The 115,343-nt window shown below is 42.4% G+C and carries 61 protein-coding genes (2 of these 61 cut by a window edge); 10 read left to right on the forward strand and 51 right to left on the reverse strand.

The genetic code is table 11. The features are described 5' to 3' along the window. The 3 genes in view from G4420_RS00605 to G4420_RS00615 are tightly spaced (at most 9 nt apart) and all read right to left on the reverse strand, a layout consistent with a single transcriptional unit that may run on beyond the window. A protein-coding gene (locus G4420_RS00605) for an LPD5 domain-containing protein (protein ID WP_163321694.1) crosses the window boundary here: on the reverse strand, positions 1–5,945 show its beginning. It extends 6,226 nt beyond the left edge of the window; only the first 5,945 of its 12,171 coding nucleotides appear in the window; its start codon is at positions 5,943–5,945; its stop codon lies beyond the left edge, outside the window. 9 nt (positions 5,946–5,954) lie between these two features. Next, positions 5,955–7,139 (reverse strand): hypothetical protein, encoded by a 1,185-nt coding sequence (locus tag G4420_RS00610; RefSeq protein ID WP_163321695.1) that lies wholly within the window; start codon positions 7,137–7,139, stop codon positions 5,955–5,957. A gap of 2 nt (positions 7,140–7,141) precedes the next feature. After that, positions 7,142–7,678 carry a hypothetical protein gene (locus G4420_RS00615; protein WP_163321696.1) on the reverse strand — a complete coding sequence of 179 codons (537 nt, stop codon included), beginning with the start codon at positions 7,676–7,678 and terminating at the stop codon, positions 7,142–7,144. A gap of 129 nt (positions 7,679–7,807) precedes the next feature. Here G4420_RS00615 and G4420_RS00620 point away from each other — a divergent pair, with 129 nt between their 5' ends. Both G4420_RS00620 and G4420_RS00625 read left to right on the forward strand, forming a co-directional pair. Next, complete coding sequence (locus tag G4420_RS00620; RefSeq protein WP_262888292.1) at positions 7,808–8,281, forward strand: transposase; 474 nt, start codon at positions 7,808–7,810, stop codon at positions 8,279–8,281. A 2-nt stretch (positions 8,282–8,283) separates the two neighbouring features. Next, positions 8,284–10,956: a hypothetical protein gene (locus G4420_RS00625; RefSeq protein ID WP_163321698.1), complete on the forward strand. Its 2,673-nt coding sequence runs from the start codon at positions 8,284–8,286 to the stop codon at positions 10,954–10,956. Positions 10,957–11,681: 725 nt separating this feature from the next. On the opposite strand, the gene uxuA is transcribed toward G4420_RS00625, so the two are convergent. The 42 genes from uxuA to G4420_RS00835 form a co-directional block, all read right to left on the reverse strand. Further along, on the reverse strand, positions 11,682–12,896 hold the full coding sequence (gene uxuA / locus G4420_RS00630; protein WP_163321699.1) for a mannonate dehydratase: 1,215 nt from the start codon (positions 12,894–12,896) through the stop codon (positions 11,682–11,684). A 204-nt stretch (positions 12,897–13,100) separates the two neighbouring features. Next, positions 13,101–13,907: an SDR family oxidoreductase gene (locus tag G4420_RS00635; RefSeq protein ID WP_163321700.1), complete on the reverse strand. Its 807-nt coding sequence runs from the start codon at positions 13,905–13,907 to the stop codon at positions 13,101–13,103. 191 nt (positions 13,908–14,098) lie between these two features. Beyond that, positions 14,099–15,070 carry a glycoside hydrolase family 43 protein gene (locus G4420_RS00640; RefSeq protein WP_163321701.1) on the reverse strand — a complete coding sequence of 324 codons (972 nt, stop codon included), beginning with the start codon at positions 15,068–15,070 and terminating at the stop codon, positions 14,099–14,101. Positions 15,071–15,207: 137 nt separating this feature from the next. Beyond that, on the reverse strand, positions 15,208–16,359 hold the full coding sequence (locus G4420_RS00645) for an endo-1,4-beta-xylanase (RefSeq protein WP_163321702.1): 1,152 nt from the start codon (positions 16,357–16,359) through the stop codon (positions 15,208–15,210). A gap of 59 nt (positions 16,360–16,418) precedes the next feature. Further along, positions 16,419–17,873: an MFS transporter gene (locus tag G4420_RS00650; protein WP_163321703.1), complete on the reverse strand. Its 1,455-nt coding sequence runs from the start codon at positions 17,871–17,873 to the stop codon at positions 16,419–16,421. A gap of 30 nt (positions 17,874–17,903) precedes the next feature. Beyond that, positions 17,904–19,829, reverse strand: a complete 1,926-nt coding sequence (locus tag G4420_RS00655; RefSeq protein WP_163321704.1) for a sialate O-acetylesterase — start codon at positions 19,827–19,829, stop codon at positions 17,904–17,906. 3 nt (positions 19,830–19,832) lie between these two features. After that, on the reverse strand, positions 19,833–22,382 hold the full coding sequence (locus G4420_RS00660) for a glycosyl hydrolase 115 family protein (RefSeq protein ID WP_246241503.1): 2,550 nt from the start codon (positions 22,380–22,382) through the stop codon (positions 19,833–19,835). Between the two features lie 849 nt (positions 22,383–23,231). Next, positions 23,232–25,385, reverse strand: coding sequence for an endo-1,4-beta-xylanase (locus G4420_RS00665; protein WP_163321705.1), 2,154 nt, complete (start codon positions 25,383–25,385; stop codon positions 23,232–23,234). Between the two features lie 20 nt (positions 25,386–25,405). Beyond that, positions 25,406–26,440, reverse strand: a complete 1,035-nt coding sequence (locus tag G4420_RS00670; protein ID WP_163321706.1) for a DUF5627 domain-containing protein — start codon at positions 26,438–26,440, stop codon at positions 25,406–25,408. Between the two features lie 33 nt (positions 26,441–26,473). Beyond that, positions 26,474–28,252, reverse strand: a complete 1,779-nt coding sequence (locus G4420_RS00675) for a RagB/SusD family nutrient uptake outer membrane protein (protein WP_204273554.1) — start codon at positions 28,250–28,252, stop codon at positions 26,474–26,476. A gap of 25 nt (positions 28,253–28,277) precedes the next feature. Continuing rightward, positions 28,278–31,142, reverse strand: coding sequence for a SusC/RagA family TonB-linked outer membrane protein (locus G4420_RS00680; protein ID WP_163321707.1), 2,865 nt, complete (start codon positions 31,140–31,142; stop codon positions 28,278–28,280). Positions 31,143–31,185: 43 nt separating this feature from the next. Further along, on the reverse strand, positions 31,186–33,120 hold the full coding sequence (locus G4420_RS00685; protein ID WP_163321708.1) for a RagB/SusD family nutrient uptake outer membrane protein: 1,935 nt from the start codon (positions 33,118–33,120) through the stop codon (positions 31,186–31,188). Between the two features lie 11 nt (positions 33,121–33,131). Then, positions 33,132–36,284 carry a SusC/RagA family TonB-linked outer membrane protein gene (locus G4420_RS00690; RefSeq protein WP_204273555.1) on the reverse strand — a complete coding sequence of 1,051 codons (3,153 nt, stop codon included), beginning with the start codon at positions 36,282–36,284 and terminating at the stop codon, positions 33,132–33,134. A gap of 204 nt (positions 36,285–36,488) precedes the next feature. Beyond that, on the reverse strand, positions 36,489–38,111 hold the full coding sequence (locus G4420_RS00695; RefSeq protein ID WP_246241504.1) for a glycoside hydrolase family 43 protein: 1,623 nt from the start codon (positions 38,109–38,111) through the stop codon (positions 36,489–36,491). A 420-nt stretch (positions 38,112–38,531) separates the two neighbouring features. Continuing rightward, complete coding sequence (locus G4420_RS00700) at positions 38,532–42,449, reverse strand: hybrid sensor histidine kinase/response regulator transcription factor (RefSeq protein WP_163321710.1); 3,918 nt, start codon at positions 42,447–42,449, stop codon at positions 38,532–38,534. Positions 42,450–42,759: 310 nt separating this feature from the next. Continuing rightward, positions 42,760–44,295 (reverse strand): alpha-N-arabinofuranosidase, encoded by a 1,536-nt coding sequence (locus G4420_RS00705; protein WP_163321711.1) that lies wholly within the window; start codon positions 44,293–44,295, stop codon positions 42,760–42,762. Positions 44,296–44,339: 44 nt separating this feature from the next. Then, complete coding sequence (locus tag G4420_RS00710; RefSeq protein WP_204273556.1) at positions 44,340–45,608, reverse strand: glycosyl hydrolase family 8; 1,269 nt, start codon at positions 45,606–45,608, stop codon at positions 44,340–44,342. A 46-nt stretch (positions 45,609–45,654) separates the two neighbouring features. Further along, positions 45,655–48,102 (reverse strand): glycoside hydrolase family 95 protein, encoded by a 2,448-nt coding sequence (locus tag G4420_RS00715; protein ID WP_163321713.1) that lies wholly within the window; start codon positions 48,100–48,102, stop codon positions 45,655–45,657. Positions 48,103–48,151: 49 nt separating this feature from the next. Further along, positions 48,152–49,504, reverse strand: a complete 1,353-nt coding sequence (locus G4420_RS00720; protein WP_163321714.1) for a family 43 glycosylhydrolase — start codon at positions 49,502–49,504, stop codon at positions 48,152–48,154. Between the two features lie 45 nt (positions 49,505–49,549). Then, the gene (locus G4420_RS00725) at positions 49,550–51,622 is read right to left on the reverse strand and encodes an alpha-glucuronidase (protein WP_163321715.1); all 2,073 of its coding nucleotides are present in this window, start codon (positions 51,620–51,622) and stop codon (positions 49,550–49,552) included. A gap of 26 nt (positions 51,623–51,648) precedes the next feature. Next, entirely contained in the window at positions 51,649–53,604 is a 1,956-nt protein-coding gene (locus tag G4420_RS00730; RefSeq protein ID WP_163321716.1) for a glycoside hydrolase family 97 protein, read from the reverse strand. A 311-nt stretch (positions 53,605–53,915) separates the two neighbouring features. Continuing rightward, positions 53,916–54,806: a poly(ethylene terephthalate) hydrolase family protein gene (locus tag G4420_RS00735; protein WP_163321717.1), complete on the reverse strand. Its 891-nt coding sequence runs from the start codon at positions 54,804–54,806 to the stop codon at positions 53,916–53,918. Between the two features lie 33 nt (positions 54,807–54,839). Further along, a complete protein-coding gene (locus G4420_RS00740) occupies positions 54,840–56,405 on the reverse strand; it encodes a carboxylesterase/lipase family protein (protein WP_163321718.1) in 1,566 nt (521 codons plus the stop codon). A 110-nt stretch (positions 56,406–56,515) separates the two neighbouring features. Beyond that, the gene (locus G4420_RS00745; protein ID WP_163321719.1) at positions 56,516–57,706 is read right to left on the reverse strand and encodes an esterase; all 1,191 of its coding nucleotides are present in this window, start codon (positions 57,704–57,706) and stop codon (positions 56,516–56,518) included. An 18-nt stretch (positions 57,707–57,724) separates the two neighbouring features. Further along, positions 57,725–58,897 (reverse strand): alpha/beta hydrolase-fold protein, encoded by a 1,173-nt coding sequence (locus G4420_RS00750; protein ID WP_204273557.1) that lies wholly within the window; start codon positions 58,895–58,897, stop codon positions 57,725–57,727. Positions 58,898–58,907: 10 nt separating this feature from the next. Beyond that, complete coding sequence (locus G4420_RS00755) at positions 58,908–60,050, reverse strand: alpha/beta hydrolase-fold protein (RefSeq protein ID WP_163321720.1); 1,143 nt, start codon at positions 60,048–60,050, stop codon at positions 58,908–58,910. A gap of 3 nt (positions 60,051–60,053) precedes the next feature. Continuing rightward, positions 60,054–61,178 (reverse strand): alpha/beta hydrolase-fold protein, encoded by a 1,125-nt coding sequence (locus G4420_RS00760; protein WP_163321721.1) that lies wholly within the window; start codon positions 61,176–61,178, stop codon positions 60,054–60,056. A gap of 162 nt (positions 61,179–61,340) precedes the next feature. Next, positions 61,341–62,537: an alpha/beta hydrolase-fold protein gene (locus tag G4420_RS00765; RefSeq protein WP_163321722.1), complete on the reverse strand. Its 1,197-nt coding sequence runs from the start codon at positions 62,535–62,537 to the stop codon at positions 61,341–61,343. Between the two features lie 28 nt (positions 62,538–62,565). Beyond that, positions 62,566–66,378, reverse strand: a complete 3,813-nt coding sequence (locus G4420_RS00770; protein WP_246241505.1) for a glycoside hydrolase family 3 C-terminal domain-containing protein — start codon at positions 66,376–66,378, stop codon at positions 62,566–62,568. A gap of 123 nt (positions 66,379–66,501) precedes the next feature. Further along, a complete protein-coding gene (locus G4420_RS00775; RefSeq protein WP_163321723.1) occupies positions 66,502–67,473 on the reverse strand; it encodes a hypothetical protein in 972 nt (323 codons plus the stop codon). Positions 67,474–67,493: 20 nt separating this feature from the next. Continuing rightward, positions 67,494–71,363: a glycoside hydrolase family 3 C-terminal domain-containing protein gene (locus G4420_RS00780; RefSeq protein WP_163321724.1), complete on the reverse strand. Its 3,870-nt coding sequence runs from the start codon at positions 71,361–71,363 to the stop codon at positions 67,494–67,496. 24 nt (positions 71,364–71,387) lie between these two features. Next, complete coding sequence (locus G4420_RS00785) at positions 71,388–72,539, reverse strand: alpha/beta hydrolase-fold protein (RefSeq protein ID WP_163321725.1); 1,152 nt, start codon at positions 72,537–72,539, stop codon at positions 71,388–71,390. Positions 72,540–72,567: 28 nt separating this feature from the next. Then, a complete protein-coding gene (locus G4420_RS00790; protein WP_163321726.1) occupies positions 72,568–74,457 on the reverse strand; it encodes a sialate O-acetylesterase in 1,890 nt (629 codons plus the stop codon). 38 nt (positions 74,458–74,495) lie between these two features. Next, positions 74,496–76,079: a glycoside hydrolase family 43 protein gene (locus G4420_RS00795; RefSeq protein ID WP_163321727.1), complete on the reverse strand. Its 1,584-nt coding sequence runs from the start codon at positions 76,077–76,079 to the stop codon at positions 74,496–74,498. A gap of 134 nt (positions 76,080–76,213) precedes the next feature. Then, entirely contained in the window at positions 76,214–76,777 is a 564-nt protein-coding gene (locus tag G4420_RS00800) for a DUF3237 family protein (protein WP_204273559.1), read from the reverse strand. Positions 76,778–76,790: 13 nt separating this feature from the next. Next, positions 76,791–78,836 carry a glycoside hydrolase family 5 protein gene (locus tag G4420_RS00805; protein ID WP_163321728.1) on the reverse strand — a complete coding sequence of 682 codons (2,046 nt, stop codon included), beginning with the start codon at positions 78,834–78,836 and terminating at the stop codon, positions 76,791–76,793. A 49-nt stretch (positions 78,837–78,885) separates the two neighbouring features. Then, complete coding sequence (locus tag G4420_RS00810; protein WP_163321729.1) at positions 78,886–80,256, reverse strand: glycoside hydrolase family 43 protein; 1,371 nt, start codon at positions 80,254–80,256, stop codon at positions 78,886–78,888. 30 nt (positions 80,257–80,286) lie between these two features. Then, complete coding sequence (locus tag G4420_RS00815) at positions 80,287–82,644, reverse strand: endo-1,4-beta-xylanase (protein WP_163321730.1); 2,358 nt, start codon at positions 82,642–82,644, stop codon at positions 80,287–80,289. A 103-nt stretch (positions 82,645–82,747) separates the two neighbouring features. Beyond that, the gene (gene xyl3A, locus G4420_RS00820; protein WP_163321731.1) at positions 82,748–85,357 is read right to left on the reverse strand and encodes a xylan 1,4-beta-xylosidase; all 2,610 of its coding nucleotides are present in this window, start codon (positions 85,355–85,357) and stop codon (positions 82,748–82,750) included. Between the two features lie 13 nt (positions 85,358–85,370). After that, a complete protein-coding gene (locus tag G4420_RS00825) occupies positions 85,371–87,299 on the reverse strand; it encodes a glycoside hydrolase family 97 protein (RefSeq protein WP_246241506.1) in 1,929 nt (642 codons plus the stop codon). A 107-nt stretch (positions 87,300–87,406) separates the two neighbouring features. Continuing rightward, positions 87,407–89,167: a glycoside hydrolase family 43 protein gene (locus G4420_RS00830; RefSeq protein ID WP_163321732.1), complete on the reverse strand. Its 1,761-nt coding sequence runs from the start codon at positions 89,165–89,167 to the stop codon at positions 87,407–87,409. A 60-nt stretch (positions 89,168–89,227) separates the two neighbouring features. Next, positions 89,228–90,064, reverse strand: a complete 837-nt coding sequence (locus G4420_RS00835; protein ID WP_163321733.1) for an alpha/beta hydrolase — start codon at positions 90,062–90,064, stop codon at positions 89,228–89,230. A 356-nt stretch (positions 90,065–90,420) separates the two neighbouring features. Here G4420_RS00835 and G4420_RS00840 point away from each other — a divergent pair, with 356 nt between their 5' ends. Together G4420_RS00840 and G4420_RS00845 are read left to right on the forward strand one after the other, a co-directional pair. Then, entirely contained in the window at positions 90,421–92,139 is a 1,719-nt protein-coding gene (locus G4420_RS00840) for a DUF6057 family protein (RefSeq protein ID WP_163321734.1), read from the forward strand. Between the two features lie 25 nt (positions 92,140–92,164). Then, positions 92,165–93,643, forward strand: coding sequence for a TolB family protein (locus G4420_RS00845; RefSeq protein ID WP_163321735.1), 1,479 nt, complete (start codon positions 92,165–92,167; stop codon positions 93,641–93,643). Positions 93,644–94,078: 435 nt separating this feature from the next. Here G4420_RS00845 and G4420_RS00850 read toward each other — a convergent pair whose 3' ends face one another. Both G4420_RS00850 and G4420_RS00855 read right to left on the reverse strand, forming a co-directional pair. Then, positions 94,079–95,944: a RagB/SusD family nutrient uptake outer membrane protein gene (locus tag G4420_RS00850; RefSeq protein WP_163321736.1), complete on the reverse strand. Its 1,866-nt coding sequence runs from the start codon at positions 95,942–95,944 to the stop codon at positions 94,079–94,081. Between the two features lie 30 nt (positions 95,945–95,974). Further along, entirely contained in the window at positions 95,975–99,208 is a 3,234-nt protein-coding gene (locus tag G4420_RS00855; protein ID WP_163321737.1) for a SusC/RagA family TonB-linked outer membrane protein, read from the reverse strand. A gap of 944 nt (positions 99,209–100,152) precedes the next feature. Between G4420_RS00855 and G4420_RS00860 the strand changes: the two genes are divergently transcribed. Both G4420_RS00860 and G4420_RS00865 read left to right on the forward strand, forming a co-directional pair. Further along, a complete protein-coding gene (locus G4420_RS00860; protein WP_163321738.1) occupies positions 100,153–102,669 on the forward strand; it encodes a glycoside hydrolase family 9 protein in 2,517 nt (838 codons plus the stop codon). Positions 102,670–102,782: 113 nt separating this feature from the next. Then, positions 102,783–104,663 (forward strand): hypothetical protein, encoded by a 1,881-nt coding sequence (locus G4420_RS00865; protein ID WP_204273560.1) that lies wholly within the window; start codon positions 102,783–102,785, stop codon positions 104,661–104,663. A 474-nt stretch (positions 104,664–105,137) separates the two neighbouring features. Here the strand turns inward: G4420_RS00865 and G4420_RS00870 are convergent, their stop codons facing one another. From G4420_RS00870 to G4420_RS00885, 4 genes are all read right to left on the reverse strand, one after another. Next, positions 105,138–106,349: an MFS transporter gene (locus tag G4420_RS00870; protein ID WP_163321739.1), complete on the reverse strand. Its 1,212-nt coding sequence runs from the start codon at positions 106,347–106,349 to the stop codon at positions 105,138–105,140. A gap of 21 nt (positions 106,350–106,370) precedes the next feature. Further along, a complete protein-coding gene (locus G4420_RS00875; protein WP_163321740.1) occupies positions 106,371–107,723 on the reverse strand; it encodes a Gfo/Idh/MocA family protein in 1,353 nt (450 codons plus the stop codon). 31 nt (positions 107,724–107,754) lie between these two features. Further along, positions 107,755–108,486 carry a ThuA domain-containing protein gene (locus G4420_RS00880; protein ID WP_163321741.1) on the reverse strand — a complete coding sequence of 244 codons (732 nt, stop codon included), beginning with the start codon at positions 108,484–108,486 and terminating at the stop codon, positions 107,755–107,757. 95 nt (positions 108,487–108,581) lie between these two features. Next, the gene (locus G4420_RS00885) at positions 108,582–109,871 is read right to left on the reverse strand and encodes a Gfo/Idh/MocA family protein (RefSeq protein ID WP_163321742.1); all 1,290 of its coding nucleotides are present in this window, start codon (positions 109,869–109,871) and stop codon (positions 108,582–108,584) included. A gap of 1,141 nt (positions 109,872–111,012) precedes the next feature. On the opposite strand from G4420_RS00885, the gene G4420_RS00890 reads away from it, so the two are divergent. The 4 genes from G4420_RS00890 to G4420_RS00905 form a co-directional block, all read left to right on the forward strand. Beyond that, positions 111,013–111,759, forward strand: a complete 747-nt coding sequence (locus tag G4420_RS00890) for a hypothetical protein (RefSeq protein WP_163321743.1) — start codon at positions 111,013–111,015, stop codon at positions 111,757–111,759. Positions 111,760–111,789: 30 nt separating this feature from the next. Continuing rightward, positions 111,790–112,659 carry a universal stress protein gene (locus G4420_RS00895; protein WP_163321744.1) on the forward strand — a complete coding sequence of 290 codons (870 nt, stop codon included), beginning with the start codon at positions 111,790–111,792 and terminating at the stop codon, positions 112,657–112,659. 283 nt (positions 112,660–112,942) lie between these two features. After that, positions 112,943–114,715: a V-type ATP synthase subunit A gene (locus G4420_RS00900; RefSeq protein WP_163321745.1), complete on the forward strand. Its 1,773-nt coding sequence runs from the start codon at positions 112,943–112,945 to the stop codon at positions 114,713–114,715. After that, positions 114,712–115,343, forward strand: the 5' portion of a protein-coding gene (locus G4420_RS00905; RefSeq protein ID WP_052670641.1) for a V-type ATP synthase subunit B. It continues 673 nt past the right edge of the window; the window shows 632 of its 1,305 coding nt (coding positions 1–632); its start codon is at positions 114,712–114,714; its stop codon lies beyond the right edge, outside the window. Before G4420_RS00900 ends, G4420_RS00905 begins: the two co-directional genes overlap by 4 nt.

The following is a 115,343-nucleotide window of genomic DNA, read 5'->3' on the forward strand; positions in this document are numbered from 1 at the left end:
CGTTCGTCAGGTACTACATTGCGGCCATCAACAACAACTCCCTGTCGTGGTTTTTCGGTAAGGAAATCGTTTTTACCTCGTTTACGCGAGAAGTAGTTATCGAGCGCATGCCACCATTCGTGCGCCAAACTTCCGGCACCTGATCTTTTGGTTAAGTTAATAACCACTTGCCCCGATTCGTAGTGTGCCGAAGGCGCTTGTTTTCCACCGCTACCACGAGCTCCAAAGGCAAGGCCCAATTCTCCGCCAAGGCTTATTGCTCTGGACGAAATATTAAGTGCTGTGGCTAAATCGCGTAAAGCATCGTAAGCATCATTCAGCGCATCTTGTCGCTCCTGGTTATTAACCCAATTACCAAACTGTACTCCCCTAAAACCAAATTCATTTGTAAATTCTTCAGGTGTTATATCCTTACCATTGCGGTAATCTGTTCCAACTCTGGCTCTGTTTGTTGAGCGACGTTCGTTAGGGTTTTTCTTCTTATTATCCCAGAGCTCCTGTAATTGAGCATGCTGGTTTTTAAGCATGGTAAATGCTTCCGATCTTTCCAGTCCATCTACTAAGCGTAACACTCCTGTAGCTGTTTTTTTACCAATAAAGAAGTTTTTCGTTTTGGTATCCTGGTAAACTGAAAACTTTGTTCCTTTCGATTTCTCTTTATTGTTCTCGATAAGCGATTTCAGCGCCTTGGCTGCATCTTCTATCGTTTTGTGGTCGGACAATATATATGGCGACTTAACGATTGAAATACGCTCTCCTTCACTATTAATAAATCGTTTAATTTCGTAAGCTCCGGTGTTTAAATCTACTTCTGGAAAACCAAACACTTCTTGGGTAATGCTAAATGTTTCCCACTTGCTGCTTATGGCTCCACGATCTGATTTTTTAAAAGCTTCAATAAGCTTTTTATCCATACCTTTTTCCGACAACAAATCAGAATAAACATTAATGGCTTCCTGCACCTGTTTGGCCCAACTCTCAATTTTGAATTTTTTGCGCGGTTTAGCAGGAATATTATCATACAGGAATTTAGTAACCAATGCTCCTTCTTTGGTTAATAAACCTTCAGCTACCAACTTGGCAAAGTCGGGCCGTGGAAACGACTTCGATAAAGGTTTTGATACAATATCGTCTCGGGTAGTCCCTTGTAGGGTGCTGTAAATATCCTTTTTGGCTCCGGCAATCTTTTCACCAAAATCATCAATACGTTTTTCAGTAGTGGGAGAAGGCGACACACTGCCGGTAGGTTTAATTACATCGGATAAAAACCTGGGTTCTTGATTCTTATTTGATTCTAAAACCGATTTATTTTGCTTTCTGTTGCTAACTACCTCATTATCTGTTAAATCTTTATTTGATTCTGATTTGACTGTTGGTTCAGTAATTGAGGTTTGCCCCGAATTCTCAATAGCTGCAGTTTCACCGGCTTTGGTAAGCTGTTCAATTTCCTGTTCCTTCTTGGTAATTTCAGCTTTAATGCCTTCAACTACTTGTTGGGCATTAGCCATATCAAACTGTTCGTCAATAAACAACCCACCGGGTTTACTGGCAGTATCACCAAATATCCCGTTGCGGCTGTTAATCTCAGCCTCCTTCTTCTTTAATCTGCTTTGTAGAGTAGTAAGCTCGGTTTGAGCTTTATCGATCTTTTCCTGATTAGGATTTAAGCTTTCTTCTGTTGGTAATTGTGAAGGATTCTCCGGGCTATCACTGTCCGGCTTTCCCCGGTCCGTTCTGCCTCCTGTTCCGTCAGTTTCGCCATTTTCTGCTGAAACTGCTCCTTCGTTAATGTTTTCTTCTGTGTCATTGTCTAACAAAAATAGGTTATTTAATTCATTTTCAGAAGGTAATTCACCATTATTTTCTAACTGATCATACATTTCGGCGTATGCTTCATTCATATTGGCAATATCCAGTCGTTCAGCTTCCATCATGGCTTCTGCCATTCGATTTTCCTGTTGCTCAATGTCGTTTACCTGGGCTTCTCCTATGGCAAGAATACGGTCTACCATTTCGGTCATAGTGGAATTACTCAATATAACATCGAGTACAGCATTGCGCCAAACGTTGGGCTCCCGGGCTTCCTGTTCAAAATCGGTTCCCGATACGGCTCCATCTTTAACCAATAACTCATCGATGGTTTGTGCATCGGCTTTTAGCATCCAGAAACGTTTATTCAATTCGCTTCTCGACCTCGGAAATAATTCACGTTTTATTTCGCCCCAATTCAATCGGTTTCCGCTAACAATGTATTGAAGAATATGCTGCTCTAAACTTAACGGTTCAATAGCCAGTGCCTTTGCCTTATTTTCTTTTCGTTGCTGTTTTTCTTCCGGCGAAAGTGTTGGCTGCTTTTTAATACGGGTTTGAACTAATTTACTAACCGGCTTACGTTTCGGGCCTTTTTTGCGGTCGTTCTGTCCGAGCCACTTTTTAAAGTCAGGCTTCTTCATTTCGGTAATAGCACCCAATCCCGGCCAGCTTTCTGAATAATTACTCAAATAAGCTTCCCGGGCTTCCTGTTCACTGTTAAAACCAAGCATAACCTTGTGTTCATCAAACAGCATGGTTTTCGGATCTATCTGGTCAACTACATAAACTTTTTGACTGCGGTTGTTTGGTCCAAGGAAAACATCTACCTGGTCACCATCTTTTCCTTTGGTACGTTTAAAATAACCGTAGTTGTTATTCATCGTAACGCTCCACTTATTACCGCTCTGGTCTTTTCCGCTTCGGGTGCTTCCTGTTGGGTTTTCAATGGTAATATCAAAACCACTAAACCGGGCATGGCCTTTTTTATAATTACCGGCCTCTTTTTGTCCTTCGGTAGGATTAGTGTTTACTTCGGCTTCTGCACGTTGAACACTTTCTTTTTCATCGGCAATTTCACCGGCTTGCTGCAATTCATCACTAAGTAAACTTATTTGAGTTTCTTCGCCCAATCCTTCTGCCCGATCTTGTTCCTTTTTTTCCGGTACAGTTTCTCCCTGCTGTTCAACTTGCTCAGTTGTTCCCTGTTGCTGTTCTTCAGGTTTTTCATTGGCATTAGTTTCATCAGAAGTTAATTCAGCCAGGTTACTATCGGAGGCTGTTTGTTCTGTTTGTGGTGATATAGCACTACTATTATCTGATATTGTTTCGTTAACGATTCCATTTCCACCTTCAATAAATCTTCTCGGCTGATTGGCTTGTTCATTTGTTGTTACAATTGTATTTTCCTGTAAACTTTCTTCTATTTGCAAATCTCTATCATCCTGACTATTAACTTTTTCAGAATTTGTTTCTGTCAACTTTTCAGATTTATTTTCTAAATTGTTTACCGATTCATCTTGCTTAGAAGATAACTGGGGCGGTGATGTATTTTCGGGTAAAACAGTTATTCCTGTAGTTACAACCTGTTTAGTAGGTGCCACCCATGGAACAGAAGAAGGAATTTCTACTTCTTGTTGAGTTAATTGAATACGATGCTGCTGATCGTCGGGTAATGTGGCCCGAATTTCTTTCTCCGCTTTTACCGGATCCTGTCCCTGTTCTAATTGAATATTGAAGCTTCCGGCCTCGTCGATGGTGTATTTATAATTGTTCTTGCCTATTTTAACCGTATTAACAATCTGCGGTGCTACTGCTGGTTCAGTCGCAACATTTTCATTGGATTGCAAAGGCTGTTCGCTCCCCACCTGGGGGAAGCTGTCCGAAGGACTGAGGGGGTCAGCTTCGTTTACAACTTCTTCATTCTGCTGCGTGGCTGCCTCAAATTCTTTCTGAGACATTGTAATAGGATTAGCATCCAATGGCTGTCCATTTTCATCTATTGGTTGTAATCCAATATCACCTTCAATATCTCCAAGCACAAGATAAGGCTGTCCGTTAATGGTTACGCTTTGGTCCTTAATTTCTTGTTTAACCTGCTCCTGTTGCGCAAAACGCTGCATTTCGGCCTCCATAAATTCGTCAGGGGTAACCATCTCAGGCTCTCCCTGCACATCCGAAACTGCAATACCTTTTTTACCATTTGGAGAATTGGCATCGTAAACAATTAAAATCCCGTCCGCATCATCCATTTTACCGGAAGAAACAAACCATTCATTATCTTCATCGTCTTTAATTCGCATTAACGAACCATCGCTGTGAAGATTCTGATTAATAAAATCGCTCACCTGTGCCCGGTAAGTATCAGCCGGGTCTACGGTTGGAGTTTGCTGTTCCTGATTAACTGGCGATCCTACTACCTGTTCTGCATCCTGCTGCTTGTTCCAACGGTTAAGCGTTGAAATGTAGTTAATAACAGCTCCCTGAGCTTCTTTATTACCTAATCCATTAATAATACCAAACAGTTGTTGCCCCTGTTGCTCAATACTTATCTCAGGATTGTTCAAAATTTCATTTATCTGGTTCCTTGCCGGTTCCGGTACATTGTCGTTAAAAAGTTTTGCAGCTGCTGCATCTTCTCTGTCCTGTTGCATTCCTTCACCATAAGCACTGATAGCCGACACAGCCGTATTGGTTATGCCCATGGCCTTACCCATGGCTAAAACAGTTAAGAACGTAGTTAACTGCTGAGGACCATCGAACATTTCTTTAAATTCCGAATCACCAACAAGAATTGCATTGGCCGGAATATTCACCCATTCTTCCAGGTATTCCAATGGGGCACCATTCCAACCTACTGCCTTTGTAAATTTACCAAAGTTTTCTGCGGCTCTTTTCCCTGCTGGTCCAAACATGCGCTCGGCAATTCGGGCCTTTGGTAATTTCTGATAGTATTTAGTGGCCTCAATTCCTTCTCCAAGTCGCTCTGTTAATACTTCAAGTGCTCCACTTGTCCAGCCTTTATAAATGGCCTCAAGTGGCTTTTCTGCTGTGCTTTTATCAAAACCGATATTACCGTTAGCATCTTTTGTGGTTTGTCCAAGCGATCTGTCAACTATACCAGTGTATGTTTGCGGCATTAGTGCCGAAGCTGCATAAGCACCCGCAACTTCTCCTGCCCCCTTAGCTGCAATCGATCCTATTTTTTTGCCTAAATATTTCTCAGCGCCTTTTAAAAGTGATTGTGTAACAGCTTTTCGTCCTGCAGTTCCGGATCCTCTTGTTGCTGCAAACTGAGCAAGCCATGGAATCATATCGGTAACACTTTTACCAACCTGGTAACCCTGTTTGGCATCTTGCACCGGGAATGCCATATTTACTTCCTCATTAGTTCGCCAGGCATCAAGCAATAATAATTCTGGCTTTGTTAAGGGCTCATTGTTATCAATCTTGTTGGCTACTTTCTTAAGCTTTACGGCTGTGGTTAAATCAGTGGCTCCAAGCGTCCAGAAATTACGGTCTTTTAAGGCGTCTCCTACTCCCGTCCCTCCATTGCCGGAAACAGCCTGTGCCTGTCGTAAACTTCTGTTATAAAGATTTCGGGCTAAATATTCAGTGTCATCAACATCTCCCGAAAAGGCTTTATCTAAAAGCCCATCATTACGAGTGCGATCAGTAATGCCCTGGTCGAGCTGTGTTATTTTGGCTGATATGCCGGTTAATAACTCATCCCTATTCCCAGAGAAGTTTGTTTCGGCTTGTCTCGAACCAATATTATCCGCAGCAACGCTTTGCGCAACTTGTTTTGCCGTACCAACATCCATTCCCATTGCCGAACGAGGATTACTTTTAAAAGTATCCTTCATTTCCTCCATATTCTCCGGCGATGATAAAGGCTGTGTGGTATTACTACTCATATCCGGGTAATCGTAAAGTGCTTTTGCGTTTGGAACATCCTTTAAAAAGTCATTCACTTTCTCCTTTGGAATTCCAAGCTTTTTACCATTTACCTCGTAAGCATAAACAGGTGCTGCATTGGGCATCGATTTCAGAAAAGAATCGTTTTTTTCTTGTGGAATAGCATAAAGTTTACCATCAACTGAATAAGTATTTATGTTGTTCTTCTGTGGTTCCATTCGTTCTGTTTATTGTAGTTCGTACTGGCTCCAATCTTCTGCGGATGGTTGGGTTTGGGATTCTGGCATATTTACAATAGGATATTCAAATGGTCTTGCCGAATACCCCTGAATATTATCAATATCACCCTGTGTAACAGGCTGTCGTTTCTGTCCTCTGTTAAGATATTGTGCTGCGTTTGGCACCTTGTCCCAGAACTCCGAAACAATAACCTTCATGTGGTTCATGTTTACACCTTCACCAAACTGAGATTTTAGCTGCTTCATTCTTCCCGAAATTGTTTGGGCCATTTTCGGATCGTCAACAATTAAACTATAAAGCTTTTGTATATCTCCATCACCTGCTAATTGGTGACGGGCAACACCATTTTCATCAAGCAACGTGTAAATTTTCTTGTCGTTGTCGTATTGAACTTTCCACCACATCTTATCTTTGGCTAATGCTGCATTAATGTATGGAAGTTTCATTTTCCAGTCCATTTCTACTTCCCATCGGCGGCGGCTTTCTTCGCTATCTTGTGTGTGCTTATCTTTTAACCACTGGTTATAACCTTCTTTTTGCAGGTATTGAAGTTGTTTCCATTTGTCGTCATTAGCGGCCCTTCCTGCTGCTAATCCATAATTACGATCAGTATTGTACTGGTTAAGCGCTACACGTGCCGCCAAACTTTTATTGGCTGCATCACGGTTATTCCAGTCGTCCATTCGTCGCAAATAATCATTGCGCTGATTCCAATAACTGTTAATATAAGCTGGTACTTTGTTGTTTTGTACCGGAGCATTAACCTGCCCACCTCTGGCCAGCGATATAATATCAGCAACACCACTCAATCCTTGTCCAAGGGCATTAAGTTTGGCTGCACGTTTTTTATAATCGGCAGCTTCAGTGTCAAAATAAGGCTTTGGAGCAGGTGTGTAAATTTGGTTAATCAATTCCTCCGGATCGCCTAAATAACTTTTATTCTGTGTCGGTTGCTCAGCTCCCTGTTGCACTTGTGCACTCTGCTGTTGAAGCTCATTAAAATCAGCAACACCATTCCCTTGCCGGTCTTTTAATTCACTTATGCCATCCGCATCTGCATTATTGCCCCAATAAGCACCTTTCTGGTTTCCCCAATAAGCTGCTTTCTGCTTCTCATCGGGTTCTATGGGTGTAAAACCATTGTTTTCTTTATCATCGTTAACTATTGTCATAGCTATTCGCTTGTTAAGGTTTCTGTAATTGATTTACCCCCTTTACCCATGGCTGCAACATCGGCACCGGTACTGATTAATTGTGCACCAACTCCGGCTAAGTTTGATGCATTCTGGGCTTTATTGCGGTTAAGTGCCATACGCTTAGAGTACATATCTGCAAGTGAATTCTGGTAGTTCTGCTCATTGTTAAGCTGATAGTAGGTGCTTTTCTGCGCCAGGTTATTCATTGAGTCGTTATACTGCTCATTGGCCTTACTTTTTGCAGCAATAGTGGCTTCTGCCGTTGCACCGGTAGCCTCACCTTTGCTTTCAATCGTTTTTGCCTGATCCTGGTAGCGCTTACGCATTTGCTCCACCAAACCTTTTGCGGCATTCGATTCCATAAAATCCTGATTCAGACGCTTATCATAGAAAGCATTCTGTTTAGCCTCGTAAGCGTCAAGCTGTCTTTCAGCTTCTTTATTGGCTTTTGCCGATTTAATTCCTCCGTATATGGAGGATGCTAAGCCAACTCCTGCTGTTATTGCACCAATCATAACTACTTAAATTTGAACGTTCCCGGTAAAAATAAAGTAGTTCAATCTCTATTTTGTGTACATTGTTCACTATTTTAGGAATTTTATACATGAAGTGGTGTATTTATTCCGGTAATTTTGATTCTTATTATGGGTCGGAAAAAGCAAAATAAGACAAAGCCTAACGAGTGGAGCAAGGAACAAAAGATTGCATCCATGAAAACACTGGAGCAATTAGACTTTAACTTTTCACACGCGGCAAAAGAATTAGGTGTATCACGTCAAACCCTTTATAAGTGGAAAGAATTGTACTGGGAACTATACCTTGAAAACAGGGAGCACTTCCAGGGATTCGTTGAAACTGCTCAAGCCAAACAGTTGCTTGAACACGAAAAAACAGATGCAATACTGGCTGATATGTCTGAAGTTATGCAAAATGCAGTACGCCGACTTATTGAAGATCCTAATATAATACAAAAAATGAGCGTCAGTCAGTTGCTCGAAGTAGTAAATAAATTCGGACCATACACAATACCCAAAAAGGGAGCCATGCCGCCACCGGGAGAACAGGAAGATGAAAGTAGCTTTTTTACCGATCTATTGGATAAACTCAAAAAGAAATAACAATGAATAATTTACAGGTTGCATTCGATATTAAAGGAATTGACAGAAGGACACCATATTCAGACCATAATCGGGAAGATGGGTGGTGTGACGAATTAATAAACTGGCGGCACCGCAACGGTAGGATGGAACCAGTAGGAACAAAACCAAAGTTATTTAATTTGCCTGCACGAAGTTTTCAAAAGATATGGTTGCACGATCAGGACAATGTACACAATTACATTGGACTGTCTGATCAGGCACTATACTTAATTACAATGGAAACCGGTGTAAGCACATTAATCGCCAATGGTTTTATTGGTGAAGTTAAAATTGAATTTATCAAGCGCTTCATGGTCGTTATTCACGAAGAAGGAATGGACCGTTTTATCTGGAACGGAGATGAAAACAAATACGACAATATCCTTATACCAAGTCGCCCGATGTTGCTTTTTTCACGATCTGACATACGTGGAAAAATTGTTTATACCGAAAAAGCAGTTGGCGCTGAAGCTATATTGGCCAAGTATTATAAAGCACTGAACAACGAAAATAGAGATGAAGGATTGTTAACCGGAGGCATTATGCTTCGTGCAGCCTTTCGCATGTATGATGGATCATACGTGCTACATTCAATCCCCGAATATATACAGCTTGGGTTAAACATGACAATGTATGAACAGGCAGTAGAAGGAGGTGGCGATGATAACGACCTGAATTGGATTAAGTTTTACATGAGCAAAATAAATGTGTCATTCAATAGTGCACTTTTTATTTCTATCGACAAAAACATCTTCACCGATGTTGTAATTTTTGCATGCAAGAACGAAGAATTATTTGATTTCAACGAAGACACATTTGATGATGATGTTTTAACGGATAAAGTACACAATGCTAGTACCGATCACGATTTTGATGTTGATTTTCATGATATATTTGAAGGACGAATATCAGAGGACTTTAAAAACATGGTGGATTCGCCGTCCTGGTATAAGGTTCACGAAATAAGCATTGAAGCCATACAGAATGGAGAAGCTGAAACTACTCAGGAAATCGACACAAAAGGTTTTTACCAGGATTATGCTACCCGCGAAACTCTAACTGTCGATCAATTTTCACACCACTCACTTATTGGTTCCGTTGCATATAACTACAACTCGCGCCTCATTATTGGAGATATAAAAACACTATTCGCTACCTATCGTTACTTTCCACTAAATCCATACACATTGGTAGGCGATTACATATTATTTCCCGATGAAGCTCGATATAGCGACGACTGGAATTATATCGCAGACCGCAATTGTAAATTTATTGTCACATTAAACACGTCATCCGGCGACGTTACAAAGATCATAGACGCAGGTGTGCGGCCTTTTGCAGAACACGACAATAAAGAATGGGTGGTCTTATCATTAAGTGTACTCGGTTATCCAGATGCCAGAGCAAAAAGCATAAGCATACTTGTACAGAACGGAAATCAGTGGTATAAAATTCATGAGTTTAAATTAAAAGCATCTTCTGTTAGCAATTATGCCTACTACCATTCTCCCGATTTTTCATCTGCTCCGGTTGAAATAACTGACAGATACGAATACAACTTTAATGCAATAATGGTAGGTACCGATTTTCCCGTAACACAACAGGTAAATATTAATAACTACACCAATAAAGAGTTTCGTGATGAAAACCGCTTGCAAATATCAGAAGTAAACAATCCATTCCTTTTCCCGGCAGAAAACAGCTACCAGGTAGGCACAGGCAAAATACTTGATGTGGCAACTAATACTGAACCTTTATCTTCTGGTCAGTTTGGAGAACACCCAATAATTGTATTTACATCAAAAGGGCGTTATGTAATGTTCCAGGGACTTGGCGATGTAACATTCTCAAACATTAAACCACTTGATGGTGACGTGCCGGATATGGCTGTTGATGTAACATCGGTTTCAGGCGGTGTGGTTTATTCTACACGATTAGGATTATTCATAGCTGTTGGCACACAAGTTACACAACTTTCTGAAGTGTTAACCGGAGAGGTTAATGAAGAACTGAAAAACAACCCACACTACCAGTTTTTCCTAAGCGATACACGATTAATTAACATTGTAAACAAACTGTCAACTGTTGACTTCTTAACATACCTTTCGGGGGCCACAATCGGTTACGATCACGACAACAAAGAACTACTGTGTACTAATAATGCCTTCAGCTACTCGTACACCTTCAATTTTAAATCTGGTTATTGGTCAAAGCTGGACACATCATTCAAGCTACTAATCAACGATTACCCTAAATTATATGGGCTAAGAGAAGTCGATGTGACTGGTATAATAAATATTAGTGATGAAGTTTATTCAGAGCCTATACCTACTCTCATCACTACGCAACCTCTCCACCTTTCTGCTCCAGAGGTGTTCAAGGTTGTACAGCGCCTTCGTATAAACACTATGCTCGAAACAAAAGACAATACACATGCCGGTTTTTATTTGTTTGGTAGCTCCAATCTTATCGACTGGCAGTTTATTACCGGCAGAAACCATTTAACCGGAAAAATTAAAAATATACTTTTAACCAGATCCGGAAATAAGTGGAAATATTACACCGTTGTAATTGCAGCTGATTTAAAACCAAATTCAAACGTAAATACAATTACATCCATCATTCAAACTAAGATGGATCAAAAACCGAGATAAACACTACTGTTTATAAACAATGCTTTCTAGCTGACTTAAATTGGAGATAGACATATTGATTGCAACAACTACATTGATGTGGTTTTCAGAAATAACTACGCATTGATTCGATGCTTCTGTTAATGATTGAATTCGACCAAGTAGATCAGTAGATTTAATTTCTGAGGCCAATCGCAAAATATCAATAATTTGCGTTCTGGAAAATCCGTGTCTCTCTTCCTCTGATAGCGACATAAGAATAAATTTGAGTTAATATTAGATAAAATACGAGGGGAGATCACTGCTTTCAATGAGTACTGTGCGTAGCACCTCACGTATGGACTTTCACCACATGTCTCCCCTAATATTTTAGAGAAGCACTACGCACTATGATTATTCTGAAAGCGCAACAATTATAATTATTTTTTACGGAAATATTGTGCAGTTATTTAGAATTATGGTTAATTTGTTCCAATTATATATAACTGCATTATTGTTGCAAAAAACAATAAAAACCGCACAAAAACATCACAACAAACGCTAATATTAACTTTCAATCAATTAACTACCTACACTTTAAATAAATATTACACACCTATCTGGGGGACCAGGGGTCGCAGGTTCAAATCCTGTCATCCCGACTCATATAAAGCTTGATAATCAATAGATTGTTGAGCTTTTTCTTTTTGTAAGCTTTTCTGAATTTGGTTGAATCACCTTATTCTGTTCGTTCAGAAATTGTACCGTTACACTTCATCCGCCAGCATAAACTCAATTCCGTGCATTAGTCCATCCAGCTCGGCAAGGCCTTTTAAACGTCCTATTAGCGGATATCCGGGGTTGTAATTGTATTTGTAATCGTCCATAATGCGGATGCCATGATCGGGGCGTACAGGCATTTTAACATCGCTTCGCCCCTCTTGTATTCTGCGCTTCTGTTCTTTTATCAGGGCGTACATTATTTTCATCATATTCTGCGAACCGGTTAAATGCCCCGATTCGTAAAAACTTCCATCTTCAAGCAGCAGGGTATTTCGTAAGTGCACAAAATGAATGCGGTCGCGTGTTTTTTCAATCACTTCCAGCAAATCGTTTTCTTTTCGTGCCGAGAGTGATCCGGCGCAAAAAGTTACTCCATTGTTTGGCGAAGTATTAGCTTTAAAAAGCCACTCATAATCCTCTAACTGGCCAATAATTCGCGGTAATCCCAATACCGAAAACGGCGGATCGTCAGGGTGGATGGCCAGTTTTACTCCGGCTTCTTCTGCAACCGGAATTACATCGTCGAGAAAGGCTTTTAAATTATTGCGCAGCTGCTGTTTCCCAATGCTTTTGTAACGGTCGATAAACACCAGGAAAAGACCTTTCGGATCGGCCACAGAACCATCAATCACACCATCGATAAATCCCTGTGTAACTACAATAATATTGTAGGCCAGTTCTTCTGCTTCCTGTTCCGTCATTTTTTCGAAAACCGCTTTGGCTTTTTCAACAATTTCGGCAGGATAATCGGTTTCGGCACCCGGACGTTTTAGTATAAAAACATCGAAGGCCACAAAAGTGGGAAAATCAAAATACATCGATTCACCGCCATTTTTCAGTTTGAAATGCAGATCGGTTCGGGCCCAGTCTAAAACCGGCATAAAATTGTAGCAAATGGTGTCGATACCACACTGCCCAAGGTTTCGCACCGATTGTTGGTAATTGGCAATTAAACGTTCGCGGTCGTTCGAGCAGATTTTAATACCCTCCGAAACCGGAAGACTCTCCACAACACTCCAGCGCATGCCTCGTTTTTCGATGGCTGTTTTTACCTTCAAAATCTCGTAAACCGGCCAAACTTCACCATTGGGAATGTGATGCAGGGCGGTAACCACTCCTTCCACTCCCATTTGTTGCAAATCATCGAGCGTTACCAGATCTTTCTCTCCAAACCAACGCCACGTTTTTTCTAAAGCCATTTTCCTTCTATTTACTTTATTTGAACAAACATCGAAACTTAACAATTACTTCTTGCAAATCACGCTGAATGCTAAAATGCATCCGCAAAATGTGCAAGCAGCTTTCCGCACATTAAAAATAACGAAAGTGGCAATACCAAAACAGGTATACCACTTTCGTTTTATTAATTACTTAAACAAATTAAATAGGATCGGGTTTAATTTTTAAACACCGCTAAACGAGCTAAAACCACCATCAACAGGAAGAATTACACCCGTGATGAAAGATGCCGCATCGGAGCATAAAAACTGCACTGCGCCGTTTAGTTCTTTTATATCGCCAAATCGACCCATTGGTGTGCGGGCCAGTACTTTTTTGCTTCGCTCGGTGTAAGATCCGTCAGGGTTGATCAGCACATTCCGGTTCTGGTCGCCAATAAAAAATCCCGGAGCAATGGAATTTACCCGTATTTTTTCGTTGAACTTAGTGGCCATCTCCATAGCCATCCATTGCGTAAAAATATTAATACCGGTTTTTGATACCGAATAACCAAGAACACGTGAAATGGCCGAGTAAGTGGCCATCGACGATATGGTGATGATACTGCCTTCTCCTCTTTTTGCCATTGCTTCGCCAAAAACAAGACTAGGAAAAACAGTACCGTTTAAGTTCAGATCCGTTACTTTCTGAAAGTCGTCAATCTTCATATCGAACACTGTTTGTTGTTCGGTTAAGGTGGCTCCGGGCATATTTCCCCCAGCCGCGTTAATCAATATATCAATCTTGCCCCATTTTTCAAGTAATAACTCCCTGGTTTTCTTCAGGTCTTCAACATCAAGAACACTTGAAACAAATCCAAGAACTTCTCCACCTTTTTTTTGTAACTCATCGACACGATTATCAACCTGTTCTTTTCGAATATCAAGAATGGCTACTCTTACTCCGGCATCCACCAAACTTTGTGCAATGCTCCCTCCAAGAACACCGCCTCCTCCTGTAACCACTGCTACTTTTCCTTCTAAATCAAACATTTTTTATCTCTCCTTTTACCATTGTTTATTCTACCAAAATGGAAACCAGATAAGGGTTGGAAATTGGTATAATTAATTTTAAGGACACAAAAATAGAATGCAATACAAAACAAACGTGACTCGAAATTTGCATACATTGATACTTTCTTAACCTCAACTAGAATATCACGAATCTGAAAAAATGATCTTTTTTATTCAGCCATTCCTTCAATGGTAATTATATTTCCCTCGGCATCATATTCCATTTCCACAACTTTCAAGCTGCGTAACCAGGTTTTGCCATTTGAAGGCACACAATCGTGATGGAACAGGTACCATTTGCCCTTAAATTCAACAATTGAGTGGTGTGTTGTCCAGCCTACAATCGGTGTTAAAATTACACCCTGGTAGGTAAACGGACCATAAGGATTGTCGCCAACTGCATAGCACAATTTGTGCGTGTTACCGGTTGAATACGAAAAGTAATATTTACCGTTGTATTTGTGCATCCATGAGGCTTCGAAAAAACGTCGGTCGTGATCGCCTGCTTTTAGCGGCTCACCGTTTTCGTCCAGAATAACCAATGCTTTTGGTTCTTCGCCAAATTCCAGCATATCGTCGCTTAGTTTAGCAATACGTGCCGGAAGAGCCTGCTCATCATCTCCAGGTTCATGGCCACACTCAATGGCTTTGTTATTGCGGTAACGCTGTAACTGGCCGCCCCAAAGGCCACCAAAGTACATATAATGAGTACCATCTTCATCCTCAAAAACACAAGGATCGATAGAATAACTTCCTTTCATTGGTGCCTCCTGCGGCACAAATGGCCCTTCAGGTTTATCGCTGATAGCCACACCTATGCGGAAAATATCGGTTTGGTCTTTCAACGGAAAATAGAGGTAATACTTTCCGTTTTTACAGGCACAGTCGCTATCCCACAACTGGCGCCCGGCCCAGGGGATGTCTTTCACGTCCAACACATTTCCGTGATCGGTTACCTCTCCGTCGATATCATCCATCGAAAAAACGTGGTAATCGCGCATATCAAAATGATCGCCGTTGTCGTTCTCAGGAATGCCCGATTCCACATCGTGCGACGGGTAAATGTAGATTTTTCCGTTAAAAACATGTGCTGCCGGATCGGCGGTATAAAGGTTGTCAACAAGATATCGTGTTTTTTTCATTTTTCTATAAATTTTTCTTACTAATTATTCCGTCTTCTTAGTCCTAATTTAACTAAAATTTCCGGGAGCCACACAAGTGCGCAACCCCCGGAGAAACTAACTAACTAACTAACTAACTAACTAACTAACTAACTAACTTATTTTATATTTTCGGCTTTGTTTGCTTCATCAATTAACTTTGCCACAATACTTTTTGGTTCATAGTTTCTGTCGAACAACAAAGGATAATCAGTACGTCCGCGAATTGGAAAATTGTTTTTCCACGAGGTAGCATCAGAAACACCCCACAGGGTTACGCGAGTTACCGTATCAGAATGTTTCAAAAACAGGCGGAAAAAGTCGAGCATACGTTCGTCCCACTCGTTCATTTTTTCTACCGGAACACTTTCGGTGTAAGGATTCAGGCTTTGCTGATATTCAAAGCTGGTAGCTATATCGGCACCAACATCCCTGCTACGGTTTGGTAAAATCGACATGTCAAGTTCAGTAACCATAACTTTCATTCCTTCGTTGGCATAAGCTACAATTGCGGCTTCATAATCCTCCAGTGAAGGGCTATCCATCCCAATGTGTCCCTGCATACCGATGCCGTCAATTCTAATCCCGTCAGCTTTTAAATCACGTATCATCTGAACAATTGCATCGCGTTTACCAGGAAACCATTCGTTATAATCATTGTAATACAATTCGGCATCGGGATCGGCTTCATGTGCAAACTGGAAAGCCAGTTTAATAAAGTCGTCACCAACGATTTGCAGGAATTTGCTGTTTCGCATACTTCCATCTTCCATAATAGCTTCGTTTACTACATCCCAGCCTTTAATTTTTCCTTTGTAACGACCAACTACCGTGTAAATGTGTTCTTTCATGCGCTCAATCATCACTTCGCGCGAAACATCATTTCCTTCATTATCGGTAAAAAACCAGCGCGGAGCCTGCGAGTGCCAGATTAAACAATGCCCGGTTATAAATTTATCGTTTGCTACACCAAATTCTACAAACTGGTCAGGTAAATCAAAATTGTATTCGTCTTTTCTTGGATGAATGGGACCACTTTTCATGCAGTTTTCAGCAACAATAGCCTGAAACTGATTTTTAATCACCTCAACTCCGGCTGAATCTCTTCCGGTAATTTGCCATTCGTTTAAAGCTGTGCCAATATGAAATTTACCGGCAAAGGCATCTTTTAAAGTTGGTGTTTTTTGCGACCGTGTTGTTGTACCGCTGTTACACGACACAAAAATGCCTGCTAATAGCACAATTAAAGCAAATCCATTAATATTTTTCATTCTTTTATGGTTATATGGTTTGAAATATTCTTTCCTTCAAAAGTCTTCGTTAGAAATTATTATTGTCTTCTTTCAATTAAATCTTTCTGTATCTGTACTTCTTTACTTTTATTGATTTCGTAGAAGAACAGTAAAGCAACTCCGATTAAAAACGGGATCGACGGGTAAATACTCACCAACATTTTTGCTCCCTGAGCCACACTTTCGGGCTGCGCCAGTTCATGACCGGCCGCCATTGCATCTTTCGACAGGTAACCGTACAAACCAAGAATCCAGGTAACAATTGCACCACCAATGGCCAAACCGGCTTTTAAGCCCACCATCATTGCCGAAAAGATTATAGCTGTTGCCCGGCGGTTGTTAACCCACTCCGAGTAGTCGGCAACATCAGCAATCATTGCCCAAAGAATTGGTGTTGTTACACCATAGAAAAACATGTGTAGAGCCTGCGCTAAAAACATCAGGCGAACATCTTCGGGATTGTAAAAAATGAAGGATACAATAAACAGAGTGGCAATAAATAAAGTTGTTCCGAACACATCGCGTTTTCCGAATTTATCGGCAAGTTTTCTTGAAACCGCGATACCGATCATCGAGCAAATAATTCCTCCGGCGTTGAATAATCCAAAGCCCGCCGACGCTACATCCGACTCAAAAAAGTTCATTCCTAATGCCGAAAGTGAATCCAAAATCGGCTGAATGAAACTTTGCAGAGCTGCTTCATCAACGTAATTATTAAAATAATAAACGTACGATCCGCCTTTCATGGCAAGAGTAACAAATACCAGAATGGTTAGCGTTAACATGATGATCCATGGTCGGTTTTTAAATAAATCGCTCAGGTCTTCCTTAAGGCTCGATTGCTGCTCGGGACGTGGCACAACACGCTCTTTTGTGGTAAGGAAGGTAATGAGTAAAAGTATGGTACCGATAATCGCCATCCATGTCATAACCGATTCAATTCCGGCAGCTTTATCGCCTTTTCCCACATGCAAAATGATGGGCAGCATAAATACCTGCACAAAAAACTGTGCAAACATTACGGCACCAAAACGATAAGAAGACAGACTGTTTCGCTCCGACATATCAGCGGTTAACACGCCACTTAATGCCGAATATGGCAGGTTACTTGCGGCATAAGCCATAAGTAAAAAAGTATACGTTCCGGCGGCATAAATCAGTTTTCCTTTGTACGAAAAATCGGGTGTTGTAAATGCCAGTAAAGCGATTACGCCCAGCGGAATAGCGGTAAACAAAATCCAGGGGCGAAATTTTCCCCAGCGCGAGTGAGTTCGGTCGGCCAAAGCACCAATAATCGGGTTAAAAGCAAAGGCTGCTACCAGTCCCACCACCAGCATAATTACCGAGGCATGATCATTCTGTAGTCCATAAATGTCAGTATAGAAAAAGGCAAGGAAAGTAACCAGGGTTTGAAACACGAGATTGGCAGCCAGGTCACCAAGGCTGTATCCTATTTTTTCCAGTACAGAAACTTTCTGTGAAGTAGTTTTCATTTGATTTTTTTATTATTTGATTTTTTCAATTTAGTCTTCGGTTGTAAATGGCGATGCGGGCAGATTTTCTTTGTTTTTTAAGTTCGAGCCGGCCGGATTTCCATCCCAGGCATAACGAACTGCTACCGGTTCTTTTATTTTTCTACTCCAAACCTTAACTGTATTTTTGCTCATCACCACGGCATTTGCCCAAACAAACCTGCCATCCTCTCCTGCTATCTGAAATCCTTCGAGTTTGTTGTTTGCAAATAATCCCGATCCTACAGACGAGAAGGTGAGCAAAATACTTCCATCTTCCGCTTTCATCGATTCGTAAAGCGGACCGGAACTAACTATCTCATCATTTCCGTATGCCACTCTTTCGGCCTCCAGAGCCAGACGACGTGCTACTTCTTTTTTGTTGAGCGGATGAATATCGTTCCATTCGCCAATATCAAAAGCTACTGCCATTCCGGTGTTTGGTAATTCCAGTGCACGGCGTTGTGCATCGCGGGTTTCGGCCCATCCGTTTTCAACAGGTTGTTTATTCGGAAGCCCAAGATTTGCCAACTGCACGAACAGAAACGGCAATGCTGGTTTTTCCAACTGGTCTCGCCAGTCCACGATCAGGTCTTTAAATAACTGACGATATTGAAAGCCGCTCCCGGCATTGGTTTCTCCCTGGTACCAAATCACTCCTTTAACGGGGTATTCTTTCATCGGATTAATCAGCGAATTGTACAAACCTCCCGGACGAAATGCAAGGCCGCCAAAATTTGTTCCAGGTGGATTTAGCTCAGCTCCAATATGGTATTGCCAGTCGCCGGTAATATCGATCACTTCGTTACCAACACGCACTTCATATGGTTTTTCTTCTACAAAACCACCTCGTCCGCCCTGGTTAAATACGCGTACCATTACTTTGTTTGTGCCGGCTTTCAGAACGCCTTCAGGAATGGTATAAATTCGCGGAGGATATTGGTAAGTAATGTTGCCTACAAATGTTCCGTTTACAAAAGCCGAATCGCTGTCGATAATACGGCCCAGGCGTAAAATTGCTTGTTCTCCGGCCAACGACTCATCCAATTCAAATTCCTTGTAAAACCATATGGAACCATTCCAAAAGTTAACACCTTTATCTGTCCAGTATCCCGGCAAAGAAATCTGTGGCCAGTCGGAAACATCCACATCATCTTTCGACCATTTTCCTGCCCCGTGATCATTTTTGTTTACTTCGGCGCCCCAATTGTATCTTTTTATTTCTCCATGCTCTTTAATGTAGGCTGCACGCATCGAGTCAATCTTTTTACCTTGCGCTAACCATTCGTCAAGGAATGGTGTTACTTTGTCTTTACTTAACCAGGCCTCGGCCGGCGAACCACCAATTGCGGTGCTGATTATGCCCACCGGAACATCCTGACTTTGATGAATCTTCTCGGCAAAAAACCAGGCTCCAGCCGAAAATTCCATGATATTTTCAGGTGTTGATGAAAGCCATTTTCCATCGGGATAATCGGCTTGTTCGTTCTCTGCATTTTCGCGTGTTGAAGAACGGAAAAGGCGAATCTGGTCGGTATTTATTTTCAAAATCTCATCGGCATACAAATCCATTACACGGCGTAGTTGCAGCTCCATATTCGACTGCCCCGAAGCCAACCAAACATCGCCAACTAATATATCGTTTAGCACCAAATCGTTTATCGTCATGGAATACGGACCACCGGCAGCCATTGCGTTTAGCTCAAGCTGCCAGCTTCCGTTCCTATCTGCCTTGGTTTCAAAAACTTTTCCTAAAAACTCTATTTCAATATTTTCGCCGGCATCAGCCCAGCCCCAAATCGTAACCGGTTCGTTACGCTGAAGCACCATTCCATTACTTACCAAACGTGGTAATTTTACAGCAGCGTTTAGTTCTCCATAAAACAAGAAAAGGAGTAATAAACCTAAAAAACTGTACTGCAATTTATCTTTTTTCATTCCTTAAAATTTTACTTGTTTACTTTCAGGTGCTCCCAAAAAGCTTGGCTTCAAGCCTCCAGTGTCTATCAGAATTTTCTGCAAAACAATTCCTGGCTCCAGCACACGAAAACGCAAACGGTGCAGGCCTGTTTTTTCTATTTTATGACTTGTAGTAGTTTTAATGATACGATTGGCTTGCCATGGGCCCAATTCGCCCCGGTACGATCCATTAATATTCACCACTTGTTCCGGTCCTTCATCGAACGAAACAGCGTAACGCAATCCTTTATTGGCATTAAAATTTAGTGTTGGAGATACAAGTACTTGAACAGCAAAATCTCCGGTTGATGTAAAATCAACAGCATATTCCAGATACACCTCTTCATTTTGCCCCAGATAAGCATTTTGCGGGAAGGTAGTTACTGCTGAAACTGTTTTCCCGAGATCGGGAATAACTTCCCATTTAATTGTTTCGGTTCCCTTTGCTTTCTGATAGTTTTCGGCTTCAATAGAGACATAACCATCCGCCTCTTTAAATGCCAGTTCTTCATTCAACACTTCGGGTAATACCAGGCGTTCAACAGCTGGCATTTTTGCTTGTCGGGGTTCCTGCCAGTAAGTGTATCCGATACGAACCTGATCCATCATATGGTTCCATTTTCCTCCGGCAATTTGCTGATTGTAATGAACAGTTAGCGCTGAATCTCTTTTAAAACAGTCTTCGACAACATCGGCCCAATAATTGGCTTCAATTTCATTGTTAGCGATCAGCTGTTTGTTTTTAGCCACAGCATAATACATTTCGTACAAATTTGCTGTGGCATTCGTTGGAAACAAAACCAGTTGATCGAAAGCATCTTTGTAAGCATTCGGAATCAGGTTGTAAAGGCGAAGTGCATCATATGTCAGATCGCGATAGTCGTTTCGAACCCGTTCAAATTCATTGTAATTTTCAAGACTGTAGGTTTTTGCATTCAGCAATTCGGGCGTTACTCTATGATTATATTTTGTATACAGATTCAAAATACGCGCTGCCTCGGCGGCATAATTCTCGCCAAACTGCTCGGCACACCAATCAACAATGTATTGATACAGGTTACTTGCATTAAACGCTGTAGGATCCCAGGCCATATCAAGGAAAAAGCTGATGGGATATTCCATCGGTTTCAGGTCGCCTACGTTAACCACCCAAATGCGATCCACTCCGTGGCTGTACGTCAGGTTCATTTGCTCCCAAACCCGCTGTATTTGCGTAACATTTATCCACTTATAATTTCGGGGGCCACCTACATAATCGAAATGATAATACATTCCGAAACCACCTTTGTGTTTTGGTGCATTTACGTCGGGTAATTTGCGCACATCGCCCCAGTTGTCGTCACACAACAAAAGCGTAACATCGTCGGGCACACGCATGCCTTTGTCGTAATAATCCTGCACCTCTTTGTACAAGGCCCAAACCTGTGGTGTTTCTTCCGGCTTTTTACCCGTAATATCGCTGATGATTTTGCGTTGATCTTTTACGATACGTTCCAATAAAGCGATGTTTGTTCCTTCACTCATAGCTTCGTCGCCATCGCCACGCATGCCAACGGTTACAAGCGTTTCATAGTCTTTATTTCGCTCCATTCCTTTGGTCCAGAAATCCGTCAACACTTTCTCATTCTTTGTGTAGTCCCACGCTCCGGTTCCGTATTTATGCCATTCGGCCTGTGCCCGGCCTAAGGGTTCGTGATGCGATGTTCCCATAACAATACCCAACTTGTCGGCCAAAACACCATTCTCGGGGTCGTCGTCGTAAAATGCTTTTCCCCACATTGCAGGCCACATAAAATTTCCACGCAAACGCAGAACAAGCTCAAAAACATGAGCATAAAATTTGTGGTTGATACCTCCGAATTTTTCACGTGCCCAGTTCCCAAGTGCCGGCTCTTCATCGTTTAAGAAAATACCACGGTATTTTACTTTTGGTGATTCCGTTACCCGGCGACCGGTTTTTACGTACAGGGCTTCCTGCTTTTCAACCGGAACATCAGCCCACCAATACCAGGGAGAAACACCCATGTCGCGCGACAGGTTGAGCATGGCATAAATAGTTCCGCGTTTATCGGTTCCTGCTAAAACCAAAGCTTTTTTCACCCCCGGAAAAGGATTTTCAACCACTTGGGTTAAACTACACTCCCACTGACCTTCAATATCAGACGCGTCAATTTTCCCGGAGCGAATTAATTGGTCGATTAATTCGTTTTTTCCCAATGTTCCAACCAAAATTATTTCTTCAGGCAAGGAAGCATTTGCAGCTATAATTGCAGGAGTATGACCGGTTACCAAATTTATGTCGTTTACAAACCATTCTGCTACCGTTTTTACGCCCGAAAAGTCATTCTGTCCAAGTACAACTGAAGCCGGTTGACCATTTTCAAATAGCCCAAAAGATCCTTCTTCTTCTGTAGACGTGATATAATCCATTCTGTTCTGAGCTATTGTATACAACGGTGTAAAAAGTGCAAACTGCACAAAGACCAAACAAACAGTTGCACCACTAAATAGCTCAAATAATTTTTTATTCATTTTATTGGTTTATTTCAGTATTCGTATTGATTCGTCATCTATCTGTTTTGATTAATCAATATTGTGAATGGTCATAATTTTATTACTTCTCTTTTTCAGGTATGTAAATAGTGTACTTTTTCTTCAAAAATAAGACGATGTTCTTTTTTGGATTTTAGTTTTTGAATATTTGATTTCTACTTTTACACATATTTCATCGTTTATGAGCATAAAAAAGCTTCTTAGACGCTTCAATCTAAATATTTGATTATTTCCAATCAATCCAGCATTTCGATAGACGCCCTTTTCCTGGTTCAAAACATTACAGTAATAAATCTTAATCAAACCAGGAGTACTTAACAGTTTCGCCCATCATGATTTATCCGGTTTTGTTCGGATGAAGGTAACGCCTGCTTGAGCTTCAGGAAAAATGAATAAAGTATCAACAGACCTTTCATCAGGGAAAATAATACCTGATTTTATTGTTAATGTGTCTCCGTTTGCAGTGTGATATTTACCGCAAGTGTTTCGTTTCTAAAATTGGCCGTGATAGAATCGGGGCGAGAGGTTTTTTCAAAATCTTTCCTCTGTTTTATACACTGCATAGTTTGAGGATTGGTTGTTGTCGGCTGCACGAAAGAAATGTAAAACAGCAACACAATACAAATATTAGTCGGGTTATGGGTTCTATTTCTTTTCCGGTTTCTTGAACTCGTTTTTACTTTAATTAAGGTTCAGTAGCAAGTGGTTTTAGTCGTATTGTTCAATATCAAAACTCTTCCATTTGCATCAGGTCTGTAGAGTGTAAAAAAGGAAAAAGAGACTGTCTTCAGCAGACAGTCCCTTCACCTAAACTAAACCTATGTGATACTATTCACCAGATAAGCCATCTGCAAATCCGGCATAAGCCGGTTTTCTGTAATAACTCAGATTCCAAAGACCAATTGGTTGGTCGGCTCTCCAAGATGACTCTTTCGGACTATCAAGCGGGCTCCAGGCAGTAATACCATATTGTTGACTTGCCGGGATCAATTCCAGGTACTTCTCAACAACAAACTGATACATTTCAGCCTGAGCTTGCAGGTCTTCCTCCGTTGCATTTGCCGTTGTTACTCCATCGGCAATACCCATATCAAGTTCTGATATTTTTATCAGTTTTCCGGTGGCAGCCAACAGGTTAAACATTTCCACAATCTTATCTTTATCAGAGTTAGTGTTAATGTGCATCTGTGTTCCAATTCCGTCAACACGAGCACCTTTGCTTTCGATATATTCAACGTAAGCAATCAAACCTTTACATTTATCAATATTGTATTCCAGGTTATAATCGTTAATGAATAATTTATCTTCAGAGCTACCGTATTGTACTGCCATATTGAAAGCTTCAACTGCGTAGTCTTTTCCAAGGTAATCTTGCCAGTAGAAATGATCGGCTGGCAAGTTATCATTGCCTATACCGGTTTTTAACTCTGCTGGATTACCATCATCCATTGGTTCATTCACCACATCCCACGCTTTTACGTATCCTTTGGTCACTTCCAGCATTCCGGCAATCCAGCGATCGAGTTCAGCAGTAATGGTGTCTTTCTTTTCTTCAGGTGTCATTTCGATTATCGTAGCACCACCACCATCTTCATTGAACCATTTCACTACAATGTTATCAAAGTAATACGTAGTTGCTGTGGCTCCTAAATTGAAAGCAATTGTTGTACACCCTGACGTATTATCGGCAATCACAGTTTCCTTAACAAAATGAGTCCATTCGTTGGTAAAAGCAACCTGCCCGAAGAAATCCCAGTGCTTATAAGCATAAGGCACTGTATGCGCCTGAGTAGGAACCGAAGCGTTAGCATCAGCTTTTACATCCATTTCAAGGATGTATTTTTGACCTACTTCAGTAGCTTCAGGGAAAGTGAAAAAGAACTGACAGTCCCAATCGTTCGTACGAACCGATTCGTTCACAATCTTTAGTGCTCTGCCATTACCGTCAACGCCTGCTCCATCAGCAGTAAAACTCATTATAGCATTTGAATTCCCCTGGTAATTAGAGGCATTGTCAGATTCGAAGTTGTTTTCAGATACTACATCCCATGTTGGGCCGCCACCTTCAGGGTTAAGCCATTCCACCTTAATATTATCAAATTCGTACGTAGTAACATTATGACCAAGGTTAAATGCAATAGTTGTACACTCTGAAGTACTGGCATCGATCATCGTTTCTACTGAGATCTGGCTCCACTCAGAAGTAGGACTGATAGTTCCGAAGAAATTCCAGTGTTTGTAAGCGCCAGGTGACCGATGTGCCTGAGTCGGATAACTTACACCATCGTTGGCTGCTTTCACATCCATAGTAAGCCTATATTGCTGACCTTCGACAGTTTCCTGAGGAAAAGTTACAAACAATTGCACATTCCAGTCGTTCTCTGTCTTTGACGGGTTTACAATTGAAAGTGCTCGTCCCCCATCATGATCAGAGAAAGTTGAGCTAGCTCCGGCCAACGAGTAGCTGGACGCGTCATCATCCTCGAAATCAATTTCGGTTAAAACTTCCCAGGAAGGACCACCTGTTCCGGGTATTATTATTGGTGCAATAATTCCGTTCAGGTATTCCGCATTTTGGTTGGCATGCCATGCAAGTGTATGTCCATATATGGTAAGGCCTGCTTCTTCAGCAGCAGCAACAAATTTTTCTACTCCTGAAAAGTTCATTGTTCCATTGTTCTGCACAATTGCACCGTGTTTCATTGCATATCCCGCTGTAACTTCATCGAAATTTGAACTGATATGACTATAAACCAACCCTCTTTCGTTATAAGCGTTTAGCGAAACTCCTGCCCCCAATTTAAAATCAGGGCTGGCGCTTCTGTCAACATATGATTTCAACACGTCGTATTCATTCAAATACTCCTGTTGGGTAAGACTTTCCGGTTTATCGACTCTATAATCGAGTAAACTATCATCAACGCAGGATGCCATAAAAAGCACAGAAACGGCACCCAGCAAAAGTTTATTTATGTATTTCATCTTCATCTTGATTTAAGCGATTAGTTTACATTATATGATGGCGAAAATGTTTCCAGTGCAACACCCCGGTCGCGAACAACCAGAATATCACTTGTTGCATAACTTTTGCTTCCCATATCAATGGTATAGTCCAGGTAAAGCGCATTACGATCTTTGTTTCCCCAGCTGTTTTTCTCACCATCGATAACAAAAGAACCACTTCCCGATGCCGTAAATCCTTCAGTTACTGAAGAAATAGTGCATGCATTCTGGTCGTCGAACGTAAGTAGCAAAGTACATGTTACGTTTTCACCGTTTTCATTAACAAGCGGAACCGGGAATTCAACGGTGTTTAACGAGGCAGTAGTTAATGCAACCAACTCGTCATCCTCAACATATTCGGCCTCGCGCGTAACGGTACTGGTTGCTCCGGCATCGGTAATTACATCTTCACCACGACGCAAGTAGTTACCATGCCATGGATTGATGAATTTTACACAGTAAAGTACATAATCTTTGGGTAAAACATCCCAGCTGGTACCATTTCCTCTCACAGCTCCGTCAAACTTTGGAACTCCTGAAAGGATGGAGTCAGCATTTACTACATTAGTCATCCGTAAAGGAATTACGTAGGTGTTGCTCAGTGCATTCGGATCGGCAAAAAATGCATCCGAAAGTTGTACCTCAACACCATCCAGCATTGTTTTATCCAAATAGATCTTATCGGCCGCCAACGAATAGTAGTTGGTTGGCATAGCCTGAACCGGCATCGTAAACTCAGTATCGAAATACAGATTGCTGACCAAGCTATTGTCGACAGTTACATCGATACCAATGGTTTGATCGTTAGCATATACACCACCCATGGTAGCGTATATTTCGCATTTATGTTCGTTATCCAGCGTATTATCGATAATATCTTCGCCAAGCACAATTGTCCTTACCGGATATTGATAGGCAAAATATACGGTGCTGTAGTCAAAATCCGGAAACTCTACATCCTGATTCTCGCAAGACGTGAAAAGCATTGCAAATATTCCGGCTGACACTATCATTAAAAATTTAATCTGTTTCATCTCTTTCAATATTTTCAATTAATATTCAGAAAATTACCAACCTGCATTTTGTTCCAGGTTACTCCATTTCTGTAATTCACCGTAAGGAACTGGTCCGTAATACATGTAATCGGCATAATTTCTCGACTCCACATCAATTGGAGAGTACGTATATGTACCGTTTGGTTCATCGATTTGTATACCACGAGCAGTCTCGTTTAAGTTTGCCACGTTCCAGCGACGTAAATCCCAGAAGCGGTGATTCTCAAAACAAAGCTCTATACGACGTTCGTTTCTGATCAACTGGCGCATTGCATCCTGATCGCCTTTAACAGATTCGAGGTAAGCATCACCATTTTCAAGTCCAATACCTGCTCTTTCGCGGATGGCTTTAATAACATCGTAAGCAGAATACGAGTTTCCGCCATTTCCTGTTGGTCCCCAGGCTTCGTTTGCCGCCTCGGCGTAAGCCAGGAATATTTCGGTATAACGAATACGCGCAGCATAATGCTTTTGATTGGTATCGAACTCAGGATTTGGGTTACAGTCGTAACGCAACAGTTTGCGCAAGTAGTATCCGGTACGGGTCGATAATCCGTTTTCCTTGTTAATTCCATCGTTGTTATCGCCGTAAGTACCGGTAACAATTACATCGCTGTTTGGTCCTTGTGTGCTCTCGTTTACCACAATATAATCGTTTAATCGTGGGTCGCGATTTGCATAAGGATTTTGAGGATCGTAGTTACTTGATGGATCAGTAATCGGATAACCATCAACAGTTGGAAATGCATCAACCAGATTCTGTGTGGGATTCACACGTCCGCTGCCATATAACGACGGAGGAAAGTTATCGGTTTCCAGGTCGTTATTCTGACCGATATCGCCTCTCCAAATAATTTCCTCAGGCGTTGCTCCTGAAGCTAAACCTTCAATTTCGTCAATATTGGCATACCAGGTGTGTCCGTCAGCAGATAAACCGTTAGCTCCGCCAATACGATCCAATACATCGGCAGCAAAGTTTGCGGCATCTTCCCACGATACCGTTGTTCCGGTATTGTAAGCCGGACTTGCGGCCAGTAAAGCAGCCTGTGCACGAACGGCTTCAACAATACGTCCGGTAATACGGCCACGCATATGGTTACCGTTTACACGGTTGTAATCGCCGGCGTTTGTAACTCCTATCGATTGGTATTTTGATGGAATTTCGCCATCAGAAATATCGCCAAAATCCAATGGTAAAAGATCCATTGCAGTATTCGCATCAGCAATAATCTGATCGATACATTCCTGGAATGTATTACGTGGCAGATTAAAGTCTGATTCAGCAGTTTCCGGCTCGGTAACAATTGGTACACCCAATAGTTCCCCTCCTGCAGTCCAACCTCCGTGTGCCTTCAATAGTGCAAACATTTGAACGGCTCTCAGCGCATAAGCTTCACCTTTCAAACGGTCGTTATACATGGTGTTAATCACTTCTTCTTTACTCCAAACCACCTCATCGGTGTTGGCTAGAAACAAGTTAATATACTGAATAGCATTTCTTCTGCCTTGCCATTGCGACATTGGATTAGTACTGGCTGTCCACGATCCGGTAGCCATTGCCAGGTAATCGTTTCCGTTATCGTTGGTTACTGCATCATCTGTTGCCACATCGCTTTGCGGAGCCGACGAATAAGGCAATAATATGTATGCGTTGGCCAAAATACCTTGTGCATATGTAGGCTCGTTGTACATCGCCTCAAGTCCCCTGTTGTTCTCCAACGCCGGCTCGAACATGTCGTCGCAAGCGGTGAACAAAAGTACAAGAACCACTAATTTTATTATATTCTTCATCGTTAAAATTCTTTAGTGTTACTTATTAGAATGTGGCCTTTAAACCAATGTTAAAGAATCGCGTTTGCGGAGCACTGTCAAATTCAAGTTCCAGGATATCTTTTTCCTTTGAAATAGTTAACAGGTTAGCTCCACTTACGTACATTGAGATGTTTTCGAACAAACTGTTTTGAATCACGCTTTGTGGCAAATCATAAGTGATCTGTACTTTCGCCAGGTTAAAACGGTCGGTTTTGTACATCCAGAAATCAGAATTGCGGAAATTGTTACTTCCACTTTCTGTTGTCAGTCGCGGATAAGTAGCTGTAGCTTTTGTTTCTTCCGTCCAACGGTCGAGCACTACTTCCGAGTATTTTCTATCTCCGTAAACCCAGTGGTATGCGTCATTTTTCATAGCATAAGCGCCATAATTTCCGGTACCCAAAGCAAAGAATGTGAAGCCTTTGTATTTGGCTGTAAAGTTTACACCCAAAGTAAGTGGTGCTCCACTCCATCCGGCACGGCCAAGGTATACCTGATCTTTATCGTCGATTATGTTGTCGGCGTTTTGATCCACATATTTGATGTCGCCGGGTTTAACCGTTCCACCAAATTTCTGTTCAGGAGAGCTGGCAACTTCTTCAGCACTCTGGAATAAACCGGCGCTTTCCAATCCCCAAATTCCATCAATTGCTAAACCTTCGCGGTACTGATAATCGTATTCGTAATTTTCGTCGCGTTGTGTAGCTTCGGTAGTATAATAAATACCCGAAACACCCAATGAAAGATCTACTTCGCCAACCTGCTTGTTTACATTCACATTAAAGTCGAATCCAACACGTTTATCGTTGTTGAAGTTCACGTTAGGAATAAATGATGCTTCGGGCCACCAGGTGAAGAAGTAATTAGGGAAAATAGTTGACGGCGTGATCAACAATCCTTCAGTAGAGTTGATAAAGAACGAAGTGTTAACCGTTAAAAGTTTTTCCCAAAGCGAAGCCATCAAAGTAGCCGATACTTCTTTGCGTTTTACAAAATCCAGTTCATCATTTCCTCCTCGTTTCGAGTTGGTTGAGCGTTCCGATGCTCCATCATACCATCCCCACCATGCACCGTTGGCCTGCGTGTAGGTGGCTTCGTACATATAAAAATTCTCAATATCGAGGTCTGAGTTCACAATACTTCCCGACACGTTCAGGCTCAGCTCATCAAATACAGATGAATTGGCCATAAAATCCTCTTCACTTATTTTCCATCCTAAACTTACAGTTGGAGACAGAGCCTGGCGGTTTCCTTCCGGCAGTTTTGCCGAGTGGATTAACGACGCACTAAAATCAGCATAGTACTTTTTCTTGTAATTGTAACCCAACTGCAAACCGGCATTTGCACTGCTTGTGCGGTGATATTGACCAGAGTTTGTAATTTGATAACCCGAGGCAATTAACATCGCATTCAGGTTGTGGGCTGCATTTATTGTTTTGTCGTAAGTAAAATACCCTGAGAATGCAATCGTTTGGTTGCTGGTACTTCCTCCAACGTTTTGCTGACCTGATTTTTCATCATTATTATACTTCGTTATGCCGGCAATAACATCGGTACCGTTATAATCGTACCAGCTTGGTGCATACACAGCATAAGAGTTATTATATGATGTGCTGTACGAAGTAGCATAATCAACAGCAAACTGTGTATGGAATTTTAATCCTTCTGTAATTCCTTTAAGATCGAAATCCAAACCGGTATCAAACTGAAATTGTCGGCTTGTCCATTTGCTGTAACCAGATGCATAATAATCAGCAAATACATTGGTTTGATCCACCTGGGTACCGCCCAGGAAATACTGACCACCAATAATGTTTTCACTTCCGTTTACCAAATTCCACGATTGTTGATCGTTTGGATCGATAAAACTAAGTGGAATTAATGGCGACACCCTGTTTGGTCTCATAATTGATGCGTACGTCCAGTAGTTGTCGGTAATATTATCATTTGCATCACGATCTGTGGCATTTGCACTTCTTGAATTGTAGAAGGTTGCATTTGTATTGATGTATGCACTAATAAAATCATTCAGTTTCAAATCAATATTACCGCGAATATTCAGACGATCGGTAAAATTATCAGCAGCCTCTCCAAAGTCAAGAACATCACCCTGACGGTAGTACCCAATATTGGTATAAAATTTGGCACGTTCGTTACCTCCCAAAATTTCAGTAGAAACATCGGTACGGTTGTAGTACGACTTTAAATAATCTGAAGAATAGAAATCCACGTTCGGGTACCGGTATGGATTACTCCCCGATGCATAATGGTAAATTTCTTCATCACTGTACAAAGGCGACTGACCATCGTTTACACGTGCTTCGTTAAATAGTGTCATGTATTGTGCCGATCCTAAATAAGAAGGATTGCTTTTTGATACATGGAATCCGGTGTTTGCACGCACATTAATTTCAAGAGGTGTGTCCTTACCACGTTTTGTAGAAATTAAAATGGCACCTTTTGCAGCGCGGCTACCATAAAGTACAACTGCAGCAGCCGACTTCAGGAAAGTGATCTGCTCAATCTCAGTTGGCAGCACATTATTGGCGGCACGCGGTATTCCGTCAACCAGCACCAGGTAATCGCCCATGCCCCACAGAGCGTTACCGGTGAAACCACCAATGTAACCCTGCATATTGTCTAAACTATAGGTATTATAGTTCTTTTTGGTTAATTCTTCCAGATCGACCACCGAAACACCACCCAAAATGTCGCTTTGAGCTACCTTACGAAAAGGTACCTGCACTAATGGGTCATCAGTTATAATGATCGTATCCGTTTCATTTCCTGCCGGAGTTTGCGCGTTCATCAAAAACGGAACTACTGCAAACAGGGCAAATAAAATGAATCTCTTTTGTATATGTTTCATTGCTTATTCGATTATAATTACATAATACTTTAACTCAATCTGGCTACCAGCCCGGATTCTGCCCAAACTCCGGATACATAGATACATCCTCAATTTTAAGCGGGAACCAGTAGTGTTTAACTCCAAACTGACGTGTTAAAATGACTTCTTCTCTAAAGTTGGCTACCCTTGCATCTTTTGGATCATTGTTCTCATAGAATTCAAGGTCTTCTACCCGGTCAAACTCTTGAGAAGTTTTTACATTGTAAGGATACTCGGTAAGCAACAACCAACGTTGTAAGTCGTTAAAGCGGAAGCCTTCGAATGAAAGCTCTACAGCACGTTCTCTTCTCACCTCGTCGATGAATTTTTCGCGACTTGCTGTATATGAAGCAGCGACATGTCCGGCTCCGCAACGGTCGCGAAGTGTATTAATCGCATCTTCTGCAGTTTTCGAGAAATTTGAAGCAGAACCTGAAGCACCACCAAAAGCAGCACATGCTTCGGCATACATGGTGTAAATATCGCCTAAGCGCATGTATGGCAGATAGGTATGCAGGTTATAACTCCAGTTATAAGCTCCGTCGTATTTATTTGCAGTATGTGGTACCAGTTTCTGAATCAGATAACCTGTTCGGCTACCATCAGCAGGATTTCTCATGGTTCCGTTTGATGCCAAACCTGTGTAACGCAGGTATTCCATGTCAGCAGGCATTGTGGCGTTCACATATTTAAATCCATCGAAAACAATATCGTGGTAGAAACGTGGGTCACGGTCTTTAAAAGGATATTCAGGATCAAAACCTGATTCCGGATCATCCAACGGTAAACCGTTGGCCATACCATAATTCTTAACGTAATTGGCTGTAGGATGGTGAATGATGTTATCGTGTTCCACCAAACCTTTAACTTTTGGTCCGAAAGTTTTTGTGGTGTTCCAGTTACTACCGTTAAAATCTGTGGAAGGTCCACGGAAAATAGCCTCGGTAGAACCCGGCATTAACCAGTTTTGTCCGGTAGTATAGAACATATCACTATACTTCGTATCAACACCGCTCGATTTTTTGTGATTATAGATATCATCATAATCGAAATCTACCAGCGAATATTGAGTTTGTCCACCTTCAACCAGGCTCAACAACTCACCAAAAGCTTCGGCAGCTTTGCGTGCATAATCCTCGTCGTAGTTATAGGTATTGGCACCACCGGTTTCGGCACCGTTTTTCATTAACGGACTTGCAGCCCACAGGTAGTTCTTACCCAAGTAACCCAAAGCCATAATTTTATTGGCACGTAACTGGTTTTTACCCAGTGTGTTTTTTCCTACAATTGTTTCGTCCCAGTCGATTGGCAGTAAGTTAGCGGCTTTTCTTAAATCGGCTCCGGCTTTATCTGCACATTCCTGGTAACTTAAACGTGGTAAGGTAAGTTTTTCACCTGAAGGTAATACCTGATCAATATATGGAAGGCCACCAAAATATTGCATCATTTCTAAATGCCACCATGCTCTGAAAAAGTAAAGCTGCCCTTCAATAAAATCTTTTTCCTCCTGTGTTGCCACTGTAAGTAAGTCCAGATTCTCGAGGCCCATATTGGCTTTGCGGATACAATACCATGCATGTGCCCATAAACCATGATCAAATTTGTTGGTAGAAGTTGGATTTGCATTATCGTCGTCCAACCATGTTCCGGGATTGTTTTGCCATGCCCAAAAGTTACCAATATCAACCTGGTTAGTCATGTGCCAGCTACCTTCAAGGTTAAACAGCTCATCGTCACCCCAGTTCCACGAGGTAGTCCAGTATTTCTTTTCTTTATCAGGGATACAGTTGTAGATCTCTTCAATATAACCCTGGAAATTGGTAAAATTACTAAACGCTACCTCCTCCGATACGATCGATTCGGGTGCTTTATCCAGGTATTCTTCGCAGGAAAAGAGCCCCAATAACATGATGAACAGTACACCACTCTTCAAAAGCGTCTTATGTATATTTTTCATTGTACTCATAATTATAGTGTAAATCTTATTCCTAAATTATATCGTTTCATAGTTGGGTAAGCTCCCTGTCCTCCCGATCCGGCGAAGTTCGATTCGCGGTCATCAGGCATTTTCGACCATACCCACAAGTTGTTACCATTAACAAATATCTTCAGGGTACGGAAACCAATCGTGTTTATCCAACCACCGTTAACGGTATAGGCTAATTCAGCATTTTTCAATCGAACATACGAACCATCAAATAAGTACTGAGTGCCCGAGTTATAGCTAGGTTCCGATAACCAACGCGGAACAGTTACATCGGCGTCTGGTGTTTCTTGCGACCACCACGTTCCGAAATCATAAACGGTATTCAGCTTGCTTCCAAAACTGGTTAATGGTACGTTACGGGTTACATTGTTTACGCCGTAAAACTGAACAAATGCACTAAAACCTTTCCATTCAACACCAACTGTGGCGTTGTAGGTATTTTGAGGAGCGCCTGCGTATCCATATGGAATACGGTCTTTACTATCGATAATACCATCGGCATTAAAATCGAGGATATAATAATCGCCCGGAACTTTATACGGATCGTTGGTATCATGCATCGGGCTGCCATATAATGCATCGTAGGTATTTAAATAACCTGCATCAACATGAGCCCTTGTTTGTCCAAGGCTATAGCCCGCTTGTTTACGGTAATCTTCGAACAACGCAGGGTCATCTCTTTCCAGAATCTCATTTACTGCATGCGTCATACTCATATCTCCCCACAAACGAACGCCGTTATTTAGTACTTTATTTACACGCACTTGTATTTCGTACCCGTTGGTTTCTACCTCTCCAAGGTTAGCTGTAGGAGGTGTAGGTCCGAAGTAAGAAGGTACTGCACGGTCTCCTCCATTAATAAGGATATCAACACGGTTATCCCGGAAATATTCAACACTACCGGCCAGTAACCCGTCAAAGAAAGCATAGTCCATACCGGCGTTAAACTTTTTAACAGTCTCCCAGCGTACATCAGGGTTTCCAACCGCAGCTTCCCGGTACCAATCGTAAGGGCTACTTCCCTGGTTCAAATCAAGTGATGAGTTTCCGCCATAAGCCCATTGGGTAAGGTACAGATAGCGATCACCGCTGTCATCACCAATTTCACCATACGAAGCTCTTAGTTTTAACATATCAAGGAATTCAAGACTTTCCATAAATGATTCTTCAGAGATCATCCAGCCAATCGCCCCTGAACTAAAGAAGGCAAAGCGATAGTCTATTCCAAATTTTTCCGAGCCGTTATATGCACCATTATACTCTAAGAAATAGCGCGATTTGTAATCATAGGTGGTACGGAATGCCCAGTCTTCGCGGAAAGAAGGGATCATATTTCCTTGTGCACGTTCTTTACGGCTAAACATTCCCATTGTCGTAATACTATGGTTACCAAACTGGCGATCCCAGTTTAAACGCAACTGGTATTCCAGGTTACGTTGTGTTGCATAGTTTTGAACCGAACCGGCAGAAGTATTCCACAGCACACCCTGTTGGAAATCGAATTTATTGTTATTCTCATACTCCTTTTTATAAGTAGCGACGCCGGTTGCAGGATCGATCCATTTTTGCTGAGCGTCGTTAAAAAGGTCGTTAATACCTCTGTTATTCTCCAGAAAAGTATTATCCCACGAAACAGAACCACGGAACTTCAAACCTTTTGTAATAAAATCCAACTCCTGCTCCAGAATGAAGTCGGTATTGATTTGTGTTGTTGTAGAAAGCATGGTTCCTGAAAGCGAAAGGTTTTGCGCCGAATTGGAAACATTGGAGATGTTTGGATAAAATCCCCATGATCCATCAGAATATTGTGGTAAAAACACATCAGGTGCAATGTTATAAGCACCAGCCCACTGCTGCGCAACAGCCCAGTCGCCCGAATTGGTTTGTCCCCAAGGTGTTTTCTTTTGACCGTTAGATCCGGCCAGGTTCAACCTGAAAACGGTTGATTTTGTAAGCTGGAAATCGAGGTTGCTTCGTACGTTAATACGGTTGTAAGCATAACCCGATTCATAGTTACGTCCGTTATCGAAAACATAAAAAAGGTCGCCCTCGTTTGCAAAGTCTGCCGAAGCAAAATACTTAACAAACTTAGTACCTCCCGATACGTTTAAGTTTGCATTGTACGACATGGCATAATCTTTAAACAATACATCCTGCCAGTCGACATTCGGATAACGCTCGGCCTCAGCCAAATCAGCCGGGTAGCGGTATTTTTCAATAATATTTTGCGGAGTCATATATCCCCACGAATCAGGAGAAACACCCAATTCGTGCTCAATAGCATAGTTACGTGCCATTAAAGCATCGTACGAATCCAGTTTGTTAGGAAGTTTCGATGGTACTTTCATGGTCATGTTGGCCGAAACATCAATACGTGCCGATCCTTCTTTACCACGTTTGGTCGTAATAAGGATTACACCGTTTGCACCTTTCACACCAAAAACCGCTGTTGCCGAAGCATCTTTCAGTACCGAAACCGACTCAACTGAGTTCATATCTACTCCGCTCATCGGGCGTTCAACACCATCAACCAAAACCAGCGGGTCGCTGTTGTTCCACGAACTTGCCGAACGAATAATAATTTGCGGATTTTCTTCACCAGGCATACCCGAGCTGTTAATGGTAATTACCCCCGGCAGGTTACCGGTTAATGCCATACCAATATCGGTAACACCAGCTGTACGTTGCAGCACTTCACCTGTTGTTTGGGTAATTGCTCCAACAACACTCTCCTTTTTTTGCTGGCCGTAACCAACAACAATGGTCTCCTCCAGTTGTACGCTCGATGGCGCAAGTACAACCTCCAGTTTAGTTTGGTTAGTAATGTTAATTTCCTGTTGCTCCATTCCTATAAACGAGATCAGCAGGATCTCCTTATCGGTTGGAACTTGCAGCTCAAATTTTCCGTCCAAATCGGTAGGCACACCAATTTGCGTACCTTTAACGATTACTGTAGCACCAATTACCGGATTGTCTTGCTCATCAATAACCGTACCTGTTATGGTTTTGGTATCCTGAGCAAACAACGATAAATTGATAAAAATCCCAAGTATAACTACCAGTGTTTTTATCAAGTAGTTCTTCATCAAAGCTGACAAAGCTTTTTGAGATGATAAATTAATTCTGTGTTTCATTATATTCTCTATTAAATTGACAAAAGAGTTCTAATTTTCATTAGAAGTTGATTTTATTCACTCTGTTTTACACCGTGTTTTAACTAGGGTGAAGAATGAGTGGTCGAATAGAAATAATGAAGGACAGAATGTCCGTAAGTGTTTTTCCTCATAAGATCTAAGTTTTTCATTTATAAATTTGACATTGAATTAAGTGCGTAATTTTTATTGATTAAATTCAAAATTCTTTCCGGAAGCATACATTCCAATTGTTGTCCCGGTAAATCCTCCGGCTCTGGCAGTTGATAAATACGAGGCATCAACTTTATCGGCCAGTAGTTTCCATTCGTCGTCGTCCAGCGCGTAATAGAAACTAAAATCAGTACCATTCGATGTTATTTTCAATTGAACAGGCTCGTCTGCAGCTTCAATGGCTTCTGAGTTAATAACATCAACTGTTGTATCAGTAACCATTTTTACACTGGCGACTTTCTGCTCATTAATTTTCTCCACTACCATTAAATACTGATGCTGTTCGTTTTTCATTAAAAGCATTCCTGCCGACGCCGTTTCGGAACAAGGTTGAAAGTACATTTTAGTGGTACTTTCAAATTTGTGATGCTGCAAACGTCGCCCTACAAAAGCCGGTACCTTTAACTCGTTGGCAGCCACATCTGCACATTTTAATGTAAGAAATCCGGGATTTTCTTTAAGATTGTATAAGCCTGCAGCATTTCCACGAATGGTTAGCCACTCCATTCCCAGTTCGGTGGAGTTAAAATCATCGTTCTTTTCGAAGTTTCCAAAAGTGCCCGAGGAGTCTCTTTTTACACCTTCCATGCGAATAATTCGCGGCACCAATTCATCCTTTTTGGTCATATATGGAAATCCGTCCCGACTCCAGCGAACCGGCATCATAAAAGTTTCGCGCCCCAGGTTTTCGAATTTATTATCGATTGGGCGGCAGGCTAAAAACACCGACCACCATTGTCCGTTATCTTTCTGAATAATATCGGCATGTCCGGCGCAGGTGATTGGTAATTCGCGGATCGGATTGAGATGCTTTTGTGTAAGTATCGGATTTTTATCCCATGGAGTATATTTTCCAAATGACGAATCGCTTTTAAAAATTACCTCGCGGTGATTAACCGAGGTTCCTCCTTCGGCGCACATCAGGTAATAGCTGCCATTAAATTTATACATGTGTGGTCCTTCAATCCATATTGGTTTCTCCGACAGGTCAACACCACCATTTACCAGCATTATACTTTCGCCAATGGTTTTGTCGTTTTCCACATCATACTCAATACCGCGAATGGCACGATGTCCCTCGTAGGTTGAACCTCCATCCGGCTCATCGTTGTTTACTATATACGCTTTGCCGTTGTCATCAAAAAACAACGACGGATCGATACCGTGTACATCAGGTAACCAAATCGGGTCCGACCAGTCGCCGAACGGGTCTTGGGTCTTCACCAAAAAATTACCGCCTTGCATATTGGTGGTAATCATGTAATAAGTTTCGTTATGCGGATTATAACTAATTGCAGGAGCAAAAATTCCGCGCGTTACGCGCTGGCCTTCCAGGGGTAATTGTTCGGCGCGGTTCAGCACATTACCAATCTGCTTCCAGTTTAGCATGTCGGTACTGTGAAAAATTGGAACACCCGGAAAATAGCTAAAAGTAGATGTTACCAGAAAATAATCCTTTCCGTTGGTACAAACGCTTGGATCGGAATACCAACCCGGAAGAATCGGGTTATAATAATAATCATCACCGGGAAGTGGATTATCATTGTAAAAATCATCATTGCCTTTGTAGGTGAAATAATCAAAATTTGCAACCATACTATCGTTGGCAAATTTTGGACTACCGGAACCGGATATGGATTGACAGGAATCAAAAACAAAAACTCCAGCTAACACAAGAGTTATCATCAATATCTGAATGAAATAGTTTAGTTTCATCAAAGTTGTCCAATTAGGTAAATAGTTCTATTCGTAGCAAACAGGTATTTGTCACACCTCCTCTTGTTCAAAAATAGAATCCATTATATGTTGGGGCTTTTAATTTTAGACATTTGATTTTTAAAATGGGACATTCTTGGACACAACACCCCTAACACCCTGACATACAAAACATATGAAACACCTAAAAGATAGATATTCAACAGTTTTATTAGTGACTATTCACCCTAATATCTAAAATTGAAAGGGATAGCTATCATAATACCGGACGAAAATATCCGAAAAAACAAGTAATGAGTGTTATTCCAGTACTCGCGTTGGCGATTTGCCAAAGTGTTTTCTAAAGACGGTACTGAAATAGCCTACACTGCTAAATCCGCATAATTCGCTAACTTCAGTAATGGAGTGTTTCTGGGAAGCTAACAAATCATATGCATGATTTAGCCTTATTGTTCTTATAAATTCGATTGGAGACTGGTCGGTTAAGGACTTTATTTTTTTGTAGAGCAGCGAAGGACTTACATTCATTACTGCAGCAAATTCATTTTTAGAAAAATTCGGATTACCAATATTGTCATTCACCACCTCAATCATCCGTTTTAAAAACTTATCGTTCAGTTCATTTTCCAAAATAACCGGCTCTTTACTTTCGCTGGTCATTTTCAGGGCTTTGTCCCTGATAATTTCGCGGTTTTTAAGAATTGTTTTTATTCGTTGCTGAAGTAAAGTAACATCGAATGGTTTGGTTAAATAATCATCGGCACCTATTCCTAATCCGCGCATTTGTTGTGCTTTTCCTGCCAGTGCAGTTAAAAGAATAATAGGGATATGCGCAGTTAAGAAATTTGATTTTACTTTTTCACACAATTCAAAGCCGTCCATTTTCGGCATCATAATGTCAGAAACAATCAGATCAGGGCTTTGCTTTTGTACAATTTCCCAGGCCTCCTCTCCATCTTCTGCCAGGTAAATATTAAAAAGATCCTGCATGGCCGATTGAAGAAATTCTCTCAGGTAATCGTGATCTTCAACAATTAAAACCGACATTTTACTCCCTCGTTTGTCTACCGCCTGTTTTTCAGTTACAGGGTTAATCATCGACGATTTCATCACATCTTTCTCAACTGGTTTTGAAGGTGCTTCTTTTTTTCTTTCCGAATATTCCTTTGCAATAAACGGGATGGTTACTAAAAATGTGGAACCAACACCAGACTGACTGTAACAAGTAACTTTACCGCCGTGTAGGGAGACATAATTTTTCACCAATAGTAGTCCGATACCCGAGCCAACTATTTTTGAATTGATCGCATTTTCGCCACGGTAATATTCCCTGAATAACATTTTCTGAGCCTTTTTGGTAATTCCAATTCCATGATCCTGAACTTCAAGGGTCCACTTTGTTGCTGCACATCTGAGCTCGATATTTACGCGAGAATCCGGATTTGAATACTTTATGGCGTTAGAAATAAGATTATCGATTACTTTCTGCATCATTCGTTCATCAACAGATGTTTCGAATTTTACGCAATTAGCCTTAAAAACCAGATCAATACCTCTGCTCTTGGCATATGCCTCGAACATCATCACCCGGTCTTTTATTGTTTTAACAATATCAACAAAGTTATAGGCCACCCGTTCCCTACCGATATCTACTTTCTGAAAATCAAGCAATTGTGTTACCACCGTTGACAAGCGATGAACCTGTTCTGTAGCCAGATGAAGATAATTGGAACCTTTATCGCTTAAGCCTGACTCTTTATTCAGTTCTTCTATTGGCCCGTTAACAAGGGTTAAAGATGTACGAATATCGTGTGCTGTATTTGCAAAAAACCTGATCTTCTCTTCTGAATGCTTTTTCTTTAAGCTGTCGATGTAAAAATAAACACCAAAAATACCCAAGCCAGCTACAAAGAAAATTACGAGAAGTGTAAACCAGCTTGTTTTCCAGAACGGAGGAATGATTTTCACTTTTATCTCACGCTCGGCAATTACACCTGTTATAGAGTTATCGACCATTCGTAATCGAATGGTATAGGTTCCGTACGGAATATTTGAGTATGATAAAACCCGGTTATCCACCGGCTTGCTCCATTCCTGATCCAGACCACTAATCTTCCATGAGAACTTCGCTCCGGGCGAAGTAACTCCAAGAGGTATAAGTTCTAAACTTATTGTATTTTGAAAATATTTGAGGCTAATTTCTTTTAGTTCATTAAGAGGGACTTCCGGTTTCAGATCTTCAATATCGCGTATCGATCGTCCTGAAACAGAAATATCCTGAACAAAGATACGGCCTTCTTCCGGGGTAAGCTTTAAATCATTAGGATCGAACATCAAAGCACCTTTATTGGAGCCCAAAACCAAATCGCCATTTTTTAAAATACAATGTGCATCCTGGTTAAAAGAAACATTGCTAAGGTATAACAAGGAGTTAAAAGTTAATATCGTATGGTCAGTTTCATTCAACCGGCATAAGCCCAGCTCCGTACCTATCCAATAATAACCATTTGCGTAATCGATGCTATTCACAAAATTACTTGGGAGTCCATTATCTATTGTATAATTATTTGTAGATTTATTGGTTAAATTATATCGAATTACGCCATTACCATTGGTTCCAATCCAAACTATATCTTCGGAAATATACAGATCAGAAACAACAAAACCTTCGACCAGTACTTCATGAGTCCCCGTACTTTTATCAAAAAGTAACAAGCCGTATGTTGTTCCCATTAATAGTTTATCAGATCCGTATTCTGCAATAATGTAAATCGTATAGTCCGGATAAGAGGTATAGGTGTCGGTGTTGAAATTATAGCGAATCAGATCTCCCCGTACTCCACCAATCCAGATATCGCCCTGCTGATCTTCAACTATATTAAACACAAAATCGCCTGCAAAATCGCCCGGAGTATTTTCATGGCTTAAATGCCTAAGTTCTTTTCCGGAATTCTCATCCAAAATATAAATACCCGATGAGTAAGAACCAGCCCATATTCTTCCATACGAATCCTGGCAAAGTGCCAGAAAAACCTGGGCATGTTGTTCCTTATTATGGTAGAATGATTTCCACTTGTTGGTTTTTGTATTCCAATAGCTTACGCCATTATTGGTGGCAAACCAAAGATTCCCGTTCCGGTCTTCGAGTATACTGTTAACATCATTATTTATTAACGAATTTGCGTTATTGGGCATATGCGATACCTTCGTAACAACAGAGCTGCTTGCCTGGTCAAAAAAGGAAACACCCCCACTATAGGTACAAATCCAAACCCTGTTATTCCGGTCGCAAAATATATCATAAACCCCGTTACCCTTTAAGGAATTCGGGTTATCTGCATCATCTTTATAAACGGCTAGTATTTCCTGGGTGCGCTTATCCATTTCCCAAACGCCCTGTCCGTCAACACCAATCAGCAAGGTTGATGTAGAAATAGGACAAATTGCCTGAACCGGTTGATTGGGAATATTTTCTACAGCAGACAATTCAGCCCCGGTATTCCCTTTTCTCAGGCAATATAAACCATCGCTTAATGTTCCTAACCACAGTGTATTTTCCTTTCGGTCGAACTCAATGTATGAAAAAAACATGTTCAGTCCTTCGGGCAAACTGTAATACACTTCAGAATTCAGGGTATTAATATTAAAAATACCTATGTGTTTTTCAGTGCCATAAAAAAAACGATAATCATCCAACCATTCCAAAAAATGAATGTTCTGGTGATCAAAATAGGTACTCAGACCTTCATTTTTATTGTACCTCAATAAACCGGAGGTACTGGCTTCCCAGATTGTTTCTTCAGAATCAACCAGCATTTTATTCACCACTACATGAGGATCTTCCACTTGTTTGGCGAGGTTGGTTATAATTTCAAACCGATCCTGAATATTATTATAAATAAATAGTTGTCCGTTATTGGTATATACATATAATTTTCCATTGGTATATTCCATCCGAACAGTGATAATGTCTTCGGTGTCGTAAGGGAGTTGGTAGGTTCTGATATCATCTCTGGAATAGCGCACTATTCCAACTTTTGAAGAAATCCAGATAAAACCATCATCATCTTCACAAACCTGGTTGGTTTCGCGAATTGAAATACCGTAGTCTTCGTTCAGGTTGTAGAACTGGTGCGAATTCTTAGCAGAGGTAACACCCGATACACAGGTAAGGAAAATGAAAACAAGCTGAAGAAAATAATATTTTCCGGTATTCATGATTTAGTTTTATTAAAGAGAGGGAATATAGAAATTTAAGAAGAATAAACAAAAACCTGTTTGTCTAATCCTTCTGATTTTAAAGGGCAATACTTTTCTATGGCGTTTGGTTCTGTTACAACATAATGGATTTATAATCCGCAATAAAAATTATTCTATTAAGAAATTAAGCTTTTTAAATAGCGGCTTTGATGAATTGGTATGCGCGATTACCATCTTTTATGCACAACAAATCATCTAATGGTTAAACATAAAAAAGAGGAAACTCAAGCGCTCCCTCTTTTTAACTATCCTATAAAACTATGTATTCCTATTTCAGCTGAACAAGCACAACTGATTTTGCAGGTAATTCAAAAGAAATTTTACCATCTTTTGGTTTTGGTATGTTAAACTCTTTGAGGCTAACGGTTTCGTTTTTACCAAAATCATTAAAATCGTTTATACTCTGCGAAGTAATAATCTGTCCGCTCGCTGTTGAAATTTCGTCGGTTGGTAGCGATAATTCAACATTTTCGCTATCGTTCGGATTAAGGTTACACAAGGTAATTGAAATTACTCCATCTTTTGTAGATGCTGAGGCATTTACGACCGGAACCGACTCCCCGTTCATTTCGTACTTGCTGGTTTTAAGGTTAGCAGGTATTAATGTTGCATCCTGGTGTACACTGTACATTTTAAATACGTAATAGGTTGGGGTTAAAACCATTTCATCGTCTTTGGTTAAAATAACCGATTGCAGCACGTTAATGGTTTGTGCAATGTTCGACATTTTAACACGATCGGCGTGATTATTAAAAATATTGAGGTTTATACCGGCAACCAGTGCGTCGCGCAAGGTATTTTGCTGATACAAAAATCCGGGATTGCTTCCGGGCTCCACATCAAACCAGTTTCCCCACTCATCAACAATTAAACCAACACGCTTATTAGGATCGTATTTATCCATAATAGTTGAATGTTTTTGGATCAGTTCATCCATAAACAAGGTTTTGCTGAGTGTGGTAAACCATTCTTTTTCATCAAAATCAGTTGCCGATCCTTTTTTGCTCCAGTTATGTGTAATGGTATAATAGTGCAATGATAATCCTTGCATCAGGTTTCTTTTATCCTGCATTTTTTTCATTAAAACATCAGTCCAGTTATAGTCAATATCGCTGGCTCCACAAGCAATTTTATATTCAGCTCCACGGCTATAAGTTGCAAAGTGTTTGTAAACATCGGCATAATACTCAGGAGTCATGTTACCACCGCAGCCCCAGTTTTCGTTGCCAATTCCCCAGTACTTAACATCCCATGGTTCTTCGCGTCCGTTTTTCTTTCTTAAATCGGTCATCGGGCTAATGTTCGATGATGTTACGTATTCCATCCATTCCGAAGCTTCACGAACAGTACCCGATCCTACGTTTACATTTATGTATGGTTCGGCATTTATCAAATCACAAAAATCAAGAAATTCGTGTGTTCCAAAGCTGTTGTCTTCGGTAACACCACCCCAGTGTACATTTACCATCGATGGACGTTCTTCGCGCGGGCCAATGCCGTCTTTCCAGTTATAGGTATCGGCAAAACAACCTCCCGGCCAACGTAACAAAGGTATTTTCATATCGATTAGAGCTCCGGTAACATCATCCCTAAAACCACGGGTATTGGGGATGTCTGAGTCTTCGCCAACGAATATTCCGCCATAAATACATCGGCCCAGGTGCTCGGCAAAATGACCGTATATTTCTTTATTAATTTTTGTTTCCGCCTGATCTGAATACAGCGTAATTTTGGTTTGGCCAAATAGTACATTCGATGTAAGCACTAACAAAACGGCCACTGTTAATTTCATTCTAGTCATCATTTGATATTATTTTTTAGTTGGAATTCAAATTATTTCATTTCTCATTATTGGTGCTCAGCGGGTAAAATTGCCTGGTAATTTCCGCTCAGGTGCATTAAGCTGAACAGGTATAACAAACCATCGTAATACGGATCGAAATATCCATCTTCATAAGGTTCCAGTTTGGCGTTCCAGAGTTTATGTACAAAATCAAACTCCGGATCAACCTCATCAACCATAGAAAGCGTTGCCGAAGTAGCGACTAATCCCAGCGAATGGCGTAATTTTCTGAAACCACCAGCCTGAAGTATCCACTCGGGTTTTGTGCCGTCGGGGTTGTACTGATCGGCAAAGTCGTTAATTCCCTGCGATCGCAAAAATCCCTGGAACCGCCCGGCATAATCTTCCTGCCAGTTTTTGTCTTTGCCAAACCAAATGTAGTCCATGGTAATATTCATGGGTACCCGCCACGAGTCATAGCGAAATGCCTGAGGCATCCAGCGGGCATCGTGTTTCGATCCATCAAAGTTGGCATAATCGTAATTCAGTCCGGTTTCAGGATGGCAGGCCCGGTGAAGAAAAACCCGTGCCGTATCGGCACAATCGCGGTAAAACTGCACGTGCCCGTCGTTGGCAAAATCGGCCCATACTTCCATAAATGCCGGTACATGATACGATGGGTCAGTCCAGTTGTAGCCATCCCCTTCGGGAACAAAGCTAATTTGTTTATGCTCAACATTGATAATGTGATGTATTCTCTCGGAGCCGTCTTTTTCCCACATGGCGTCTAAAATACGGCGTGCTTCGGCGTAATAATCAATTCCGCTATCGTTGCCCCAACGGTTTGATGCAAACAACAGTGAGGTTACAAAATACAGCTCGCCATCCGAGGCCGAGCCTATCGAGTTCATTTTATTTGTTTCCGGATTAACGCTCCATGCAAAATAGGCTTCGCGTGGCCCCGACTGATGTTGCATATACTTTTTGCTCCATCGCCAAAGTTTATCAAAAACATCCTTTTTATCAAACTGAACAGCCACCATCAAACCATACGAAAGGCCTTCGGTTCGTGCATCCTTATTTTTAATATCTGAAACGTAAGCCAGCGAATCTTCAACCTCGAAATAAATACGATTGGGTCCCTCAAAAAGATCGGAATACGCTTTTTTCAATTTCTCATCAATGTCTTTTTGTGCATACCCGGCTTCTGCAAAAAGGTTTCGGTACTTACCGGTGTAATAGGCCCCTTGTTTGTTATCCTGCTGCTGGCCGAATATATTGGTTGCCGGTAACAACAGCAGTATTGTAACGAAAAGACAAAGTGTTCTTCCCATTTTTTTAATCATTGTAGATTTTAAGTTATGTAATGTTTTTTGCATTCTATAATTTCATTAGAAGTATTTCCTGACCGGCAATTGTTTCCAAATCATACTCATATACTTTTTTCAACTCCGGCAGTTTCACTTCTTCAGCATTTACTTTTGGCTCCTTTATTTTAGGAATGGAATAAAACGGATTTGGATTTTCGCCGGTAGCCTCTTTCAAACCGTCACCAGTTAAAGGAACATAAGAACGAATACGGCAATTTCCGCCCAGTTTCGATCGGATAACCGCGGTTTGTACTTCACCATTCTCCCATTTTATGTCTACTTCAAAACCTCCCCGAGCCACCAATCCGCTCACCGATCCATTACTCCATTTTGACGGAAGAGCCGGAAGCAAGTGAATGGCTCCGTGCTGACTTTGCATCAACATTTCGGCAATTCCTGCTGTGCAACCAAAATTCCCGTCAATCTGAAAAGGCGGGTGCGCATCAAACAGGTTCGGATAAGTACCACCGCTCATTCTTCTGCCGCTACGCGCAACAGGTTTTAGCTGGTCGGTAATTAGTTTGTAGGCATGATCACCATCGAGCAAACGTGCCCAAAGATTTACTTTCCATCCCATCGACCAACCGGTTGATTCGTCGCCGCGGGCTACCAGCGAAGTGCGTGCAGCCTCAAATAATTCGGGCGAATGGTAAGGTGATATTTGGTTGGAAGGGTAAAGTCCAAATAAATGCGATATGTGCCTGTGATGATCGTTGGGATTATCCCAATCGTACATCCACTCCTGCAGTTGGCCCCAGTTTCCAATTTGCATGGGAGGCAGTTTCTGCATGGTAGCCTTTATTTTTTCCACCAGGACTGTATCAGTTTCTAAAACTTCAGCGGCTTTAACAGTTATCGAAAACAAATCGAAAAGCAGCTGGTTATCCATGGTTGTTCCGGCGGCAATATTTGATCCGTGACCTGCCGGAGTATTTTCGGGTGAAACAGAAGGCGAAACCACCAGCCATCCATTTTCGGGTTCTTCAATCAAAAAATCAAGGAAAAACAATGTTGCTCCTTTCATGGCCGGATAAACACTTTTCAGGTATTCTGTATCTCCGTTATAAGCATATTTATCGTAAAGATGCTGCGATAACCATGCACCACCCATTAGCCACATGCCCCAGGTAGCGCCATCAATTGGCCCGTTAATACGCCAGATATCGGTATTATGGTGCAATACCCAGCCATTGGCACCGTACATATCCTGCGCAGTTTTTTGGCCGGTTTCCGATAATTCTTTTACCATCTGAATAAGCGGTTCATTCAATTCGCTCAGGTTGGTATTTTCCGATGGCCAGTAATTCATCTCGGCATTAATATTAACCGTGTATTTACTGTCCCACGGCGGCATTAACTGGTCGTTCCAAATCCCCTGCAAATTGGCGGGCTGACCACCCGGGCGCGACGATGAAATAAGTAGGTACCTGCCAAACTGAAAATAAAGCTCCACCAACTGCGGATCGTCTGTCGTTGCAAATTCTTCCACCCGAACATCCGTCATTTTATTAACCGATTCGGTTTCTCCCAAATCAAAATCAACTCGTTTAAAATAGCTCTGGTAATCAGCGATATGATCATCTAATAAATCCTTGTATTTTTTCTGGATGGCTGCCTGCAAATATTGGGTTGCACGCTCGTTGGCATTTCCACTAATATCGTTGTAATTGTTAAAATTGGTGGCCATCGAAATAATGATGGTTGCCGCTTTTGCGTTACTCACAGTCAGCTCCGATTCATCGGCTGTAACTTCTCCACCTTCGTTTAGTATTTTTACCCGGGTTTCGAATTCTACAGCTCCTTTAACACCTTCATGGCTACTGGTAACTCCTGTCATCACCAACTCGTCGTTTCCGTTGGTGGTAACCGTGACCTTCGTAGGCCGGTCAAGCGTTGCCGAAAAGTTCAATGCACCTGATTTATCTGCAGAAATATGCGCCACAATAACCTGGTCGGGGAAAGATGAAAACACCTCCGTTTTGTAATTTACTTCTCCAACCTGGTAGCTTGATGAAGCCACAGCCGTTTCCAGATTCAATTCACGCGAATAGTTGCTTACATCTTGGTGCCCTTCAAAGGTCAACTTCAGATTCCCTGCAGTTTGGTAGGGCATTCCATGCGATTTTTTGGTGATAAAATCACGATTAACGAGATCCTGTGCTTCTTTGTATTTTCCATCGAAAATCAACTGACGCACCTTTTTTAATGATGCTTTGGCATCCGGATTATCGTTTCGGTTGGGTTGTCCGGCCCAAATGGTATTCTCGTTTAACTGAATTATTTCGTTTTCAGGGTTTCCGTATATCATCGCCCCCAAACGGCCATTTCCAACCGGAAGTGCTTCAACCCATTGTTCTGCCGGCTTATCGTAGCGCAGCTTAAGTAAAGTTTCGTCTTCGGGTTGTTGCTGTGCGCAGGCACAAAAGGCAATGAATAATAAAAATACAAATCTCTTCATCTTTCCAGATTATTAACCCTCTTCTTACAAAGAGGCATTTCTTCTTGTTCTATTCAAAACTTATCCAGTCTATTTCCACCGGATTATCGTTCGCCGCCACCACAAAAATATTATGGATACCGGGCTCAACTTTGTTTATTTTTGTTTTTGATACGGTCATTTCTTTACTTTCCGGCACATTTATTTCAGCCAGAACAGGGCCATCCACTGCATCAATTCTCAGTTCTACTTTTCCACCGTTTAGTGCACCGGCATTCACCACAACTTTTCCGGTGTTCTTCTTTTCAAAGTTTACCGTGTTGTATGAAATCCAGGCACCTTTATTGGCCAGGGTGGTTTTCCATCCTGCGAAAGTATTGGTGGTATCGTTAAAAGCTATTGTTGCGCCATTTTCGCTTATTGCGCTGTAGCGGTCGAGCTGAATTTTACCGGATGCCGGGGTTACACCAACACCTCGTTTGGTTGGAATAACTTTTTGAATGGTTCCATCGGCATTAAAAAACAGGCTATCGATACACACCGAACGGTTCTTATCAAAATGAGGTGAATAATCGTTATGGTGATAGAACAAATACCACTGATCGTTATATTCAACCAACGAATGATGGTTAGTCCAGCACCCTGTTTCCGATTTGTCCATAATCACTCCGGTCATGGTAAACGGGCCTTCGGGGCTATCGCCCATGGCGTACTCCAACCGTTCGGTATCGTTTTCCACATGAGGAAAAGTGAGGTAGTACTTTCCGTTTCGCTCAAAAACAAACGGGCCCTCTTTCATTCCTCTTTCGGGCAAATTGGCAATGGCAACCGGCTTCGTTGCCAGTTCTGTCATGTTCTCTTTTAGTTTTGCCACGTAAATGTTGCCCATCGAATAATATAAATAAGCTTGTCCGTCTTTGTCGATCAAAACATTTGGATCGATACCAAAAATACCTTCAATAGCATTTTCCTCCGGAACGTAAGGACCTTCAGGTTTATCGGCTACGGCCACTCCAATTCCAAAACCTTTGCGCCCGTTAGGGCCCGCTACATTTTTATTGGCCGGAAAGTAGAAATAATATTTTCCGTTGCGCTCGATACAATCAGGTGCCCACATACTGTGTGAGGTAGAATCAACCCAAGCCACTTTATTCTGGCTAACAATTACGCCATGGTCGGTCCATTCGCCAAGATCTTCAGATGAAAACACATGGTAATCGGGCATACAAAACCAGTTCTCGCGCAGGTTCTTATTAGGCGGAGCCGGAATGTCGTGCGAAGGAAAAACGTAAACCTTTCCGTTCATTACACGTGCCGTAGGATCGGCCGAAAACTGATCTCTTATTATCGGATTTTGTGCCAAAACCGTAAATGCCGGTACTACAAAGAGCAGGGCAAGGATAAAGTATTTTTTGAAATTCATTTTAATTAGGTTATAGGTATAATTATTTTCAACTTGTGATTCTAACTACCGACTCCGTCGAACCCGCTGTCTGTCACGTTCGAGCAGCTCATCCAGGTTAAATAATGGCCGTTCCAGTTCATAAGGGATTGGTTGTTTACTGAATTGCTGAAAATACAGCAAACAGGCGTCTTTCCATTCCTGTGCATTCATGCCCTGTTCCGTAAGTTTATGCTGAACTGCTGCAAATCGTTCCGCATCGACAAAACGTTCTGCCTTGTCCCAAACCCGCTGAAATTCGCGCACTTGTTTCACTCCTTCGTCATACCGATAGCATAGCTCATTCCAAAGCGTTCTGTTATTTTTCATTTTATGATCCCACGAAACATGGTGAAACCAAAGCAAATACGCCTCGGGACAGGTATTCAGGTCGGCTAACTGGCCGGCAAGCGGCTCGTGGTATTGGCTAATTGCATCGCTGCCCGAAGCCGTACGATCGAATCCAATTCCTAAAGAATCGGCCTGATGATAATACGGAGGAGTCCAGTCTGCACGCATACCACGTGGAGCCCACCATGGCCCGGGGCCGTAATGTGCGTGTGCTGAGAAAATATGATGAAGCCCCAAAGGCATCATGTAATTAACAGTAGCTTCATGACTGTTGAGCATCATTTGTTTCACGGGTTGTAAAAACGACGGATTCCACTCCAGGTCATAAGAGCTTGTTTCTTTATCAATATTTTGTGGCCCGAACGTAAGTTTCAACCATTCATCGGCTATTTGTGCACTGCTAATCGAATGATCCCAGGCTTGCCGCCCAAAAGCATACCAGTTGGCCTGAGCAAAATCGTGACCACACCAGTTGGCATCGAGCCCGATGTTTGCAACGCCCGCAATAGCGCTGTATTTCTGATTAAAAAGACTGCCATCGGTGCAACGGGCAACCGTACTGCCTGCACCTTCCTGCCAGGTTTCGCTTTTTAGAAATTCTTCCCACATGGTAGCCAGAAAAACCAGATGCACCGACTGTCCGAGATATTCCTTTGTAACCTGCAATTCGGGCATTACAGTTGTCTTTTTCATGGCACCAAATAAGGGGCTAAACGGTTCGCGTGGCTGAAAATCGATAGGACCGTTTTTTACCTGAATGATCACATTGTCATGAAATTGTCCATCCAGTGGCATAAATTCATTGTACGCTTGTTTGGCACGGTCTTCATCCGATGGATCATAAACAAAGGCACGCCACATTACAATACCGTTGTAGGGTTCGAGCGCTTCGGCCATCATATTGGCACCATCGGCATGGTTACGCCCAAAGTTTTGTGGTCCGGGCTGTCCTTCGCTGTTTGCCTTTACCAGGAAACCACCAAAATCGGGAATTAACGTATATATTTCTTTTACTTTCTCCTTCCACCAGGCTTTTACAGCAGGATCAAAAGGGTCGGCAGTTTCGAGGCCACCAATTACTTCAGGCGAAGCAAAGTTAACAGCCAGATAAGTTTTTATTCCGTAAGGGCGCAGTACATCGGCAACAGCTTTTGCCCGCTCCAAAACAGGTGTTGTTAATACGGATGGTGAAGCATTTACATTGTTCAGTACGGTAGCATTAATTCCTACCGAAGCATTGGCACGGGCATACTCTTTCCAAAGGTTTAAATCGCCTGAAGTAACTTCCAGAGAATCGATTCCACGCCAAAAAATGGAACGTCCGGCGTACCCCCGTTCAACGCTTCCATCCAGGTTATCCCAATGGTTTAGTATGCGCAAATTATACGACGGATTTACAATTTCTTCAGCTATTGATTCACCGCTTTGTTGCCTGCGCAAAATTTCGAAAGCGCCGTATAGTAAGCCTGCATCAGTTTTGGCTTGTATACTTTTATCGTTTATACGAAAGCCATCGTTTTCCAACAGGTCATCTTTTACAATCTTCAACTCAATAAGCTGACCGGCTTTTCCCTGCCAACCATTCTTTAGTTCGTTAATTGCAATGTCGATGGTAGGCGATTTTTTTGAACACCTCACTTCAACCGGGATAGTGCTATTGGCTCTCAGCCACAGCTTGTGACCATTTTCGGCCCCTACTCCGGTGCTTATTAAAACAAATGCAAAAAGTACTGTCAGTAACTTGATCATTCTCTTTAAATTTCTTTTTGTCAATTCTATTTCTGGTTCACGATCAGTAGCCCGCCATTGCCCGGAATCGAAATATTTATTTCCTGACTTTTCGCCAGTCGTTCCGTTTCAAGCTTTCCATTCAAAGCTGCATCGTCGCTATATATCTGATAGTTACTTCCGGCAGCTATCATTGGTAACTTTATCGTTAACTCCTGGGTTTCTTTCTGTGCGTTAATACCGGCCACATACCAGGTATCGCCATGTCTGCGTGCCAAAACCACATATTTCCCGGGATAACCGTCGATAAAACGTACTTCGTCCCAGGTGGTAGGTACTTCTTTCAGAAAATTAATGGCCCACTCAGGGGCATCAGTAAGGTTATTGGGCGCCAGTGCAAAATGCTGAACTGCACTTTGAAACAAAACAGCTGTTGCCAGGGCATAAACATCCGAAGTCATTCGCTTTGTTCCTCTTCCCGGCGTATTGTTGGCATTGTAAAACTCGTTTAGGGCACTTCCTCCAAAATCCATGCTACCAACGGCATTGCGGATAAATGGATGCAAACAGCCATTTGTGGCTTCGAGATCGCAGCTTCGTTGACCGAAATGCAGATTTTCGCTGGCACGAACAGCTTCGGAAGAGGCAAAGTTCGGAAACATGCGTTCCCATCCACGTGGTAAAGTACAACCGTGAAAAACAACCAACAGACCGTAATCATTGGCATCGTATAAAATGTCTTCATACACCTTCATGGTTACCTGTTTGTCGCCACCAAAAAAATCAACTTTAATACCGCGAATTCCAATTCGTTGCATCCAGGCCATTTCTTTGCGTCGGATAATGGTATTATCCATAATTCCACGTGGCCCCTGCGGAGCATCGTTCCAGTAACCGTTCGAATTGTACCACAAATACAAAGCAACATCTTTTGAAGCTGCATATTTTGCCAGTTCTTCAATTTTATCGCGACCAATCTGCGTATCCCACAAAGCATCTACCAGAACGGTTTCAAATCCCATTGCAGCACTAAAATCAATGTATTCTTTTTGAACATCAAAAGTTGTTGCACCGTCCATTTTTATGATCCAACTCCAACTTCCGCTTCCGTATTTATATTCTTGCGAGGCCTCGTAAAGTGGCTCCACAACATCGAAAGGAATGGTGGTTTCTACAATAGGTGCCAGCGTTTCGCCAACGGTAATGGTTCGCCAGGGAGTAAAACCCGGCAAGGGAATTCCGGCAGTGTTGGTGCCGTTCCCGTTATTTTCTTCTTGTAAAGGATATGCAATCGAGTAGGTTTTGTCTTCATTTCCAACCAGACGGCTGGCACAATAACGGCTGTCGACTCCGGTTTCCGATATCAGTACCCAACCGGCATCGTTCACTTTAAACAGACAAGGGAAAGTGTATCCAAATCCCCATCCGTTTTTCCCCATTTCATCATCGAGGGTATAATCAGTTTCGTAACTTGGAGCGGTGCGGGCAAAACCGGTCATGGGTTTCATTTGCGGGCACAAAAAGGTTGTTGTTCCTTCGGGGAATACAAATCCTGTTGATTCGCTGTTTACCACACAACTCCGGGTTTCTTTTTGCGGATGCACTTTATAGCGAAAGGCTATATTGTTATTGCTTACCTGAAAGACAACATCTAAAACTGTTTTTTCATCTTTCTGAAATGAAAAAACAGCTTCGTTAGCCTTGTAATCTACCTTGCTTTGTTTGATGTTTCGAAGTTCGTATGAGTCGTGTATCTCACTTCTTTCAATCGATTCGGAAAGGGTAAGTTCCTGGGTAAAATCGCCAATATTGGTTTCCATTCCAAGAGGCGATTCTTTTATGAAAGTTTTACCGTTTAACAAAACGCTATAAACAGGTACTCCATTATCTATTTTTACTGAAACAACAAGTTTTCCATCAGGACTTGTTATCTGATTTTGTTGAGCTGAAATTGGGCCAAGAATAAGAATAAAAAATATTGCCAGAATATAATTTTTCACCATCTGTTTGAATTAGTTTTAATTGATTTAGTTTTCTATATATCTCTCTCACCAACCGCCTGCTTCTTTCATTTCATCTGACTCCGGAAACAAACGATTCTTTCAAAAATTAAAGTAACCTCAATATCACCGATTATATTTTTTATTTTAGATAATCTAATTCTAATTTTAGATATTATTTGAAAATTCCGTTGGAATTAGCCCCAGCCAGCAAGCCTTTAAGCAAATTTATGAATAAAAAGGCCTCAAAATGGAATACGCAACAATCCGCTTCCGGGTCTGTTGCATATTACATTGAGGCCTCCGTTTAAGTTCTAATTTTTCGATTCAAATTTCCATTCATCATCGTTACACAACCCGCAGTCGTCGCCTACAAACATTTTCGATGCTTCCTCATCGCCTTTCATCTGCCAACGGTACCAGGCGGTTGCCACTTTTGCAAATTCGCCACCATGCGGCTCACGATAAGTTCCGCCATGGCCCACATCCAAATTTGCCACATATACCGGCACATGGTTGATACGTTTGTAATCGTCCATTCCGTTGTTGTAGGCAATATCCGTTTCGCCACCCAAAAGGTAAAGCGTAGGTGTATGTAACTTTTTGAGGTCGTCTTTTACCAAAGCCGGCATTCCCGGCATACCTCCGCCCGGAGTTGGTAAAACACCGCTGTTGCACACCACCACAGTCGTAACACGCGGGTCGGGTGCCATTTCAAGGGTTTGTAGCCCTCCGCACGACATTCCGCTTACAGCGATGTTTTCCACATCTACTTTTTTGTAATACGGACTGTTTTTATCGTTGTTTTGTGCGATAGCCCAATCAATGGCATCGGTTAACTGCGACGATTGTGAACGGCCACCGCCACGTTCGCCTTCTGCCGGCATTGGGCCAATGGCAATTACCAAAAATCCGTGCGATGCCACTTCGTTTAGAAAGTTAATGTGCTCCCATGGCGAGTTGGCACAAGCTCCGTTTCCCCAGGCAATAACAGGCAATTTGCTTTTCTTACCAAAAACACTCAAATCCTGTGGCCGGAAAACGGTGTGTGTTGCCAGCGAAGGCTCAGAAATCATAATGGCTTTGTATTCGCCGGTTCCGCCGTCTTCAACCACTCGTGAAGCACTTTCCTGTGCTGTAAGCTGATTGGCAAACACTGCCGCCAATGCAATTAGTAAAAATAAAACTCTGTGTATTTTTTTCATTTTAATTCTGATTTATATTTTATACGTCTATAATTATTCAAGGCTATTTACCCATTCTTTGCCTTCGGTCGAACGTCGCCACTCAAAGTACTCGTTCAGGACCTCTAACGATGCTGCACTTGGCACCTCACCCACAAATGGTGTTGCCCCTTTTAAGTACATCACATCGGGATTTTCGTTGCTGAAAACCGGCCATTCAGGAACTCCTTCACCATTCGGGTTACCATACTTTGCAAAGTTGGTCCAGTAATCAACCATTACTTCCGAAAGTGCAAGGTCTGATTCATTCTCATGCTGATCTTCGGGCTTCAATCCAAACACAAAGGCAACATCCTGCCCATGTGGCGACCCATATCCGTAACGAGGCGAATCTTCAGGGTAATCGGGGTGCTGATCAAAATAATACAAATACACATCCGATTGTCCGGTTTCCGATTGCAAACGCGCCCAACTCCAAGTATGCCATCCAAAAGCGGCATCGCGCGACAGGTCGCGTGCAGTTTTAGGAACCGTGTTTTCACCTGCCGGATAAGCTTCAATCAACTTGTCGGCAAATTTTCCATATCGCGCTCTTACCCCGGCATAATATTGTTCGGGTTCTCTTTCGCGCGAGAAACTTGCTCCCTCATCCGAATTGTACCCGATAAGCACAGGTACATCGTTGTATTTTCCTTCTTCGTAAAGTTTATACTGATCGTCGGGGATTACATAACCATCAACAATTGGCCATCCGCCGGCCATACCAAAACCGCTTGGCACTTCGTCGGCATCCAAAGCACGAAGTTCGGCCAAACTGGAAACGCCTGCTTTTTGCATGTACTCCACACCATCGGCTTCTGCCTTTTCCAGTGTTTTCATGTTTTCGCCCGGGAACGTTCTTGGACGGGTCGGTCCAAACGAACCGCCACTTTGAGAAATGGCACCGCTAAAAAGTCCTTTTGCCAAAGGCGATGTACACAACATGCTTACAGAAATACCTCCGGCCGATTCGCCAAAGATGGTAACTTTAGCAGGATCGCCACCAAAAGCGGCAATGTTATCCTGTATCCATTGTAAACCGGCAATCTGGTCGAGAATTCCGTAGTTTCCTGAAACATGATTTGGGCTTTCGGCACTCAATTCGGGGTGCGCCAAAAAGCCAAACTGATTTACGCGGTATGCAACACTTACCAAAACTACGCCCTCTTTTGCCAGTATCGTTCCATCGTAATACGAAGTTGCTCCGCCGCTAAAACCTCCGCCGTAAATCCAAACCAACACGGGTAGTTTTTCTTCGGCCGACATTGCCGGAGTCCAGATATTCAGGTACAAACAGTCTTCGCTTTTTCCAGCCGGAGGATTACCGCCCTGCATGGGAGAAGGTCCAAATTCTTTGGTTTCTTTTACTCCCTCCCACTTTTCTGCAGGTTGTGGTGCTTTCCAACGCAAATCACCTACCGGAGGTGCGGCAAACGGCACGCCTTTAAAAATCCGAAGCCCATCTTCGATGGTTCCTTCTACAATTCCCTGTTCAACTTTTACCTGCTCGGGCGGAAGTTGAGAACAGGCATTCATTAAAACAATGATTGTAATTGCAATTAAATAGAATGTTTTTTTCATTATTGATAGCTATTAAATTTCAGTCTTTTAGTTTGTATTATCAGACTTCGACTACGCTCAGTCTGACTGTCACCCTGAGCGTAGTCGAAGGGTAATTATTGTATTGTTTGCTATTTCCAGAGATTTGGCAGAAACCTGTAATACAATAAGTGCCTCCAGGTTGACCAATCGTGGCCACCACTGCCGCCCACATAATATTCGTATTCGATGTTGTGATTGTCAAGTGCCTTACACAATCCATCAACTCGCCGGCTAAAAAATCCTTTGGCTTCTTCCGTTCCCTGTCCTATAAAAAGATAATCTACTTTGTCGTTTACCTTCGGATCGGTCAGAAAATGTTCGAGCGTAGTTTCGGCTGTTACGTCACCCGCGCTAAGAATTCCAAAATTCGCAAACAAATCGAGCGAACGGAAACCTATAAACATGCTGTGCCGTCCACCCATTGACAAACCTGAAATGGCACGTCCTTTTGGATTTTGGATGGTGCTGTAACTTGCATCAACCAGCGGAATCACATGGTTACGCAGTTCTTTTTCAAAAATATCGAAAGTGAGCTCGGTATGCTGTGGATGATTCCGGTGAATTACCTGGTTGTTCGGAATAGCGATAATCATCGGTTCGGCTTTCCCTTCGGCCAGCAAATTATCCAGAATCAGGTTGGCACGGCCATCGTAAATCCAGTTTGATGGCAATTCGCCGCTCCCTCCCACAAGATAAAGCACCGGATATTTTTTGGAAGCATCGTAACCCGGAGGTGTATACACATACATTTCGCGCTCGCCATTGGTAACATCCGAATGATAAATGTGGCGCGTAACGTTTCCGTGAGGTACGTTTTTGGCATCGTAATACGCCGGGCCGTCGCCGTGTACAATCAACTGACTATATGGTGGCATGGCCGTAAAAGCGGCCATTGTATTGCTCGGGTCGCAAATTTGCATGCCGTCAACATTAAAATGGTAAGCATACATATCGGGTTTAAAAGGTCCCACGGTTACCGACCAAATTCCATCTTCTCCTTTTACAAGCGGAAGTGGCTCACGTCCTCTGCCAAGAGCGGTAAGAATCGTTCCATCAGTAATTGTAACCACCTTGGCTTCGGGTGCTTTTAATCGAAAAGTCACCATATGGTCATCGTGTACTTCGGGCGAATTTAAAGGCGCACTAAAAGGAATCAGTCCTTCGGTGTCTTTCTGCGGGTTATAATCGAGGTTTACATTGGCCTGCTGTGCTTGTGAAACTAACGGGCACACAAACAATGAAGCAACAAAAATTAGTAGTAGATTCTTTATTCGTTTCATAATTTAGATTTTAGTTTTTTACTGAAATACTCTTGATGCAAAATCGAGTAATGACTTTCGCCAAACCTGCCATTCGTGGTCGCCGGGAAAAGAATTGAACTCCACATCCAGGCCGCTATCGCGCATTGTTTTTACCGCCTTTTTGGTATGCTCAATACGCATGTCCTGCTCGCCACACGAAATATAGAATAAATCCAGGTTTTTATTGAATTTTTCAGACTCTGATAAAAGTCCCGGAATTTCTTTTTCGGCATCAAAACCACTTCCCGAAGTTCTGATTCCGCCGAACAGCCCGGTGCTAAACACACCAACAGAGCCAAAGAAATCAGGGCTTTCCAGACCCACGAAAAACGCTTGACCACCTCCCATCGACAGCCCGCAAATGGCACGATTTTTCGCATCTGCCAGTGTGCGGTAATTCTTATCGATAAACGGAACAATATTTTTCGTCATTTCTTCCTTGAAAGGAACCATTCCCTGGCTGCTGTAACCGCCAAATGCTCCGCCGGGAGCTCTTACGTTTCCGTTGGAAATTACCACTATCATTGGTTTGGCTTTTCCTTCGGCAATCAGGTTATCCAGAATAATATCGGTTTTTCCCTGTACAGCCCAGCCGGTTTCATCTTCGCCGCCACCGTGCTGAATATAAACTACCGGATATTTTTCGCGGGTATTTTTATCGTAGCCCGGAGGCGTATAAACAAACAGGTGCCTCCAGTTTTTGGTGTATTCCGAATAATAGTATTTCGAACTTAAAGCGCCGTGCGGAACATCTTTTATTTCATAAAAATCAACTCCTTTTTCAGGAATATCAATGGCGCTGGTCATTTTTCCGGTTCCGTAAAACGACTGGCTCGCCGGATCAGCAACCGGCACATCATCAATTACCAGAAAGTAATAATGAAAGCCGGGAACAATAGGCTCGGTACGAACCGACCAAACGCCGTCTACACCTTTTTCCATGTCGTACTTTTTACCAAGATCGATCTGTACTTTTTGGGCGTTGGGCGCTTTTACCTCAAACATTACTGAGTTATCGGGCATGATGCACGGGCATTGGTTGGCGTTGTTATTGGTAGGTGCCGAAATGGAATTTTCGGGCATTTGTGCCGACACAAAACCAGCTAGCAAACAAAACACCAGCAACAGTTTAGCTCGTTTGAAATCCGGTTTATTGAGTAAGTTATTCATTTTTCAGTTTTTATTTGAACAGCAATTGTGCATACTCGTGCAAATCCCTGCGCCAGGTCAACCATTCGTGAGCGGTTTCAGGAGATTCATAATAGCTATATTTGATCCCCTGTTTTTCGAGCATGTTGCGGAAAGCCCCGACAGAACCCGGAAATGGTTCGGGCTCTTTGGTTCCCAATCCCAGCCAGAAAACTTTTATCTGGTCATTTACTGACTTTCCGTTTTTGAAGGCTCCGTTTAAGAACGTTTCCACATTAATTTCGTCGGAACTGGGGTAATTTGAAGTACCGCTAAAACCGCCGTAATACGCAAACTTATCGAGGTTGTTCATACAAATCCGCATGGTTTGGTTGGCGCCCATCGACAAACCGGCAATAGCCCGGTGTTCGCGATCAGCAATTGTTCGGAAACGTTTATCGATCATTGGAATGATTTCGTTGAGCATCACTTCTTCGAAAACCATTGCCGGACGACCACCTCCTGAAGTTTGAGGCTTATAGGCATAGCCGTTGTCCATAACAATAATCATGGGCACCGCTTCATTCGAGGCAATCAGATTATCCAAAATGCAGTTGGCATGTCCTTGTCCGGGCCATCCGGTTTCGTCTTCAAAACTTCCGTGCTGAAGATACATTACCGGATAACGTTTTTCAGGATTATCGGTGTACTCGGCAGGCGTATAAACAAAACAACGACGAAATGCTTGGGTAATTTCTGAAAAATAGTTTTGCTCGCTAACCAAACCGTGCGGCACATCTTTTAGCGCATAAATATCCCTATCATCGGCCGGAATTTCAATACCACTTCCCCAGCGGCCGGCACCATAAAAATATTTGGTTCCGGGATCGGGCACGGATGCGCCATCAACATTTAACTGGTAGTAGTGAAAACCAACATCCTGCGGTTCCGATTCACCGGTCCACACGCCGTTTTCGTCTTTTTTCATTTCATATTTTACGCCGCCAATATCGAGCCTCACATTGTTGGCTTCGGGTGCTGAAATCTGTGCGCGAACCCGGCCCTCAGAATTCACCTGAGGATATTGTTTGCCGGGCTGATTTACCGATGATGGCTGAAAATCCTCAACCACATCCTGAGCGGCACAAATTCCGCTGATAAATAAACCTGCAATTAGTAAGAATGTATTCTTCATACCTTATTCTTTAAACAGTAGCGGAGCCATTTGATACAAACTTCTGCGCCAGGTTTGAAACTCGTGAGCAGTGCCTTCGGAAACGTAGGAAACCGCATTGTAACCGGCATCTTTTAAAGCCGCCACCGCATTTTTAACGCCATCCGGACGTTCTTTGCTACCGCAGCTGATAAATACCAGTTTCAGGTTCGAATGATCTTTAAGATCTTCCGGAGCATAAACACCACCACTTAGCAGGGCATAATGCGAAAACACCTCCGGTTTGTTTAAGGTGATATCTTTTGTTTCCATACCACCCATCGAAAGGCCGGCCATTGCACGGTGCGCCTGATCAGGTATTGTACGGAAATGCTCGTCAACATATGGAATCAGCTCATCTACCAAAACGGTTTGAAACGGAGTGATGTCGAAATTGCGCAAACCGCCAAACTTAATTTCGTTGGTCATGCCATAGGTATTCACAATAATAAACGGATCGATTTTACCTTCCGCAATCAGGTTATCCATAATCAGGTTCGCGCGTCCCTGGTTCATCCAGGCAGTTTCGTCTTCGCCCCAACCGTGTTGCAAATACAATACAGGGTAGCGCTCCGACTGATTTTTGTCGTAACCAGGAGGTGTGTAGACAAAAGCCCTGCGCGAAGTTTCTGTACTTGGTGAAGGAAAAAGCACCTGTTGAACATATCCGTGGGGAACATTTTTCAGGGCATAAAAATCCTGGTCGTGTGCCGGAATTTCAATACCACTCTCCCAACGAACCGAACCGTAGTAGTTCAAGGCACCCGGATCGTTAAAAACACCACCATCGATGGTTACATGGTAATAATGAAAACCTTCGTCCATTGGTCCGGCAGTGGTTCCCATCCAAACGCCATCGTCGTTTTTTGTAAGTGGAGTTCCGCCTCTTGTTCCCCCCAAACCAAGGCTCACCACCACACTTTGTGCTTCGGGCGCTTCAATTCGGAAACGAGCATAACCCTGCGAGTTTACCATGGGATATTCTTTCCCGGGCTGGTTTAAAACTGAAGGTTTAAAATCTTCTTTTATGGCCGGGTTTTCGCTTTGAGCTACACACAGCGTAAGCGAGAAAATAAAGAACACTATTAGTGTTGAAATATATTTTTTCATGTTTTTTAGATTATATGTTTACAGTTGATAGTTTACTATTGATTGGCAGAATTAATTCACAAGCCATTGGTTCACAGTTCGACTCCGCTCACTGTGACAGTCAGTCTGAGCGAAGTCGAAATCTGGTTTTTAGCTTTTTTTACTAATCCTACCAGCATGTTTTTAGTTTTTGAATAATAAAGGTGCAAACTGATAAAGGCTGCGACGCCAGGAGTGCCATTCGTGTGCAGTTCCGGGCGACACATAAAAATGGGTGTTCATACCGGCTGCTTTTAATGCTTCGGTGTTCGCTTTCGGATCGCCGCCAAAACCCATTCTGCGGTTATCGAGCTCGTGGCTGCCATAGCTAACAAACAACAGTTTTACATTCTCCTTAAAAGCCGGTGAGTTTTCAACGTCTTCAGGGCTTATGCTTCCGCCGCTAAACATGCCAACCTGTTTAAATACCTCAGGATTGGCCAAAGTAATCAGTCGTGTTTGCATACCTCCCATTGATAATCCGGCCATAGCGCGGTGGGCAGGGTCGGCAATAACGCGGTAGTTAGCTTCCACATAAGGAATCAGATCGTTAAGCAATACTTTTTTGAAATCGGCAGAAAAATCAAAACCGCCCATCGGTCCGCCTCTTCTTCTTTGTGTTGAATCGGCTTCGGCTCCTCTTTCAGGTCGCGGCCCGCGTGGCCTTTCAAAATTTACGCTGCTGTTTTCCATAACAATGATAAACGGAAGCGCTTTCCCTTCGGCAATTAAATTATCCATAATCAGCCCGGCATGTCCCTGGTTTCCCCAACCGGTTTCGTTTTCGCCCATACCGTGTTGCAGGTAGAGTACAGGATAGCTTTTCGACTGGTCTTTTTCATAACCGGGAGGCGTGTAAATGTATGCACGACGAACTTTGTCCGATGATTTGGAATGATAGTGCACCTCGCGTAAATCGCCATGAGGAACATCTTTTAAAGCAAAAATATCCTGGTCGTCGGAAGGAATTTCAATACCACTTCCCCAACGGCTGGCTCCGTAAAAATACAGGCTGTTTGGATCGGGAACCGCGGCTCCGTCAACCCACAACTGGTAGTAATGAAAACCAACGTCCTGTGGTGCCGATTCGCCGGTCCACACACCGTTTTCGTCTTTTACCAAATCGTATTTCACTGCGCTGATATCAAGCTGAACTTTTTCAGCCTCAGGTGCCGAAAGTTGTACACGAACCCGTCCTTCGGAATTTACCATGGGGTACTCCTTCCCGGACTGATTTACTGACGAGGGTTTAAAATCCTCCACTACTTCTGATGACGATTGTGCGAAGCTAATTCCACTGGCCATCAAAAGAATAACGAATATGTTTAAAAATTTAGACATCATAATTTGTTTGTTGAAAGTTTATGTTTTACTGTTTTAGTCCACTGTTTGTAATCCGGAAATAATCGAAAGCCACGTCAAACGGCGAATCCGGTTTCGTTGTGTCGGAATCAAACCAGAACGTACTTTTCATATAGCCGGTAATAATTCCGTCGCCTATCATCAAACCTGTTTTTATGTCTTCCAATGCCAGATCTGCTGTACCCAGTTCTTCAAAATTTTCGCCATCCAACGAATACGAAGCAGTATAAATACTTCCTTTTTTATCGAGTTTGAGCACTAAGGCCTGGTCGCCGGTAATTTCGGTTTTCAAATTGAAAGAAGCCAGTGATTTTGCAATGCCGTTTTCTTCCATCATCAAATCGATGGTTCCGGGTTGCGGTTCTCTTTGCCGTGTGGTTTTTATTACCGCACGGAACATGAGTTTCACAAAATTATCATCGTCCTGGTAAGCCAGAATCCCTGCATTTTCAGGCTGAGAAGGCATCCGTGACGCCGTCAGTTTTGTTTCCGCTGTCCAGTCGTTATTGGCGCTTTGCAGCAGAATGTTTTTGGCATTGTTGGTACCTTCCGAAACATCGCCAACTTCGCTGGTAATGGTCAGGCTGCCATCGTTTGCCGAAAGACTGTGTGTTGCAGCATTTTCCCTGATCCACTGCCACTGACTTCCAACAGCACCGTTAAACTCGTCACTAATTGCTTCCACATCAAAATTGAAATAGTACGTGTTGGTTTCGAGTGTGATGTTATCAATAAACTTCACCACAGCAGTTCCGGGAATTTGTTTTGCCTGCTGTATATCAACAGTAATTCCATTTCCGGCGGCCGTTGCTTTTAGGTCAGGCACTTTGGTTTTATCTTTTAGCAGATAACTGTAAGCTTTCACGTCTTTATCGAAGCTTTCGATGGGCTTGCCGTTTACCAAAATTGATTTTGGATTAAGGTCGGGCATAACTTTTACAGGAAAGCTGCTTGATTCGGTTACCCCGTCAACTGTTACGTAAGCAAATACCGATGCAACACCTACTCCGGTAGCGGTTACTTTGCCGGTTTCATCCACGCTTACCACCGCCGGATTATTGCTTTTGTATTCAATTTCAGCTTTCGAAATATCGTAAAAACTATCGTCCGACATAGCAGCGGTTACGCTGGTTTGTGCTGTATTTCCGGGGCGCAGGATAACCTTGTCGCTTTCTGCAACTACGGTTGTTAACACCGGTTTGTATTCGCCGCTCATAATCGTCTCCAATTCGGCTTTTATGTCTTTCGATGATGCCCCGATTTCGAAAATATAACGTCCCTGATCGAAGGTAATTTTACCGGCGTCGGCATCCCAAAACCAAAGGTCATCGCAATCGATATCAATCGAAACACGTTTTGTCTGCCCTGCCGGAATGGTTACGCGTTTAAATCCTTTCAGACGTTTTATCGGGCGCTCCAATTCTGCCGGACTGTCGGGTGTTTTTACATATACCTGTACCACCTCGTCGCCGTCAACAGCACCAGTATTTTTCACATCAACATTTACAGTTACTTTGTCGTGGGGTGTTAGCCTTGTTTTGCTGATACTGAACCGTTTGTATTCGAAAGTGGTATACGACAATCCATAACCAAATTCATACGAAACCGGTTTATCAAAATACCAGTAAGTTCTTCCGTTCGAGCCATCGCCACGCAAGGTGTAGTCGTTAAATCCGGGCAGGTCGTTTAACGATTTATGCCAGGTAACATTCAATTTTCCACCGGGATTTACATCGCCAAATAAAATGCGTGCCATCGCGGTTCCCTGTGCCTGTCCGTTGTAGCCGGTCCAGACAATTGCGGGAATATTCGGGTTGTTTTTAAACTGCTCCACTTCTACCATTCCCATGGTTTGCATCACTACAATGGTGTTTGGATTTTCGGCAGCCACAGCATCGATGAGTTTATTCTGATTTCCGGGTAATGTAATGGCAAAGCGGTCGGACTCTTCGCGGCCGGTAGTTTGATCGGTTCCCACATATACCAGCACCACATCAGCAGTAGCAGCCATTTCAAGTGTTTCCTGATCGGTTGCAGGACTTTCGGCCTCGCGGTAAACCAGTACCAGCGTTTGCGGCCCTGAAATTCCCAGCGTATTGATTTTTACCGCCACATTTTGCGGGCGGGAAAATCCCCGGAATCCACCGCTTTGCTGAACGGCCTCAATTTTTTGAGTTGCCAGAATATTTCCGGTTGCCGAGCTAACACGCACTTCAAGCAAACCACCGTTCCCGGAGGCTGCCACGTTAAAGCGGATGGAATCGACGTCGGTAATATCCACATTGTCGTAAGCTGTCCAGTCGCCATCTTTTACACCGCGAATTGAGGTTCGTCCAAAACGTGCTGCCACAATTAATCCGGGTGCCGAATCATCATATTTTGTAGCATCGAATTCGACCACTACTTCGCCGTTACGCACGGTGGAGAAACTATTCATTGTCAGAAAATCGGTATTTCTATCCGTATTTCCTGATGATGCAGAAACCACTTCAATGTCGAGGTTATGTTCTTTTATATAATTCTGAATTCCCAAAAGTGGCGAAATGCTTAAATGCGGTTCAATTGGCCCCGAGTAATCGCCCAGTTCCACCTTATCTGCCTGTGGTCCCAGTACCGCAATTTTTTTGATGTGTTTGGTATTTAGTGGTAATGCTTTTTCGGCAGGTTTAACGGTTACCTCATTTTTTAGCAGAACCGGTGTTTTTGTAGCTATTTCAATAGCCAGATCGTTGTGCGAAGGATCATTCACAATATCCGGTTTTATACCTGCGTACGGTACAATTTCTGCCGGATCGAACTCGCCCAAACGCATCCGGGTGGTAAAAATATTAATCAGTGCTTTATCGATATCGGCTTGAGCAAGCATACCCTTTTCCAAGGCATTCAAAGCATGGTTTTGATACACTCCGCCACAGTCGGTATCAACTCCGGCTTTTAAACCCAGCGCCGCTGCTTCTTCATAACTATCGGTAAAATGATGGCCGCGAACGATATCGTCAATTGCACCGCAGTCGCCTGTAACGTATCCGTCCATTCCGTAGGTTTTTCGCGCTACCGTATCCACCAAATATTTACTGGCCGACATGGGAACGCCGTTAACAGCGCCATAAGCGGTCATTATCGAAGGCAAATTGTAATCGCGAATCAAAGTGCGGTATGGAAGCAGGTAAAACTCGCGCATATCGCGGTCGTCCATATCCGAGCTGCCCGAATGCCGGTTAAACTCGGTATTGTTGGCAAAATAGTGTTTTCCACAAGGGGCAGTTTTCAGGTAGGTGGGGTCGTCGCCCATTAATCCCTGAATAAACCCTTTTCCGATTTCAGAAACCAGAAACGGATCTTCACCAAAGGTTTCGGCGGTTCTTCCCCAACGTGGGTCGCGGGCCGGTTCAATTACCGGCGACCAGTAAGTCAGCGTAAAAATCAGGTCGTGGTTAAAACCACGCGCCTCGTCGGAAATTACTTTTGTTTCGCGTTTAATCAGCTCCGGGTCCCAGGTTGAACCCACGGCTACACTGTTTGGAAACGAAGTGGCTGTCATTCCGCTGTTGTTGTTTCGTCCCATAATTCCGTGCAGTGCTTCGCCCCACACATCGTAATGGTTTACGCCAAGCCGCGGAATCGGTGGCATAGTATTTCCCAACTGACTTTGCTTTTCTTCGGGAGTCATCCGCGAAACAAGGTCGATGGCCCTCTCTTTAAACGAGTAAGCCGTGTTGAGATAAATCGGTTGCTTTGCTATTTGGCTTTGTGGAATAAAAGCCAGTGCAAACAGCGATAACAGTATTAAAATCAGGGATGTTGATCGTTTAGAATTCATAATCTAATGGAGTATTGTTTATTTAAAAGGTATTTCAATTAGTATATATGTTTAGTTATTATTTCGACGGAATTTAGCCGGCGAATGATTATTATTTATAGTTCGGTTCTCATTCTTCTATACTCACAGTAATTCAGTATTTATTAGTTGTATGTAGTCATTCTCTCCTACAAGAATTATGTTTTTGTCATTTCCTGAAATCGCATGAATTTCAGCATCCGTGATTTTGTATAACTGATGGCAATGCGAGCAGGCTGGAATGGTCATTAGTTTGCCCTGTGCCAGTAACAGAAGATATTGATCGTGCATTGTATCATAAAAAATATCACGGTGCACTTCATTAAGTTTGGCTTTAAAACCTTCCTCATCGGTGTAAATCAGCGGGCGTTCGGTCCAAACATTTCCTTTTGATGAAAAATACAAAACAGGTTCTCCATCGCTATTATTCCCCACTACTGCAACTTGATTTTGGGTAACCAGTATTTTACTGAACGTACACGATTGATAATACCCTTTGTACATTTCATTAAAATCAATTACGTTCCATTCTGTTCCATTGCTGGTACAAAAAATTTCGCCATGGTTCGTAAGTCCGTAGCAATAAGTTTCATTTGATGATAAGGATAGAATGTTTCCCGTTAGTTCCACGTTGGCAAATTCCAGTTTTTGGTCCAAAGATCCGATTCGTAATTCTCCTGAATTACAGCCTGCCAAAACTTTGTTTTTGAAAAGCGTCAGGCAATTCACAGTTTTGACTGTTCCCGAATGGATTGGTTTAAAAACGCAATCCTCTTTGGCATAATAAATTGTCCCATCATTGCCAGCTGAAATAAGGTATTTCCCGTTGGCAGCAACAGTGCTGAATTTTAAATCCTGAATGGATTTCGACTGCACAATCTTACCATCACCTGAAATCCATTTAATACAGCCATTTTCTGAAACAGTTATAAATCCATCACCAAAGGCTGTAACCGAAATGTTGTCCGTTTCTTTTTCAACATTAAAATCAGAAGAATAAGAAAACCCAAAACCAAAACAGGCAACCACTAACACTAAGGGTTGTAACAGTTTTGATATCGGGTTTCTTTGCTTCATAATTTGGATATAAAAAGTGCTTATTTTAATCCGTTGTTTTCAATTCTGAAATAATCAAAAGCTACTTCAAAAGGTGATTTTGGCTGGTTGTCTGGCTGCATAAATCTTCTGAAACGTGCCATGCGGGCAGGCATTACACCGTTGCATGCCAGCATTCCGGCCTGAATATTTTTCAGCACAACACTGGCTGTTCCAACTTCTTCGTATTTCTTTCCGTCAGTTGAGCAGAAAGCGGTGTAACTTTCTCCTTTTTTCACCAGTTTCAGCACCAGCGTATTGTCGTCTTTAATTATGTCAGCCATGCTGATGTTCACTGTCGATTTTTCATCGCCGCCATATTCAACCGAGAGTTCCACAGCACCGGGTTGCTCTCCTGCCTCCTGGCCAAATCCTCTTCTTCCAAAACTGGCTTTGTACACCAGCTTCACAAAATTGTCATCGCCCTGGTAGGCAACCAAACCTGCATTTTCCGAAAATCCTGTAGGTTTTCGCGAGCAAACAATTTTTGTTTCAATGGTCCAATCGGTGTTGGCACTTTGCAATACAATGTTTTCAGCATCGTTACTTTCGCCGGCAATACCCCCTTTGGCACTGGTAATAACCAGCGAGCCTGCTTGTTTTGTTAAGCTCAGGTTCTCTGCATTCTCGCGCACAATATTCCATTGCTTACCCAATTCTGCAGCTTTAAATTCGTCGCTTTCTGAGGCCACACCAAAATTCACGGCGTATTCATTTTTATCGAAAGTGATGTGATCGATCAGCGAAATGGATGCTGATCCAGGCACGCCATTGGCCTGTTCAATCTTTACTTCAACATTCGCGTCATTTGCCGAGGCCTCCACCACAAGTGCCTCATCAGATCTGCTTTTCATCAGGAAACTGTATTGTGCCGTTTCCGGGCTGAATCCTTTCACCGGGTTGTTATTCACCTTAATCGATGCCGCTTTCAGATCGGGCATTACTTTTACCGGAAAGCCGTCGGATTTTGTTTTTCCATCGATGGTAACATGCGCGAAGATGGTGGCAACGCCGGTTCCGGTTGCTGTTACTTTTCCGTTTTTGTCTACTTCAGCAACAAGCGGATTATTGGAGCTGTAAACCACATTCGCCTTTGCAATATCATAAAAACTGTCGTCAGTCAAAGCTGCGGTAACACTGGTTTGTGCACTCTCTCCTTTTCGGAGTACAACCGTGCCGCAATCGGCAACTACTGTTTTAATTTCAGGAGTAGCTTTTCCACTCATAGTGGCACTAACTGTTCCCATAATATTTTTGGAAGACGTTCCGATTTCGAAGACATATTTTCCCTGATCGTAGGTAATCCTATCCGCTTCCATATCCCAAAACCAAAGATCGGCGCACTTAATGTCGATGTCAACGGTTTTGGTTTGCCCCACGGGAATGGTAACACGCTGAAATCCTTTCAGGCGTTTGATCGGGCGCTCCAGTTCTGCAGAACTTTCAGGAGTTGTCATGTAAACCTGTACCACCTCGTCGCCATCGTAAATTCCGGTATTTTTCACATCAACGCTGACGGTAAATTTATCGCTCGGGGTGATTTGATTTTTGCTGATTCTGAAATTACTGTATTCAATCGTGGTATACGACAATCCGTATCCGAATTCGTAAGAAACATCTTTGTCGAAATACCACAATGTCCGGCCATTTTTATTGGCTCCGCCACGAAGGTTATAATCGGTTATCGGTGGAAGATCGTTCAGCGATTTGTACCAGGTGGCGTTAAGTTTACCTCCGGGATTGGCATCGCCAAACAAAATGCTGGCAATGGCATCGCCCTGCGCCTGCCCGTTGTAACCAACCCAAATAATTCCGGGAATGTTTTGCAGGTGCTTGAATTCCTCCACTTCCACACATCCCAGTGTTTGCATAACAACAATGGTATACGGATTTACGGCTGCCACCGCTTTAATCAGATCAACCTGGTTACCCGGCAGCAAGAGGGTCAAACGATCGGCCTCTTCAGTTGCTGTTTTTTCATCGGTACCCACAAATACAACAGCCACATCGGCATTTTTAGCCGTTTCTATGGTTTTTTCATCAATTGGTGCATCATTGGGTGCCGAGTAACAGAAATACAAAGTTTGTGCTTCGGTTACCCCCAGTTTGTTCACCTTGATTTTCATCAGGCTTCCTCCGCCATACACTCCACCGGCGCGTTTTCCTGAGGCAACGGTTGCTTCTAATGTAGCCACCAGGTTTCCATCAGGTGAGCCCACTCTTACTTCAATAATTCCACCTTCTGTTGGAATATTCACCACAATCCCCATGCTGTCGACATCTGCCAGGTCGATATTTTCGTAGGCTGTCCACGAGCCGTCGTCAATGGTTCTCACCTGTTCGGTTGAGCCCATTCCAGAACCTACGGTTATTCCTTCTGAGGCTGCCGAGTATTTTGTGGCATCATGTTTACTTACCGAACCGTTGCTTTTATACAATTCAAAATCTGCTACGTAAAGCAGGTTACTTTTACTTAAAGTATTTCCACCTGAACTGTGCACAACTTCGGTATCATATCCTTTTTCTTCCAGGTATTTTTCAATTCCCTTTAGCGGAGTGATCATATTATCGGCTTCCGGTCGTCCGGAATACGGGCCAAGTTCCACTTCATCGGCCTGGGGCCCGATCAGGGCAATTTTGCCTAACTCTTTTGGGAACAATGGAAGCGCCTGGCGTTGGGTAGCTGCCAACACATTGTTCTTCATCAACACCGGAGTTTTTGTGGCAATTTCTTTTGCCAGTTGTCTGTGTGCTTCCGAATTAACGGTTGTTGGCGGGAACAGTGCATACGGAACCTGTGCAGGCGGATCAAACTCGCCGGTTCTCATCCTTATCGCAAAAATATTTAGTAGTGCGCGGTCGATATCGGCCATCGAAATCAGTCCCTGATTATAGGCATCGATGGTACTGCGCTGGTACACATTACCACAATCGGAATCAACGCCGGCTTTTAAACCCTGTGCCGTAGCCTCTTCGCCGGTTTCAACATAGTAGTGGCCGGTATAAATGTCTTCAATGGCAGCACAGTCGCCGGTAATGTAACCTTTCATTCCGTAAGTTCTGCGGGCAATCGTATCCAGGTAATACGGGCTTGCAGAAGTTGGCACTCCGTTTACCGCGTTGTACGACGACATAATGGAAGGCAGATCGTCCTCTTCTATCAGTTTTTTATAGGGCGCCAGGTAAAATTCGCGCATATCGCGGCTGTCCATGTTCGAACTGCTAACGTGCCGGTCGAATTCGCTGTTGTTGGCCAGGTAATGTTTGGCACTTGGTACGGTTTTCAGGTAATTCGGGTCATCACCCATCAGCCCGCGAACAAAACCCGCAGATATTTGCGACACCAAAAACGGATCTTCGCCATACGATTCCCCTGTTCTTCCCCACCGCGGATCGCGGATCGGCTCAACCACCGGCGACCAATAAGTAAGGCCTTTCGTTCCGGTGGCATTAATGGCACGGGCTTCGTCGGAAATAGCTTCAGCCTCGCGCTGAATCAGTTCAGGATCCCAGGCAGAACCCAGTGCCACGCTATTTGGAAAGGATGTTGGTCCCTGAATCCCGGCGCCGGGATCGGCAAACCCCAACACTCCGTGTAGTGCTTCGCTCCAGGTATTATAGGCTTTTACGCCCAACCTTGGTACGGGTGCCATGTTGTTTCCAAGCAGGCTTTGTTTTTCTTCCAGTGTCAGCCTCGAAACCAGATCGGCGGCACGTTCTTCAAACGAATAAGCCGTATTCAGGTAAATTGGCATTTTAGAAACCGGTGTTTTATTTTCAGCAGGTTTTAAGGCCATAAATAGTCCAATGGCTAAAACTCCCGCGAAGACGAACAGGCTTCTTTTTATGAATTTGTTGTTCTTGTTCAACATTTTTATGAGTATTGAATGTTTCAATTATTTGAATAGCAACGGTGCAAATTCATTCAATGCCCTTCGCCACGTAAGCCACTCGTGAGCTGTTCCCTGAGATTCGTGAAATACGATATTATTGATTCCGTGTTCTTTGAGTTCGAGTACCTGATCTTTCGGGTTCCGTTCTTCGGTACCTGTGCTAATGAAAAGAAGGTTCATTTTTGAATTAAATGCATCGGCATCTTTAAACACACCGTTAAAAGCGTCAACTGCATCACCACGAACAAAAAATCCACTGAATGTTCCCATCCAGGCAAACATATCCATGTTGGCGAATACGGTCATTGTGGTTTGGAAACCACCGCGTGATAATCCGGCCATGGCTCGGTTTTCCCGGTCGGTCTTAGTTCGGAAAGTTTTATCGATGTAAGGCACCAAATCTTTCGCAAATATCTCCGTTACATTTCCTGAAGCTTCGCGTACATCAGAATTGGTTTTGATATCGCCACTTGGCATTACCACAATCATAGGCTCAGCTTTTCCGGCTTCAATCAATCCGTCCATAATATTGGCCATGTGACCTTGTACCGACCAGCCGTTTTCATCTTCGCCCCAACCATGAACAAGGTACAAAACCGGGTACTTTTTATTCGGATTGGCTTCATATTCTGCCGGAACATAAACATTGATGTGGCGCTCCAAACCATTAATATCCGACCAGTAATGAATGGAACGAACCTGTCCGTGCGGAATATTTTTGTTGAAACGGTAGTAATCACCTTCGGGGCCTTCAGGTATTTCGATACCCGACGATTCCCAGTTGCTTCCAAAAAATGCTTCGCTATTTCGGTCCATCACAGCTTCACCGTCAATCAGTATTGCATAGTAATGAAAACCAACCACCTGCGGATCCGACGTGCAAGTCCAAACACCGCTGGTATCTTTGGTCATGTCGTATTTTTTTCCGGCCAGATCCACCTGCACTTTTTGTGCGGTAGGTGCCACCACCTTAAAGATCGCCTCGCGTGTTTCGGCATTTACCGCCGGATAACGCGCCAAAAACGTATTTGTTGAGGAAGGTTTAAAACCTTCGGGTAGAGGCTCGGGCTTTTGCCCGCGCTGAATGCCTGCGAATTGGGCTGAAACCACGCTACAAAACAATATTGCAGCCAATGTTATATATAATTTTCTCATGATTATTTTATTGGTTTATTGATTTAAGTTACAGTTTGTATCTTTTGCCCAGAATGAGTTTATCTCCTGAGTCGTCGATTTTATAAACCTGAGGTTTTCGGGGACCATTTTCTTCGGCGTGATGAATGATAAAAAGCCCCTCTCCTTCGAAAGTGTTAAAGATCATACCATGACCAGAGTTATCGCCTTTAAAAGAATCTTCTTCCTGAACCCACAGGCCTTTTATGCTTCCCGATTCAGAGTAAGCAATACCCTGAGCATAACGAGTATCGCCCCAGCTCGACCATAACATACCCAATTTTCCGGTTTGTGTTTTAAACAACTGAGGTCCGTCGGTAACCCAGCCCGGCATTTTCATTCCAAAAGTAGCTTCGCCAATGCTGTTCATTTCTTTCGACCAGGCTGCTTCACTGGCCCTGAACATTGTGGTTGGCTCTGCAGTTCGGTGTGTCAGATCTTTTGATAGCGGCATGTAATCCATCGTACCGTCGATCAGTTGTGTCCACTCATGCACAAAAACCATGTATACGGTATCGTTCTCTTCGTAAAGCGTTCCATCAATAATATCCCAATCGCGTGGGCCAAGGCAAAAATCATATTCCTCAACCAGTGGTTTGTAAGGGCCTTCTGGTGAGTCGGCCACCAAAAGCTGCGTTTGGTTGGTAGGCACAGTATAACGGCGCGCAACATGTTCAATCGGGTTACCGTGGTCGTTCCAGGTTCCGGCCAGGTAATATTTATCGCCAAACTGGTGAATCTCGGCAGCAGCAACAAAGTTGCCATCCATCCAGGTTACTGTAAGGTCGATTATAGAATACGGGCCGGTCCACATTTTCAAGTCTTTACTTTTATAAAGACGTCCACCTGTTCCGGTTAAATAATACGTTTGTGTTGTTTTATCAGGAAAAATAAAAGGGTCGCTCATTGATATTTCATCCAGCGAAACGGTTTTTATTTCGGGTGTCGGACGAGGAGGTCTTGGTGGGCGTTGTCCCCCCGGAAGCATTGTTCCACCGAAGTTCCGTTGCCCCGCATTTGCCCGGGGAGCACCCTCGCCTCTGATAACCTTTGGTGCAGCGCTTTTATAGTCAAGCAACGAGAGCATACGTAAACCATAACGTAAGCCCAGCATGCGGTAACCTTCAGATGTAAAGTGCAGGCCGTCGCCACGTTGCGGACATCCAACCGACGGAATTACATAAGCATTGGGAATTACATCGGGCAGTGTAGCAATAATTTTATTCATACTTGCGCAACTGCCACCCTGGTCATCGCCAACCACTTCTCCGGCCAGTAAAGGCACATTGTCGGCCTGAAGGCCAAGATCGGCAACCAGGTTGTCGTATACCACTTTTACTTTCTCAGTCCATAACGAATCGCCGGTATTCGACTCGCCCTGATGCAACAAAATACCTTTTATAACGCCATCTTTTTGAGCCAGTTTAGCCATTTCAACCAAACGGCTATAAGGATCGTTATCATAAGGTTTGAGCATGCCCATCATCCAACCGGGAGCTGTTTCCACGTATGATTCACAACTATCCTTGTCGAACAATTCAATCTTACAACCGCCAACGGCAACATTAATAACACCAACCTTAATATGTTTTGGCAAATTTTCAACCAGTGTTCTGCCAAAATAATCGGCAGGCGTTAAACCTGTTTTGCAACGGCATAAAGGCGGTACAGCCGTGTACCAGTTTCCTTTTGTTCTGCCCAGTTCGGAGCAATCGATGGTTGACATTACCTGAAAACGTGAATCTACATCTTCAGTATCCTGCGCTTCGATACGCGCACTTCCTTCCATATTTGACTGCCCTAAGCAGAGATAAATATGAAAATTAGGATCCTGCGAAAATCCTTCTAACTGAACCACCAACAGGGCAGCCAGTATTAGAACATAAGTTTTAAGTTTCATCGTTTTACAATTTTGATTTAGTTTTTTAAGAATGCAGTTTATTTATTATCAGTGTCAGCTGAAATCTGATCAATGATTCTGAAATAGTCAAAATCAACGTATCCTCCGGTATTCTTTGTGGCATAGTTAAACAGCCCAAAACGATAACCCATAAAATGTTCCATTAGGGTATACTCCATTTTTAGCGGACCGCCAATTGCTGTCCATGTTTTTCCATCGAGACTGTAATAAAAGCGGGCAATATCTTTGCGGTCACGGAAATCGCAGTCGATTTTAAAATACACTTCGTTTTGTGTTAGCGGAAGACTTTCCATTTCAACCGGGGTATCGGTTTCGTTGCTGATCATGTAAATGAATTTCTCGCCATCAATCATTTTTACGCCTACTTGTCCATACTTTCTTTGTAAGGCACAAAATCCGGCAAAATCGCCATCTTTCATGTTCGAAGCATCCATTAATGTATTGGCCGAACTTACAGGGCCAAAAGTTCGCTGAGTAAGGGTGTTTCGTGCATACACAAAACTATCGTCAACACGGCCGGTGGTTAACCGGAGGTAACCTTTGCGGTCGCGAACCGACCAAAGTTCATTCACCGGATTGTGGTTCCACTGCCAAACCAGTGGCAGATCAGGATCGTTCTTTTTGCGGGTAAATTCATCGGAGTTCACAATTCCGGGAATCAAACCTTTGCTAGCCGGTAAATCCAGTTCATCGGGAACTTTTCCATCAACACCCAAAACAGGCCATCCATCTTCCCATTTTACAGGCACCCAATACGGAATGCGGCCTACCGAACCATAATCGCGGAAAAGAAACGAAAACCATTTTCCATCGGGTGTGTCAATTAGTCCGCCCTGCGCAACACCTTTATCCTGCAAGGCCAGGCAGCCTTCCCACGGGCCATTTATATTATCGGCCCGGTGAATTACAACCGAACGCATGATACCGCGTGGCCAGGTAATGTTAAACAGGTAATATTTTCCATTTGCTTTAAAAAGTTGCGAGCCTTCTGCTGGCAGCATAATATTGTCGCCTGCCGGTGCACTTGCATTTTCAATCAATACTTTTTCTGTTCCTTCCTTAACACCCGAAAAATCAGGTTCCAGTTCGGCAATCATTAATCTTCCGGCTCCCCAAATCATATAAATTTTGCCATCGTCGTCGAAAAACAAGGTATTGTCGTGCAAACTCGGAGAAAATTCGTGTCTCTTCCATTCGCCTTTTTCAATGTCGTTTGTTGAGAAAACATATGTTTTACCGGTTGTACTCGAAAAGGTTGACACATAATACCTATTGTTGTGGTAACGAATACAGCTCGCCCACGATCCTTTTCCATAGGCGCGTTTTTCGTTATCAAGATTCATGGCATCATTGTCTGCCAGCGTATCGTAAGCATAACTCACCATCTCCCAGTTTACCAGATCCTTTGATTTCATAATCGGTACTCCCGGTGCCATGTGCATTGTGGTGCTACTCATGTAATAATTATCGCCAACGCGAATCATCGAAACATCGGGTACATCGGCATGAATGATTGGATTTTTAGCTTTTAAAGCTTGTGCACGGCTGTTCGAAATGATAAACAGCATCAGGATTATTAGTAAAAAAGAACGTGTTTTCATGTATTAAAGTTGTTTATTATTAAAGACTTACGATGGAACTCATCCCGATATTATTCAAGACCTGTTTTATTTAATATAGTTTTATTTGTTCTTCAGATTAGTTCAAGCTATTTTTCGGCACGCAACACCTTTTTTCACAACACTTTGTAAACGCCAATTATTACATAAGGCTCTTCGTTAGGTTTTAACTGAGGCATTTCGAGTGTTCCTAAAAATAAAGCGTGGTTTAAATAATCGTATGAACTTTCTATTGGCGCTTCAATGTCGATTACCGATTTCACATAAAAGCCACCTTCCTCACCTTCTGCAGGGGCATGCATTAACGCTTTGTTTAAAATTTGTAGTACTGTGCCGTCATCTGTTTTCATCAAATAACGGGCATACAGTTCGGTATCGCCATCGGGACGAACCAATTGCCAGTCTTCCCCGCCGGGCAAAACTTCGCCCTTTATTTTTGGTCCGCTAAATGTGCCACCGGTGATAGGAATCACCCGACGTGTTCCGCGTTTACTTTCGCCAACATTTATCATCGTGCCAATTTTAACATTGGCTTTCCACATCAGTTCGGTTTTAAAATCACGGTAAATGCTTTCACTGTTTTCAGAATTACTATTCTGAGCAAAACCATGTACTGAGCAGATAAGCAGCAACACAAGGGCTACCGTTCCTATTCTGTTTTTAAAAAAGTTAAAGCTCATTTTTGATGCTGTTTTAATTGTTTCCAACCACAACAACTTTTTTTCTACCAACTATGTAAATCCCATCTTTTAGCCCCTTTGTTGCCTCAGATCTTTTTACTTGTGAGCGTATTCTTGCACCGGTAATGGTATAAACATCTACAAATTCGGGTTCTGAATCGATAGGAAAAAGATCATATATTCCGGTAGGCTTTGCGTAATTTTCGTCGTTAGTGAGGTATATATCATTGATGATTAGCGGACAACCACCGGTTGACCAGAAACCAACATAATAAATATGTGAGGGATCCATTTTTGTTGTTGTCCCGTCTTTGTACATATTATCGAGCGAAACCACCACCTGGTCTTCGTTGCCAACATCATAAATTCCTGGTGTTGTCCAGTAACTGTTTTCGTCGTATAAACGGAATGAAAACCCACAGGCATTTGAATTTCCCAGTTTCACTACCAGGTATTTATAGTTTGAAAGATCGACTCCATTACTGTAATACCAGCCACCAAAACCATATTGGCCGGTAATGAGTGTACCGCTTGTTTCATCAAAGGATCCGTCTTCCCAAATATCAGGATTAAACACTTCATTGGTTAACGGGAATGTGCTGGCATTAACCTGTATAGTTGCCTGCATTTTGTTTCCGCCCGGTCCGGTGTAAGAAATTACAATACTGGCTTCACCGTCTTTAAGCGCATGAATCCGGCCCCTTAACACCTGTATAATTTCGGGTTTGTCAATTGTGTATTCTGCCAGAGAGCTGATATTCTCCGTGTGTCCGTCGGCAAAAACTGCATTGACCGTTAAACTTGTTGAACTGCTTGTCATCACCGATAAGGTCTCACCATTTTCAACAATCAGATCAGTAAGCGTTAAATAGTCAGCTGATGCCCCTTCAAAATCATACTCCTGTGCATAATCCTGGTACCAGTGGAATATCGGCCATGGACAAGCTTCAGGATCGTTTAAAAAAGTATATTCTTCGCCAGCTGCCGGAGCAATGCCAGTAAAATCGGCCAGTAAATTGGGGTCTGTAAAAAGCAACCAGCTTACATTGCCACATTCATCGGTAATTTTTTTAAAGTTGGCACCAAAACCTTCGCCGCCCGCAGTACCGGTAATATCTTTACCCCACGAGGATTCGTATTTCTCCGGTGCCCAGTCCATTTCGGTTACCATAACCGGGGCAAAATCGGCCACCGGCTGAACCTGTTCGTCCCAGCCTCTTTGGAAAGGCTCGTATCCGTTTCCGCTGTTAAACCAGCCCGGATAAACATGAACGGCATAACCAATATTTTCTCCTTCGATGGGGTTAATAGCATAACCCGAATATTGCGACTGATAACCCAGACCCGGTATCCAGAGAATATTATCGGCACTGGCCCTAATCGTATCAACAATGGCCTGAAAATAGGTTTTCTGATTATCAAAATGCCCCTGCGTTCCTGATCCGTATGTCCCGTCGGGGCCAAGTATATGAATTGGCTCGTTGCCCAACTCGAACATGATGTTCGGATTATTTTTCAGTTTAGGATGTTGCGCTACAATATCCCACACTTTAAGCAGGTATTCCTGGTAAACACCACCAATTTTAATATCTTCGGGGCATACTCCCGGAGGACGCATAACCACATACAAACCCTTGGTAACTGCATACTCGGCCATAGGTACAAAAACCTCATCAAGGTATTTTACAAAACGGGTTTCGCTAAAACATTCTTCACCTTCGTAACGCCCCTCGCAACCGGGCGTATTGCTCCAGTACGGATCCATGTGCAAACGCACAAAGTTCATTTCCCAACCGGCTGTTAAAATATCATCGATAATCTGCTGATTGTAATTCAAACACGCTTGAACATCGTAGTTATTCCATTGGGTATTTTGCTCGTTAAACCAGGGCGAATAGGTTTGTGCAAATCCATGCAGATTTACAACGTGCCCGGTAGAATCTTTTAAATAACGTCCTTCTACATGAAGTTTTGGCATAGGCATTCCCTCCCATGCCAACAAATGAGTAATTGGCATAAAAATCATCAACACCACGCACCACACTAAAATCTTCTTCATCTATATCTCCTCTGTCTGTTTTTACTTCGTTTTATATTTGCCAGGTCTCTTATTTAAATTGCCACCAGTCGAAATTGAATAAGTCCTTGTCTTCTCCTTTAAAAACCAGGTAAACATCGTGAACACCTTTGGCCTCCTTAATTTTGGTTGAAAGTGTTTTCCAGTTTTGTGCTCCTCCGGTGCCTGTAACAGAAAGAACTCCTAATAACTCGCCGTCTTTTTCATCGATGCGGATTTCAATACTTCCTGATTTAGCAGCAGCAACACTGGCTTCAAACTTTTTAGCTCCTTTGCCCAAATCAACACTTCGTATTTTTATAAAATCGTTGCTATCGATACTGCTTACATAAACCCCAACCGTTTCATCCGATTTTGTTTTCAGTCCTTCCGACCAGGCAATGGTTTCGGCTTCAACACGTTTAAACGGATTCAGATTTTCAACACTTGCGGTAACGCCTTCCTTTGTAGGTTCAATTACAGGAATGGTTCCATCGGCATTGTATTCGAACTGTTCCACACTTGTTGATCGTTTAAAGCCTTCGCCCCCCGATAATTCCTGACTATGATAGAAAAAGTAGGAGTTTCCTTTAAAATCGATAATCCCTGAATGGTTTGTAAAAGCCAGGTGTGGCGCTCTTTCCATAACAAATCCTTTGTAGGTCCATGGTCCTTCAGGCGATGTTGAAGTTGAATAAGCGATGTACTCAGGAATACCGGCAGCGGCATAAACCATGTAGTATAAATTGTTGCGTTTGTAAAACCAGGGGCCTTCGGTATAAAAGGGACCGGGTTTACCATCGCGGCCTTTGTGCGAGCCAAAGGCTTCTGTAGTCATTTCGGTTGAAATAACTCCGTTTTGCCCGATACTCTGGTCGTATGAAATCATATCTTCGTTTAACTTCACGTACCACAACTTTGGGTTTCCCCAGTACAAATACGCCTGACCATCATCGTCGACATACACGGTAGGATCAATGTCCTGCCAAATGTGATCAGTTTCGATCAAACGTTTTCCGAGCGGGTCGGTAAACGGACCGGTTGGTGAATCGGCAACCAATACCGAAACGCCTTCTCCGTGTATGGGCACATAGAGGTAAAACTTTCCGTTTCGCTCGATGCACTGTGGTGCCCATGCGCCATTTGTTTTATCGAGCCAAGCAAAACTTTTCAGCGAAGCCACCGCACCATGATCGGTCCAGTTCACCATATCGGTTGACGAGTAACAACGCCAATCGTACATGGTAAAAAAGTTATTTACTGTTGAATCCTCATCGTGACTCGTATAAAGATATACCGTACCATCGTACACCATTGGCGCCGGGTCGGCAGTGTAATAAGTTTGAATTATAGGGTTTTGTGCGTAGCCCACCGTTGCAAGAAACAATGCGATTAATAAAACCAGGCTAAATTTTGTTTTCATTTTAATTGAATTATAAAACTGTTAAAAAACTTAATTAACTATTACTTTGCGGGTTATAACATTATTCCCGGTATCGGTAATCCGAACCAGGTATAATCCTTTTGTAAAGCTGTTTACATCAATATTTACCAAGGTCTCAGAGCATACCTGCGAATGTACAAGTACACCAATACTGTTGTAAACCGATACTTTATAAGGAGCTTCAGAATATTCAACATTTAACACTGTTGTTGCCGGGTTCGGGAATACTCTGAGTTCGTTATCAAAGTCTTTTTCAAGCTCGATTCCAACCTGGGTATCCGGGGTACCAATTTTCTCAGGCCCAAATGCTTCGGCAGAACTTCCATCGGTGGCTTTCAGGCTTCCCGGAAAGTAAGCAACTGTTTTATAGTCATCTACATTAACATTCCTATCGAGCTGCAGAAGAATAACCTTATCGTTATACGGGTCAGCCTCAACAGCATCGAGCCCGATTCCATCAGTTGAAAAGAATTTAAACTGGCTTCGAACCAGGGAGCTGTTATCGATGGGTTTATCAAATTCGAGTTTTACCAAATTATCAGCTTCCAATGTGGCGTTTAAAAGCTGAGGCCCTTTTAGTTTCGCATTGGTTTCATACAAAGTGAATACTGAATCTTCATTCTCCTTGAGGCACGGTACTGTAAAAACTTTCACGCTATCGCCAAAAGCCACTTCAATTTCGTAATCGCCATAGTAGGCTTTAAAATCCAGGGGACTGGTGCTACTAATTTGCGAATCGAAATTGGTAGCCCACAACTTTTTGGTGTAATACAACAAGGTGTCGGCAGCTAATTTTGGCGTGTAATCCCAATTAAAATAGCCTGAACTCGGACGCCAGCCACTTTCGTCATTCGAGTCTCTCAAAACCCAGCTTATCATTCCGTTAACCGATGGGTGCGAAAAAGCGATTGTCAATACTTTAATAAGATCTTCAGCCTGTTCTTCTTCGGTGAGATTACCTCCAAAGTCGTACTCTGTTAGCCTGATTGGCAAACCGGCCTCGTCAATAATATTGATATTTTTAACCAGTTCATCAACGTTTGGCCGGCAACAGTCCCAAAAGTGCGCCTGCATACCTACTCCGGTAATTGGTCCTCCGTTTTCAATAATTTCCAGAATTAAATCGCGGTATTCTGCGGCTTGTCCCCAATTGTATTCTACATTGTAATCGTTTACATACAGGTCAGCATCAGGATCGGCAGAACGGGCCCATTTAAAACTGTTCCAGATAATGGAATCGCCATGTGTATTGCGCATCCAGTCGGCATGACCGGATAAAGGTTCATTCACTACATCGTATTCTGATATCAGTCCCTTATAACGCGAAACATCGCGAATAATTCTCATTTTACAGGTATCAACAAAGGCCTCTGTCGTTGGCAGGTTCCGAACCCAGTCTGGAGTTGAATGGCCATCATCGCCTCCCCAAAGTAAATTGTGGCCCCTAAGCTTCCATCCTACTTTTTGGGTCCAGCGGAGAGCATTCTCGAAATTGGAATAATTCGGGGTGGAATGATTGGGCTGAACACCACTCCATTTGAACGAATTACCCGTAACTCCGTAATTAAAATACTTGTACATGGTTGCCTTCATCCACTGTTCACCTGAGGCAACTGTATTTACATCAGGATCGAAAAATCCCTGCTCGCTGTGATAGGAATTCCCATCGCTGGTGGTTAATTCCGGGCCCCCGCAATTGATTCGTGTTACCTGTGTCCCTCCAATTTCCTCCAGTTGAATTCCTTTAATTGCAACATTATCGGTAACGGATGTTAATTCAATATTTATTTGGTTATCGGTGGCCAAAATGGTGAGAGCCGTATCAACAGCTATATTTTTTCCTCCGGCCTCGGTGTAGACATCGTAATTCTGGAGAAATAACTGATTTTCAACCTTTACATTAAATACCCGCGAATTGCCTGAACCAAAATAAATTTCAGCAAATTTTAAGATCAGCTTATAGTTTTTACCGCTTTCTGCCGGAATGGCGTAAGCCAGGTAATCACTCCACCGTTCGGATTGGTATATTTTAGCATCGGTAACGGCCTGAACAGCAGCTGTGGTGCTGTATGAATTTCCCATGCTTGCTTCTCCTTCATAAAAATCGAAAGCCATCCCAAAGGGAAATTCGTGTTTTTTCATGCGCACCGAAACGTCACCTGTAAACGGGTTGCCGTCTTTATCAATTATTTTAATACCAAAATCGCCTTTCCGAAGTGTATCAATTCTTTCTTGCGCATCCCGATACCAGGCTGCATACGACTGAGCCTTAGTTTCTTTCCCTAAAATAAGCATTGCAGCGAACAGGAAAACAAGGTATATAATTCGTCGCTGAATGTTCTTTGTATAATTTCTATTGTATTTCATCTAATTCGATCGTCTTTTGTTAATGGAAATCCCCAACTTCGGGTATACTCCACCTCTATCCACTGCCACATCATTTTTGATGAAGCAAAATGCGTAAACAGGATTACTGAATAGTGACTGTCTGTTTCTTTAAATCGTTTGCATCTGAACTGTTTCCGTACAGTACTTCATACTGCCCCGGAGTCACAGTCATTTTGCGTTGCGCCCAATCGTAAAATTCGAAAGACGACGGTGGTAAATCAATCACTGCATCCTTCGATTTTCCTTTTGCCACTTCAAGGCGTTTAAAGCCTTTCAAGGTTTTCAGAGGTCCTTCAATATCATCGACTTTACGCACATACACCTGAACGATTTCGGTTCCGTCGTACGAACCTGTATTTGCAACCGGGACAGTTAGTTGTATCACTTCATTTTTATTAAAAGTTGATTTGCTAAGTGTGGCTTCTCCAATTTCGAAATCGGTATAACTCAGGCCATGTCCAAAAGGAAACAAGGCATCTTCCATGTAACGATAAGTGCGCCCTTTCATCGAGTAGTCCTCAAAATCATTCAGCTGATCGGAACTTTTGTAGAAAGTAACAGGTAGTTTTCCTGAAGGATTGTAGTCGCCAAAAAGCACATCGGCGATGGCCTGCCCACCCGATTCGCCGGCATACCAGGCCTGCAAAATGGCATCGCAGGTTTCAGTTTCGGGCGTTAAAGCTATGGCTGAGCCCGAACAGTTTACAAAAACGACTTTTTTGCCTGCGTCTTTTAAAGCTTTCAAACAGTTTCGCTGAACTGCGGGTAAATCGATATTGGTACGGTCGCCTCCTTTAAAACCGGGGTACGAAACCGGCATTTCCTCCCCTTCCAGGTTTCCGGAAAGACCACCAACAAATACCACCGTTTCAACATCGTTTAGTTTTTTTATGAGTTCGGTATAATCCACATCCACTTCTTTTCCGAAGTTAAATTCAATATTTGCCTGCCAGTTATTCAACTGGGCATAGCGAATTTCGATTTTGTATTTTTTACCGGCCTCCACCTTATAAGGTATTCGCGAAGGAAGTGTTCTCCAGTTGTCGTATTGGGAAATTGTTTCGCCGTTAACCAACAATTCGTAATGTCCGGTAGCACCGCCTTTAAACACAATTTCCTCGGTTGATTTGGCGGTAAATTCTGTTTCGTAGATGGCCGAAAAACCTTCAAGCTTAACACCCGAAGCAAATTCGTGCTGTCCGGCTGTAGTCTTTTTAATCGGGTTAACAATTTGGTCAGTTGTTACCAACTCTCCTTCACGGTTGGGATTGTTCCAATACCTTGCTTTAATTCCCGGTAAGCCTTCAAAACTGCATTGGTTAAAATAACTTTCGGTTACTTTATCTTCTACCAAATCACAAGCTTTATCGTATAGTATTTTTTGCTCCGGAAGTTTGGTTTTTATTCCTTCCAAAATTGAAATAGTGCGAACCGGAGTTCCGTTGTAGTTTCCCCACAACATAGGTTCGTCGTTGGCATTGGGGCCAATCACGGCAATTTTCTTTGTCTTCTTTGATAAAGGCAGCACCTGATTTTTATTCTGAAGAAGTGTCAGGGTTTGCCGGGCCATGTCGAGTGCCAGTTGGCGGTATTTTTCGTTATTTAAAACCGATGGAGGAATTTGAGCATACGGGACAATGGCATCGTCGTCGAAATCGCCCAAATCGAAACGCCCGGTTAGCAAACGCACCACGCTTTTATCAATAACTTCTTCTTTTATCAGGTCGCGTTCAACAGCTTCGGGAAGATTCATATATGGATAATTTTCCCAAACACATTCTACATCGGTACCGGCTAAAACCGCTTTGGAGGCTGCATGAACCGCGTCGGATGAAACATTGTGGGTTGTAAAAAAATCGGTAACAGCACCACAATCTGAAACTACCATGTACTGATAGCCCCACTCGTCGCGCAATATGCGCTGCAAAAGGCGTGTGTTTCCGCAACAAGGTTCATCGTCGAGGCGCTGATAAGCACACATAACCTGGCGCACATCGGCATCCTGCACCAAAGCTTTAAAAGCAGGTAAATATGTTTCGTACAATTCGCGCGGGCTAATGTCGTTGAGGTTGAGCTCGTGACGGCTCCATTCCGGCCCCGAGTGCACGGCAAAGTGTTTTGCACAAGCCAGCAATTTGCGGTATTTGGCATCGGCCGGTCCCTGCAAACCTTTCACTACTGAAACACCCATGCGCGAAGTAAGGTATGGGTCTTCGCCATAGGTTTCCTGTCCACGTCCCCAACGAGGATCGCGAAAAATGTTTACATTTGGTGTCCACACCGAAAGGCTCAAAAAGCGTTTATTTTCGTTTCCGGCGTTGATCCATTCGTTGTATTTGGCCCGTCCTTCATCAGAAACCGCATCATAAATTTCAAGCAGCAATTCGTCGTTAAACGAAGCCGCCATTCCAATGGGTTCCGGGAAAACACTTACATTATCGTTGTTGGCATAGCCGTGCAATGCTTCGCTCCACCAGTTGAATTTTTTGATTCCGAGTCTCGGAATGGCATCCGACTGGTCGCACATGAGTATGGCTTTTTCTTCAAGCGTTAATCGCGAAACCAAATCTTTTGCACGTTCTTCCGAACTTAATTCGGGATTTTGATACGGGTATTGTTGTGCCCATGCCGAGAAGGCTCCCAACAAAATGGCAGCAACCACGATCGTTCTATTTAGGAAATGTCTTATCATCTTCTTTCGTTTGTTATTCAAGCGGTTTAAGTACAGCAGCAAATCCACCTCTGCGAAGCATTTTCACATTTATCGAACTGCTGTTATCAACCACCATGTATTGCGTAGAAAAAACCGTATCATGTTCTCCGTCCGCAATTAATGTTAATCGGTATTTTTTTCCGTCGGGCAGAAAACCAAAGTCAAGCGTTTGTTGTCGATCTCTTCTTCCATCTGAATTAATGCCGCCAACATACCAGTTACCGGCTTTTTTGCGTGCGATTACGGTAAACCTGCCGGGATAGCCATCCAATAGTTTAGTTTCGTCCCAAACCACCGGAACTTCTTTTAAAAATGTACGCGCAGCATCGGGCAAATTCCGAAATCCTTCGGGACGATCGGCAAAATGCTGGATGCCCGATTCAAACACAACACTTAGTGCCAGCTCGTGTGCATAAGATGTGATATGCGGATATTGCGAATTGGTAAATGTTACCGGAGTATAATCCATCGACCCTACTACATTTCGGGTGTACGGCAATACGTTATTGTGTTCGGGAGCAGCAGCGGTCAATTCAGGGCCGTTGTTGTACCATTCGGCTCCTCGAACTGCCTCGTAGGTCATCAGATGCGGGTAAGTACGCTGCCAGCCCCGCGGCACCAAACAACCGTGAAAATAAACCATAATATTAAACTGAGCAGCATCCTCCAAAATATCGAGGTAGTAATCGATCATGTATTGTTTCTCGCTTAAAAAGAAATCAATTTTTACCCCGTAAACGCCCAGGTTATTCAGTTTGGTAAATTCTTCCACGCGGTTTTCATGCGTTTTCATCCGGTCAACCGGGGTTGAAGTAATCCATTTAAACATGCTCGAGTTATACCACATAAGTGGCTTAAGGCCCAGTGAATGAATATAATCGATTGCATCTTCCAGGTTACCACCGTTTTCCATTTGGTCCCATTCCCAATCGAGTAAGGTGTACGGCCAGTTCATTTCGGCAGCCAAATCAGCAAATTCGTAAACGATTTTAAAATCTTTTGTTCCGTGGTTGTGCGACCAGTAATTCCACGATGCCACACCGGGTACTACCCATTCGGCATTTTCAAGAACTGATGGCGTTGAAGCATCATCGACCAAAGTTGATTCCACAACATCGGCCAAACTGCCCACCACAATAACGCGCCAGGGCGATTTCCAGGGCAGTGTAATCTGCGGCAAAGCTTCACCCTCGCCTTCTCCGGGATGCGGAAGCGTAACTTTATATTGATCGGCAACACTGTAGTTGCTCAGTTTTGTTGCACAGTAGTTTCTATCTAAATCTGCTTCATGAATCAGGTACCAGCAATCTGTTGCCGGCGTTTCGAATAGTGCAGGATACGACCAGTTTTTCTGAACGGAAGCACTGTCGCTGTTGGCGTAAAGCCGTTCGTTTGAAAGATCGAATTCTTCCAGCCAGCGGTTTGTTTTATTGGGAATGGTATAGGCGGAGAACTCGTCCTGAATCACAAAATCACCTTCTTTTTCAGGAAATTCGTAGCGAAAAGTAACTCCATCGTTCCAGGCCCGAACAACTACATTCAGTTTCGATTTGTTTTCATTTTCAAAACAGAAGGTAATTTCGTTGGCGGTATTATTTCGCTGCAAACGTTTCCCGTGTAAGGCGGTATATTCTTCTTTGATCAATTGGATTGGTTCAACCTTAGTGAGGCTTAATGCCTTTGAAAAATCCTGATCGTCGCGTAGTAATCCCAAATCGATTTTTGGGATTACAGGGATAAAATCTTCATCAGCCCGGTAATCTACTTTTAAAAACCATGCTGCTAACGTACTGTTTTCCGACTGTGAAAGCTCTACTTTTAGTTTCTGATTAGGAGATACTACACTCATTTGTTGTGCAAAAGCCACAACAGAAAACAGCAGTAAAAGTCCGGTTGATATAATTTTATTGGTCTGCATCATTGGTTAGTTACGTATTAAACTGTCATTCTAAAAACTTATTCCGGCGATGAGCCAAACAGCAACGTTGGCCCAACACCGGAACTATTTAGTAATCCAAATCTATGGTCCTATTCAGGAATTGCATCGTTGGCTGAAGTTGCATACAACCCCAGCAAACAACCGGTAAAACCACCGGCTACATCCGTAGAAAGAATATCGCCTGAAACAGTTTCTCCCAGGCGCACTAAATCGGCACCCTCAACAGCATACGAAAACTCATACTTATCACCTTTTGCCGAAACCTGTAAACGTATCGGCTTGCTATGGTCGATTTTTGTGCTGGCAATTACTTTTGAGTCCATTTCACCGCGGAAACGTCGTTTAAAATTGCGTTGTAAAACCAACACATCATCATCGCCTTTTTTGGTAACACCAAACACATAGTTTGCATTTTCGCTTTGTAAGGCCACAATTCCTGCCAGATCTTTCTCTGATTCAGGCTTGTAATCCACAGTAGCAGCATACGAAAAGCTGTTGTGCATTTGTCGATAGAATAAAGTTGAAGTTGGTTTTACTTCTTTTACATTCGTTTCAAATGGATTTATCTGAACGCCACCCTTTGCTTTTTCGATGAAAGCTTCACGTGGTCCGCGCAAACCAATCCAGCGTTTATCCAAATCATCCGACGAAAAATCTTCTTCATAAGTAAAGTTACCGTTCGGGAAAAATCCATCCTTACCAGTTTTGTTCTCTACACCTTTAGGCATATCAATTTTTGGTTCCATTGGAACAAGTCCGTTAACAAAAACAGGGAATTCTCCCGACCAGTCAACCGGTAAGATAAAGGTTTCACGGCCAGTATTTACGCGTTGCTCTTCATTCGGGCGAACTGCCAGAAAAACACCGTACCATTGGCCATTAGGTCCTTCAACAATATCGGCATGCCCTGCCCAATCCACTTTATTTTCTCTTTCTCTCGGAAAGTGTCGCTGCGTTAAAATCGGGTTGCTTGGTGCCGGAATAAAAGGTCCGGTTGGGCTGTCGCTTTTAAAGATAACTTCGCTGTGCCAGCCGCCAGTTCCACCTTCGGCGCACATCAGGTAGTATTTACCATCTTTTTTGTACAGGTGCGGTGCTTCAATCCAGATTGGTTTTTTGGCCAGATCAACACCACCGTCAACAATAATTTTGTCGGTTCCTTCAATTACCTGATCTTTTTCTACATCGTATTCCCAAACCTTGATTACACGGTGACCGTTGTACAATTCCTTTCCACGATCGGGAGCATCGTTATGCACGATATATGCTTTACCATCGTCATCAAAGAAAATAGATGGATCGATACCTCCGAAAGCCAGCTTAATCGGATCACCCCACCCTTTTTTAGGGTCTTTTGTTTTTACGATAATGTTATTCAAACCACCGGTAAAAGCCGTGGTAATCATATAAAACGTATCGCGGTATGGATTGTAAGTAATTCCCGGAGCATAAACACCTGCACTAATTCCACAGTCGTGTGTATCGAATGTTTCAGGGTTATCGAGTACTCCTCCCAAATCGGTCCAGTTTACCAGGTCTTTTGAGTGGAAAATGGGAACGCCCGGAAACATGGCAAACGAAGAACAAACCAGGTAATAATCATCGCCTTTGCGGGTAATAGCCGGATCGGGGTAACAGCCTTGTAAAATGGGGCTGTAAAATTCGCCGTCTTCAAGCGGATATTTTTTATACACATCATCATCTCCCTGATATACAAAATTGGAGAATACAGGGGTATTTGTGCTTGTAACTTTCTTTTCGGGCTGAACACCATTTGCAACAAAAGTAAACAACATGGCCAAAGCGGTTAGTTGAGAAGTTAAACTCGTTCTAAAAATTCTTTTCTTCATTTTAATCGATAGATTTATTCTACTTTTTTCGGTTAATTTTTGTGCTGCACACTGATTTTGCTACTTAAATAGTAACTGGGCAAAATTGTATAAGCTGTCTTTCCAAACTGCAAAATCGTGTTGTCCTTCAGGAATCACATAGTAATAATTGGCAATATTGTTTTCGGTCAGGTAATCGTGTGTTCGCTTGCTAAAACTGAACAATCCGTCTTTATCGCCACACGAAATAAACAGGAGATTCAGTTGCTCTTTGGTTTTTTCCGGATTGGGAACCAGCTCTGCAGGCTGTTTCGTATTAGGTGCCGATGAAAATCCGCCTACCGAGGCAAACACATCCAGGTTTCCTAATCCAAAATTCAGCGATTGTCCACCTCCCATTGATAAACCGCCAATGGCGCGGTGTTCGCGATCGGCAATAACAGGGTATTTATTTTCAATGAATGGAATCAGATCTTTCAAAAGATCATTTTCAAAGGTGGCAAATGCTTCAACTTTGTCGGCACCGTATATATTACCTGTGGCACGGTCATCTTTCATTGCGCGACCGTTAGGCAGAACCACAATCATTGGCTCCACTTTTCCGTCGGCATACAGATTATCCAAAATAACCTCAGGATGGCCGTTGTTCAGCCATTCAAACTCGTCGCCACCAATTCCGTGCAAAAGATAAAGAACCGGGTAGCTGTTTTCAGCAGAATAGTCGGGAGGTGTATAAACAAGTGTGGTTCGTTCAGCACCTACTGTACTAGAGGTGTACACTACTGTATCTATTTTTCCATGCGGAATGGAATTACGTAATACGTCAAATCCGGCCGGAGCCTGGCCAACCTGCGCATTTACTCCTAAACTGAGAATAATTATAAGGATAGGAAGCAATAAGGATGTAAGTTTTTTCATACTATTTATAAGTTCTATTAATTTCGGTTTATAATCTTGCTTGCTTTGCACAACCGCCACGTCTCATCTTTTTCAAGATCCCGGACTGCTACGTATATTTTTTATGTGTATACTTTATCGGAAATCATATTATCTGTAAATCTTTATAATATCACACGACACGTTGGTCTCTTGGTTTTGGTATAGGTAAAATTATGCATAGGGGGTTAGATGAATCTCTGATTATGGATATTCTATTTCTAATTTTAGACATATTGAAGAAATTTGACAGGTTGATCGCAAATGAATGCAAAATTGGTTAGGATATTTTGGCTAATTTCTTTTAAGTTTACAGCATATCAGGTAATCGACAAATAATGAAAAACAGATTCGAAAAAGTCAGGTATATATATATTGTTGGCTGGATTGTGGTTTTTATTGCCCTGTTTCTTTACATGCAAATAAAGGAACGCTACAGCTTTTATTTTACAGAGCAATGGAATATATTTTTATACGACTGGCCGTTTGTAAAATCAGTGCTGTGGCAACCGGGAGGATTGGCCCGGCTCATTGCCGACTTTCTAATACAGTTCTTTATAATCCCGTATTTAGGAGCTCTTATTTCAGCTTTTCTGTTAACCTCAACAGGAATACTAACAAGCATAATTTTAAAACGCCTGGCACCCGCTTTACACCTCTCAGTTCTTTCATTATTGCCCGTTATTTCGTTACTGTTTTTACAGTTTAACATCAACTACCAGCTCAGCGGCACGATTGCATTTTTGATGTTTTTATGCGCCTTTGTTTTTTATTTAAAAATACAGTCGCTCGTGCCACGAATCATTTATACTGCGTGTTTTTCGCTACTACTTTACTGGCTGGCCGGGCCGGTGGCTTCCTTGTTTGTTGCAGCAATATTGCTTACCGAACTATTCGTCAATTTCCGAAGCTTCTATTTTTTCCTGCTTCCTGTTGCTTTGGTTTATTTGTTGGCAATAGTAAGCTTACGTTTAGGTGTTGCAGGCGAACTGAAATACCTGTTATTACCTGATGGCTATTTTACCTGGAAACTTCAGGCCGGGAATGTGATTTACCAGCCCTGGCTGCTTATGCTTGCTGTTTTGTTGTTGGCTTTGCTGTTCGGGCAGGTTAAACTGGTGAAAAAAAATATTCAGGTTGTTGGACTGGTAATACAATTTGTTGTTTTTGGCTGGCTTGCCGTTTTCAATTCGTCGTTTATGATCGACTCGCGGCATGAAATTTTTAAAGAGCTGGATTATTATATGCGCCAGGAAAATTGGGATAAACTACTTGAACGGTGCAGGGAAATTGACATGAACAATTATCTGTATCAAAATTGCCGGAATGTGGCGCTTGCCGAAAAAGGACTGTTAGCAGAGAACCTGTTTGATTATAAACAGGGAGACCTTCGTAGTATCTATCTGAGCTGGGACAAAACACCATACGTTTCGGTTTTATTAAGCGATGTGTATTTTTCGATGGGCCACATTGCACTGTCTCAGCGTATGGCATTCGAATCGAACGAGAGCGTAAATAACTACAATCCACGCATGTTAAAACGTTTGGTTCAGACAAACCTGATTTACGGTGCCTATCCGGTAGCTAAAAAATATATTGCGATTCTTGAAAAAACAAAATACTATGCCGACTGGGCGCAAGCTCAAAAGCAATTTCTTGAAAAGGACGAGGCAGTGGAAAGCGATCCGTTTTTAGGCTCCAAACGGAAGTGTATATTCCCCGAAAATGTTTTATCGGGGAAAAATGGATTCGATTCGGATTTAAAACATATTATTGACCACAATCCAACACATCGGGCCTCCATTCAGTATTTGGGCGCCATTTATCTGTTACTACGCGATACAGAGGGTTTTAAAACGATGGTCGAGAAGTATTACAACACTCCGGCACTACCCGCGTTACCCAAAGGATTTCAGCAAGGAGTTATGCTTTTTGCCGCCAACGACACAACAGCGTTAAAATATTATGCGATCTCGGATCAGGTTATTCAGAGTTTTGAAGCCTATAAAAACAAAAGAAATAGCCAGAATATGTATTTGAACTTTTTATTGAAGTAAAAGGAAAATTAAAATGATAGTGAAAATGCAGAAAAGTCGTTTAACCCATTTACTGTATTGTATTGGCCTTTGTTTTTTCTGGACTTGTACCGGAAATATCAACATCGATAAAAACCTCAACGAAATACCTCATATTTTTCCCGATTATATCGGTGTTACTGTTCCGGTCAACATCGCTCCATTGCACTTTAAATTAGCTGACTCGTGCGACTATACCGATGCTTATGCCCTTTTCAGAACCGGCACAGAGCAGGTAAAAGTTAAAGCCAGTGGCAAACAGTTTGCAATTGGCGAATCGGCATGGAAAAAACTTATTAAAAGCGCACAGGAAGGCGCTATTGATGTGAAGATAGTGACAAAAACAGACAAGAAATGGTTGGCATATAAACCTTTTCAATTCTTTGTTTCGGCCGATCCTGTTGACCCGTATATTGCTTACCGTCTGATAGAGCCGGGTTATGAAACATGGAACGATATGGGAATTTACCAGCGTTGTGTTGAAACGTTTAAACAAACGGAAATTGCAACCAATAAAACCATGGATTACAATTGTGTTAATTGCCACTCTTTTTGTATGCAGTCGCCCGACACCATGTTATTACACATACGAAAGGATTTTGGCGGAACTTTAGTTATGCGTGGCAACAAAATTGAGAAACTAAATACAAAAACACCCGAAACCATGTCTCCGCTTGTATATCCATCGTGGCATCCATCGGGCAACTTTGTAGCCTTTTCGGTAAACAGTACCAAACAGATGTTTCATACCTCCGACCCTAACCGTATTGAAGTATTCGATTACAAATCGGATGTGGTGATTTACGACGTAGAAAAACACGAGATATTTAGCACTCCTGAATTGTTTTCCAAATCGGCATTTGAAACCTTTCCCACTTTCTCTCCGGATGGGAAAACGCTGTATTTTTGTTCGGCCGATAGCGTAACCATTCCCAATGATTACGAGAAAGTCAGATACAACCTTTGCAGTATAACATTTGATCCTGCGTCCCGCCGGTTTGGCGAAGAAGTTGATACACTTTTTAATGCCAGCGCGATTGGTAAAAGTATTTCCTTTCCACGTGTTTCGCCCGATGGTAATTTCCTGATGTTTACACTGTTTAACTACGGCAATTTCTCCATTTGGCACCGCGAAGCTGATTTGTATCTGCTAAGTTTGGCTGATAAAAAGGTAGCTGCCCTGAATATTTTGAACAGTAACGAAACTGAAAGTTACCATTCGTGGAGCAGCAACAGCCGCTGGGTAGTGTTCAGTAGCCGCCGTATAGATGGGCTTTACACCCGCCCGTTTATTGCCCACATCGATAAAAACGGAGTGGCTTCGAAACCTTTTGTTTTGCCACAAGACGATGTGGATTATTATACTAAACTCCTGAAATCGTATAATATCCCGGAGTTTGTAAAAGGAAAAATAAAAGTTACTCCTTACCAGGTTTCAGAAACAGCCCGAAATGAAAAAGGAATTGATGTGCAATTTAAAAATTAACCAGTTCTTTCAGGGCTTTCATCTTTGAACAAGTCGCAATGACCATTTTCCAATAAAAACTTTGCTTTTCGTATGCGATAGGTACCACTTTCACTAAAATACATTGCCTTTCGCATGCGATAGGTAGCACTTTCGATAAAAACCATTGCCTTTCGCGTGCGATAGGTGCCACTTTTGGGCTAAAATACTGGTTGTAGGATGCGATAGCACACCTTTCTGCAAATAATTCAGGCAATTTTTAATTCCTACAAGCCATAGTAAACAAACGGAATGGGCATATAAACACTGCTAAAACAATTGTATTGTTTTGGGCTCATAATATATAATGGCGGGCAAAACAGATGATAATAAAGAATGAAAAGGCGTACTAACCTAAAAAAGGATTTACCTTTCGATAAATCCCTTTAAATAATAATTATCTATGAAATAGGTCTTCTAATAACCGTCGTTTTGGGTTATCAGTTTGTTTCTAAGCAATTCATTTGTCGGAATAGGCATAACGAGTTTCTTTTCGTTGAAATCCCATTCGCGATAAGTATGCCAGTTAGTCAATGCATTTAAATCGGTATTAGGAACACCTACACCTTTTGGATAATTGGCATTAATATGAGGGATCAGGAAGTCGGACCGTTGCAGGTCGTACTTCAGGTTCCATTCTGAGTTAAACTCTTTACGGCGCTCCTGTCCAAGAGCAACTTCCCAAACTGTTAAACCAGAGAAGGCCTGGTGGTATTCGTTACCAGCTGCATCTGCTGTGTAATAAGTTTTGGCATCAGGCACCACTACAGCTTCAGTATTGAATGGAATAGGATATTCTGTTGGAGCAACAAAGTCAGAATAAGAACCATTGATATTCTCCAATGATTGGAAATAAGGCAGGAATGTGCTGGTTAAAGCCTCGGCTTTTCCTACTTCCTGGTTTCCAAACGCACGATCACGAACTTGATTAACAAGATCCCATGCAGTTGCATCATCTCCACCATTTAAGCGGAACAAACATTCAGCATAGTCGAGCATTACGCCTGAATAACGTTTGTAATAGAAATGAACCGGTGAGTGAGGCGATGACCATTGACAACGTTGGTTTCTCCAAAGTTTTAATGTCCAAATGCCTGGTGCATAGTCGCCACCGTTATTCATTTTAAAACTGTTTACATCTGGTGTACTTGGACTTCCAATTGTTTGCTGTAAAAACGGGTTGTAACCATAGCAATATTCTGAACGCTGATCTTCATGAAGTTCAGGAACAGGGTTAGTACACAGTGACGCATCGCGACGTTTGTCTCCATTTTCAAAAGAGAAATACAATTCCCACGAAAGGTACTGTGAGCCCCAGCCACCACCACCATTGGTAGAACCGGCAAAAAAGTTCACAAAGTTGTGCGCGTCAGAGTCCCAATTCGAATAGTTTCCTGCGCCCATATCCATAACAACCTGCCAAACAGCTTCTTTAGGCCATGCAAGACCTACGTCCCATAAAGTAGAGTAAGATGGTGCCAATTCGTAAGGTCCGTCATCAATAACTTCTTTTAACGCAGTAGCAGCCAGTTGAATATTTTCATTACTCTTGGCATCGCCATCACCATTGATACGCGCTTTGTATGCTTTCCACAAGTACGCTTCGCCCAAGTATGAAAGTGCCATACCTTTTGTACAACGACCGTACTCGTTATTTTGTGGTGCCCACTCAAGTGCTAAAGAAGCATCCTTCAAATCCTGGATAATAAAATCCCACATTTCGTCATCAGTTTCGGCAGCAGCCTTGTCAGGCGTATTCGAGAAAGTTTCGCCGGCAGCCAGCATTGGTACTTTTCCCCAGGTTTGTGCCAGCCACATGTAAAAGTATGCACGGATTGCCTTAGCCTGACCAGCCATAGAAGCAGCTGTTGACCAGTTTGCAGCCTCTTCTGATGCTTCCAAACCTGCTAAAAATACGTTACAACGACCAATAGCACGGTAAGCATACATCCAACCTGCATTCAAACTTTCGTCATCAGCAGTCCACTGTTGGTTACCATATTGTTTATCCCATCCGGTAGCTTGTGTTTCCAGTGTAGGGTGGCAACCTACAAATAACTGAGGTTTATAGTTCCAGTCGCCGGCATTGTTTCCAGGGAAGAACATGTCGTAACATCCCACCAAACCTTTTGCCGCGTCATCTTCGCTCTTAAACATTTGATCAGACGCAAGAATCGTATAGTGATCTACTGTCAAAAACTCTTCATTGTCGCAAGAAGTTGTTCCGAATAAAACAGATCCAACAAAAGCGGCTATAAATAAAATTCTTAATATGTTTTTCATAATGTTAATCTTTTGTTTATTATGGAACAATTAAAATTTAATGTTCACACCAAATGTATATGTACGTGGTGTTGGATATCGGCCGGTATCAAGACCTGTATAGAGCACACTTCCTTGTCCCACTTCAGGATCGCCATATTTGTTGTACGATGAAAAAGTAGCCAGGTTTTGTACTGAAGCATAAACGCGGGCACCAGACATTTTTAACGTTTTGGCGATATTGTTTGGTAAAGTATAACCAATCTGGATGTTACTTATCTTCAGGAAGTCACCTTTCTTAATCCATGCATCAGAAGTACGGGTATTGGCATTAAGGTCGGTAATTGATAAACGTGGATATGCTCCGTCGGTATTGGTTGGCGACCATGCATCAGCAACAACATCAGCTAAAATGTTTGAAACACAATCGTCAGACGGTGTCATAGTAGTCAGTTTCATTGCCGAGTAAGAAAGAATATCCTGACCTAAAACTCCATACATATATACTGAGAAGTCCCAGTTTTTATAAGTCGCATCAAGCATTAAACCGTAGTTCAGTTTTGGGAAACCGTTACCCAGAACGTCCATATCCTCTTCACTGATCTGACCATCATTGTTAATATCTACATATTTGAAATCGCCAGGCTGAGTTTGAGCTTCCTGGTAGTAATCGTAGCCATTAGCAACAGCAGCAGCATTTAACTGGTCAATTTCTGATTGATCAGAGAAAATACCGGCAACTCTGTATCCGTAGAAAGAACCTACAGCATAACCTTCGCGGCAAATTGAGTGGTTATCCCAGCTAAGACCGCCACCAACAGCACCGACGTTACTACCATCGTAGGTAGTACCTGAATTGGTATTGAATATATCTGAACCAGATTCAATAACTTTGTTTTTCAGCGATGAACCTGTCAAAGTTGCTCCAACATGCCAGTCTCTTCCGATGTTTGTATTATAATTAACACTGAATTCGAAACCCTTATTCTGAATTTCACCAAAGTTAGTGTACACAGTTGTAAAACCTGTAGAAGGACGCATTGTTTGGTAAATCAGCAAATCTTTTGCGGTACGTTCGAAATAGTCAGCTGTAATATTCAACTTGTTATCGTATAAGCCTAAATCAAGACCAACGTTTACCTGTTCGTTGGTTTCCCACTTCAGGTTGGTATCGATTACACTTTGCTGAGCAAAACCATTTGCAGCAGAGCTACCCTGACTGCTCGATGAAATGCCATAGAAGTGATACAAATTACTTGCAGAACTTAGTTGTTCAACTGATAAATCGGTTGCACCACCTGCATTACCTGTACGTCCCCATCCTAAACGCAACTTAAGGTTGCTAACTACCGGCATGCTATCCATAAAGCTTTCTTCAGAAATACGCCATGCTAAAGCTGCTGATGGGAAAGATCCCCAACGATTACCTGCACCAAAGTTTGAAGAACCGTCGCGACGCATAGTTGCCGTTAAGATATAACGATCCTTAAGACTGTACATTGCCCTTCCATAATAAGATATGTAACGGGTTTGCAGGTTAAAAGCACCACCTGCAGTTTTCGAATCCAAGTCATTGGTTAAACCAATATCGCGGATATTAGATGCAGGGAAATCTTTTGCAGAAACATTTAGCCACTGGCCATAACTCTTACTAACTGAATTACCAGCCATCAATGTAAGGTTATGAATATCGGTTTTATAATTGTATGTAAAGTAACTTTCAAGAGCCAAATCATTGCCTTGAGAAGCATTCATTGAGAACTGTTCAGTCATATCCACACCGTACAGCTCAATTGATTCTCCATTGTTGTAACGGTACCTTAACGGAGTCCAGCTGTATCCATCGTTAGAAGTGAAGTTATACGAAGCAATTGATCTAAAAGACAAACCTTTGTAAAGATCAAGATTTATATAAGCACTTGCAAATACGCGGTTTGATTTTGATGGGTTGTCCAATTCCATTTGGCGGGCATATGGATTATCATAACCTTTACCAATTTCGTTAGCCACAGATGTTTGATAAAAAACACCATACGTTCCATCCGGGTTGACTACGTTAGGACTGATGTATTCACCACCGTCACTAATATAGTCCATGGTAGGTGTAATAAATGCCATATCGCGTAAACTTGAAAGGTTGGTATTGTTTCCAAGAGCAGAGTTGCTACCCATCGATTCGGAGTGAACAAAGTTAACATCACCACCCACTTCAATAAAATCAGCTACATTTACTTTTACATTAGCACGCGAAGTTATACGCTCGTAGTAACTGTTTACAACAAGGCCTTCATTATCAAGGTAACCTAAAGAAAAATTGGCCTGTATTTTGTCTGTACCACCCGATGCAGAAAGATTGTATTGCTGCTTAAGGGCCATCTGTGTCATTTCGTCCTGCCAGTTAATGGTTTTTCTTTTACCATCATATTGCGTATCCCAAATAGATAATACCGGAACACCTCCATCAGAGGCACGGGCACTACGAATCGATTCCGCATAGGTATCGGCATCTTGCACATCAAGAGTATATGGCAAGGTTTGTGCACCAAAGTTTGCTGAGAACTCAATTCGTGCCACACCTTTAGTACCATGTTTGGTGGTTACCATAATTACCCCATTCGCGCCACGTGCACCATAAATAGCAGTAGCCGAAGCATCTTTTAATACTTCAATACTTTCAATGTCGGCCGGGTTAAGGAAATTGGCGTTGGTACCAACCTGCACACCATCAACCACATACAAAGGAGAAGCAGAACCATTAATGGTTGCAACCCCACGAATACGTATTGCAGCATTTGCATCAGGGGCACCATCTTGTGAGGTGACCATTACCCCAGCGGCAGCTCCCTTCAGACCTTGTGCGATGTTGGTTGGTGCTTTTCTCATCATTTCCTCGGTACTTACAGAAGCTACGGAACCTGAGATGTCACTCTTTTTAATTGTACCGTAACCAACTACTACAACCTCATCGATCCCAACCACATCGGGTTTCAATTCAATGTTAAAAGTGGTTTGCGTACCAATTTCAACTTTCTGAGGTTGCATACCTACAAAGCTAAATACAAGAACTTTTGATCCCTGAGGAACCTCCAGATCAAACTTACCATCAAAGTCGGTTACCGTACCAATAGTAGTCTCTTGTACAGTAACAGAAACACCCGGAATCGGACTTCCAGAATCATCAACTACAGTACCCTGCAAATTGATGTTTTGTCCAAAACCCCAGAGTGTTAAGAGCATCATAGGTAGCATTATAAGTGCAACCTGTAATAATTTGCCTTTTTTCATAAATAAATAGTTTTGATTAATAAATTGGAATTAAGTCTAAGACGAAAGTGGTTATTTATACAGGCGAAATACACCCTTAAAATAGTCCTCCAACCTCTTAGTTATATTTTCGTTCATTCTGAGTTTTATCTGATGACAGGATTTTATGCATCACCAACTTCACACCGTGCGTTCAACTAAATCTTTTTAAACTTTGGTGCTTATTGAAATTTTCAGAAAAACAGTAGTGATAAATTCGATGCGAAAAGTTGAAACCACAGTCTTTCGTTCTACTTCATTAAACACACATAATTTGCACAATGGTTAAATGGTGTTAAGCATAACCCCCAATCAGTACAAATCAGGTGAACGACAATATGCACGAATTAAACCTAGGTATATGTATCACTTTTCCAACAATTTTGGATAATCGCAAATCACAAGCGAAATTTGTATTCGGAAAGAATACGGCTAAGGATAATAGTTTTTTACAGTCCATTATTTCAAGTTTGAATATCGTTTGTTAGTAATTGTCAAAACTACATTATCAGTATAAAAATGACTTATAATTTTAGATAAATTAGTTTTAAGTTTAGATAAATATCTTACTTCCAAAAGAATAAAAACAGCATTCGTACATAGCATTTAAACAATGTATTTAGCGCTTGCGATTAGGCAAATACATCAACCAAATACCTAATACAAACAAATCTCAAACTACTGTATTAGTGCTTCTTAAGACCATTTCAAATAATTACAAATTGTAACTAGCTGTAGTAATACAATATGTATTATTTGTTCAAAACATATGATCTGTTTATTTTTAATCCAATATTCCTTTCCTCTATTCATTTTTAGCTCCAGAGGTACTTATTGTAATAATTACAATTTTTTATAAATTTGTTAAGTAGAAGAAATTAATGAATCTGATTACAATAATAAACCAACAACCTAAAAGCTGAATTATGAAGAAATTTTCTTTCCTTTTCTATTTTCTGGTAGTACTTTTTACCACGAACCTCAAAGCCCAGGAATTTAAACTTATATCATCCGGATATTTCCAAAACCATGGCGTGGATGTAATGGCCTTCGACGATATTTATCCTGAAGGACACCAGGGCGGTGTATCATTGATTATGCATGGAAACCGCGTTGCCACCAACGGCGATATCAGGCTGGAACCCACTCCCGGACAATGGCAACCCGTACCGAAACAACACGACCGTGTTACGAACCAGGATAAAAATACGATTACCGCATATTTGAGTTTTCCCGACTCATCGCGCCACATTACCGGCTTTAACCCTATGGTTTACCCCGATCTGCAGTTAAATTACACCGTAAATGTTGAAGGCAAAGGCAGCTCAGTTATCGTTACCATTGACCTGGAGCAACCCGTTCCGCAAAATTACCTGGGGAAAGTGGGTTTTAATATGGAACTGTTTCCGGGAGCATTATTCGGTAAACCCTGGATTATGGACGATGAAACGGGAATTTTTCCGCAACAACCCAATGGGCCAACCCGTTACGAACCTTCGCATTACAACAATCCGGGGAATTTTAATCCGGAAGGAAAAGCCTCAGCCGAACACCTTGCCGGAGAAGGATATAGCCCGATAATTGCCGACGATATTGTTGCCGAGCCTTATGCTCAGGGGCACCACTTTGTGGTACGCCCCGACGATCCTTACGGAAAATTCAGCATTGAAAGTGAGGGAGCTGCCTTAAAGTTATACGACGGCCGTATGAATCACAACAATGGCTGGTTTGTTGTACGAAGCGAAATTCCCGCAGGAAAAACAAAAGAGGCAATAAAATGGATCATTACACCTAATGTGGTAGCAGACTGGCAGTATATGCCGGTTGTTCAAACTTCGCAAATTGGCTATCACAGCAATCAACAAAAAACAGCTATTATTGAACTCGATAAACGCACCGAAAAAACAGAGACTCCGGCGCTGTTCAAAATTACCGCTTCGGGAGAAGAAGAAGTACTCAATAAATCAGGTGAAGAATGGGGACAATTTTTGCGCTACAACTACCTGAAGTTCGATTTCTCGGAAATAAATGACCCCGGTCTTTACCAGGTGCGATACGGTAATTCTGCTTCTCCGGTTTTTCGGATTGATGATGCGGTTTACGATCGCGGAGTCTGGCAACCGGTATTGGAATATTTCTTACCCGTACAGATGTGTCACATGCGAGTAAACGAGAAATACCGTGTTTGGCACGACGACTGCCATATGGATGATGCGCAAATGGCTCCGGTTAATTTTAACCACATTGATGGCTATGTACAAGGAGAATCCACTTTAACTGATTATTCGCCCGGCGATATGGTGCCCGGATTAAATATTGGTGGCTGGCACGATGCCGGCGACTTCGACCTGCGGGTTGAATCACAGGCTGGCGAAACGTACATTCTGGCACTGGCCTACGAAGCATTTAGGGTGGATTATGATGTAACTTCCATCGATCAGCAAAAACGAATTACAGAAATTCATCAGCCCGATGGGAAAGCCGACATCCTTCAACAAATTGAAAACGGTGCTCTTACTGTTATTGGCGGATACCGCGCCCTTGGCCGTCTTTACCGCGGAATAATTTGTAATAACCTAAGACAATATGTAATGCTGAGCGACGCAGCGGCAATGACTGACAACGAAGCGGGCAACGACGACGACCGCTGGGTATTTACCGAAGATAATCCATACCGCGAATTAACCACTGCTGCACAGATGGCAGCCACAGCAAGGGTGCTTAAAGACTTTAACGATACGCTCAGCGCGCAGGCTCTTGATTGTGCCAAAACCTTATTTGAGATTACAGATGCAAGCGGACGTTCGAAATCGGCAAAAATACACGCAGCAACCGAACTATTCATTACTACCGGCGATGACGTTTATAAGGATTACCTGCTTTCCGAAACCGAATTAATTACAAAAGCTATTGGATTTGTTGGATGGTACATTGGCCGCGCCGAAAAAAAGATCAATGACCCTGCTTTTACCCAAGCGATCAGAGAAGCCATGAACGGGCTAAACGATCAAATAAAAAAACAAGGTGCCGAAACTCCATACGGAATTCCTTATCGTCCGCGTGTCTGGGGTGCCGGTTGGGATATTCAGTCATTCGGTTTCAGGCAATACTTTTTGCATACCGCCTACCCCGATATTTTTAGCTCAGAATACATTTACAATGCACTCAATTTTATTTTGGGTTGTCATCCGGGCTCCAATACTTCTTCGTTTGCTTCGGGAATTGGTGCGCGCTCGGCAACTGTTGGTTATGGTTTAAATCGCGCCGACTGGTCGTACATTCCGGGTGGCGTTGTGTCGGGCACGGCACTTATTCGCCCCGATTTCCCGGAACTGCTTGAATTTCCGTACCTGTGGCAACAGGTTGAATACGTGCTTGGTGGCGGCTCGTCGCATTATATGTTTTTGGCTTTGGCGGCTCAACAGCTACTGGCCGAAGAATAAGCGGAATATTAGCTGAGATATAAAATTCAACGACAAAACTTTGAGAGCGAAGTTTTAATCATTATACGAAAAACGGACCGATGTAAAATTTTTGAAACCAATAAAAACCTACTATGAAACGAATTATTATTTTACTTGTACTGGCTGGTATGACTCTACTTTCGCAGGCCGGAAATTACAAAAATTATAAAGTGTCGGTGTATGTCCGGGCTTATGAAGTGGAAAAGATGAAAGACCTGAATTGGCTCGACTCTACCTGGACCATCATTTCGAACCAGATAAAAATCGACAAAATTTACCTGGAAACCCATCGCGATTTGCTGATTGTTCCTGATGAAACACTGGAGCAGGCAAAACAATATTTTTTGGACAAAGGACTGGAAGTTGGAGGAGGAATTACATACACCATTGATGAATCGAACAATTTTGAAACCTTTTGCTATTCCAATCCTGAACACCGGGAAATAGTGCAGCAGATTGCCGAACACACCGCCCGTTATTTTGATGATTTTATTCTCGACGATTTCTTTTTCACCAGCTGTAAATCCGATATCGAAATTGAGGCAAAAGGCGACATGAGCTGGACGGAGTACCGAACAAAGCTAATGACCAAAGCGGGAAAAGAACTGGTTCTGGATCCGGCGAAAAAAGTTAATCCCAATGTTAAAGTGATTATTAAATACCCCAACTGGTACGATCATTTTCAGGGATTGGGATTCGATCTGCAAAACGGGCCACACCTGTTTGATGGCGTGTGGACAGGCACAGAAACCCGCGACCCTTCATCTGCTCAGCATCTGCAAAACTACCTCAGTTACAATATTATTCGCTATTTCGACAACTTACGTCCGGGCTACAACTTTGGCGGTTGGGTTGATGCCGGCGGATCGAACATGGGAATGGACCGCTACGCTGAACAACTTTGGTTAACCATGTTTGCCAAAGCGCCCGAGATTATGTTATTTGCCTATAACCAACTAACCGGCGTGCAACTGCGCCCCGAAATTCACCGGAAACAATGGCAAGGCACGGGAACCAGTTTTGATTACGACGAGATGATGAAACCCGTTCAATTGCCCGATTGTACAACTGTAACACCGTCGACCTTAGCACGTGTGGCCGGTGTAGCTTTGGAACAAGCTGATGAAGTTGTTGGCCAACTGGGCAAACCAATCGGAATTAAATCATATAAACCTTATCATTCGCTGGGCGACGATTTCCTGCAGAATTACCTCGGAATGATTGGTCTGCCCATGGACATGTATTCCGAATTTTCTGAAGACCAGAAAGTAATACTGCTAACCGAGCAAGCCAAGTACGATAGCGATATTGTAAACAAAATGAAAAAGCAGTTACAGAAAGGCGGCGATATCGTAATTACCAGCGGCTTACTTAAAGCCATACAAAACGACATTGCCGATATTGTAGAATTACGTGCAGGAGACAAAGACGCACTGGTTAACGATTTTGGCTTCTTCGGAAAAGCCGAAAAAGACATCCTTATTACACAGGTGCAGTATCAAACCAACGATGCCTGGGAAATTGTTAGCGCTGGACGTCCGCTGACAAATGGCGTTAGCGGTTATCCAATGCTGCTTAGGGGCCAGTATTCAAAGGGAAACCTGTATGTTATAACAATCCCCAACGATTTTGGTAACCTTTACGATTTGCCCGACGGAGTTTTGAATGTATTTCGCCAGGTATTGAGCAAAGATTTGGGAATGTACATCGAGGGACCGGCCAAAGTAAGCTTGTTTGTTTACGACAATAATACATTTATAATTGAATCGTTTTTGGATGAACCGGTAACCATTCAACTGGTTAGCGCCGAAGATATTTTCGCCATCTCCGATATTTCCGAAGGAGTTACTATTGAAAAACTGCCCGAAGAAACACCAAGCTTCTTTAGCCGCAGAATGAGAGGGCCTGAAAAGACCAGTAAATTCAGGGTTACTTTAATGCCACATTCATACCGTATTTTTAAGAAAAATTGAGGTACAGCGTTTTAGAAAAGCTGATTTTTAGAAAAAAAGACCAGAACACCAGTGTTATCGATGCTTTCAACAAGTGCGGAGAAGGCCGTTTTTGTGTAAAAATGCTACTCTCCGCACTTAAAGGGGGCCATTCTATTGAAAAAGTATTGCCCTTTGCATGTAAAGAAGGCTATTCTGTTGAAAAAGTACTGCCCTTTGCATGCAAAGAGGACCATTTTATTGAGAAAGTACTACCCTTTGCACAACTATTCAGGAGTTTGCACTTTCAGGCGTTCAAAAACTTCCCCGGCTGTCAACTATTGTGTAGAATGCAGGAACAGCCTGCAAAGCCAACAGCCAAAAACAAAGAAGATTGGTTACAACTTTGGCTTCACCAAAAAAAAATCAGTATTGACAATAATGATTGTTAATCAAATGTCAATACTGATGTAGAACTAACTAAACTAATCAAACTATTTAAGTCAAGTATTTTTTCTAAGCTTTTACGACTTTCTTCTTTCTATGTTTTAAAAACAAGTACAAAAAAGCCAGTGAAAGAAATGCCGTAAGAATAATTACATACCGAAGCGTAGCTGCGCCGGCAAGTAAATCATCACCAAATTTGGTAGTTTGTACATCATAGATTTTACCCAATACGGGTTGGGCAATAGCTCCTCCAAGGAATCCGATTCCTCCCATAATGGCTAATCCCAAAGCTCCGCTTGTTGGTACTTTTTCGGCAACTACCCCCAACATATTTGGCCAAAAGAATCCAATGCCCAATGCAAAAACCGTTGCTGAGGCAAATAATACAGCACCGGATGAGATGCTCATTAAATAAAGACCGATTCCGGAAAAAACAGCGGAGAACAATAATACTCCGATACCCGATAAACGGTGAACAACCGGACCAGCAACCAATCTGGCCAAAGCCATAATTGCTGAGATCCAAACCAGGATCAAAATTGCTCCAATCCCTTCACCAAATAAATTACTTACCGAGTTATTAAATAATGCGGCAATCCACTGGTTGGTTCCTAATTCGGTGGCAGCTGTAAACAGCATGCAAAAGGCCATAAATAGAAATAATGGAGACACACATGCTTTAAGCATATCTTTGTACGATGCACCAGCTGTAACCCTTTCTGTTTCGGGAAATTTTTGACGGAAGAATAAGAAACCGTAAACCAAAGTGGGTAATAACATTACTGCTGTTTGAATACGCCATCCGATACCTAATTCATTTAAAAAGAAAACGATGAGTCCTCCGATCACAATACCGGTCGGGAACCACATGTGAAACCGATTTAGCTTTGCCGTTTTATTGTTCGGATACAGGGCCGTGACTAATGGATTTGCTGCGGCTTCAACACTTCCGTTTGCAATACCAATAAACATGGTTGAAAAGAAAAGCGACCAAAAACCTTGTGCAAATATGGTCCAGGTGAGGCCAATAATGTGGCAGGCGAACGCAATTGCCATAACTTTTCCGATGCCTAAAATATCAACCAGGGGACCAAAAATTACCATGGCAAGTGTAAATCCCCAGAAGGCAGTTCCCACTATCCATCCAACCTCTGCCCCTGCAAGGTTAAATTCTTCCATCCACGGAGTTATAAATCCACCGCGCGTTCCAAAAGAGAGGGCTGTAACTACCAGAGCCAGGCAGCTGGTGTTAAATAACAAAGACGTTCTGATTTTATTCATATGCTTAGATTTAATTAGATTTTACCAAAGTTCTTTTCCATATTCCCATCCTTTACGAACAGCTTCTTTAATGTATTGATCCAACTCCGGGTGGTTAGTTACCTTCATGTTTGTTGCATCGTATTCAATTCGTGTATTAAAACGCTGTGCAAGAACACCTATTAAAGCCATTTCTGTCAGACCGGTTGCATAGTTAAAGTTCGAACCGGGCATTGGGCCATCACCTTTTATGGCATCCAGAAATTCTTTAACAGGTCCACCCTCAATACGAGGAATCGAAGGTTCGGGCATTTTGTTGTCAACCCAGTCTTCCCACTCTTCATCCGACATGATCAGCATTGCGTTATTTGGCCGGCCACCGGTAATTATACTTTGCTTTTCGCCAACCATAATCATTCCCGAAGGCGGCAATTCATCAATTCCCCATTCAGGTCTGTTTTCGGGTTTCAATCCTCCTTCGTACCATTTCAGAACTGCCGGTGGTTTATTTCCTCTTTCCGGAAATTCAAAACGGATTACTGATTTATCGGGTACAAAACCATCAGGAGAACCCGAATGAAATTCAGATTCAACAACATTGGGCATTCCCAACTCTAATGACCAGAACGGAGCATCGAGTGTATGACAGGCCCAGTCGCCTAATTCGCCATTTCCGAAATCATAAAAACCCCGCCACGAGCGGGGAACATAAACCTTGTTGTAAGGCCGAACAGCAGCAGGCCCCAGCCACAAATCCCAATCGAGACTTTCGGGAATAGTTTGCTCTGCAGGTGGGTACTGCCCTGGTTTGGTGAAGTATTTTCCTTCCCCAAATTCGGGTCCGTCAAACCAGGCAAATATTTCTTTTACCTCACCTGTTACACCTGCATCGTACCATTCTTTTACTTTTCTGATACCATCAGTTGTATGCCCCTGATTACCCATCTGCGTGATTACATTGTAATATTCAGCTGCTTTTTTTAGTGTTCTTAGTTGCCAGACATTATGAGCCAGTGGTTTTTCAACAAAAACATGTTTTCCCAATTGCATGGCCGCCATTGCTGCCGGGAAATGACTATGATCGGGTGTTGATACCATAACCGCATCAATCTCATCAGCCATTTCGTCAAACATTTTCCGGTAATCTTTATACCGTTTGGCTTTTGGGAAAGTATTATAACCTTCAGCAGCGCTTTCGTCGTTTACATCGCACAGAGCAACAATATTTTCATTCTTGCTTTTACTCCAGTTTTCACGACCTCGCCCACCAACTCCAATTATGGCTACATTAACTTTCTGCGAAGGCGAACAGCTCAATAAGTTTGGAATTAATGCGGTACCAACACTTATAGCAGAGGCAGACCGAAGAAACCTTCTTCTATCAATATTTCTCATTACTCACGTTTTAAAAGTTTATACTCAACTACTAATAGACAGGATTCACCCAACTTTCTTTGGGCTGGTATTTGCTTTCGCTAGCCCACCGTATTCCTCGTTTCATGATTTCCATGGCTTCCGGAACTTCGAAATCAGCCATCACATGGCCCGAAGAGGAGAAAAAGATCCTTCCGTCGCCATAATATTTTTTATAAGCTACCGGCATAACACAGCCGTCGGCCCATGGCGCATGACCTGCAATAAATTTTGTTGTTGAAAGCACTTTAACGTTCGGATCAACATGCATATAATATTGTTCCGAGTGTAAATCGAAATCATCAAGGCCTGCGGTTATTGGATCATCATGATCGACAATATTAACCCTGAAATCGATAACGTTCCCGGAATGTGCTACCCATTGCGAGCCAATCATAAACTGGTACTCGGTATTGTTTCTGAACGAATCATTAAGGCCACCATGCCATCCGGCAATTCCGGTTCCGTTTTCTTTAACGGCGGCTAAAAGGCCACTCTCCTGTTCCCGGGTGATTTGAGACATAGTAACGATTTGAATGATAAGATCTCTGGAGTCCATAAGATCTTTATCGAGGTATGAATCGAGCGAATTAGAAACTTCCACTTCAGCTCCTTCGGAACGCAACCATGGAACAAATACGTCAACAGACTGTTCCGGTTCGTGCCCCGGCCAGCCACCCCAAACATAAAGTACTTTTTTACCTTTTAGCGAATCTGTAGTTTGCGCCTCCGCTGCCTTTGCCATTTTTTTAGGCAGCAGGATCCCTCCGGCTCCTGCTGCTATTGTCGTTTGTACAAATTTTCTTCTGGATAAAGAATTCATCTCGAATAATTTAATGGTTATAATTTATATCCGTTGTGATATTCCCTGTGATAATGCTTTTCTGCCTCAGGATCGTTGATAAAATACTGAGCTTCAGGAGACCATCGTACCGGACGATTTAATTCGTAGGCGATGTTTCCTAATATGCAGCATGCAACTGTTCGTTGTCCAACTTCTACCGGTGCAATAGGATCTCGGCGTGCCCGTACTGAATTAATAAAATCTTCAACATGTCCGGCACTTCTTTCGTAAAGTCCTGCATCTTTTTCTCCCTGGTCAGGAGGCAATAACGACTTGTCGGAAGCTGCAATTTGTCCTCTTGAAACTTCAATCCAGCCGTCTTCTCCCCAGAATTTAAGTCCTAATGTTTTCCTATCATCATACGGCTCATTTACCATTTCTAGCCCATTATCGTATACATAAGTCAGGTAATTGGCTCCCTGGTAACCCGGAGGTATAACTTCAACCGGCCCGCTGTGATCTTTTTTCAGCGCCCACTGTCCGATATCAAAATTATGTGCACCCCAGTCGCAGGTAAAACCGCCACCTGTTTCTTTGTAATATCTCCAGCGGCCCCAACCTCTTTCTTTTACCGGAGGGTCGATTGAAATTGGCAAAGCCAGTGCTGAATTAAAATGAATACTATGTGGCAGAGGCCCTAACCAACGGTTCCAGTCCAAATCTTCCGGAATTGGCTCTGCTGGCAAGTCATACGGATCGGGGCCCGGACCTACATAGGCCTGTACTTTTGTGAGTTTTCCGAAGGCTTCACGATGAACCATACCAACGGCATGTTGATAATTACTGTCGGAACGTTGCTGACTTCCTGTGGCAAAAATTACATTATTACGACGCACAGCCTCGGCAACTTTTATACTTTCTTTTATTGTAAAAGTTATTGGCTTTTCCTGATAGATGTCTTTACCGGCGTTGCATGCATCAATCGCAATCATTGCATGCCAATGATCGGGTGTTGCAATTACCACTGCATCAATATCGTTGCGATCAATAATAGGGCGGTAATCCAAAAAGGTGGTCACTTCTCCATCAGGATAATATTCCTTAACCTGTTTTTCGAACCGTTTTCTTTTAATTCCATACACATCTGCTCCGGCTACTACCTCAACTCCTTTTATTTGTCGGAATCCGTTTAATAAGTTCATCGCTTGCTGACCAAGGCCAATAAATCCAACACGAATTGTGTCGTTGGCACCAGCCTTAAAACTTTGCAATAATGGCAACGCAGTTATGCCTGCGGCACCAATTGAACTGGTTTGAATAAACCTTCTTCTGGAAAAATTTGTCATAATTCAATTTTATTGTTTAGTTGTATAGATTAAATTTGCTCGAGCTGAAAAGACAGCTGGAGTAAATAATTTTAATATCGGTTTTTTGTTTAATATTAGAATTCAGGTAATGTTTCACTGGTTTTGTAACACTCATTTTTACTTGAATAAAATGGTTCATATTAGCTTTTTATCACAATGCCTTCTGAATCGATCCGATGTAAAAAGGTCACTCTATATAAGAACTAATATTAAATAGGACTGCCGCAATCATTGAACATTTGAATAACTAGAATCCACTAAGGTTGGAATCTCTTTCATATTCTCCTTATCTCCTGCAGTAAATCGCTCCAATGGGATAAATTTGCGCGAGTGGGAACTGCGAATGTTTTAAATTCCCAAGAAATAAAAATCAACCTTTCCTAATTAAATCGATTACAAATTCCTTACTCAAAATATTACATTGCTATTTGGAACTATTTGCTTAAAATCTGAACAAAAATGGGATCAATCCTTTTTGTGGTTTGAAAATTTCTTTCAGACTTTTATTATGCAAGATTTTGTCGTCAATAATATGACTTAGACACACAGATTTTTTTCATAAAGTAGTTTAAGTTAGGTACGTTATATAATATATTTTCTTGATTATCGATACTGTTCTGTTCTGTTCGATAATTAACAAAGGTACTACATTCTAAAATAAGTGAATAAATAAAGAACAATGCTTTACAGCATGAAGATGATCAGTTTTAAGTAAGCGTTCATCCTTAAAATCGCCGTGGAAAATTTACCAGACTTTAACTCAAAAGCCGCATAAACCGCGTTGTGAAGTGGTATGTAAATTACCGGGAAGCAAGATTACTTTTAAGCCATTAAAACACATCAGATTGTTCTTATACGAAGTAATTCCAACTCCCTGCAATACTTTGTGGTAAAAATTTCAGAATGGCTTACAGCATGAACTACTGATAGTTATAAAAGCCACCTCTAACCAGAAAAATTAATCAAGATGTCATGCAAGCAGAAGTAATTAAGTCTCACAATCAGTACTAGGGATTTCCCTACCTTTTGTTAGATTTTTTCCTCCTTAAAAGTAGGTTTTCACCTGTAGCAATTGCTCTTTGTCCATGGTAATTTTGTTAAAAACAAAATAAGTGAGCAAATGAGTGTAAGAACCATAAATAATCAACCATCGATATTAATACTGGCCGATTTCTCGGACGGAAGCTGGCACGCAACTTCGTTTGCCATGAAATTTCTATACAAAGAATCGCCGGTTACCATTTTACAGACATATCAGAATCCCGGCTGGGGGCACTTAATGATGCGCAAACTTAGCCATCATCTAAAAAAAATAACCCGGAATGAATTACGGGCTTTAAAAAACAGATTATTAAAGCATTTTAGCATTGAAAAACAGAAAGTGAATACCCTTTCAGTTGAAGGCGAACTTAACTCCGTTCTGAATTTCAAACCGATTATTAACGGCCAACACAACCTTGTTTTGTCTACCCATAATTCTTTCGAGGATTCGTGCAAAAGACAAAACGGATGTTTGGAGAAAATAATCGATACCGCACAACATCCTCTATTTATTCTACCCGAAACGTTTGAAGGTGAAACTTCGAAAAAGATTCTGGTTGTAGCAAATCCCGATAAAAATCCATCGGAGCAATTATGCAGTCAGGTTCTGGAAATATGCAGAAGAACCCAGTCGAATCTGGAAATACTCTTCGTACTAAAAACGGAGAACCAAAATATAAATGCACATGTAAAATCCTACTTCCACGAATATTTTGATGAGATTGATACAAGAGTGAGCACTATTCAACAGAAAACGAAATGTAAGGGAATTAATACTTACCTGAATCATACAAGCCGCGATTTAATTGTAATTGAAAACGATTAGCCGGAAAGCAGTTAGATTAAAACAATAGCAATGAAACAGAAAGATTACAGCATTTTGGCACTTATTTCGCCAAATAAAGAAGGAGAGACAGTTTTAAAAGAAGCATTGTACCTGCAGAATACCCTGGAGGTAAAACTTGTAATACTAAACGTGATAAAAGAGCCCGGTTTTTTTGAGCGAAATTTTCAACCCGAAGAGACTGAATTAGCATTGAGAGAAGCAAAAGAAGAACTTTCCAATTTTGTTCAGAAAGTACTTGGTAAAGATATACCAAACAATATTGTTATTTCGGTGCGGGCCGGCGATCCGGTGGATGTTTTACTGGAAAAGTCGAAAACCGACAGTCTGGAGTTTCTGCTGATAGATAAAAGCGACACCAATTATCCGGGAGCATTAACAAAAGAAGAAGTCGACAAATTAATTAGCCTGTCGAAATGCCCGGTATTGACGGTAAACAAAGACTTTGGTGTACCTCAAATTAAGAACATTGCTATCCCGATCGACATTACCCAATCAACAAAAAAAAGGCTTTTATGGGCGCAGTTTCTAGCAAAAAAACACGATGCAAAAATTACGATTCTGTCGGCACTAAAAGCAAATATTGATGTGGAAAAAAGCCTTGCTTTAAAAAATGCCCAAAAGATTCAACAACTACTACAGGATCACGACATTGAATGCGACATTAAAATACTAAAAGTGTACAATCAGGATTCGCACCAGGTTATTCTTGAATATGTAAAAGAAGAAAATCCGGAGTTGCTAATTATTCGTACGCATCAGGAATCGATATTCTCCAATACAAACATCGGAAAATTTGTTTCAGAAATAGTTCATGGAAGTAAGTTGCCTGTGTTTACGGTTAATTATACACCAAATCCTGTCGATTCACTTTTTCTTTAAAAATGAGAGAAATAAGTCAAAATTATGCCAATTAATTACAAAGCTTTCACATTAACACCGAAAATATTTTTATTTCAAATGATGACAGGGAAATTAACTTTCAATCATCGCGACAAGTAAGTTTTTTGAGAAGGAAAAACGCACAAAACTCATAGTGTCATTTTGACAACATGCCTTAATAAGTTAAGATATATTAAAATATTACACAAATAAATATTCATGATCCCGTCATTTTTAGGAAACAAAGTATATTAAGATTTTTAGACATTCTATATAAAATAACATGAATAATAATACAACAAGAACAGGCAAACTCATATCCATTCAGGATTCGTTGGTAAAAGCACGATTTTACGGAAATGCGATAATGGGTGAAACTGCCAATGTTATAGTAGATGGTAAATCGTTACAAGCCGAAGTATTACAAATTATTCCCGATCCGAAAAATTCGGATGCCGGAATTGTTGAAATGCAGGTGTTTGAAGATTTAACCGGTGCTCAAATTGGCGATCAGGTAGAATTTACCGGGAAGTCCTTATCTGTACTTCTGGGACCGGGGTTGCTAACCAGTATTTGGGACGGACTGCAAAATCCCTTATACAAACTGGGCGAACAGAATGCTTACCTGGTGCCCGGCATGAAAGCTCCGGCACTTGATGAAGAAAAATTGTGGGAATTTACCCCATCGGTAGCAGTTGGCGACAAAGTAAATGGTGGCGATGCCATCGGTACCGTTCCAGAAGGACGTTTAACCCACAGCATTTTGGTACCTTTTAATTTTGGCAAATGCAAAGTGGAAAGCATTATCGAAAAAAGCGAGGTTAATATTACCGAAACCGTTGCTGTTATTTCTGATAGTCAAAACACAAAACACGAGTTAAAACTGGCATTCCGCTGGGCGGTTAAATCCCCTATTCCGTTCAAGGATCGCGCTATACCGAGTAAAACAATTTCTACCGGAGTGCGTGTTATCGATTTACTTGCGCCCGTTAGTTATGGCGGAACGGTTGGAAACCCGGGTCCTTTTGGTGCCGGAAAAACCGTATTGCAGCACTCTTTGTGTAAATATGCCCTTGCCGATATTATTATTATGGCAGCCTGCGGCGAACGTGCCGGAGAGGCTGTTGAGGTGTTTAAAGATTTTGCGGAATTGGAAGATCCGTCAACCGGCGATTCGCTGATGAACAGGATGTGTATTTTCGGGAATACCAGCTCGATGCCTGTTGCAGCGCGTGAAGCCAGTGTATTTATCGCATTAACCGTAGGCGAATATTACCGCTACCAGGGATACAATGTGGTGCTTTTGGCCGACTCAACTTCGCGCTGGGCACAGGCACTTCGTGAGCGTAGTGGACGCCAGGGAGATATTCCGGGTCCGGAGGCTTTCCCTATGGATATTCCTGATCAGATTAAAGGGATGTACCAGCGTGCCGGTGCCGATCAGGGCACAGGCGGTTCGCTAACTTTTATCGGAACAGTTTCGCCTGCAGGTGGTAACTTCCAGGAGCCGGTAACACAGGCAACAATGGATGCAACCGGAAGTTTCTGGGGATTGTCGCAAGACCGTGCCGATGCAAAAAAATACCCGGCAATCGATCCGCTTTCTTACACATCATCGGTGTACGACAGTTTTATTTCGTGGGACGACCGCAATAAAATGCTTCAAACGCTTTACGAAGCAAATGGTATCGATCAAACCATCAGTACCATTGGTTTGAAAAAGGTTCCGGTGGAGAAATATGTTCTCTATCAAAAAGGACTCACCATCGATTTCTGTGTAATGCAGCAAAATGCTTTCCACAAACTGGATGCGTGTACCCGACCTGAACGCCTTATTGTTATTAACGAGGCTGTTCAGAAACTTATCGATAGTACCATCAATTTTGCGCAGGACGACAAGGAAGATGAAGAAGTAAAAGAAATGGTAAAAGCAAAATTTGATGAATTGCGCCAGTGGTGGAAAGACTGGAATTTATCTGCACAAAGCATCGACGAAATGGCCGTTCTTCCAAAAAAAGTTGAACAATTTATTTTTCAAGAAGAGTACACACTATGATACGAAAAGAAATAAACAGAATTAGCGAAGTTGGTAAAGCACTGATTTCGGTTGAAGGAAATCCGGGTGTAGCACTCAACCACGTGGTAGAATTGCTGGAGGCCGGAACCAACCAAAGTCTTTCGTTTGCCAAGGCCATTAATATTACCGAAGACTCAACGCGTTTCCAGGTGTTTAACGGAACGCAGGGTTTAAGCACACAAACAAAAATACGCATGCACGAGGTTCCGCTAACTGCAGGTTTCTCGTACAATATGCTGGGCCGTAGTTTCGATGGTATTGGCGATGTGGCCGACGGTGGCCCGGAAATTATTTTCGACAAATATGTTTCAACGCGTTTAGATACCTTAAATCCAACAGTTCGTTTGGTTCCCAAGCAACCACTGTGGACAGGTATCCCGATGATTGATGTATTTAATACGCTGGTAAAATCGCAAAAGATTCCAATTTTTGCCGGTCCAACCGAGCCTTACAACCGTTTGCTTTCGCAGATTGCACAGGGCGCACAGGCCGATGTCATTATTTTTGCCGGTATAGGTTTGAAATTCGACGAGTACCACTACTTCAAGGAGCAGTTGTCGCAGTCGGGTAATATCGATAAAACCATCATGTTTACTCACCTTGCCGG

The organism is Draconibacterium mangrovi (assembly GCF_010586825.1).
Taxonomy (GTDB): domain Bacteria; phylum Bacteroidota; class Bacteroidia; order Bacteroidales; family Prolixibacteraceae; genus Draconibacterium; species Draconibacterium mangrovi.

Bases quoted from the DNA above. Each gene is read 5' to 3' on its own strand.
- G4420_RS00825 (WP_246241506.1), bottom strand. From the start codon at position 87,299: ATGATGCAGACCAATAAAATTATATCAACCGGACTTTTACTGCTGTTT.
- G4420_RS00870 (WP_163321739.1), bottom strand. From the start codon at position 106,349: ATGAATAAAATCAGAACGTCTTTGTTATTTAACACCAGCTGCCTGGCT.
- G4420_RS00670 (WP_163321706.1), bottom strand. From the start codon at position 26,440: ATGAAACAGATTAAATTTTTAATGATAGTGTCAGCCGGAATATTTGCA.
- G4420_RS00635 (WP_163321700.1), bottom strand. From the start codon at position 13,907: ATGTTTGATTTAGAAGGAAAAGTAGCAGTGGTTACAGGAGGAGGCGGT.
- G4420_RS00715 (WP_163321713.1), bottom strand. From the start codon at position 48,102: ATGAAGAGATTTGTATTTTTATTATTCATTGCCTTTTGTGCCTGCGCA.
- G4420_RS00780 (WP_163321724.1), bottom strand. From the start codon at position 71,363: ATGTTGAACAAGAACAACAAATTCATAAAAAGAAGCCTGTTCGTCTTC.
- G4420_RS00755 (WP_163321720.1), bottom strand. From the start codon at position 60,050: ATGAAGAATACATTCTTACTAATTGCAGGTTTATTTATCAGCGGAATT.
- G4420_RS00710 (WP_204273556.1), bottom strand. From the start codon at position 45,608: ATGGGAAGAACACTTTGTCTTTTCGTTACAATACTGCTGTTGTTACCG.
- G4420_RS00900 (WP_163321745.1), top strand. From the start codon at position 112,943: ATGAATAATAATACAACAAGAACAGGCAAACTCATATCCATTCAGGAT.
- G4420_RS00785 (WP_163321725.1), bottom strand. From the start codon at position 72,539: ATGAGAAAATTATATATAACATTGGCTGCAATATTGTTTTGTAGCGTG.
- G4420_RS00675 (WP_204273554.1), bottom strand. From the start codon at position 28,252: ATGAAGAATATAATAAAATTAGTGGTTCTTGTACTTTTGTTCACCGCT.
- G4420_RS00895 (WP_163321744.1), top strand. From the start codon at position 111,790: ATGAAACAGAAAGATTACAGCATTTTGGCACTTATTTCGCCAAATAAA.
- xyl3A (WP_163321731.1), bottom strand. From the start codon at position 85,357: ATGATAAGACATTTCCTAAATAGAACGATCGTGGTTGCTGCCATTTTG.
- G4420_RS00640 (WP_163321701.1), bottom strand. From the start codon at position 15,070: ATGAAAAAAACACGATATCTTGTTGACAACCTTTATACCGCCGATCCG.
- G4420_RS00885 (WP_163321742.1), bottom strand. From the start codon at position 109,871: ATGACAAATTTTTCCAGAAGAAGGTTTATTCAAACCAGTTCAATTGGT.
- G4420_RS00810 (WP_163321729.1), bottom strand. From the start codon at position 80,256: ATGAAAACAAAATTTAGCCTGGTTTTATTAATCGCATTGTTTCTTGCA.
- G4420_RS00625 (WP_163321698.1), top strand. From the start codon at position 8,284: ATGAATAATTTACAGGTTGCATTCGATATTAAAGGAATTGACAGAAGG.
- G4420_RS00685 (WP_163321708.1), bottom strand. From the start codon at position 33,120: ATGAAAAATATACATAAGACGCTTTTGAAGAGTGGTGTACTGTTCATC.
- G4420_RS00720 (WP_163321714.1), bottom strand. From the start codon at position 49,504: ATGAATTTCAAAAAATACTTTATCCTTGCCCTGCTCTTTGTAGTACCG.
- G4420_RS00620 (WP_262888292.1), top strand. From the start codon at position 7,808: ATGGGTCGGAAAAAGCAAAATAAGACAAAGCCTAACGAGTGGAGCAAG.
- G4420_RS00840 (WP_163321734.1), top strand. From the start codon at position 90,421: ATGAAAAACAGATTCGAAAAAGTCAGGTATATATATATTGTTGGCTGG.
- G4420_RS00690 (WP_204273555.1), bottom strand. From the start codon at position 36,284: ATGAAACACAGAATTAATTTATCATCTCAAAAAGCTTTGTCAGCTTTG.
- G4420_RS00665 (WP_163321705.1), bottom strand. From the start codon at position 25,385: ATGAAATACATAAATAAACTTTTGCTGGGTGCCGTTTCTGTGCTTTTT.
- G4420_RS00850 (WP_163321736.1), bottom strand. From the start codon at position 95,944: ATGAAAAACATATTAAGAATTTTATTTATAGCCGCTTTTGTTGGATCT.
- G4420_RS00765 (WP_163321722.1), bottom strand. From the start codon at position 62,537: ATGTCTAAATTTTTAAACATATTCGTTATTCTTTTGATGGCCAGTGGA.
- G4420_RS00615 (WP_163321696.1), bottom strand. From the start codon at position 7,678: ATGATTGGTGCAATAACAGCAGGAGTTGGCTTAGCATCCTCCATATAC.
- G4420_RS00790 (WP_163321726.1), bottom strand. From the start codon at position 74,457: ATGAAACTTAAAACTTATGTTCTAATACTGGCTGCCCTGTTGGTGGTT.
- G4420_RS00680 (WP_163321707.1), bottom strand. From the start codon at position 31,142: ATGAAACATATACAAAAGAGATTCATTTTATTTGCCCTGTTTGCAGTA.
- G4420_RS00830 (WP_163321732.1), bottom strand. From the start codon at position 89,167: ATGAAGAAAAGAATTTTTAGAACGAGTTTAACTTCTCAACTAACCGCT.
- G4420_RS00650 (WP_163321703.1), bottom strand. From the start codon at position 17,873: ATGAAAACTACTTCACAGAAAGTTTCTGTACTGGAAAAAATAGGATAC.
- G4420_RS00750 (WP_204273557.1), bottom strand. From the start codon at position 58,897: ATGAATAACTTACTCAATAAACCGGATTTCAAACGAGCTAAACTGTTG.
- G4420_RS00770 (WP_246241505.1), bottom strand. From the start codon at position 66,378: ATGAATTCTAAACGATCAACATCCCTGATTTTAATACTGTTATCGCTG.
- G4420_RS00860 (WP_163321738.1), top strand. From the start codon at position 100,153: ATGAAGAAATTTTCTTTCCTTTTCTATTTTCTGGTAGTACTTTTTACC.
- G4420_RS00800 (WP_204273559.1), bottom strand. From the start codon at position 76,777: ATGAGCTTTAACTTTTTTAAAAACAGAATAGGAACGGTAGCCCTTGTG.
- G4420_RS00695 (WP_246241504.1), bottom strand. From the start codon at position 38,111: ATGGTTGCAAATTTTGATTATTTCACCTACAAAGGCAATGATGATTTT.
- G4420_RS00705 (WP_163321711.1), bottom strand. From the start codon at position 44,295: ATGATGACTAGAATGAAATTAACAGTGGCCGTTTTGTTAGTGCTTACA.
- G4420_RS00855 (WP_163321737.1), bottom strand. From the start codon at position 99,208: ATGAAAAAAGGCAAATTATTACAGGTTGCACTTATAATGCTACCTATG.
- G4420_RS00835 (WP_163321733.1), bottom strand. From the start codon at position 90,064: ATGAAAAAACTTACATCCTTATTGCTTCCTATCCTTATAATTATTCTC.
- G4420_RS00760 (WP_163321721.1), bottom strand. From the start codon at position 61,178: ATGAAAAAATATATTTCAACACTAATAGTGTTCTTTATTTTCTCGCTT.
- G4420_RS00745 (WP_163321719.1), bottom strand. From the start codon at position 57,706: ATGAAACGAATAAAGAATCTACTACTAATTTTTGTTGCTTCATTGTTT.
- G4420_RS00880 (WP_163321741.1), bottom strand. From the start codon at position 108,486: ATGGCAAAGGCAGCGGAGGCGCAAACTACAGATTCGCTAAAAGGTAAA.
- G4420_RS00815 (WP_163321730.1), bottom strand. From the start codon at position 82,644: ATGAAATACAATAGAAATTATACAAAGAACATTCAGCGACGAATTATA.
- G4420_RS00655 (WP_163321704.1), bottom strand. From the start codon at position 19,829: ATGAAAAAAGATAAATTGCAGTACAGTTTTTTAGGTTTATTACTCCTT.
- G4420_RS00875 (WP_163321740.1), bottom strand. From the start codon at position 107,723: ATGAGAAATATTGATAGAAGAAGGTTTCTTCGGTCTGCCTCTGCTATA.
- G4420_RS00700 (WP_163321710.1), bottom strand. From the start codon at position 42,449: ATGAATACCGGAAAATATTATTTTCTTCAGCTTGTTTTCATTTTCCTT.
- G4420_RS00740 (WP_163321718.1), bottom strand. From the start codon at position 56,405: ATGAAAAAAACATTCTATTTAATTGCAATTACAATCATTGTTTTAATG.
- G4420_RS00890 (WP_163321743.1), top strand. From the start codon at position 111,013: ATGAGTGTAAGAACCATAAATAATCAACCATCGATATTAATACTGGCC.
- uxuA (WP_163321699.1), bottom strand. From the start codon at position 12,896: ATGGCTTTAGAAAAAACGTGGCGTTGGTTTGGAGAGAAAGATCTGGTA.
- G4420_RS00865 (WP_204273560.1), top strand. From the start codon at position 102,783: ATGAAACGAATTATTATTTTACTTGTACTGGCTGGTATGACTCTACTT.
- G4420_RS00725 (WP_163321715.1), bottom strand. From the start codon at position 51,622: ATGATCAAGTTACTGACAGTACTTTTTGCATTTGTTTTAATAAGCACC.
- G4420_RS00610 (WP_163321695.1), bottom strand. From the start codon at position 7,139: ATGACAATAGTTAACGATGATAAAGAAAACAATGGTTTTACACCCATA.
- G4420_RS00735 (WP_163321717.1), bottom strand. From the start codon at position 54,806: ATGAAAAAAATACACAGAGTTTTATTTTTACTAATTGCATTGGCGGCA.
- G4420_RS00805 (WP_163321728.1), bottom strand. From the start codon at position 78,836: ATGAAGAAGATTTTAGTGTGGTGCGTGGTGTTGATGATTTTTATGCCA.
- G4420_RS00795 (WP_163321727.1), bottom strand. From the start codon at position 76,079: ATGAAAACACGTTCTTTTTTACTAATAATCCTGATGCTGTTTATCATT.
- G4420_RS00845 (WP_163321735.1), top strand. From the start codon at position 92,165: ATGCAGAAAAGTCGTTTAACCCATTTACTGTATTGTATTGGCCTTTGT.
- G4420_RS00730 (WP_163321716.1), bottom strand. From the start codon at position 53,604: ATGGTGAAAAATTATATTCTGGCAATATTTTTTATTCTTATTCTTGGC.
- G4420_RS00645 (WP_163321702.1), bottom strand. From the start codon at position 16,359: ATGAAAAATATTAATGGATTTGCTTTAATTGTGCTATTAGCAGGCATT.
- G4420_RS00660 (WP_246241503.1), bottom strand. From the start codon at position 22,382: ATGAATAAAAAATTATTTGAGCTATTTAGTGGTGCAACTGTTTGTTTG.
- G4420_RS00775 (WP_163321723.1), bottom strand. From the start codon at position 67,473: ATGAAGCAAAGAAACCCGATATCAAAACTGTTACAACCCTTAGTGTTA.